The sequence below is a fragment of the Roseomonas sp. TS2 genome (genome assembly GCF_058833935.1).
This window is the reverse complement of the sequence record NZ_JCACVY010000002.1, coordinates 1-112,743: the sequence shown is the minus strand read 5'-3', so window position 1 is coordinate 112,743 and position 112,743 is coordinate 1. Positions and strand designations below refer to the sequence as shown.

Sequence of the window (112,743 nt, the reverse complement as noted above, 5' to 3'; positions counted from 1 at the left end):
GATGGCCTCCTACCGCGCGCTGCTGCGGCAGGTCTTCCCAGGCCGGGCGGTGGAGTGCTGGCTGCTCTGGACCTGGTCGGCGCGGATCATGCAGCTGCCCGGCGCGGTGCTGGACCGCTACGAGCCGGCCTGAGGGCGGCTCAGAGCGGCAGCATCCCCTGCCCGCCCTTGGCTGGCTCCGGCTGGGCCGGCTTCGGCGGTGCTTCCGGCGCGCCGCCGGCGTTGCGGCGGATCTCGCCGCGCGCCGCCTGCCCGGCGAAGCGCAGCTCGGCCACGAAGCGCTCGTATTCGCGCTTCTTGAGCTCGGGGTCGGGCAGGCGCAGCAGGTAGCTGGGGTGCACGGTCAGCATCACCGGCAGCCCGGCCGGCAGTTCCTCCGGCGCCTCGAAGACCTGGCCACGCAGCTTCAGCATCGGCAGCTTGCGGCCCATCAGCGCCTGGGTGGCGGTGGCGCCCAGCGCCACCAGGAAGCGCGGCGCCACCGCCGCCACCTCCGCCAGCAGGAAGGGGCGGTAGAGCTTGATGTCACCCGCATCCGGGCTCTGGTGCAGCCGCCGCGCGCCGCGCTGGGTATATTTGAAATGCTTCACCGCGTTGGTGACGTAGGCGGCGCCGCGCTCGACGCCCGCCTCCTCCAGCGCCTGGGTGAACAGCCGGCCGGCAGGGCCGACGAAGGGGCGGCCCTGCCGGTCCTCCTCGTCCCCCGGCTGCTCGCCCACGAACATCAGGGGGGCGCCACGCGGCCCCTCGCCGGGCACGGCGGGGCGGCCGGTGGCCCATTCGGCCGTGGGGATGGGGATGGCGGGAGCGGGGGCGTCGCTGTCTGGCGGTGTCATGGCTGGATGAGGAATGCGCAAGCCCGGCGGCGGTTCCGCGCGCGGCGCCTTTCCCCGGCACTTTCCGGCTGGTAGAGAGGGCGCCTTCTCTCGATTCCAGGCGCGTGGGGGTTGCTCAAGCCATGAAGTTCTCGGTGGACCGGGCGGTGCTGCTCAAGGCGCTCGCGCATGTGCAGAGCGTGGTGGAGCGGCGCAACACCATCCCCATCCTCGCCAACGTGATGCTGGCCGCGCAGGACGGCGCCCTGACCCTGACGGCGACGGACATGGAGATCGCCATCGTCGAGGCGGTGCCGGGCGTCACCGTCACCCGCACCGGCCGCACCACCGCGCCGGCTGCGACGCTGTACGAGATTGTCCGCAAGCTGCCGGATGCCGCCAAGGTGGAGCTGGACCATGCGGGCGGCGACGCGCCGCTGGCGCTGCGCGCCGGCCGCTTCGCCACCTCGCTGATGGTGCTGCCGGTGGAGGACTTCCCCTCGATGACCGAGGGCAAGCTGCCGCACAGCTTCCACCTCGCCCCCTCGCTGCTGCGCGAGCTGGTGGACCGCACCAAGTTCGCCATCTCCACCGAGGAGACGCGCTACTACCTCAACGGCATCTACCTGCACGCCACCGAGGTGGAAGGGCAGCCCGTGCTGCGCGCCGTGGCGACCGACGGCCACCGCCTGGCCCGCGTGGAGGAGCCGCTGCCGGAGGGCGCCGCCGGCATGCCGGGCGTCATCATCCCGCGCAAGACGGTCAACGAGATCCGCAAGCTGGCCGACGAGGCGCAAGACCCGATCGAGGTGCGGCTTTCCGACACCAAGATCCGCTTCACCTTCGGCGCCGTGCACCTGACCAGCAAGCTGATCGACGGCACCTTCCCCGAGTATGAGCGCGTCATCCCGCGCGGCAACGACAAGATCCTGACGGTGGACAAGAAGGCCTTCGCCGACGCCGTCTCCCGCGTGGCCGCCATCTCCTCCGAGCGTTCCCGCCCGGTGAAGCTGAGCCTGAAGCAGGACAGCCTGACGCTGACCGCCAGCAGCCCCGACCAGGGCCAGGCGGAGGAGGAGCTGGATGGCGGCGCCGTCTCCTACGGCAACGGCCCGATCGAGATCGGCTTCCAGGCGCGCTACCTCGCCGACATCACCGACCAGATCGAGAGCAAGGTGGAGTTCCGCTTCGCCGACGGCTCCGCCCCCACCGTGGTGGTGGACGCCTCCAAGCCCGAGGCGCTCTACGTGCTGATGCCGATGCGCGTCTGAGCGCACCGCCATCCGGGCGAGGAACAGGCCGGGGCAGCGCCGCCCCGGCTTTTTCTTTAGGTTACCCGACCATGAAGACCCTGCAGATCCTGGCCATCGGCCTGGCGGTGCTGATGGCGGGGGGCGAGATCGCCCGCCGCGCCGGCACCCCCACCTTCATCCCCCTCGCGCTGGACGAGCTGGCCGTGGCGGCCGCGCTCCTCTGGGCCGCCTGGCGCGCCCGCCACGACGAGACGCCGCCGATGATCGCCGCCTGGGCCGGCTATTGCGGGCTGGTGGCCGGCCTGCTGGCCGAGAACGCCGACTACCTCATCCACGGGCGGGAGAAATCCGGCGCCGTGTTCTACACCGTGACCCTGGCCCTGATGCTGCTGGTGGGCGTCTGGGCGGTGACGCGCGGCCTGAACCTGGCGCGCCGCCGGCGCTGAGCGGGCCTCCGGCGCCTTCCCGCCCCCCCCCGTTATCCGCCACCTCCCGCGCGGCGGGCGGCGAGGCCTGGACCGGCATAGCCGCGCACAGCCCGGCGGAGCGCCGGCGCATGAGGGCGGGAGGCCCCGCAGCCGGGGCATCCTGGCCGTGGCCAGGCCGGCTCAGCCGTGCCCGGGATGGGCGCAATGCCCGTGGGCGAAGTCGGAGAGGGTCTCGATGATGCGGCACTCCCCGACCTGCCCGCCCTCGCAGCCCTGCGCCATGCGCTCCAGCTCGCTCCGGAGCGCCTGCAGGCGGCGCAGCCTGGCGTCGATCTCGGCGATCTGCGCCGTGGCGATCGCGTGCGCCGCCGAGCATTCGTCGCGGGGGCGGTCCGCGAGCGCGAGAAGCGCGCGGATATCGGCCATCGGGAAGCCGAGCTCGCGGGAATGGCGGATGAAGCCCAGCCGCCGGAGATGGGCCTCCCCGTAGCTGCGATGGCCGCCTTCGGTGCGGGCGGGCGGGGGCAGCCATCCCTCGGCCTCGTACCACCGGATCGTCGTCGGCTTGACCCCCGTGAGCCGGGACAGGTCGCCGATGCCCATCTGCCGCATCGTGTTCTCCATGCCGGATAAGATGGTGCGCGGAAGCCCCGGCACCCAGCCCCGCGCCCGGATGCCGGCGGGCGGGCGGCACCGAAATTCCGCCTCCGGCCGATCTTCCCTTGAACCTCCAGTGGCTGGAAGTCCTATCTGAGGCGCCGTCAGCAGGAGTTGGAGCCATGGACGGCAGAGGGAGCGAAGAGGACAACCGGGAGATCAGCTGGCGCGTGTCCGGCATGGATTGCGCCTCCTGCGTGGCCAAGGTCGAGAAGGCGGTCTCGCGCCTGCCCGGCGTCAGCGCGGTCAGCGTCAACCTGATGGCCGAGCGGCTCAGGGCCACCCTCGCCCCCGGCGCCGCTGTGCCCGAGGCGGTGGAGGCACAGGTCGCGGCGCTCGGCTTCCAGGCCACCCGGCTGGAGGCCACGCCGGAGGCCCTCCCCCTCGCGTGGCATGTGCAGGGCATGGATTGCGCCGGCTGCGCCGCCAAGGTCGAAGCCGCGCTCGGGCGCCTGACCGGCGTCTCGGCGGTCAGCGTCAACCTCATGGCGGAGCGGCTCACCCTGCGGCTGGCGCCGGGCGGGACGGAGGCGGCGGCCATCCCGCGCGCGCTCGCGGGCCTGGGCTACACGGCCCGCCCCCTGGCGCCGGCCGGGCAGCCTGCCGGCGCGCTCCCCCCGCAGGAGCATGATGGCTGCCAGGGGCACGGCCACCCGGCGCAGGACCACGCGCATGGCCATGCGGGGTACGGCCACGCCCATGCCGGGGCAGGCGCCTTCGGCCATTCCCATGCCGACCACGAAGACCCGGCCGATGCCGCCAGGCCCTGGTACGCCACGGCCAAGGCGCGGCTGGTCTGGCTGCTCGGGGCGCTGGTCCTCGGCGCCCATGCCCTCTCCCTGGCGGTGGCCGAGAGCTGGGCCTATCCGCTGTTCCTGGCCGCCACCGCCCTGGCGGTGATTCCCTTCGGCCGCCGCGCCTTCGCCCTGGCGCGCGCCGGCTCCCCCTTCTCCATCGAGACGCTGATGGTCACGGCCGCCATCGGCGCCGCCCTGATCGGTGCGGCGGAGGAGGCGGCAATGGTGGTGCTGCTTTTCGCCGTCGGCGAGCTGCTGGAGAACGTGGCGGCGGGCCGCGCCCGGGCGGGCATCAAGGCCCTGGCCGGGCTGATGCCGCGCACGGCGCTCCGCCTGCGGGCCGATGGCACGGCCGAGCCGGTGCCCTCCGCCGCCCTGGCCGTGGGCGAGCTCGTCCTCATCCGCCCCGGCGAGCGGGTGCCCTGCGACGGCCTTGTCGAGGAGGGCCGCTCCGCCCTCGACGAAAGCCCCGTCACCGGCGAGAGCGTGCCGGTCCCGCGCGGCCCGGGCGAGGCCGTCCTGGCCGGCTCCATCAACGCCGACGGGGCGCTGCGGGTGCGGGTCTCCCGCGCCGCCGCCGACAACACCATCGCCCGCATCATCCGCATGGTGGAGGAGGCCACCGCCTCTCGCGCGCCGACGCAGCGCTTCATCGAGCGCTTCTCCGCCTGGTGGACGCCGGGCGCGATGGCCGTCTCCCTGCTGGTCATCCTCCTGCCGCCCTTCCTGCTGGGCTGGAGCTGGTGGGAGAGCGTCTATCGCGGCCTGGCGGTGCTGCTCATCGCCTGCCCCTGCGCCTTGGTGATCTCGGTTCCCGCCGCCATGGCCTCCGGCCTCTCGGCCGGCGCCCGGCGGGGCCTGCTCATCAAGGGCGGCGCGGCGCTGGAGGCGATCGGCGGCGCGAGGACGGTGGCCTTCGACAAGACCGGAACGCTCACCGAGGGCCGGCCCCGGGTGACCGACATCCTGCCGGCGGCGGGCCTGCCGGAGGCGGAGCTCCTGGCCCTGGCGGCCGGCGCCGAGCAGGGTTCCTCCCATCCCCTGGCGCGGGCGGTGGTGGCGGAGGCGGCGGCGCGCGGCATCGCGCTGCCCGCGGCCTCCGGCCAGGGGGCCATCCCCGGGCGGGCGGTCCGCGCCACGATCGGCGGCCGCGCCATCAGCGTCGGCAGCCCGCGCCACGCGGCGGAGGCCGGGGCGCTGCCCGGCCCACTGGCGGAGGCGGTGGCGCGGTTCGAGGCGGAGGGCAAGACGGCCGTGGTGGTCCTCGCCGATGGCACGCCGGCCGGCGTGCTGGCACTGCGGGACGAGCCGCGCGCGGACGCCGCCGCCGGCGTGGCCGCCCTTTCCAGGCTGGGCGTGCGGACAGTGATGCTGACGGGCGACAATGCCCGCACCGCCGCAGCCATCGCCGGGCCGCTGGGCCTCACGGCGAAGGCCGGGCTGCTGCCGGACGACAAGCTGCGCGAGATCGCGGCGCTGCGCGCCGCCGGCCCGGTGGTCATGGTGGGCGACGGCATCAACGACGCGCCGGCGCTGGCCGCCGCCTCCGCCGGGGTGGCGATGGGGGGCGGCACGGATGTGGCGCTGGAGGCGGCCGACGCCGCCATCCTCAAGGACCGGACCACGGGCGTGGCCGAACTGGTCAGCCTGTCGCGCGCCACAATGGCGAATGTGAAGGCCAATGTCGGGATCGCGGTGGGGCTGAAGGGGCTGCTGCTCGTCACCACCCTGCTCGGCGTCACCGGCCTCTGGCCCGCCATCCTGGCCGACACCGGCGCCACGGTGCTGGTGACGCTGAACGCGCTGCGGCTGCTGGCCTGGAAGCCCGCGGCCTGAGAAGGGCGCGGCGGCGGGTCGCCACGGCGCCCTTCTCCCCGGCTCCCCGCCAGCCGGCGCGGGCGGCGCCCCAGGCCCGCCGGCGGAGGCCGGAGAGGCCAGCATGGGCCGGGCGGGACCGGGCCACGCTGCTCGCGCGTTTGCCGCGTCCCGTCCGGCGCGGCGTCTCGCCGTGTCCGCGGCGCCTCACTGGTCCGAAACCCAAAATCTGCGAAACGCGATGTCGTAGGATCAGTTACTTACGGGATCGAAGAATTCTGAATTTGATAAAAAATTTATCCATTAACTGCCAGAATATCCTCCGAGTAACTCAAAAATTGCGCATCTACTTGCACCAAACAACAAGATGAATTTTGCTATGGATTGCGCCAACTTCGAGAAAAACTAAACGTCCATGCAGTAGATTTCATCGAATTATCGAATGATTTTGCATCCGCCGAATAAAGAAAACACTTTTTTTGACCGCCTGCGGCTCCCTAACTGATTAGCAATTACTAGTCGTTTGCTGGATGGAGCAATGCTTGTAAGGCGCGTCTGTCGAAAAGGTATCGGGCAATTCCCCGCGCCTCGGAATTCACCCTCACGACAGCTCCAGATCGAGAAAGCACGGCCACCAAAAGATCAGCCACACTGCAATCGGTATGCTTAGCGAAGTTACTCAGCGTAACCTCGTCCGGATGTGCTTCAGAGCAGTTCGCTTCAGGGGTAGCCAGCGCTTCGAGGCGGTTCAATAAGACATTAATCCCTGCTTCCGTTACAAACTCACGAAACCCTACTCGCACTGGACTACCGATTAAACCCGCTTTCACAATATCTGAGAGGTTTGCCTTACCCACTGAAAGTCGCGCTGCAGCATGTGAGCGTGACAAAGCTCCTTGGGAGGCCATAGCTGTGACGAAACTAGTGTCGAGCTGCATCTGTTGAACAGCCAGAGCGAGTTCCGAAGGGCGCACCAGGACACGGACGAACTTACCCATCCGCTGCCTTACAACGTGGAGCACGCCACGTCGCACGAGCTTCCGTGCGTTCTCATAGCTAAGATTCAGGCCAATACGCGCTTGGTGCAGCGGCACCAATGCCTCACCCAGCTCACGGTCTCGAGACCGGCCAACCTTGAACTCTGATGCCGCATACGCTTGTAACTCTTTAGCTACGAAAGCAAGCGGCCCGGTCGCGGACCCTTTTACCCGCTCGTAAGCATCGCCAAATCGTGCACGCAGACTAACATCACTCGTTGCGTGAGCGCCGCCTGCCTTATCTAAAGCTTCGTACAATGATTGAGGCCAACTCGAGAGGATCCGAGCAGCTTCGTCGAGCTTTACCTCTGCAATTCGCGGAAGAATTTTTCGACCTGCCTCGGCAGGAGTACTAGTTGGATCAGTTAGTCGACCGAGTAGCCGAATGAGCTGAAGGACGTCTGCCAAAGCCAACCTTGCGGTGAGGTTGCGAAGCTGCTCTGACGGCGCAGGCGCAGCTAAGCCTACGTGCGAGGCAAGTAAACTCATCAGGTCCAATGTTGGCACCGGAACGGCAGGCGTGCTCACACTGCATAACTGTCCTTCATAACAGCAACCGTCCAGATACCGCCGTCGCCACGAGAGTGATTTACCGCATTTGGGACATTTGTGGACCATGCGGGAACCATGCAGTGGGCAGGCCGTCCAGAAGGTCAGCTCCCACATGAAGGGCAAGATACCCCGCGTACGCAGACAATGGGGACAGACTTTCGGGTGTAGCCGATCGACCTCAGCGAGAGTCAGAACCCGTGAACCGTGAAGGGTAGTCCATCCACGCCGCGCCGGAAGACGTTCAGTTGGCGAGGCTCCTGTCTTCTCGCGTGGTAACCAATTCGGTGAACGGTACCCATTCAATGACGAGAGCCGTAGTGCGAACCCCAATCTTGATTCATCGGGCTCGGGATCCGCACGAACAACGAGCCGGGCATCGCTCACCACGGCACCAAGCAGTCTGCTCGTCGCCAAACCGCGGATAACCCCCGATCTTTGTCACTAGGCAGGACTGGAAGGATGCCAGTGGTCGCGAGCCGACGCGCAACCAGGCGCGTACTTGTTCCGGAAGCGCGAGCCAGTTCAGCTGCCGTGACGTACTGCTGTTTGAAAGCTTCTACCGAGTTTCTCCGCATTGACCGCCTCCCGATAGTGCGTGACTTGGATTCAGCCGTTGTCTCAATCAATCCTGCTTCGACTAGCCGCGGCATCATCCGAACGGACATGCATAATGCTGCAGCGGCCGCTCGAACGCTTAGGGAAGAGACATCGCTTCCTTCGTACCTTCCAGACTTCACTGCGAACTGCGCAAAGAGAGGCTGTTCACCGGATAGACCGCTCCGCCACAGACAAATCCGGCCTGCTAACACAGCGTCAACTGCCGAGGCAAAGCATGCGTACGCACGAGTAGAAAGCAGCGCGAGTGTGGCTGTATCGTCGGGTGCCCGTGAAGACCCACACCTCTCGTAGAGCTTATTGCGAAGAACCTCTATCTCGGCGGGCTCAATGTAAATTCCCGGCCGCCGACGAGGTGGATTTCGGATACACGGGAGCAGTCCTGCGCGAACAAGACGTTTTAGCTGTCCTTGGCTTATACCCAGCCTATCAGCAGTAACATCAAGCGTGCTTGCACCTGCGCAGCGAGCACCTAGAGCATCTACGTCGGAAGCACGAATCAGATGGAAGGTGCGTTTCCCTGACAGCGCCGTTCGCGCCTCCAGAAGGCCAGAAGAGACTAGTCCGTTGATGCGTGCCCCTGCAACACCGAGTCGCCGAGCAGCCTCAGCACCGGGAATCACTCCATCGCTCGCGCGCGGGGCGTATAGGGGCGACCATGATCTTACCATCCCACCTTCCCAGCGAGCGAGCCAGGTACGTACTTCGTTATGCAAGAAGCCGAAATTATGCCCAGATAAGCTCTTCAGCATTCTATGTAGCACCGGCCCAAACACAGCCCGCACTCCAATTCCTTCCGGGTCTGGATGCGTTCGTGCCGATAGCCAAGTATGCAACCCGCGAGGCCAGTCAAGCAGCACAGGCGCCGCACTCATCACCGGCGGAACCATAGCTAGCACTGGTGGCTTCGACATGTAGAAGCTACGCCAACCGTGAGATCCGCTAGCGACATCTGAGGCAAAGAACCAGACCAGTCGTGCGGCCGTATCAGCATCCTGTACTGGAGCTGTGGTTGAAGCTGATGGCCGACCACATGCATAATCGTCAATCAATGAGGCAAGTTCAACGAGTTCGGGTGGCGCATCGCTTGGCCTCGAAGCAAGCAGATCGAATCCACAAGCGCAATGCGTGATACTCTTCCGGAACCAAGTCAGACGCATGTTGCAAGCCGGACAGACATCCAACAGGAGCAACTTGTGCTCTGGACAAGCCAAGAACAGCCGATTATCCCATGACCGACGCAGCCATGCGGCACTACCGACGCACGCAACACAAATCTTTGGATGTGTGACGTCGACCATTACTGAAGAAGCGTCAGCGGAAAAATGTTTCGCCAATCCAAGTAAGTCTGTGTCGGCACCCATGAGCCCAGCTAGTGTTGCCAACGAGTGTTGCTCACCGATCTGCCGACGTTCGTCACAGCTGTGCAGCAGCCAAGCCGGACTCCGGTACGCATTGGCTGCAGCTGCACGAAGCAGATATCCCGCCAAACTCTCGTCCTCCCCGACGGGAAGAATGCGGACAACAAGCCTAGAGGTGCTGCTCACTTCACTCATCCCTTCGACAGGCTTTTTCGAAGGTCGTGTGCCTTATCGCGCACAGTCTGGCGACGACGCTTATACGTTAGAAGGGTACCATCATCTTCCAGTGGTGGCGGAAGATTCGGTACCCCCTTGCGGAGGAATGGCTCCCAACCCTTCGCAAACGGGTTTTTCTTACCCCCTTTAGTCCCGAATGCTTCCTCAAAGGCTCGCTCTAGCAAAGCAAGGTCGATTATGCCGTGCTCGCCTCCCGCTCTCCTAGCAAGTCGATTTGCCTTACGAAGCAATTTTACAACGTATCCAGTAATCCCCCAACTGGCATAATAAAATCTCAGAGCCCTCGAGTGAACAATTGCGTTGTCATCGTCATCGAGACTGAGTTCCTCGGCAATCGGGGTAGGCGAAGCTTCGAGGAGCGCTGCAACAACAGCAATGAACTCCTCCTGATCCTCGTCGACCGAGACACCCTTGATATCAGTCCAACGGTACTGCTCGATCCGTATCTCGTCCTCCCAGCGGCGCTTGAATTGCTGGTCCTTTTCGATGAGGTGACGTAGACGCCCGAGTCCAACCAACACTATAACGATACCTGTATTTGCGTGAAGTTCTTTCAGCCATTCAGCTAGCTTCTCCTGACGAACCTCACCAGCTCGGTCAACCATGCGCTGGGCCTCATCACCAAGAAGGGCTTTGACGCCGCAAACGCGGATAAGGTGGTGAACTCTGTCAGTTAGCTCATCTCGATCCCCAAGCCTCCAACGTGGGTCTCCCAATGCCTGTAGAATCCTACGCCCAACACTTACGTCTGTTGGAGCCGATGGGAATTCGAATGTCAGCAAGGGCACTCGGTCGGCCGTCCCATCTTGGACACCGGCCATTTGCACGCGCACACCATCACGTATCACAGGGTGCAGGGCCATCAGATTTCGGACAAGGGTGCTCTTACCAACACCTGAAGGCCCAGTTAGCATCAAGTTCATAGGTTCGTCCTCGGCCCCGGCATAAGCCATGGCCTCAGTGACCGCATCGAGCGCCTGCTTGAAACGTCGGTGTGGGACGAGCTTGCGAGTGAACGCCGTATATGCCTGCAACGAGACAGTTTGAGCGACCGTCATGTGTTTCTCTTTCCGATTACGGTTGAAATGTGGGCTATGCTGTCATCCGCACGCAGCGTGCGCCTGGGCCGCGGACGCGCTGGTGCAGCAGTGCCACCCTGAGAATTAGGATGCGAGGCCTCAGCTTGCTTCGAGTAGTCTGGTTCTACTACCGTCTGCATTGGTGAAGAGTGCGGCAGTACAACAGGATTGCGCGCCTGCCCTTCGAAGGGCCCGCTTGGAGCAGCCAGCCTGCCAGTTGCATCTATAGGGCGGATCAGGTGATCAGAGTTCAGGCCGAGAGCACGTGCTATGGCTGCGCCGGATCCAATCTGCATCACCTGCGGTAGGGATTCGGCAACCAGCCCCTTCAGATATTGGAGGCTCGCGGCGCGGCTTGCAGCATTCTCCTCAAGACCCCGCCGCCTAATATCTGCCTGAACAAGTTTATGTACATACAGGCTGAGACCATCCGCATAATGGCGTTCGTAGGCTTCACCCACGACCCAGTCCTTGATCCGCGGATGCCACACTCGAACATGAAGGAGGTTGCCAGGATCTATCTTGAAGCGGACCATCTGCTGCGTTCCGCCAGAAATTACTAAGCCTTCTAGTTCTGGTCCGCCGTAGCGGATATTCATGAATCGCACGCCGCGGTGGTCCAGAATGCCGTTCCGAACGACGCCAAATAGCGAAGCGACGTCGTCAGCGGAATCAAGTAGGCCTGGCTCCCCATGTGCAAGCGCTTCAAACCATTTTGCGTTCGGGGATCGATGTCCCAAGCCTTCTTGAGGCCTCAGGTGGTAGACGTCACAAAGCCAAGCGTGGAACAGAAAGATGAACTGGCGCAAACCGATGCAGGCATTAACCTTCGGATCATAATCACTAGAATCGATTTTTGTGCTAAGCACGAATCCTGGTAGGTACTGAAGTAGTAATTGATTTAGAAGATTGAAGAACCCCTCGATTATCGGTTTGAACCATGGTGTTCGAGGCGGCAGCCACATCCGGTCGCAATCGAGTGTATGCGCCACCTGCTTCAGGGTTGTTCCCCAGGCCTGCTTCGAATTATCGATCCCGATGCAGCGAAACATACCTCCTGGCACCAGCTCGTTCTTGATCTGCGGGTACTCATCACGCACGTAGGATTTGAGCGATACCGCATGTCGCAGTGTGCTCATGAGTGTCATGTCGCTGAACGGCTCGAACGAGAGGTTGAACCCGCCGCAGACATGTGTGGCGACACATAGGGCAGCACACAGGTTTGCCCGGCCAAGGGGGACACCATGAACTTCATCGATGAACATGAATGGAAGCGATGTCTCGTCGTACTCTACGACTTCGTAAGGAGCTTGAGGTCCCTCATGACCACGGATGAAGCGAAACTTGTTTCGAGCCCTCGAGAGTCCTTCGGTGGCGACAGCTCGGTCGAACGCCGGAAAGCTATTCCAGATTCGATAAAGGGTTGGAAGAGACGGCGCCTTCAGTACGTCGGCGAGCTCAGGGCTGAGGAGCCGATCTGGCGCCAAGGCAACGTCAATTCCACTCTTAATATCGGCCATCGTCACCGTTGCACGCCTGCCGACCCCACGCTTGTCCTTCGCCTGCTCGATCACATGCGCCATGTGCTTCAGCGCAGCCTCACGAACCCTCGGGTTCAGCTGGTTCCGGTTTCCCCGAGCTGCATGATTACCTTCGAGGCCACGCTTATCCTCTCCATCGTACTTTCTCTTCCAGCGGTAGTACGTCGACATATCGACGATGATATGGGGCTCACTTGGATCAACGTCTCCGGGTTTGCCCACTGGGTCACTCGGCACAGGGGCTTCACTGCCTGCCACTCGCCTCTTTCGGTCATGCAGACCGAGCCCTTGTAGGTCGTCACGCATTTCATGGCTGACTTGGTCGAGCGCCCGCTGAAGTGGCGTATCTGGCCTTCCGTCTTCACGCGTTCCAAGTTTCGCGTGAGCGCCGCTGAACCCAGCACGGGCTTCAACCCGCTCAATGAACTCAGCCCGTACCTGTCGCCTTCGCCGGTCTGCGGGCGGCAAGTCGTTCGACACGTGTATTCGATGGCGCCTCGCAACTTCGGCATCGACAGCTTGGCCGCTCTCCACCGTATGCAGCGCCTTTAGATGTCCCTGATCATAGAGACGCTTCAACTCTGAGACTGGGAAGTGGTCCGTTCCCCTGCCGTCCAAGCGTCTCATCAACCAACCAGGAGCATCTCCTGGACGGCCCAGATCAATGAACTCGACAAAGCGGTAGGGCACAGTCTTGATTGTGACCTCCGCGCCAGTCTTGAACCTCAGGAGAGCCACGCGAAGCCTCCACGTCTACGACATGTTTCGTTTCGCAACGCCTTCTGGATGGGTGATCCTGTGCGTACCTACTTGCGAGCTTGCCACGGATCTTTCAGGCAGCGCGCGCTCCAGCGAACTACGCTTTGCGGATCAAGAGGGCCCGCGGACAGATCGCATGACAGCAACCCATGTCGAATGAGGAAGCACACGTCCTCAAAGACGACATTGTAGTGGACCTCTAGATCGGCGATTGTAGCCGACCCGTGGGATCGCACGGCATCTAAGACCTCTTGCGCTGCAGAGCGGCTCAGCCGATGTGCACGGTGACGATGATTGAAGATTGTCCGCACGTTCCGGTGTAGTGGCTCACGTCTGACATGCCGATCGGTCAGCACCTGGTAGGTAAAACCAAGCCCCACGAGAGCCTCACCTATCGCCAGCCATTTCCCTTCGTCGGCGGCATCAGCTTCGAACTTGACTTCAATGCATTCCAAGCGACCACTGCGGCATACAAGGATATCAGGTTTTGCGAAGCAAACCTTGTTATCGCGAACGTACCGAAGCAGGAAAGGCTGCTCGATGTAGTTTTCCACAGCGCAGTCAAGCTCGAGAGTTCGCAGTACGTCGAACTCTAATGAGGAGTGCGCGAAGATGTCTCGACCGGTAACCGCGCTTGTGAATTCCTTCTTGATACCCCTTCCAAACGGCGGACGGTGTCGTCGTGATTTCAGGATCGGCAGATCTTGCACCTCAGGAAGCCAGTCCAGGTCATGATGCCTCCGGAGCAACGCGCACCGGGCATCCAGCGGAGAGCAGCCAGCCGTATCCGTCCACCGGCGATCAGTAGGTGGCAATGCCTTTGCCGCTGGCCGCTGTGGAAGACCGTTTTCTTGGATACTTAACAACATCGCCGAGAGCCATTCGGCGTCGCACAAGGAAGAGGGTTTTTCTGTTTCCATTTCCACAACCTTTCTCAGCGTTATTTCGATTCCCGACAGATAATTTATGGAGAACCCACTGCTATCTTCTCCACAAACCTAGTCCAGGTCGAACAACTCATTGTATCTTCTGAACACACCAAGCATCCCGAGCTTCTAAGGCATTGGACAGAAGCAACGAGATCACAGGTTTATTGCGATGTCACCAAGTATCCCTTTAGTCATAGGGAGAGTTTAACCAGTTTTCCTGAATTAAATCACAAATGATAGAAGGACTCGCAATTAGCTTTTATTCTTCAAGGATAAGGCCGGATTAAGGGTAAGCTTACCTTCCTATCTGCAGGCACATATACCGGCTTATCATAATTATATTCCTAGTTCACGAATGTGGGAACTTTACATCAATGCCGCATTCCTACTGGTTGTGGTCGTGTTGAGGTGAGCGCGATGAGCGGAATGTTCTATCTGACAGATCGGCTGTCGCAGTCGCAGCGCTTGGCACAGCTCCTACCAAACAAGTTGCGTGATGTGCCGCGTGTGGATGATCGGCGGGTGATCACCGGCGTTAACCAGGTGCTGCATCTAGTGGTCGCTGGGTTGATGCGCCCGTCAGCGATGGCCCTTGCCAGACGCTGTACAATCGCTTTGTGCGAGGGGCAGGGAAAGAGCGTCTGACCGGGCGCTGGCCGCCACGGATGAACGGCGCCGGAGCCTGACGGCTTCCCGTCGGGCCGCGAGCTCGTCCACCGTTACCCAGCGCCGCTCGCCGCGATCCCAGGCATTGCCGCCCACCTTAGCCTGAACACCCGCGTCTCTTGACAGCGCGCGGGCAAGGTTCGGAACGTCGGCGCGAGGAACAGCCCTTCGGGGTCGGGCTTCAGGTCGATGGTCGAGAGGGCCGCCTCCCCGTCCGCGCCGTGATCGTGGCCACCGGCACCTGGGGCAACCCGGGCCCGGCCGGTGCCTCCGGCATGCCCGACGTCCTCGGTGCCGAGCGCGGCCGGTGCGCCGGGTAGCGCATCCTTTTGGTCGGCTCGGCCACTCCGCCGTCGGCACCCTCATCGACCTCGCCAGCCTGGCCGCCCAGGCGCCAAGCACCGCCGTCCTCTGGACGGCCTGCACCGCGGACCAGGCGCGGGCCTAAGGCGTCGGCGCGGCCGACCAACTGCCGGAGCGCTTCGCCCTGGGCCAGTGGCTGCGGCACCTCGTCGCGTCCGGCGTCGTCGAGTTGCTCGCGCCTTTCTCGGTGGATGAGGTCCGCCGGGGCGCCGGTGGCTCCCTGCAGGTCATGGCCCTCGAGGGCTGGGCGATCGAGGTCGACCAGATGGTGGTCGCCACTGGTCTCCAGCCCGACCTCAAAATCCTTGCCGAGGTCCGCATGGACTCGGACCCCGCGCTGGACTGCCCGCGTGTGCTGGCCCCATTGATCGATCCCAACCTGCACTCCTGCGGCACCGTCCGCCCGCATGGCGCCTTCGAGTTCCAGCAGCCGGACGGCGGCCTTTTCGTTACCGGAATGGCCAGCTACGGCCGGGCACCGAACCTCCTGCTGGCCACCGGCCACGAGCAGGTGCGCTCCATCGCTGCCTTCCTCGCGGGCGACGTCGAGGCCGCGCGCCGGGTCGCACTCGACCTGCCGGAGACCGGCGGCTGCACGCTCCCCGGTGCCGCGGACTTCGAGGCGCCGTCGTCGTGCTGTGTGCTCCAGCCCCGCAGGTGGCCTGCCGCGCACCGAAGCCTGAGCAAACCGAGGCGACGCCTTGCTGCGGTAGGACCGCCCAGACGGCACCCGCGCCTGTGAAGCCACCCGAGTGAGCCATGCTTCGCTACCGGGACAGGGACACGCCGTTCCCACCGGTGCGGTGGCGAGCCGCAACCGGCTGACGGTCGTCTCGGCCAAGCGGCCCGCGTCCTTTGTACCCGCTAACGGCATGCTCGTGCCAGGGGACGATCTGGCGCGGCGACGTCAGGTTGGCGTGCAGGGTTACATCGCCCAGGTCGGTCCTTCCGCTCCCTTGGCGCGCATGGCGTTTGAGTAGCGGATGTTCTCCACGGACGCGGCCTTGCGGCCATACACACCGGCGAGGGCGGGGCCGACGCGGTATCGGTTGTCCAGACCTTGGCAGGCGCCGCATTGGCCGCGGGACAGTTGCTCGCCGAAGGGGCGGTCTGGGCGAAAGCCAGGGAAGCAGGCAGAGGGCCGCCGAGGCAAGGAATCGCATGAGGTTCCCGATGGCAGCGTAGCGTGGCGACGCGATTGGACGGCCGCGTCGCCGGATGTCCGGCCTTACGCCTGAACGCGGTATTCCTGGGTCTTCCAGGTCAGGTGGCGGACGGCATCCGGTGCGTCGCTGAGCTTCCAGATGTTGACCCAGGTCTGCTTATGGTTCGGGATGATCGACTCGTTGGTCGCTTTGCTGACCACAGTTGCCTTGCACGCCGGTCAGGTAGCCGAACAGCATGAAGGTCGGATTGCGGCCGAGGCCCCCCTCCGGCCAGGCGACAGTCTGGGTGGCGCCGGTGCCGTTGTAGACGTCGACTAGGTCGCCCGGCTTCAGCGCCAGCTCGCCCATGTCGTCCGGGTTCATGCCGATGTAAGAGTACGGGAAGCGGTCGCGGACGAAGTCGTTGTGCTGGTCCAGGTAGGCGGACTGCCAGACGTGGTTGGCGCGGCCGTTGTTCACCAGGAAGCGGTGGGAATCCTTCTCGGCTTGCTTGCCCGCGGCCTGCAGCCCCCGCCACCCGGTGGTGGCGAACACCGCCTTGCCGTCCGGCCGGTTGAACTTGCCGTCGGCGTAGAGACGCTGGTGCCGAGGATCCGCTCGCTGCCGCCGGACGCCGCCGCCGAGGTGCCGGTCGCAGCGGCGTTCGGCGCCGCCTGCTGCACCGGCTCGCGGCCGCGGGCGCCCTCGACGGCGGGACCCTGCACCACCATGCCGGGCGAGGCGCCGGTGGTCGTACCGCCAGCCACTGCGCCGGTGGTCTCCAGCCCGACCGCGGGTTCCTGGAAGCCGTTGGTGCCCATGGCGCGTAGGCGGCCGTAGGTGACGAACTCCCCGCCATTCTCCTGCAGATGGTAGCCGCGCATGAACGCGTCCTCCTCTGTCTTCCAGTCGTAGCCCTGGAAGCGGTCGGCCACCGCAGCGTTCCCGGCGGCGCAGAAGGAGCGCTCTAGGACCTGCGCCAGGCGAGCGACAATGAGGCAGTTCGGCACCGCGTTGCCCGGCGGATCCATATAGCGCTCGGTGAGGCGCATGCGGCGCTCGCCGTTCAAGGAGGTCAGGTTCATCTCGCCCGAGGTCGCCGCCGGGAGGACGACGTGCGCGCAGGAGCCGATTTGGGTCGGCACGATGTCCACGTCTGCGCTGATAGCCTTCATGATGGCCTCCACTTGGGCGATGCGATCACCGGCGGGAACGAAGTCCATCGCCTCTTTCACCATGTTGGTCCGGCGCTGGTACTCGAGCATTGGACGGCGGCAAACCAGTGCCACGACTCCGGTGACGTGGGTGTCGGCCAATACAAGAGAGAGAACGTCCTGCTCTGCGAAACCCGTCAATCCCAACATCGGTGGCTTCATGACCTAGCTCTCTGGCTTTGGCAAACCAACCACACCATCGGTTCGCCAACAGTCGTTGACAGCGGAGGCGCCGTTCGTCTTCGTACTTATAATGCTTGACGTCTCTGGGACGCGTACCAGACCATGGTTCATGGGCAACATCGTCACCCCGATCCTGCATCAACCACCTCGCACCGGCACAAGTGGGTGCGAGACGGTTCGTCGGCTCGACAGCAACACTCAGCCTGCCACGGCTGACCCTCAGCAGCAGTAACTCCGGAGGTGCGGTCATGAATGTCGACGGCGCTGAGAGTGATCTGGTGGAGCGTGCATCAGTCGCCGAAGCACTTCGCGTCCTCGAAGGCACCTGCACGTTGGCGATGCTCGCTGCAGATAGTCGCACTGAAGCACCCGCATCCCTGGAGCTGCTTCGGAAAGCGCTCGCCGGTACGCAGCGACTGCGCGCCATGCTGATGTCAGAAGGCGACAGCCTGCTGAGTGGACACCGGCCATCCATTGCGGAGATCACCCGCAGCCTCGAAAGCAACCTCGAGGCTCTGGAGTGCGCATCGCGGTATCTGCACCACCATCACGGCTTCGTCTACATGGCCGAGATCGTCGACCGAGGCGATGCAGACCAAGCTTCTCAGGAGATGTTCGAGGCCGTCCGTAGTGCTTGCCCTCCACCAATGCGCGACGAGGCCACGGAGGCCGGAGTTCAGGCAATCAGGGAAATTTTCGGTTCTCTTAACGAGGTACTTATCGCACTCGATGTGGTGAAGAGCATCTCCTCGAGGAGGAACACCGATGACGTCCCTTTCTGACACGGTTGTCCGGCACACTTCGAAGGACGCACCGGAACCTCAGGTCGGTCAGCGTGCCAACAACACGGCCGATTGCCCGATCACCTTCTTCGACCACGTTCCCGAGGTCGACCGGCAGCAAGTCCGAGATGTCGTGGCAGCCCTGCTGATAGCTAAGCAAGCGATGATGCGCGATGGCGTGACCAATCCATCATTGCTCGAAGTCGCCGAGGCTCTGGGTGTCGGAAGGCGATTGGATATCTCCAGGCAGAGGTGCCCTGCTCATGCTGTCGGCACCTGTCAGTGCTGACAGATGCCTGAGTGCCTCGCTCCGCTCACCCCTTGCGATGAACGCGGAAGGTCTTTGGCTACGGGGCGTCCGGGTATCAACTCCCTCCAGCCACCGGCACGCCGCAATCCTGTCGCCACAAAAGGATTCGAGCACCAAGTTCATATCGGCCTCAGCCAGTGCGCGGACGCCAAGCCCTGGGTCAGTGCCGCCCAGATACCGGACCGCCGCCGCAGCATCCCTGGCGCCCACCCCATCCAGGGCATCGGTCCTCATCGTGGCACCGGGAACAATGTCCTCGTCGTCCAGCACCAGCCAACTGCCGGGATCGGTGACGCCGTGCTCCTCAAGCCAGTACTCGATGTCAGAAAGCTTCGTCGGCGTGCTGAAGCGAGCCATCGGGCAGGCCCAGTCCTCGTGCAACATGGCTTCGGGCAATCCTTGCTCCAGCAGCTTCGCCAGGGTCTGCTCGTAGCCGACGGTGTACCGCCACGAGCTGGCGACCACGATGCGGGCGCCGGTCGCCTCGCAGATCCGGCTAACCAGGGCGACCGCGCACGCGTCGAACACCGCCTCGCGGCCGATCAGCTTGCTCGCCTCCTGCCTTGCTAGCTTTGCTCCCTCTGCCTGCAGGCGCCGGTTCACCGGCAGCAGCCAGGCACGCCCCGAGAGCAGCACCCCGTCGATGTCGAGGAAAAGGATTGGCGTTGTCATCTCTTCCTACCCTTCGGCACCAGCAGCATGCGGTAGCTACCCGGGGCGGCGCTCCGGATACCCTGACAGGGCCGAGGATTGCGGAGCGCCGTCAGCAACGGCACTTGTCCACGAGCACAACTTCGGCTCATGCAGCCCCACCGGCGGGGCCACCGCTGCCTCTGAGTGGCCCGGGCGGGCAGCGAAGGCAACCTCCGGCAAAGAATTGCAGGGTCTGCCTCATCTCCGACCACTCCCCCCGGGTTCTCGTCTGCAGGAAGGTTGGCGTTGCACGGACCAGCCAGCAAGTCACAGAAGCGGCGTCGTGTGCGGGCGCCGCATATAGGAGGCGGAGGCATGGCCAAGGACAGGACGTCGGCATCCCAGCCCATCCGGGTGAACCGGGCGCCGGTGCTGACCCTCTGGGCGGCCGTGGTGGCCGAGCGCCTCGGACACCCTCCGGAGACGGCGCTTAGCCTCGCCAGCCACGTCGCGGGCACCGCCGCCCGCGCCAAGGCCCGGCGCCTGGGTCTAACCGAGGACGCCGAACACCACGACACCGAGGTTCCGGCGAAGCCGCGGGAGACCACCCGCCTGTTCGGCAAGGACGTGCCGCTGGCCCATGACAAGGACGGCCAAGTGTTGGCGGATGCGGGTGCTGGAAAGCCTGCTCCTGCGGCGCCTATCGACGCTTATGTTAGCCGAGCGTTCGGCAAGCACCTGCCTGAGGTCAGGGCAGCCATGAAGGCTTTGGCGGCCCGGTATGAGCCTGAGGAGCTGAACCGGGTCGGCTTCCGGCTGTACGAACGCTTCAGACCAGAAGTGTCGACCGACGCGTCCGGATGGGGCGTTCGCGGAGAGTTGGACCTCGACGCCATCCGGAGAGCCGGTGCGAAGGACTAGTTGCCTGACACCGGCGCTTACGGGAAGGCCCCGGATCATCAAGATGATGGCGAGCATCTCCTCCCACGCGAGCGCGCCGGCAAAAATGTTGACGGGGTAATTGGGACCGCTGCCGCAGGTCGGACGACGGCTTCATCCGGATGCAGAGCCTCGATGACTGAGTTTGGCCGGAAGCGGAATGTCCGCATCGTAGTCATGGAGACCAAAGGCGGACGGTGGCGGCATGCGGCCTGACTTCCTGCGTCAGGGATCATGCCGCCGCCCGGTGACGGTCGGAGTGCCGCAGCGCCCGCCCATTCACCGCGCGGCCAGGGCGTTGGACGGCGCCGGAACCCACACGATCTCCGTGTTTTCCCCTTGTCGGGCAAAGACCGGGGTCATGCCTGCTGGAGCCATCTGCGCCTTGGAGCGGTCGAAGTACGTGATGGTGAGGTTCTCGCCAGCCCCGCCCGACAGGGCGACGGTGCCGCCGCCGATGACGTTGCTCCTCGGTCCTGATCCGTAGTCGATCACCGTGTTCTCGCCGTTGGCAACGACGCGCGGGTACGAGGGCGACCCATCCAGGCCCGCGCAGCCCGTCATGAGAAAAGGGAGGGCAACGACCAACATCAGTCCAGACTTCGGCATCATCGGTTCCTGTGTGAACAGCGCCCGTTGCGCTGGCCCCGATGATCTACGGGTCCAATCTTGCGGTGGCCTGACCGGATTGCATCGAATTCTTACGGAGAGGCTCACTGGAGCCGCGGCAGCCAAGGAACGGCGTAGGCCGACCGATGGGCCTGCTGCCTGGACCAGGGCACCAGTTGGAGGTGCCGCTGATCTGCGGCTGCAGGGCCGCCGTCAGGCCGCCCGGGCGCTTGGAAGGGTGAGCTTGACCACCGTGCCGATGCCCTGGACGCTCTGCATCTCCAGGCGGCCACCGTGCGCCTCGGTGATCGCCTTGGCGGTGGGCAGGCCGAGGCCGCTCCCTTCGCCTGCGGCCCGCGCCTCGTCGGCTCGGAAAAACGGCTCGAAGACCCGCTCGAGGTCGCGGGGCGCCACGCCAGGGCCGCTGTCCCCCACGGCCACGATGGCCTCGTCCCCTCGCCGGAGCACCTCCACCCAGGGAGAGCGCCCATACTTGAAGGCGTTGGCGAGTACGTTCCTGATGGCACGCTTCAGGGCGGTCGGCTGTGCGACGACGGTGGTATCCTCGTAGGCACGCTCCTCGAAGGTGGCGCCTTCCTCGACGCATTCATCGACAACCACCTGGACCAGCGAGACCAGGGAAATCCGGATCGCAGCTTCCCCGCCGCCCTCCCGTCCACGCAGGTAGGCCAGGACGTCCGTCACCATCTCGGCCATCTCGCGGACATCCTGGAGCATGCGGCCCCTGGCGTGGGAATCGGTGATGTCCTCCGCCCTGAGGCGCATGCGGGCCAGCGGGGACAGCAGGTCATGCGAAAGGGCGCCGAGGGCCAGCGACCTCTGCTGCATCAGTTCCCTGGCCCGGGACGTCGCTGCCTCAAGAGCCTCGGCGACCTCGCGCACCTCAGTGGGCGAGCCAAGCCCGTCCAGTTCGAGGACGCCATCGGCAGGCAGGTTCCGCGCGCGGACGGCCAGAAGGGCCAGGGGCTTGGCGATCAAGCGCGAAGCGAAGGCCGCAAGCGCCAGAAGCGTCATCGCCGTCAGGATGATGGCGATGCGGAAGGCGACATCGTCGGCGGTGAGCAGCGAGACAGCCTGGAGCTTGGCGTTCACCCATGTGGTGTCCGGCAGCTGGACGCTGATCGCGACGTCCTGAACGTTTCCGGAGGTGCCCGACGCATCCAGTCGGACACGAACGGCCCGCCACTCGGGTGGCCCGGACACAATGGCCTTGAGGTCGTCGTCGAGGTCGCTGCCGTCGGGCACCGCCGTGCGCGCCGACCACTCCACCTCCATGTCAGGGGTGGAGTTGCGCCTGGCCGCGCCTGTCCGCTCGTCAGGTGGGAGCGAGGAGATCTGCCGGACCGTCGAGTAGATGCGGGACACCGCCACCTCCGCCGCGCCGCGCTCAGCGGCCCCGCGGAGGATGTAGCCGTGTAGGACTAGGCTGACCCCGAGCAGCACGACGAGCGCCAGCGCTCCGGGCGCGAGGATCAGCAAGGCGAAGGAGTTCAGCCACCGCGGGCGCCTCGGCGCCGTCAACGCCAAGCCACCGGCGCCGCGAGCATGTATCCCGCGCCCCGCAGCGTCTTGATGACCTCCTCGCTGCCGGAGCCGCGTCCGCCGAGCTTCGTGCGCAGCCTGCTGATCTGGGCGTCGACCGACCGCTCAAGGCCACCCAGCGCCCTGCCACGCGCGATGTCGAGGAGCTGTTCGCGCGAGAGTATGCGCTGGGGGCGCTCCACGAATGCAAGGAGCAGGTCGTACTCGCCGCTGGTGAGTTCGATCCTGCTGCCGTCCGGGGCGGTCAGCTCACGTTGCCGGGTGTCCAGCAGCCACCCCCGGAACTCCGCCCGGTCGCGCTTGGCGTCCTGCTCCTCCGGCGTCATCCGCTGGCGCCTGCGGAGCACGGCCCGGATCCTCGCCACCAACTCGCGGGAGTCAGGCGGCTTCACGATGTAGTCGTCCGCCCCCAGCTCCAGCCCGATGACCCGGTCATGGGCCTCGCCGAGGGCGGTCAGCAGGATGATGGGGATGGTGCTCTTCGCCCTGATCTCCCGGCAGATCTCGAAACCGGAGATGCCGGGGAGCATCACGTCGAGGAGGAGCAGGTCGACATGGCTGCCGCTCATGATCTCCCGCATCTCGACGGCGTTCCTCGCTCCATTGGCGCGGAATCCGCTCCGCCGCAGCATCTGGAGCAGAAGGGTACGGAGATCGCCGTTGTCCTCGACGAGGAGGATGCTGAACCCTTCGCCAGACAGTACCGGCGGGTCATCCTGGCTCGTTATGATATAACTTTGCTCCGAGTTCTTCATTCTTCTGGCGCTTGATCCGGCACTACTTCGAGGTGTTTCCGGGAGCCATCACCTGCACTGCCGCCGGAAGCAAGTTACTGTCTATTGCCGTGGATCACAAAGAAGGAGCTGCCCCCATGCCATCGGCACAGGGGCAGCTCCCATCCAGAGGACCCGGCGCGGCGGTCAGGAGCCTGACGAACGGGCGATGACCTCCGTAGCCTGCCAGCTGGTCACGTCGGGACTCATGGTGGCGTTCATGTGGTCCACGACGGACTTGACCGGCGTGCCGCTCGCCCGGTCGATCCAGAGGGTTTCCGTGAAGACATAGCTTGTCCCCACGACGGAGAAGATCCGGCGCACCTTCACCGCGTCGAAGGACCCGGCGTGCACGTCGACCTGCTCCTGACCGAGGATCTGCCACTTCTCGTTGGCGGTGGTGCTGTTGCCGTACCGGTCGCTGCCGAAGTAGTCGATGTTGACCACGCGGCTCGGGCCGCCCTTCCATTCCGCGAAGGTCGACAGGAGCTGCTTGCCCCCGGCGTTGAAGAAGGCCGACTGGGTGCTCCAGTAGCCCAGGAACCGCGGCTGCCGCGCCTGGTCGAGACAGACCAGGGGGGACGTGGGGTCGGCGCCGCGGTAGGCGATCGTCGGCAGGTTGGTCCGCTCGACCTTGCTGCCGGGCGCGGGGCAACGGAGGGTGGCTTCCTGGGCAGACAGGCCGGTGGAGGCCACCATCAAGGCGCCTGCCGCGAGTAAGAACTTCAGCATCATTGGGTCCTTCCCATATGGCGGGCAGGAGCGCTGCCCGTGCCGCTGAGGGAAGGCTAGCGGCGGTTTTTCATGGCCCGCTGACGGGGCCGCATCGTTTTGTGACGGCGGCAGTTGGCGGGTACCCGGGGCGATGGCGCGTGGTAGATGGCGACCTTCCAAGGAGGAAGTCCCGGTACGAATGCCCCCTGTGTCTCAGTTCCTCGCCTCAGGCCCCGCGCTCCTGGCCGCGCCCGTCCGTCGAGCGCGGGCTTGGGCTTCTGGCAACGCGTGGGCTGGGGCCGGACATGACCGTTCGCGTGACAGGCCCGATGAAATCGACTAGTCCCGCTTCTGGCATGTGGACCCAGGGCACATCGTCGGTCGTGTCGGCGCTCCGCGCGGGGATCATGGCGATCTTCTGTGCGCTGGCGATCCTGCTCGCTGTCATCCCCGCCCACGCGGCGGACGATGCGGGGACAGGAGCTGTGGGCGCCATCGAGGCCGTGTTCTCGGACAGCGCCGACGACGAGCCTGCGGCGCGTCCGGACTTCGTGCCCTGCCACCTCAACGGCCCGTTCTGCGGACATGTCGCACTACTTCGCCCGTTCATGGTGTCTACCGGTCCCTCGGTAGGCGAAGGCTGTTCAAGGGCCTCCCTAGCCCCGGCACATGCCCTCGTGCCCGGACCATCGGAACTTCCGACCGAACCACCTCGCGCCTGAAGCCTGCCTGTTCCTGTCGGCCACGCCTGGCCTCCTGACGGAGTGCCTGCGTGGGCTGCCTACGGCTCGCTTTTTCAGGTGCTTCCATGACAATCAAGGTCTTCTGCTTGGCGGCGATCCTCGCCGCTGCTCCGGCCATGGCCCACGCGCAGGACGCGCGTTCGGCTGCCGCCCCGCTCATCATCACGTCGCCCCAGCAAGCGGTCGAATCGGCACTCAGCGTGTCACCGGCCCTCCGGGGTGCAGGAGCCGCCCGGCAGGCCGTGCAGGCGGATGCCCTGCAGGCACGCCTGCGTCCCAATCCGGAGCTGAACACCTCCTTCGAGAACTTCGGTGGCTTCGGTGGCCGCAACGAGAATCGGGGCTTCAGCACCCTGGAAACCACCATCGGCCTGTCCCAGCGCATCGAACTGGGCGGCAAGCGCGGTGCCCGGATGGACTACGCGGCCCGGAACACAGCCGTGGCCGAGCTGGATTTCAACGGGGTACGCCTGGAGGTCGCCCGCGAGGTCGTCACCGCCCTGGCGGCAGCCGAGGCCGCCAACCGGCTGGCCGAGGTCGAACGCGGGCGTGCACGCCTTGCTGCCGAGACGCTGCGGGCCGCCCGCGGCAGGGTCGAGGCGGGTCGCGACCCGCTCTTGCAGGCCGAGCGGGCGGAGGTCGTGCGGGTCACCGCCGACATCGCCGCCGAACGGGCGCAGCGCGAGGTCGAGATCGCCTTGGCCGATCTGGCCGTCCTGATCGGCGTGTCGCGGGTCGAACTGGCGCCGCGTCAGCCCTGGTTCGAGGACGTCGGGCCAGCCCCGACACGTCCAGCCCAGGCCGATCCCCTGGCGCGCCTGGCAGGTAACCCCGAGCTGGCCCGGCTGGATGCGGCCATCGCCCAGCAGCGGTCCAACCTGAACCTGCAGCGTTCGAACGCGGTGCCCGACCTCAGCGTGAACGCCGACGTGCGCCGGTTCGGCGACACAGGCGAGACCGCCTTCGTCGCGGGCGCCTCCATCCCGCTACCCTTCTTCGACCGGAACCAGGGCGGCATCGCCCGCGCCCATGCCGAACTGACCCAGGCCGAGGCGGCAGCCGAGCGGGGCCGCAGCGCGCTCGTTGCCCAGCTGATCGCCGCGGAGGAGCGCCTGGCGCTCGCATGGCGGTCCGTGCAGAGCCTCCGCCGCACCGCCCTGCCGTCTGCCGAGCAGGCGGCTCGCTTCGCGTCGGGCGGGTTCAGCGAGGGCCGCTTCGGCTTCCTGGACGTCCTGGACGCGCAGCGGTCGCTCTCTGACACCCGCGCGCAGCTGGTCGAGGCCTACCGCGACTTCCACACCATCCGCGCGACCGTGCAGCGCCTGCGGGGCGAGATGCCCGCCGTGTCGCACCAGCCCACGAACATCCAGACCAGGAATGCCCGTTGATGCTCCGCATGACCCTGATGGCCGGGGCCGCCCTGGGCGGTCTCGCGGTCGCCACTGTCTTCCCCTCCATTCCGGAGACCACCCGCAGCCTGATCGGCCTGCCCGTGCCGCCCGCTGTCGGTGCAGCCCCTGCACCCGCCGCAGCCGAGAAAGGTGACGGCCACGGCCACGCCGAGGGCGGAGAGCACGCTGAGGGCGAGGAAGGCCACATCGAGATGACGGCCGAGCAGGTCGAGGCAGCCGGGATCCGCGTGGCTCCGGTCGGATCGGGCGTGCTGGTCAGCCGGGCCGCCGTGCCTGGCATCCTGGCCGCCAGCCAGGACCGGCAGGCGCGTGTCACGGCACGTCTGGGCGGCATCGTGTCAGAGGTCCGCAAGACCCTGGGCGACGAGGTCGCCAAGGGCGAGGTGTTGGCCGTGCTGGAGAGCCGGGAGGTGGCCGACGCCAAGGGCGAGTTCCTGGCGGCGACACGCGTGGCGGCTCTGGCCGAGACCACACTGGCTCGCGAGGCGCGCCTCTGGCGGCAGCGCATCTCCGCCGAGCAGGAGTTCCTCCAGGCCCGCGCCGCGGCCGAGGACGCCCGCATCAAGGTCGACCTCGGGCGTGCCAGGCTCGCCGCCTTCGGTCTGCCGGATGCCGAGGTCGCTGCCCTGGCCCGCCAACCGGCCGCCACCCTGCGGCGCCTGGAACTCCGCGCGCCCATCGCGGGCCGGGTGACGGCGCGCAACGCCGTCCTTGGTGCCGCGGTCGCAGCCGACGCAGAGGTCTTCTCGGTGGCCGACCTGTCCACCCTCTGGGTCGAGCTGACGATCCCGCCGCGGGACGTGCCGATGGCGCGCCAGGGCCAGACCGTCCTCGTCACCGGCGAGGGAGACGCGCGCGCGGAAGGGAAGATCGTCTTCCTCAGCCCGGTCCTGGATCCCGAGACGCGCTCGGCCCGGGCCGTGGCCGAGATCCCCAATGCCGACGGCGCCTGGCGGGCAGGTGGCTTCGTCACGGCGCACCTCTCGACGGCCGAGCAGCCGGTGGACGTGCTCGTCCCCCGGGAGGCGGTGCAGGAGGTCGAAGGCAGAAAGGTCGTCTTCGTGCGGAACGAGGAAGGATTCGAGCTGCGCGAGGTCGAGGTCGGGCGCGAGGACGCGAACGGCTACGAGGTCATCTTCGGGCTGGATCAGGGGACGGAGATCGCGGTGGCCAATGCCTTCTCGCTCCGCGCCGAGCTCAGCAAGTCCGAAGCCGGTCATGCGCACTGAGAAGCACCACCTGACATGATCGGACCCATCCTCGACTTCTCCGTCCGCAACCGCTGGACGGTGGTGCTGCTGGCCGTCATCGCGGCCTGCATCGGCGCGTGGTCGCTGGCGCGCCTGCCCATCGACGCCACGCCGGACATCACCAACAACCAGGCGCAGATCAACACCGTCGCGCCCTCGCTCTCGCCCTACGAGATCGAGAAGCAGGTGACCTTCCCGATCGAGACGGCGCTGGCGGGCATCCCCGGGCTGGAGAGCACGCGCTCCATCTCCCGCAACGGCTTCAGCCAGGTCACGGCGGTGTTCACCGAGGGCACCGACATCTACTTCGCCCGCCAGCAGGTGCTTGAGCGCCTGATCGAGGCAGGCGAGGCCATGCCGGAAGGCGTGGAACCCCGCCTCGGGCCGGTCTCCACCGGCCTCGGCGAGGTCACGATGTGGACGGTGCGCTTCGCCGATCGCACCCCAGGCGACGTCAAGCCGAACGGTACGCCGGGCTGGCAGGCCGACGGCAGCTACCTGACGCCGGAACGCGAGCGCCTAGCCACGGAGGCGGATCGGGCGACCTACCTGCGGACCGTGCAGGACTGGATCATCCGACCGCAGGTCCGCAACGTGCCGGGCATCGCAGGCGTGGACGCCATCGGCGGCTACACCAAGCAGTACGTGGTCCAGCCCGATCCCGGCCGCCTCATCGCCCTGGGCCTGAGCTTCAGCGACCTCGCCTCCGCGATCGAGCGCAACAACGTCTCGACCGGCGCGGGCTATGTAGAGCGCGGCGGCGAAGGGCTGGTGGTCCGCTCGGGCGGTCGAGTCACCACCGTGGCGGAGCTGGAGCAGGTCGTCGTCACCACCCGTGAGGGCACGCCCATCCTCCTCCGCGACGTCGCGCGGGTCAGCATCGGTCAGGCCCCGCGGACGGGCAGCGCCAGCGGCAACGGCCAGGAGATGGTGGTCGGCACCGCCCTGATGCTCATCGGCGAGAACAGCCGGACGGTGGCCGCCGCCGTCCACGCCAAGGTCGATGAGCTCAAGCGGACCCTGCCGGTCGGCATCGAGGCCACAGCCGTGCTGGACCGCGGCATCCTGGTGGACGCCACCATCAAGACGGTCGCCAAGAACCTCGGCGAAGGCGCGCTCCTCGTCGTGGTGATCCTGTTCCTGATGCTGGGGAACATCCGGGCCGCCATTATCACGGCGATGGTCATCCCCGTCACCATGCTGCTGACCTCCTTCGGCATGGTGCGCGGCGGCATCTCGGCCAACCTGATGTCGCTGGGTGCCCTGGACTTCGGTCTGATCGTCGACGGCGCCGTCATCATCACCGAGAACAGCCTGCGCCACCTATCCGAGCGGCAGCACGAGAAGGGGCGCCTGCTCACCCGGAGCGAGCGCCTGCAGACCGTGGCCGACAGCGCCAAGGAGATGATCCGGCCCTCCCTCTACGGCCAGGGCATCATCATTCTCGTCTACGCCCCCCTGCTCACCTTCACGGGTGTCGAGGGCAAGATGTTCATCCCGATGGCGCTGACCGTCATCATCGCCCTGGCCTTCGCCTTCGTCCTGTCCCTGACCCTGGTCCCGGCGCTCATCGCCATCGCCATCACGGGCCGGGTTCAGGAGAAGGACGTCTGGATCGTGCGGGGCCTCAAGCGTGTCTACGCTCCGGCGCTCGGACGCGCGTTGCGGGCACCGCTGCCCGTGATCGCGGTGGGCGCGCTGCTGTTCGTGGGGTCCCTGGGCCTGTTCTCGCGGTTGGGACAGGAATTCATCCCGCAGCTGGACGAGGGCAACCTCGCGATGCAGGCGCTGCGCATCCCGAGCACCTCGCTGCAGCAGTCCCAGGCCATGCAGTCCGTGCTGGAGCGCCGCATCTCGCGCCTGCCCGAGGTGCAGATCATCTACTCCAAGACCGGCACGGCCGAGGTGGCGTCCGACCCGATGCCGCCGAACGCGTCGGACACCTTCATCATCCTCAAGCCTCGCGACCAGTGGCCCGACCCGTCGCTTCCCAAGGCGGAGCTGGTCCGGCGCATCGAGCAGTCGGTCGCGGGCATCCCGGGTAACGCTCTGGAATTCACCCAGCCCATCCAGATGCGCTTCAACGAGTTGCTGGCAGGCGTGCGCGGCGACCTCGCCGTGAAGGTCTTCGGCGACGAGTACGGGCCGATGCTGCAGGTGGCCGGACAGATCTCGCAGATCCTCAACGGCACCGAGGGCGCTGCGGACGTGAAGGTCGAGCAGGCTACCGGCCTGCCCTTCCTGGAGGTCACGGTGAACCGCACGGAGGTGGCCCGCCGGGGTCTGAGCGTCGCCGACGTCCAGGCCGTGCTGGCTGCGGCGGTCGGCGGCCGGGAATCGGGCATGGTCTACGAGGGCGACCGGCGCTTCGCCATCGTCGTCCGCCTGCAGGAAAGCCTGCGCAACAACCTCGAAGCGCTGCGGAACCTGCCGGTGCCGCTGCCCCCAATCGCTGGCAGGCCCGCCACCTCGGTGCCGCTGCAGCAGCTGGCGAGCCTCACCGTGGTGGAGGGGCCGAATCAGATCAGCCGCGAACAGGGGCGGCGACGCGTCGTCATCCAGGCCAATGCCCGCGGACGCGACATCGGCTCCATCGTGGCCGAGGCGCGGGCGAAGGTTGAGGCGCAGGTGCAGCTGCCGCCCGGCTACACCATCACCTGGGGCGGCCAGTTCGAGAACCTGGCCAAGGCCCGGGACCGCCTGACCGTCGTGGTGCCCGCCTGCTTCCTGCTCATCATCGTCCTGCTGTTCGCGGCGCTGGGATCGGTCCGGGACGCCTTGCTGGTCTTCAGTGGGGTGCCTCTGGCCCTGTCCGGCGGCCTCCTCGCGCTCTGGCTGCGGGACATGCCCTTCTCCGTCCCGGCGGCGGTGGGCTTCATCGCGCTCTCCGGCGTGGCCGTGCTGAACGGCCTGGTGATGGCGACCTCCATCAAGGGCCTCATGCAGCAAGGGCACCTGTCCCTGCGGGATGCGGTCTACCAGGGCGCCATGACCCGCCTGCGGCCTGTGGCCATGACGGCGCTGGTGGCGTCGCTGGGCTTCGTCCCCATGGCCCTGGCCACAGGCGCGGGCGCCGAGGTCCAGAAGCCGCTGGCCACCGTGGTCATCGGCGGCCTGATCAGCGCGACCTTGCTCACCCTGCTCGTGCTGCCCGCCCTCTACGTGCGCTTCGGCCGCGTCCAGAAGCCCGTGCCGGAGGACGCCGTCCCTGCAGGGGCGCAGCACGCTGCGGCCGAGTGAACCCGGCGGGAGGGGCACCAGCCCCTCCCGGCGACAACAATCCACCCACCAACGAGGACATAAGACGTGCGGACCATCCTTCTCGCGGCCCTGGCGGCCGCCTCCCTCTCCACCGGCGCGCTGGCGCAGTCCCATGGCCACAGCGACCAAGGCGCCCATGGCGGCCGCATGCAGGACGTCGTCGGCGTGCATGCCGAGTTGCTGGTGTCCGACCGGACCCTGACGGTCCACCTCTACGACGAGGCCGGGAAGCCGGTGCCGTCGGCGGGCTACACGGTGTCCGCGCTCGTCGGCTCCGGCCAGGGGCGCCAGGTCGTGCAGTTGGCGCCGGGCGCTGAGAACACCCTCGCCGGAACGGCTCAGACCGCTCCTGCCCGCGGCGCCTCCGTGACCCTGCAGGTCAAGAACCCCGCCGGGCGCAGCGGCCAAGCGCGCTACTGAGCCTCGCGGGGGCCGCGTCGTCCATTCCGGGCGCCGCGGCCTCCGCGCCGTCGCGAGAAAGTGCCTGGGCGGCTGCTACCGGCCTTCCTTTAGGGCTTGAACCTCCAGTGGCTGGAGGTGCGATCCACCCGCGCAGGTGGACCACATTGGGTCCCTGCTGGAGATCTGGATGGGACAGGGTCATGACCACGGCGTGGGCAACGCCAACTCGGCCGCCTTGGCCAAGGCTTTGGGGCTGACGGCCGCCTTCCTCCTCGCCGAGGTCGCTGGCGCATACATCTTCAACAGCCTGGCCCTGCTGTCCGACGCGGCGCACATGCTGACGGACGCGCTGGCGCTCGCGGTCGCCCTTGTCGCGATCCGGGTCGGCCGCCGACCGGCCGACCGGCGCCGCACCTGGGGCTACCACCGCTTCGAGATCCTCGCGGCCGCCTTCAACGCCTCGCTGCTTTTCCTTGTGGCCCTGTACATCCTCTACGAGGCCTACCAGCGTTTCCGCGAGCCTGCGGAGGTCGGCAGCCTGGGCATGCTCGCGGTCGCGGCCTTCGGGCTGCTGGTGAACTGGATTGCCATGCGCCTCCTGGCCGGGGGCAGCGAGAGCAGCCTCAACGTCAAGGGCGCCTACCTGGAGGTCTGGAGCGACCTGCTCGGATCCGTCGCGGTCATCGTCGGCGCCCTTGTCATCTGGGCCACCGGCTGGACCTGGGTGGACCCGGTGCTCGGCATCGGCATCGCCTTCTGGGTGCTCCCGCGGACCTGGACCCTGCTGTCGGAGGCCATCGACGTCCTGCTGGAGAGCGTGCCGCGCGGCATCGATCTGGATGCCGTCGAGGAGGCCATGAGCGGGACGGCCGGGGTCCGCGGCATCCACGACCTCCATGTCTGGGCGTTGACCAGTGGCAAGGTCGCGCTGTCGGCGCACGTCGTGGTCGACGCCTCGCTCTCCCGGGAGGACAGGCTGGAGGACGTGCTGGGTGCCATGCTCAGGGAGAGGTTCGGCATCACGCACGTGACTGTCCAGGCCGAACTAGCGGACGCGCACGGCGGGGTCACCGAGGACAGATGGGGCGAGCCGGAACAGGGGCATGCCCATGGTTGAGGGGGCGTCCCTCTATTCCGTCATTCATCTGCGAGTTCGACCGGCGGCAGGATGGTGCTCGCTTGCCCAATGCGCGTGCTCAACGATACGCTGCCACGGCACCGGTCTCGCGCGAGCGGGATAAAAGGGAACGCCGTGCGGCTCTCACCAGGCCAAGTCGGCGGCTACCCCCGTAACTGTGGACAGGTCGCCGATGCTTCGTCTGCCCCTGGGCAGGTCACTGGTGCCGCTTGGCACCGGGAAGGCAGGAGTATCGGCAACGACCTGTGAGCCAGGAGACCTGCCGGTGCATGGTCAACCTTCTTGGTCGGCGCGGGGTGCGCCGACGGGGACAATGTCATGCATGCTCAATCCGCCGGTTCGGCAGCGCCATCGGCAACAACGTCCAGCGCAGGTCGCGCCGTCGCCAGCATCGTCGCGCTGGCTTTCGGGGCCTTCCTCGTTTGGGGTGTCGGCTTCGCCCACAACGACCTCCTGCACAACGCGGCACACGACACGCGCCACTCCAACGGCTTTCCTTGTCACTGAGGCGCGAGATGTTCTCCCACATCAGGCAGCTGTTCGCTGTCGCGCTCATCGCGGGCGCCTTGGCCGGGACCGTTGCGACGGTCGGCCATCAGCTGAGGACGGTGCCCGTCATCCTGGCCGCCGAGGCCTACGAGCAGGCGCCGGAATCCAGCTCCATGCCGTCGGAGGAACACTCAGCCTCTGGAAATGGCACGCAGCACCATGAGGCGGAAACCTGGTCGCCAGAGGACGGTGTTGAACGCACCGTCTACACGCTGGCGGCCGATCTGCTGACGAGCATCGGATACGGGCTGATGTTGGTGGCGGTCCTGTCCCTCGTGAAAACCAACATTGACTGGAAGCAGGGGCTGTTCTGGGGCTTGGCGGGCTTCGTCGTCTTCAGCGTGGCGCCGTCCATGGGATTGCCGCCGAAGCTGCCAGGCACGCCGGTCGCCGACCTGACGGACAGGCAGACCTGGTGGTTGGCAACGGCCGCGCTCACCGGCATGGGTCTAGGTCTGATTCGGTACGGGAAGAACCCGGCCCTCGCCGTGCTGGGGGTGTTCAGCCTGATCCTGCCGCACCTCTACGGGGCGCCTGCTGCTCCTGCCGAGATCCCTGCGGTGCCGGAGGAACTGACACGTCAGTTCGTGGCGGCAGCCATGGTGGTGAGCCTGTTGTCCTGGGCCACGCTGGGAGCAGCGGTCGGCTTGCTGCACAGCCGCCTCATCCAGCGGCGGGGATGAAGCCTAAGCTGGCCTGGGTCTGCTCAGGAGCTTGAACTCGCAAGGGCTGGAGCAGACCTGGGCGGTGCTGGAGGGGTACCAAGTAGGGGCTAAGATTTCTCATCGGGAGGCGGGTGCCGAGCACATCGAAGCGAGTGCTGCCGGAACGGCCTCCTACCCCTCCTCCTGGCCATCTCACGACGTTGTATGGAGAGCGAGATGCCCCCTTGAACCTCTAGTGACTGGAGGTTGTATCTAAGGAACCATCAGCAGGAGATCGCTCGATGGACGGCACGCGCGGCGGCAACATCCCGGGACAGCCGGTGACATGGCGGGTTGAGGGCATGGACTGTGCCTCCTGCGTCGCCAAGGTCGAGAAGGCGGTGAGCCGCCTGCCAGGCGTCACCGACATCAAGGTCAACCTGATGGCCGAGCGGCTTGGCGCCACGCTGTCACCCGACGGCGCGACACCGGAGGCCGTTGAGAAGCAGATCGGGGCCCTTGGCTACAAGGCCACCCGCCTCGAGGTCCCGGCTTCGACTCCGGCACCGACAGCTCCGCCACCGATCTCCTGGCGGGTCGAGGGCATGGATTGTGCCTCCTGCGTCGCCAAGGTTGAGAAGGCCGTTGGCCGCCTCCCGGGGGTCTCCGACGTCTCGGTAAACCTGATGGCCGAGCGGCTGACCCTGCGCCTCGCACCGGGAGCGACGGACGCCGCCGCCGTTGAGAAGCAGATCGGCGCACTGGGCTACAAGGCCAAGGCCCTCGCGCCCCAGGATGGTTCTGCCACGCCGTCTATTCCGGCAGACGGTCACGCCCACGGCGATTGCTGCGGCCATGACCACGATCACGGCCACCAGCATGGTCATGACCACGCCGGGCACGCGCACGGGCAAGCCACTGCCGCGGGCGCCCATTCCCACGCCGCCCATGACCATGCCCATGGCGGCGCGTTCGGCCACTCGCATGCCGACCACGAGGATCCCGCCGACGCGACGAAGCCCTGGTACGCGACGGGCAAGGCGCGGCTGGTCTGGCTGCTGGGCGCCCTCGTGCTCGGCGCCTACGCGCTGTCGTTGGTGCTGCCGCGAAACCTGACCTACCCGCTCTTCCTGATCGCGACGCTGGTTGCCCTGGTGCCGTTCGGCCGCCGTGCCTTCAACCTGGCCCGGGCGGGTTCGCCGTTCTCGATCGAGACACTGATGGTGACTGCGGCCGCGGGCGCGGCCGTGATCGGCGCCGCCGAGGAAGCCGCGGTGGTTGTCCTGCTGTTCGCCCTGGGCGAGCTGCTGGAGAACGTGGCGGCCGGGCGCGCCAGGGCGGGCATCAAGGCCCTGGCCAACCTGATGCCCCGCACGGCCCAGCGCCTGCGGGCGGACGGCTCCACCGAGCAGGTGCCGTCCGACCGCCTGTCGGTCGGCGACCTCGTGCTGGTCCGCCCTGGCGACCGCGTGCCCTGCGACGGCACCATCGAAGAGGGGCAGTCTGCCCTGGACGAAAGCCCGGTCACTGGCGAGAGCGTGCCGGTGAACCGTGGACCCGGGGAGGCCGTCGTCGCCGGTTCCATCAACGCGGACGGCGCGCTGCGCGTGCGCGTGACCCGGGCGGCCACGGACAACACCATCGCCCGCATCATCCGCATGGTGGAGGAGGCCACGGCTTCCCGCGCACCCACCCAGCGCTTCATCGAGCGGTTCTCGACCTACTGGACCCCGGGCGCGATGGTGGTCTCCGCCCTGGTCATCCTGGTACCGCCCTTCCTGCTGGGCTGGGACTGGTGGACCAGCATCTACCGTGGCTTGGCGGTGCTGCTCATCGCCTGCCCCTGTGCCCTGGTGATCTCCGTCCCCGCGGCCCTGGCTTCAGGCCTATCAGCGGGCGCCCGCCGTGGGCTGCTGATCAAGGGCGGCGCGGCGCTGGAGGAAATCGGCGCGGCCAAGACGGTCGCCTTCGACAAGACGGGCACGCTGACGGCGGGCCATCCCAAGGTGACCGACGTGCTCCCGGCGGCCGGGACATCGGCCTGGGATCTCCTGGCCTACGCCGCGGCCGTGGAACAGGGATCCTCGCACCCGCTGGCCAAGGCGGTCATGGCCGAAGCCGGAGCGCGGGGCATTGCGACACCCCCTGCCGCGGATCAGGGCGCCGTGCCGGGCAAGGCCGTCACCGCAACGGTAGGCGGCCGGAAGGTCAGCGTGGGCAGCCCGCGCCATGCGGCGGAGGCTGGTGCCCAGGTGGGCACCCTCGCCGAGCAGGTCACCAAGCTGGAGAGCGAGGGCAAGACGGCGGTCGTCGTAGTCGTGGACGGCACGGCGGCAGGTGTCCTGGCGCTTCGTGACGAGCCGCGGGCGGATGCCGCCGCAGGCGTGGCCGCGCTATCGAAGCTGGGCGTCCGTTCGGTAATGCTGACCGGCGACAACGCCCGGACCGGCGCCGCCATCGCCGGTGGCCTGGGGCTGGACGTGAAGGCGGAACTCCTGCCCGAGGACAAGCTACGGGAGATCGGCGCTCTCCGCGCCGCCGGTTCCGTGGTCATGGTGGGGGACGGCATCAACGACGCCCCGGCGCTCGCGGCCGCCTCGGTCGGCGTGGCTATGGGCGGCGGCACCGACGTCGCCCTGGAGACGGCCGATGCGGCCGTGCTCAAGGACCGCGTCTCCGGTGTCGCGGAACTCGTCGGCCTGTCGCGCTCCACCATGAACAACGTGAAGGCGAACGTGGCCATCGCCGTCGGCCTGAAGGCAGTGTTCCTGGTGACGACGCTGATCGGCGTCACCGGTCTCTGGCCCGCGATCATGGCAGACACCGGCGCGACGGTGCTGGTGACCCTCAACGCATTGCGCCTGCTGGCCTGGAAGCCAGCGGCGCGATCTCCATGCACGTGGCCTGAGCGACCTTCCGCCCCGAAAGGCTGCGAAGACCAGCGGACATGAGCTGCAGGGATTGTTGGCGGCGCACTTTATTGTTAACGAAAGTTAACCGATAAAGCTCCGCCAGTCCCGAAAGGCTCACCATGCCAGACGCGAACGCCATCTCCTTTCAGGCCCCGCCTGTGCTTCGCCGCCGCCATGTCCTCGCGCTACTCGGCGCAGCGGGCCTCACCCTGGATGCCGCGCCAGCTCGCGCCGCCTCGGTGGAGAAGACCGTGAAGCTGGCGCCCGGCCTCTACGAGCTGGTTGTCAGCACCACCACGGGTCTCGTGCACGTGGCGAGCACCGGCCCGCGCGGTGCCGATGACGCCAAGATCCTCGGCCTCGATCCGCGTACCCTGGAGGTTCGCTCCACCATCGAGCTTGGCGCGAACACGGTCTTCGGCCTCGGCGTGAATGACACCACCGGCACGCTGCTCGGCACCGGCACGCGCAGCGGCAGGGTGGTCGCCATCGATCTCCGCAGCGGCAAGGTGAAGGCCGAGATCGGCCAGGGCGAGGACAACCATCCGCGGCAGGTGGTCGTCGACGAGGCGCGCAATCGCGCCTTCGTCTCCAACTTCGGCATCCAGAACAAGCCGAGCGCCGTGTGGGTGGTGGACACGGCCACCAACGGCCTTTCCGACATCATCACGGAAGGGCTGGAGGGTGGCATCTCCGGCCTCGCGCACGACCCTGCCGGGAACCGGGTCTTCGTCGCGGCCCTGCAGACGAACGAGGTCGTGGAGGTGAGCCTCACCCGTCGCGCCGGGGTGCGCCGCTTCGGCTCCGGCGGCGAGGGACCGATCAACCTGGCCTTCCACGCTGCCAGTGGGCGCCTGTTCTGCACCAACCAGAAGAGCGGCCAACTTGCCGTGCTGGATGCCGCCTCCGGTCAGCCGATCAAGGTGCTGGAGACTGGCGCGGGCGCGCTCGGCGTCACCTTCTCGGCCGACGGCGCCGTGGCCTATGTCACCAATCGCGGCGCTGGAACGGTCAGCTTGGTCGACACGCGTGCACTGACGGTGCTGGCCAGCCTGCGGACAGGCACGCACCCGAACACTGTGGCGGTGGACCGGCGCACGGGCCTCGCCTACGTCTCCAACAAGGCTCGTCCGGCACCGCGTCCGGTTCAGGGTCAGCCTCCGGCTCCCGCGCCCGAGGATCCGGATGGTGACACTGTGAGCCTGATCCGTATCTGAACGCGCGGCCTCTCCGGCAGGCAACTGCAGGAGAGGACCTTCAAGGCACCGGAATTGGGATGGTGCGGCCCCGGCATCACTCGCATGCGGCGGCCGTCATCCCCTTGTCCCTCGGGAACGGTGGCGCGCAGTCCTGAACAAAATTCTCAGCGCGGCGCGTCCAACTCGCTCAGGATGAGTTCGTAGAGCTGGCGCGGCCCGAAGGAGAGCAGCGGCCGCGTGTTGACAAAGAACGTCGGCGTCTGACGGACACCGAGGGACTGGAGGTCGGCCGTGTCGGCCTGCAGCACGCGGTCGACCTGCGGCTGCCGCCCGTCCTTCCTGGCCCGCTCGACGTCGAGACCGGCGACCCCCGCGATTCTCCAGGCGTTCGCGAGGCTCGGGGCGCCGTGGGATGCCCACTCCGGCTGCCGGGCGAACAGGGCGTCCAGCACCTGCTCGAAGCGGCCCTGGAGCCGTGCCGCCTCAAGAATTCGGACGGCCTCGTCCGACCCCTGGTGGAACGGCGCGTAGCGCAGCACCAGCCGGACGTCCTCCGGGTGGCGCGCCAGGATCTGGCCGAGGATCGGGTGGAACGCGCGGCACGCCTCGCAGGCCGGGTCGAAGAACTCGACGAGGGTCACGCGCGCGTCGGCCTTGCCGACGACGGGGGAATGCGGTCGGACGTAGGTGTCGTCCTGTCCGGTCGTCGCGGGGCCCGCGATGTCGCCGTGCGGGTACAGCCAGTACCCGACGCCGAAGGCCGCAAGGGCCACGGCGCCGGTGCCGAGGGTGATGGCGCGCCGGTTCATGCCTTGCGCCCTCCCCGGGCGAGGAGGGTCAGCAGGATCAGGATGCTGGTGAAGGACAGTAACGAGAGCATGGGCAGCGGCGCCCAGCCCAGCAGCATCATGCCTTCGCCGGAGCAGGAGGGACCCGACGCCGTGCACGGCTGGATGGTCTGCGGCGCCACGCCGTAGAACAGCAGCGTGTGCCACCCAGCGACCAGCCAGCCGATGACGGCCAGCGGCAGGGCATAGCGCCAGATCCCGGCGTCGGAGCGGTAGCAGGCGATGGACAGCAGCACGGCGAGCGGGAACATGAAGGCGCGCTGGTGCCAGCAGAGAGAGCACGGCGCCTGGCCCATGACCTCGCCGACAAAGAGGGCACCGAGGCTGGCGGCGAGCGCCACGATCCATGCCGCGAACAGCACGGGCCACATCTCGGCTGCGGGCGCGTCACTGCGAGACGTGGCGGTCATGCGCGCCACTCCATACGGGCAGGGTGTTGGCGGCTACCGAGGCAAGCGGCGCCAGGTCGGTGGAGGTAGCCCACCGGGGCTGCCGAGGATGACGGCATAAACGGACCTCCTTGCACGAGGTTAGTGGGCGCCGCTGCCATGGCCTGCGCTTGGCTGGCGCATCGTGACCTGGACCGGAGCGTCGAGGCTTGTCCCGTCATCGAACCGGAGGGTCAGGGTGAACCCTTGGCCTGCCTTGAGGTCAGCATGGGGCTTCATCAGCATCAGGTGCAGGCCGCTCGGCTCGAAGCGGACGGTCCCGCCTTGCGGCAAGGCCACGCCATCGGGGCGCGGGCGCATCCTGGCTACCCCGTCCTCGACGATGCTCTCGTGGATCTCGACCGCCTCAGCGACCGGCGTGCTGCCGCCCACGAGGCGCAGCGGCTTGCTGCCACCGTTGCGGAGGTTGAGGTAGGCGACCGCGGTGCCGATCCGCGCCAGGGCGGGGCGTGACCAAGCCTGTTCGGCCACAACAGCCGGGTGCTGCTGAGCGAGGGCCTGACCCGCGGCGATGGACGGCAAGGCGGCCAGAAGGATGCGGCGCCTCACGACGAGCGTTCCCCGGCGGTCGCGGAAGTCGGGGCCGCGTCGTTTAGTGCCAGCCGGATCTTGGCGACGGCGGTCTGGACGGGCTCGTGCGTGTCGAGGAAGCCACGCAGCCTCCCGTCCGGCCCGATCAGGTAGATGGAGGCGGTGTGTTCCATGACGTAGGCGTCTCCTCCGGTCGATACCTTGCGGTAGTAGGTGCGGAACGCCTTCGCCGCCTGCGCTATCTCTGCCTCCGACCCGCTCAGGCCGATGAGCGAAGGGTGGAAATGCGCCACGTAGGTGGCCAGCAGGTCCGGCTTGTCGCGGTCCGCGTCGACGCTGATGAACAGGGGGCGCACCGCCGCAGCCTCTGGCTGCGTCAGGCCATCGAGGGCCTCAGCGATGTAGGCCAGCCCGGTGGGGCAGACGTCTGGACAATGGGTGAAGCCGAAGAAGACCAGCCGCACGCGCCCGGCGAAGGTCTCGTCGGTGACGCGGCGCCCCGTGTGGTCGGTCAACGCGAAGGGCGAGCCGATGAGCTGCTGCATCGCGCCGGAACGCGACGGCGCGGCATCCCGTTTGGCGGCCAGCATCCACTCCGACAGCCACCATCCCAAGGCGCTCCCGACAGGGATGCCGACGCCCAGGGTGGCCAGCAGGGTTCTGCGGTTCATCCCCACGTCCTTTCATGTCGGAGGTCGGCGGCGCCTTGATGCCCCGTCAGCGCCGCGGGCGCGGCACCGGCGGCGGACGGCGCCAATTCCGCGTTCCATGCGGCGGTCCGCGTGCGCCCGCCCAGCACCAGGACGGCCGCACCGAGGAAGATCAGCGTGTCCGCGACATTGAAGGCGGGCCAGTGGTAGCCCGCCCAGTGGAAGTCGAGGAAATCGGTCACGGCTCCCTGGCGCAGGCGGTCGACGACGTTTCCGAGGGCGCCGCCCGCGATCAGCCCGGCGGCCAAGCCGTGACGTGGCCGCGGGTCCCTGGCGAGCCAGACGCAGAAGCCCAGCACCACCGCCGTCGCGAAGCCGGACAGCAGCCAGGGCGTCGCCGGGCTGTCGGCCGCCAGCAGGCCGAAGCTGACCCCGCGGTTGAAGCCCAGGGTCAGGTTGAAGAACGGGGCCACCGGGATCAGGCGCGGCGGGTCCATCACCTCGGAGAGGATCCACCACTTCGAGAGCTGGTCGAGCGACGTCCCCAGGAGCGCGGTCGCGGCGGCCAGCGCCCAGGTGAACCTCGGCCCCTTCCTGCTGCCCTCAGGCATCGGTGTTGCCTTGGGAGCCGATCCCGCCGCCACTGAACTTGGGTGCCCTGCAGCACGCCATCTCTCGCCCCCTTGCCGTCACGGGAGATGCGTGCCTTGCGCCGGTGCTCCCAGGCTCCATACATGCACCCTGTAGCCGCTACAGGGTCAACGACTTGATTGCAGAAAGTTCATTCAACATCGGAGCCTTGGCCCGGGCGACCGGCACGAAGGTCGAGACCGTCCGCTGGTACGAGAAGGTCGGGCTGCTGCCCCCGCCAGCGCGCAGTGCCGGGAACTACCGGACCTACGGCGAGGCCCACCTCGGCCGCCTCAGCTTCATCAGGCGGGCGCGCGAACTCGGCTTCTCGCTGGAGCAGATCCGCACCCTGCTGGGCCTCGTCGGCCAGCCGGAGCTTCCCTGCGAAGCAGTCGACGCGATCGCGCGCGAGCACCTGGCGGAGGTCGAGCGCAAGATCGCGGACCTTCAGGCGCTCCGCCGGGAACTGGATGCCCTGGTCGGGCAGTGTGGCTGCGGCACCGTGTCCGAGTGCCGCATCGTCGAGGCGCTCGCTCCGACGCCGGAGGCGCTCGCCGCAGTGGCCGGGTCGCCTCCGTCCCGGTCTCGCTGAGGCTTTCATCCACTTTCCGCCTTCGCTGCGGAAGATTGACCACGACGCGCCGATCCTAGATCGGCGCCCGTCCAACGCCGGGTTGCCGGGCGGCCTTGAAGCGCGTCAGTTCCTCGAGGAACGCGGGGCAGGCGCGTTGCCCGGCCTCGAAGCCAGTGTCCTGCGGCGGGGGGAGAGGTCCGCCGTCCTCGGCGTGGAGCGCCTCCACGATGCCGAGCAGGCGGGGCCTCAGCCAAGTGTTGAACGCCTGCGTCGCGGCGCCCTCGCCGTTGGCGGCGGCCGGTTGGAACTCGCCCAGGCGCTGGCTGAGCCTGGGTGTCACGCGCTGCCAGAACTCCCGCATGGACACGTGGATGCGGTCGTGGTCCTCGAGCGCGGCCACGATCGCGCCGATGTAGAGGCACGCGTTGCCCGCGAACTCCTCCGGGACCTCCAGCCTTGCGGCCTCGACCTCCAGCCGGACCTCCACGCGCGAGAGGCGCCAGCAGGCGTCGCCGTTGCCTGCCACTGATCGTGCCTCAAGGACGGGGCGCAGGCGGGGCTTGATGATCTCGGGGGTGCCGTAGACGTTCTGGAGGCGGACCTCGCCGTTCACCTCGCGGGTTCGCAGCGGCACGCGCACAACGGGCGGCGGTGACTCCGGGACTTCGAGGATGACGACTTCCGGCGGCACCGGAGGTTCCGCGAGGCACGCCGCATTGGCGGCAGACGGCATGGCCGCCACGCCTGCAGCCAGGACAAAGAGGCAAGCGGCCAGAGTGCGCAGTCGCGTAGGTCCTGGAGCAGCCGTCGCTGATGTTGCGTGCATCGTCCTCACGGCCCTTTGCATGCCCGAATTGGCTGTCCGTGCGGGCATGGCGACTCTACTTCCGCAATCCTCGGCGTCGAAGGCTCATCCGCTCACCGCAACAAAATGATGCAAACCTTTCTCAGGCTACGTCACCGTCCGCTTTGTGGAGATCCAATGCGGCTGGAAAGTACCGGCTGTGGGCACAATGCCGTCATGACCTGAGTTGGCCGACAGTGTACTGGCAGATCATAGAACCTGCTCTGGCAGAAGAGGGCATTTGCCTTCAGGCACCAGACCACCGGGTTCGGACCAGAGCCGACTGCTGTGAAGCACCGCCCTCCAAGTCTGGCTCATCGAAGCAGCAGTCGGCTTCCAGCGAACAATAGGACGGCAGCGAGGATGTAGCGGGTGGCTCGCTCCGGCATCCAGCGCTGGCCGATAGAGGCGCCTAGCACGGCCCCGACGAGGGCTCCGACCGAGTAGAGGCCGGTGCCCGGGGCGATCTGCTGGCCTGCGGTCAGGGCACCCGCGAGGCCGAGCACCGAGTTGAACAGGATGAACGGGGCCGAGATGCCCGCCGCGCGCTTGACCGAGGCCCAGCCGAAGAGCACGAGTTGCGGCACCAGGAAGACGCCGCCCCCGACGCCGGTGACCCCTGAAAGGAACCCGGCCGCCGCTCCCGCCAGCATCGCGGGCAGGAGGCGGACTGGGGCGGTGTCGGCCGACGCCTTCCGGCGGGACAGCATGAGACCCGCGGCCGCGATGAGCAGGATCCCGGTCGCCATGAAGTAGTGGGGGCCGTCGAGGACCAGCAGGCCGCCGAGGAAGGCCGTCACCAGCGAGGGCAGCGTGATCGGCAGCAGCAGGCGCCAGTCGATTGCACCGGACCGATGGAGCCGCCAGGTGGCGTAGCTGGCGGCCACGATGTTCAGCAGCAGCGCGGTCGGCCGCATCTCGGCGGCCGGAAACCCCGCGAAGGCCATGACGGCCAGGAACGCCGTCCCTCCTGCCTGCCCGACGGTGGCGTAGAGGAGCGACACGCAGGCGATGATGAAGGTCAGGAGGACGGCGTGATCCATGATGGATTGCTGTCCCGGCTCGGGATCTGGTGCAAGCCAGGTGCCTACCTGAGTGCTCGCCCGGCGGGCCGTGTCGCTGTCCAGCGCGACGCCGGTGGCATCGCCAGCCCTGAGGATGGACCAGCAGGTGCAGGCAGCGGCGCAACCTCGACAGCCAACCATGGCCAGAAATCATTCGTCGCGAACGAACAAAAGGACTGCAACGTTCATCGCCTAGATCTGAGCGGGTCAGGGCAGGAGGTCAGCTCGACCGGCCGCGCTGCCTATCATCAAACAGGTCTGGAGTTCCCATGTCCGTCTCGAAAGTTCTTTCTCTTGGTCTCGGTGTACTTCTCCTGGCCGGTCCCGCCCTCGCTCAGGAGAGTGCGGGAGCGTCGGAGAACCCCACCCGCTTCGGTATCGCGGTGAGCCGGGGTGAGGTTGGAGCGGGTGCTCCGGGAAACAGCCGGTCCGCTAAGGGCAGTCCCCTGAATGTGCTCATGGAGACCAGCGAGCGAACTCTGCCTCCGCTGGAGGAGAGCATCGCGCTCACGAACAACGCGCCGAGCAGCGACGCCAACCAGCGGAGCTACGACGGTCATCCCTGGAGCCATCACCTGTCACAGCTGCAGACCCGGCCCGGCGGCAGCACTCAGGTCACGGCTGGCAGCCTCGGCGGCTGAGCAACCTGCCAGCGAGGTGCAGGCGGTCGCCGGGACCTCGGTCATGGATGAAAGATGGCGGCTCCGGAGGGGCAGGGTCTCCCCTCCGGCTGGAGGCGACTCTGGAGCGCCATCGGGGCCAGCCCTGTCCTCGGATCAGCATCCCGCTTCGGCAAGCAAGTGCTTCGTCGAGGCGGGAGCATTCGGGGCGCCGCTGACTACATCCCCTCAGGACGTGGGCTGGTCGAGGTCATCTCGGCGACGGCCCAGAAGACCAGCAGCATCACGACGATCTCCCAGCCAATGGAGGCCGCCAAGCGGGCGCCAGAGCCCGGCTCGCCCGCGGCCAGGGCCGGTGTCAGCCGGAAGCGGTGCCACGCGGCGAAGCCCAGGAGGACACCGACCAGCGCCACCTTCGTGAGCAGTGCCCAGCCATAGGCGGTGGTCACGAGCAGGTTCAGTTGCCCGACCAGCAGCCAAGCCAGCGTCACCCCGGCCACGACGAGGACAGCAACGAGCCAGGATGCTGCCCGCGTCCACCCCTCGACCATGCTGGCGGCCCGCGGACCGGCCCGCCTGGAGGCGATCAGGAGCGGCCAGAGGCTGCCAGCCCAAAAGGCCGCGGCAAGGAGGTGCACCACCAGTGCCGTGGCCAGCAGCCACCGCGGCTGGTGCTGGGTCGTGTGGCCGACCTGCGTGAAGCTGGCCGCGACCGCCAGCACGCCAGCGGCCCCGAGCACCAGCGCCGCGCGCCCGATCCACGTCGCCAACGCCACGGCCAGCAGGCCTGCCCAGGTGACCAGCACGGACACGCCGGGACGGGAACCCAGCATCATGTCCCAGACCTCGGCATCGAACGGGTCACCGTCCGAGGCCAAGGCGACCTGGGTCGCCAGCCAGGCAAGGCTGGATCCCAGGCCAGCCGCCACCATGACCAGGGCGAGGCGGCGGCAAGCGGTGGCGTCACCGGCCTCCTGCAGGCGCCCGAAGCCCATGGCGAAGATGGCGAGGCCCGCCGCACCGAGGCACGACACGTAGTATGCGAGGCGCAGCGCCACGGAGAGGGCGCGCAGGGGGTCCGGCTCGGCCCCCAGCATTTCGAGGATCACCGGGCCGGGTTCACCGCGAAGCGCACCGCCCCGCTCATGACGTGGCCGTCGTCGCCCATCGCGCGCCACTCGAGCCGGTAGGCGCCGGGACGCAGAGGCCCGGCCACCATGGCGGTCACCTGGCTGGAGGCGGCCCGGCCGCCCTCGCGGCGCACCTGTTGCTCCTTGCCGCTTTCGTCGAGCAGGCGCAGCGAGGTCACGCGGCAGTCCTCGGTGAAGGCCAGGTTGAGCGTGCGCGGGGACGCGTTCAGCGTCGCGCCATCGGCCGGGTCCGACGAGTGCAGCATCGCGTGCGCGGAGGCGGCCCCGGGAGCCAGGATGCCGAGGGCGGCGGCCAGGATGCCGTGGCGGAGGAAGGTGAGGCGAGAAAGCATGGGATCTCCTGTCAGCGTTCGCCGGGTCTGCCGCCCCGGCGAAGGTCCGACCTCCTCAATAGGCAGGCAGTTGACGCGGTGCAGCCGCGTTATTCCACCAATTTGTTGCTGGTCACCGCGAACTGCATCGGGACCGCGAGCAGGTGGATCTCACCGCGCGGGCTGCCGGGACAGCCAGGTCCGCAGGTGGCTGATCTCCTGCTGCTGCTTCTGGATGACCTCCTCAGCCACCTTCCGCATCTCAGGGTCGCGGCCGTGCTCGAGTTCCACGCGGGCCATATCGATGGCGGCCTGGTGATGCTTGGCCATCATGCTCGCGAAGTCGCGGTCCGCGTTGCCGGAGGGAGCTTCGGCAGCCATCTCCCGGTTCATCTTCTCCATGGCGGCGTGGTACCCGGCCGTCGCGCCCTGGGCCGTCGCCGACTGGCTGGCGCCCTGGGCCAGCGAGGGCGCAGCCCACAGGAGCGGGGCGGCAAGGATGGCCAGGGCGGCCGTATGGGCTGCGCGGCGGTCGATCGTCATCGGGTTCGGTCCTTTCCTGTGGCGGGAAGCGGTGCCCAGGGACCACGCCGTGCGCGGCACGGCCGGTGAACATCGTTCCCGTTGCCGACTTAACGGTCGCTGAGGGCGGCCGGTCCGGCGTCCGATTAAAACCTTTTATTGCCGACCACGCCGACGGCCCGGCGGGGGAGCCGCACCGTCACCAGCGTTCCGCGCCCCGCAGCGCTCTCGATCGTCAGCCCGCCACCGTGGGCCTCGACGATGGCGCGCGCGGTCGAGAGACCGAGGCCGCTCCCGCCGCCCGCCGCGCGCGTTCGGTCGCCGCGGAAGAACGGCTCGGTGACGCGGGGCAGGTCCTCCGGAGGGATGCCGGGGCCGTTGTCGCCGACCCGCACCAGCACCTCGTCGGCACGGGCCTCGACCTCCACCCAGGGATCGCAACCGTGCCGCGCGGCGTTGGCCACCAGGTTCGTCACGGCGCGCTTCACGGCGACTCGCCGCACTGGCGCGACGGCCTCCTCGTCCATGCGCCCCTCCCGGACGGGGACGCCCGCCTCGGCGAACTCGTCCACGACGGTGCGGAGGAGCGCGGCGAACGCCAGCGGCTGGACGGCCTCACCGGCATGCCCCCCGCGCAGGTAGGCGAGGACGTCGGAGACCATGGTCTCCATCTCCGCCAGGTCGCGCCGGACCGATTCCTGGACCTCGTCCGGCATCTCCTCGGCTCGCAGGCGCAAGCGAGCGATCGGCGACATCAGGTCGTGCGAGAGCGCGCCGAGGGCCAGCGTCCGCTGCCGGAACGCGTCGCGCGTCTTGGCGGCCATCTCGTTCAGCGCCTCGGTCAGCTGCCTTACCTCGCGGGGACCGGAAGCCGCTGGGAGCGGCGCCGCGCGCTCGACGTTCATGTTGGAGACGGTCCTCGCAAGGACGGCAACAGGCGCCGAGACGGAGCGCACGGCGACGCCCACGGCCAGCAGCAGCGCCAGGCCGATGGCGGCCGCGTAGAGGTGCAGCGCGCTCCGGTCGGCGGACAGGACGTTGAGCGACGCGATCTCCACGTCGAGCCACGAACCGTCCTGGAGGCGCGCCATGGCACCGATGTCGACGATCCGGTCCGATGCCGTGTCGTGGCGCCCGGGACGGACCTGCACCTCGGTGGCCAGCCCGGACAGCGCCATGGTGCGGGCCGCCACCGTGCCCCAGTCGCCCCTGAGGGGGTGTTCCGGCGTGGGCACCGGGTCACGTTGCCAATGCACGCTCAGGTCCACCCGGGACAGGGCATGCGCCACCTGGTCGCGGTCCGCCTCGGGCGCCGCGCCCACGGCGTCCATCAGCGCGGCGAGGCGGTGGGCCAGCAGTTCCTCGGTCCCGCGCTCTACCGCCTGCCGGAGGAGGATATCGTGGACCCCCACCATGGCCGCGAAGAGGACCGCGAAGCCGATCGTCAGCGCCGTGAGCGTCCGCGCGGCCAGGGATTGCGGGACAAGGCGCCTCACGCTGACCATTCCACAGGGCTGGAGAGCAGGTAGCCGATGCCCCGCACGGTCTTGATCAGGCCTGGCTCGCCATCCTCGTGTGGGCGAGGCCCCAGCTTGGCGCGCAACCGGCTGATCTGCACGTCCATGGAGCGGTCCAGCCCTCCGTAGGGACGGTTCCGGGCGAGGTCGAGGAGCTGGTCCCTGGTCAGGATTCGCTGCGGCCGCTCCACGAAGGCGAGCAGCAGGTCGTACTCGCCGCTGGTCAGTTCGACGGCCGCCCCATCCGGCCGGAGCAGTTCGCGCCGCCGGGTATGCAGGGACCATCCCGCGAAGTGTGCCACGACGCGGCCGTGCGCATCCGGTGAACCCTCCGCCCTCCCGGTGCGGCGCAGAACCGCACGGATGCGCGCGACCAGCTCACGCGGGTCGGCGGGCTTCACCACGAAGTCGTCGGCACCCAGCTCCAGGCCGACGACGCGGTCCGAGGTCTCGGCCAGGGCGGTGAGGACGATCACCGGCACCCTCCCCTCGGCTCGGAGGTCCCGGCACAGTTCGAACCCCGACCTGCCGGGCAGCATCACGTCGAGCAGGACGAGGTCCACCGCCGCCGTCGCGAGGAGGCGCCGCATCTCCACGCCGTCCTGGGCGCCGGTGGCCCGGAACCCGTTCCGGCGCAGCAGGGAGAGCAGGAGCTTGCGAAGGTCCCCGTCATCCTCGACGACCAGGATGTGCCTCCCTTCGCCGGACATCGGGGGGAGGTCCGCGGGCAATGGCCCCCGATGTCCTTCGGTGTCGAAGCGGTCCGCCAACTCGTCTCTCCCCGGTATCGCCCGTCAGATGCGCGTGGTGCGCAGGCGCAGCGCGTTGCCGATCACCGAGACCGAGCTCAGTGCCATGGCCAGGGCCGCAACGATGGGGCTGAGCAGCAGGCCCAGCACCGGGTAGAGCACGCCCGCCGCCAGCGGCACCCCGGCCGCGTTGTAGACGAAGGCAAAGAACAGGTTCTGCCGGATGTTGCGCATGACCGCGTGCGACAGGAGCCGCGCCCGCGCGATCCCCGCGAGGTCGCCCTTCACCAGCGTCACGCCCGCGCTCTGCATGGCAACGTCCGTCCCGGTGCCCATGGCGATGCCGACGTCGGCCTCCGCCAGCGCCGGGGCGTCGTTCACCCCGTCGCCCGCCATGGCGACGACCTTCCCCTTGGCGCGGAGCTCCCGGACGATGCGGTGCTTGTCCTCGGGCAGCACGTCGCCCTGGAACTCGTCGATGCCGAGCCTGCGGGCCACCGCCTCAGCCGTGGTGCGGTTGTCGCCCGTCAGCATGACGATGTGGATGCCGCTGGCGCGCAGGCTCTCCAGTGCTGCGGGCGTGCTCTGCTTGATGGGGTCGGCGACCGCGATGACGCCGCCCGGCGCGCCGTCCAAGGCCAGGAACAGCGCCGTGCCGCCCTCGCGCCGGAGCTCGTCGGCCTTGGCGGCGAGCTCGCCCAGTTCCACGCCCAGTTCCTGCATCAGCCGCGCGTTGCCCAGCGCGACCCGGCGCCCGCCCACGGTGCCGGTCACGCCCTTGCCGGTGACGGAGGCGAAGTCGGCGGGCTCGCCGAAGGCCACGCCACGCTCCCTGGCCGCCGCCACCACGGCGGCCGCCAGCGGGTGTTCGCTGGACCGTTCCAGGCTGGCGGCGAGCGGCAGCACCTCGGCCTCGGTCAGGCCCGGCGCAGGGACCACGGCCACCACCTTCGGTTTGCCCTCGGTGAGCGTGCCGGTCTTGTCCACCACCAGGGTGTCGACCTTCTCCATGCGCTCGAGCGCCTCGGCGTTCTTGATGAGCACGCCCGCGGACGCTCCCTTGCCGACGCCGACCATGATGCTCATGGGCGTGGCCAGGCCGAGCGCGCAGGGGCAGGCGATGATGAGCACGGAGACGGCGGCGATCAGCCCGTAGGAGAGCGCAGGCGACGGGCCCCACACCGCCCAAGCGACGAAGGCGATGACGGCGATGACGATGACCGCCGGGACGAACCAGCCCGCCACCGTGTCGGCCATGCGCTGGATGGGCGCCCGGCTGCGCTGTGCCTCGGCGACCATGGCGACGATGCGCGAAAGCATGGTGTCGGAGCCGACCTTGTCCGCCCGCATCACCAGGGCGCCGGTGCCGTTCACCGTGCCACCGATGACCTTGGACCCGGGCGCCTTCTCGACCGGCAGGGATTCGCCAGTGACCATGGACTCGTCCACGGCGCCGCTGCCCTCCAGCACCGCGCCGTCCACCGGCACGCTCTCGCCCGGCCGCACGCGCAGCCGGTCGCCTACATGCACCTCGGCCAGCGGGATCTCCTCGTCCTCGCCGTTTTCCTTCAGGCGCCGCGCCGTCTTGGGAGCCATGTTCAGCAGGGCGCGGATGGCGCCGCCGGTCTGCTCGCGGGCCCGCAGCTCGAGCACCTGGCCCAGCAGGACGAGCACGGTGATGACCGCGGCGGCCTCGAAGTAGACGGCGACCGTGCCGTCCATGCCGCGGAAGCCTTCCGGGAAGACGCCAGGCGCGAAGGTCGCGACCAGGCTGTAAAGGTAGGCGGCGCCGGTGCCGAGCGCGATCAGGCTGAACATGTTCAGGCTGCGGTTCGCGACGGACTGCCAGCCGCGCACGAAGAACGGCCAGCCTGCCCAAAGCACGACCGGCGTCCCGAGCAGGAACTGGACCCACACGGAGACCCTGGGCGGCACCAGGTGGTGGAGGCCGAGGCCCGGGATGTGCGCGCCCATCTCCAGGACGAGGATCGGCAGCGTCAGCACGAGGCCGACCCAGAACCGCCGCGTCATGTCGGCGAGTTCCGCGTTGGGAGCGGCCTCGGCCGTGACCTCCAGCGGCTCCAGGGCCATGCCGCAGATCGGGCAGTTGCCCGGCCCCTGCTGGCGGACCTCCGGGTGCATCGGACAGGTGTAAATGGCGGCCTTCTCCGCCGCCGTCGGCGCGGCTGCCTTCTCCGGCTTCAGGTACTTGCCGGGGTCGGCCTCGAACTTTGACTTGCATCCAGCCGAGCAGAAATGGAACGCGGCACCGCCATGGTTGGCGTGGTGCGGCGTCTTGGCCGGGTCGACGGACATGCCGCAGACCGGGTCACGAGCCTTCGCCTCCATGTCGTTCGCTGGCGTGTCCCCACCGTGGTGGGCGCCGTGACCGTGATAGTGGTGTTGATGCTCGTCCATCTGCGGGGTTCCTCCGCGGCTGCTGTGGCCGACACTCGTCTCATCTCGGACGTGGGGTCTCCCATTGTGGGAAGGTCAAGCGTGCAGCGGCATGTCGCGGCGCCTTGACCTTCCCACAGGGGCAAGCCCCACCTGTCATGCGGTCACTCGCGAGGAGAGCACGATGTACCGCTTCGACGTTCCCGGCATGAAGTGTGGCGGCTGCGCCAAGAAGGTGGAGCGCGCCGTCAAGGAGAAGGACGCCTTGGCGGAGTTCGCCGCCGATGTCGAGAACAGGCGTGTGACCGTGACCTCCTCCGTTCCCCAGGCGGAGTTCGCCGCCGCCATCCAGGAGGCGGGCTACGCCAATCAGGCAGCCGCCTGAGCCCGGGGCGGCATCGGCGATCCTTGCGGTAAACCTCCGCCGGTGCCGATGCCGTTCTGAGTCCGGCAGCCCCCGACGGCTACATGTGATGCCGGACATGCGGATTGCTCATCACCTCGGCCGTCTTCTCGCCGTAGTGGTGCCCGGGCTGGAGGTAGGCGACGCCGCCAGACTCTCCGCCGGTCGGAACCGGAACGCCGGGGACCGGGTGCGCGGCGCCGGGATCGAGGTAACGGATCCGCAGGTTCTCCCCGTTCCCGGCAACGGCGACACGCCCTCCACCCACGACATTCTCGTCATGGCCGGGCGGGTAGACCACGGCGAAGTTCTCGCCCCGCCCAACGACCTCGATGGGCCCGTTGGCGTGCGCCACCGTGGCGGAAGCGCCGATCGCCGCGTACAGGGAGAGGGCGAAAAGGGCGGATTGGAAGCGGGGTGTCATAGCGAGATCCTCAATCAGGTTTGCCGTTTCTCGTCCGGCACCTGAAGAGGATGGGCCGCCACTGTGTCCGCCCGCTTGCGCCATCTTATCAATAGATGTCAGCGGAACTGCACTGTGCTTCCGCGCGGGTGCGAGGCGGGGCGACCCAGGGGCACCCCGCCTCCATCCTGTCAGTGGTTCATCATCTGACAGTGCTGCATCATCTGCTGCATCTGCGGCGACAGCGAACCTTGCTGGGCCTTCGCCCGCATCTGCTGGCAGTGCTGCATCATCTGCTGCATGTTCATGCCGCCCATGCCGCCCATGTTGTGACCCTGCATGCCGGACATGTCGTGCCCGGGCATGGAGCCCATGCTGCCCTGGGCGCCCGAGGTGGCCGTGGCGGCGGACGAGCCCGGCAGGGTGCTCGGCGCCGGGGTCAGCGACATCTGCGACGAGGTCGGGGTCGTCGCCGTTGGGCCTCCGGGCTGCGCGCAGGCGGCGACGCCCAGCAGCAGCGTCGCGACCAGGGCGACCTTACCGATCGCTTTCGATGTGATGTGGACCATGTGTCCTCCTAGGAGTGGCAGGGGTTCTGTAGACGCCCTGGCCCGCTGTAGCGGGCCAGGGTAACGACGCTGCACGGCGTGTCGGGGTCCACGGACCGGAGCCGATGGCGCCATGCGCGGCGTTGATGAAGACAGGCTCTCGGAGGGCCTGCCGAAGGCGAAGGTGATGGCCGCTCTCACACGGCCTCCAAGCCGCGGAAGCGCATCCACGGCCGCCAGGCGCCGTCGCGCCCGAAGGCGACAACCTCGTAGGTCGAGGGCTCTGCCCCCGGCACCTCCATGCCCGGCACGCCGACCGGCATGGCGGGCACGGACAGTCCGGCAATGCCTTCCGGCCTCTCCTTGAGCAGTCGCCGGATGGCGACCGCAGGAACATGGCCCTCCAGGGCGTAGCGGCCGACCTTCCCCGCGTGGCAGGACATCAGGTCGGAAGGCGTTCCGAGCGCCTGCCGGTGCGGGCCGACGGCGTCCACCGCGTTGTCTGCCACCTCGAAGCCCTCGGCCCTCAGGTGCTCGACCCAGCCGCCGCAGCAGCCGCAGGTTCGGTCCCGCCACGCCTCCACCTTGGGCGGGCCGCCGCAAGCCGCGGGCAGCACGGCCAGGCCGAGCAGGCCAGTGGTGAGGCTTCGGCGTGTGGTCCAGGCGGGCATCATCATTCTCCTAGGCTGGCCTGGGCAGGCGGATGATGGCGCGCAGCCCTCCGTCCGCGAGGTTCTGAAGCGTCACCGAACCGCCGTGGCGGCCGATCGCCTGGCGCGCGATGGCCAGCCCGAGGCCGGAGCCGCCGGTGCCGCGGTTGCGGGATTCCTCGAGGCGGTAGAAGGGCTGGAAGACGCTTTCCAGCTGCTCCTCCGGCACCCCTGGCCCAATGTCGTCGACGTGGACCACGAGTTCTCGCCCCAGGTCGGACAGCACCACCCGGGCCGAGGTGCCGTACTTCACCGCGTTGTCGATGACGTTGGCGAAGGCGCGCTTGAGAGCGATGGCCCGGCAGGGGAGCCGCGCCTGCGGCGGCCCCTCGTAGGCCACCGACTTGCCCATGTCCTCCGCGTCGCCGCAGAGCGTCTGGAGCATCGCCGCGATGTCGGAGGACCGGACCTCCTCCTGCTCCTCGTCGCCCCGCAGATAGGCGAGCGTGGAGCCGATCATGGCGTCCATCTCATCGAGGTCGGCGTCGATCTGTTGCTGCACCTCGGCGTCGTCCAGGAAGCCCGCCCGCAGGCGCAGGCGCGCCAGGGGCGTCCTGAGGTCGTGGCTGACGGCCGCCAGCGCCTGAGTCCGGTCGGCGATGAGACGGTCGATGCGCGCCTGCATGCGGTTGAAGGCCTGCGCCGCCTGCCGGACCTCGCGGGGTCCTTCCTCGGGCACGGTGACCGTCTGGCCAGGCCTGCCGATGCGGTCGGCTGCGTTGGAGAGCTGCCGCAGCGGCCGCGCGATGAGGCGCACCACCAGCAGCCCCAGCACCAGGATGCCGACCGCCATCGCGGTCGTGGAGAGTAGCGTGGCGTGCTCCGGCTGCGCCTGCAGCGGATCGGCGTGGTACCAGAGGTGGCTGCCGTCCGGCAGGCCGACCGCGCCTTCCGCCTCCATGTGACCCGTGAGCGCGAGGTCCTGGGCGGCCATCGCGCCCGCCGCGCCGCCGGGTTGCCAGCGTACCTGGAAGCCCGGTGAGGACAGGGCCTGCGCCACGGCTTCCCGCGCGTCCGCTGGCACCATGCCAACGGCTCGGGCGGCGGCGGCGACACGCTCGGCGGTGACCTTCTGCTGCGTGCTCCCCAGCAGGATGTCGCTGCCGGTCTGGTGCAGCCACAGGCTGCCGACGTGGAAGGCCATCAGGCCGACCAGCAGTACCAGGATGATGCGGCCAGCCAGGGTACTGGGCAGCAGCCGCCTCATCGGCGAGCCACCGCGGGGACGAACATGTAGCCTGCACCCCGGACGGTCTTGATGATGGCAGGACTGTCCGGCAGCGGCTCCAGCTTGCGGCGGAGGCGGCTGACCATCACGTCCACCGAGCGGTCGATGCTGTCCGAGATGCGGTTGCGGGCGAGGTCCAGCAGCTGGTCCCGCGACAGGACGCGCTGCGGGTGCTCGCAGAAGGCCAGCAGCAGGTCGTACTCGCCGCTGGACAGGTCGACCGCCGAGCCGTCCGGCGCCGCCAGCTCGCGACGCCGGGTGTCGAGCACCCAGTCCGAGAACACCATGCGGTCGCCGGTCACCAGCCCCATCCGCGTGGCTCCGGCCTGCGCGCGCCGCAACACGGCCCGGATCCGGGCCAGCAGCTCCGGGCGGCTGAACGGCTTGGGAAGGTAGTCGTCGGCGCCGAGCTCCAGGCCCACCACCCGGTCGGCCTCCTCGCCACGGGCGGTCACCATGATGATCGGGACCTCCGACCTGGCGCGGATGGTCCGGCACAGGTCGAGGCCGGACTGGCCCGGCAACATCACGTCGAGCAGCACCAGGTCCACCGGCGACAGCGCCATGGTGTCCCACATCTCCGCACCGTTCCGCGCGCCCGTCACCCGGAACCCGTTCTGGCGCAGGAACTTGGCGATGAGCGTGCGCATCTCCCCGTCGTCCTCGACGACGAGGATGTGGGCCTCGAGGGGCAGCGGGTTGGCGGCACGCGCCTCCCGCTCGGCATCAGGATCGAGCGGCGGCACCGGTGACGACACCTAGCTTTGCCCACGCCTTCTCAGCCGAGCCAGAGGCGCATGCAGCCTTCGCTGCGAACTCGTTCATGTCGGCTTCTCCCACCAGATTAGGGCCACCATGCCCAGCCCAGTGTGGGAGGTGCACCGCACGGGGTAAACGCCAGGGCGCCCGAAGGTTACCGTCGCGATGGGGGCCGTGCGGAGCACCATGGCGGCCTCAGAAGAACAGCCGGATGCCGGTCAGGAAGGACCAGCCGCCCACGTCCTCGCCCTCGTTGCGGGCGTAGCGCGCTGTGTCGCCGAGCTTCCGCTCGTAGGAGACGCCGATATAGGGCGACACCTCGCGGGTGAACTCGTAGCGCAGCCGCAGACCTGCCTCGACGTCGTTGAAGCCGCTGCCGACCCCAAGCTCGGGCACCTTCTGAAGCGCAAGGTTGACCTCGACGTTGGGCTGAAGCACCAACCGCTGCGTGATGTAGGCGTCGTATGACACCTCGGCACGCGCCGACAGGTCGCCCTTCTCGCTGACGAAGCCCTGGACGTCCACCTCGAACATGCCGGGCGCCAGCCCCTGCAGGCCGATGACGCCGTAGAAGCGGTCCGGACGCGGGCGGATGTCGTAGCGGACACCGGCCTGGAAGTCCCAGTAGTAACCGATCAGGCGCGAGTAGAGCAGCTGGACCTCGGCGTCTTCGACCGTCCCATTCCGCGCCGTCTCGCCCTCGGTCTTCAGCCAGACGCGGTTGACGTCGCCGCCGTACCAGGCCTGCCCGTCCCAGCGACCGATGTTGGGGCCGTCCAACCCCCAGCCGTACTCGAGCTTCTCGAACAGCACCGCGCCGGTGAACACCTCATGGCTGAAGGGCGGCTCAGTGCTGTGCTGCATCGCCTGGGCGTATGCCGGTGCGGCCTGGAAGGCGCCCAGGGCCAGGACGGCCAGGGAAGCGGCGGCGGTCAGGATGCTCTTGGTCTTCATGGCGGTCACCGCGCCGAAGCCGACTGTCGCGATGCGACCACGGACACCTTGCGCATCATCCCGGTCTCCATGTGGTAGAGCATGTGGCAATGGAAGGCCCAGCCGCCGGGCGCATCGGCCTCGATGTCCACGTCGACCGTCGAGCCGGGTTTGATGTTGACCGTGTGCAGCAAGGGGTTCTCGGCTCCGTTGCCGACCTGCGGCATCATCCACATGCCGTGCAGGTGCATCGGGTGGTTCATCATGGTCTCGTTGACGAAGCGGAAGCGCGCCCGCTCGCCGAGGTGCAGCTGGATGGGCTGCGCCTGGCTGAAGCTGTTGCCGTTGATGGACCAGAAGTACCGCTCCATGTTGCCGGTCAGCCGGATCTCGATGATCCGGGTCGGCTCCCGGACCGGGTAGAGCGGCTTGGCGGCCCGGAGGTCGCGGTAGGACAGGACGCGGGCGCCCGGCGGGGCGCCGACGTCGTTCACCAGGGGATCCGGCATCGCCATGGCGCCGTGGTCCATGCCCCCCATCGCGGCGCCGCCCGCGGAACCGTAGTTCATGCCAGGCATACTGCTGTGGTCCATGCCTGCCATGTCGCCCGATGCGCCATGGTTCATCCCGGCCATGGACGAGTGGTCCATGCCAGCCATGTTTGCGTGGTTCATGCCGCCCATGGCGCCATGCTGCATGCCCTGGGAACCACCGGCGGGCATCTGCATGGCGGAATGGTCCATGCCCGCCATGCCTCCATGGTTCATGCCGCCCATGGAGCCGCCCTGCGTGCCCGCGGAGCCTCCGGCGGGCATCTGCATCGCGGAGTGGTCCATCCCACCCATGCCGCCCATCTCCATGGGCGCGACGTGGCCGGGAGCGTCCACCTCTGGCATCGGCGTGCCGCGGTCCAGGCCGCTCGGCCCGTAGTTCATGCCCATGTCGGCCATAGTCAGGACGGGGCGCGGGCGGTGCGGCGGCAGCGGCAGGGCGGGAAGGCCCTCCCGCGTGGCCAAGCTGAACTGCGCGAAGCCCTGGCGACCCATCGATTCCGCCAGCACCTGGTACTGGCGCCCGTCGCGCGGGCGGACCAGGACGTCGAAGGTCTCGGCCGGGGCGATGCGGAACTCGTCCACGGTGACGGGGCGCACGTTGAGGCCGTGAGCCTGGATAACGGTCATCTCGAGACCGGGGATGCGCACGTCGAAGTGCGTCATGGCGCCGCTGTTGATGAAGCGCAGGCGCACCGTCTCGCCCGGTCGGAACGGCGCGGTGAAGTTCTGTGCCGGGGTGTGGCCGTTGACTAGGTAGGTGTAGCCGCCGACATCCTCGATGTCAGTCGGGTCCATCCGCATGTCGCCCCACATGATGCGGTCGGAGACGATGGCCGAGCGCGCGGCGCCATCCGGCGCCCGGCGGAGCTCCCCGATCAGGCTGGCCAGGGTGCGCTTGTTGTAGTTGTAGTAGCCGGGGTCGCGTTTCAGGTTGGCGATAACGTGGCTCGGCGTCTCATCCGTCCAGTCTGACAACTGGATGATGTAATCGCGGTCGTAGCCGAAAGGCTGCGGCGTCGCAGGATCGATAACGATGGAGCCGTAGATCCCGGACTGTTCCTGCACGCCCGAATGGCTGTGGTACCAGTAGGTCCCGGCCTGGACGAGCGGGAAGCGGTACTGGTGCGTCCCTCCCGCATCGATGCCCTGGAAGCCGTCGCTGATGCCCGGCACGCCGTCCTGGCTGCTCGGCAGGATCAGGCCGTGCCAGTGGATCGAGGTGTGCTCGCGCAGTTGGTTGGTGACGTTGATCACCACCTCCTCGCCCTCGCGGAAGCGCAGGACGGGACCCGGGATCTGCCCGTTGATGGCCATGGCCGGGCGGCGGCGCCCGGTGATGTTGGCCGTGACGTGGGACAGGTTCAGGTTGAACTCGCGCGGCATCGCCCGCCCGACGGCGGGCTGCGCCAGGGCGGCGGGCGCCGCCGGGAACGCCAGGGCGGCGACCCCGAGGCCCAGCGCCTGCCGCCTACTCAGCTTGTTGTTGGTCATCGTTCGATCCTTGGCCGCGATCGGCGCGGCATGGCCCTGCTGGACGCTCAGCGCGAGAAGACGACGTTGCCCACCATGCCGGACTCGTAGTGGCCCGGGATGTTGCAGGCGAACTCGAGTTCGGTGGCCTTGGTGAACTTGAAGATCATCTCCTCGGTCTTGCCGGGATTCACCAAGACGGCGTTCGGGTCGTCGTGGCTCATCGTCGCGGCACCGTGCTTCATACCGCCGTGGCCCATGGCGCCATGGTTCATGCCCGGCATGTTGGAGTGGTCCATGCCAGCCATGGCGTCCTTGCTGGTCGCCGACATCATGCCGCTGTCGAACATGGCCTGCATCTCGCGCTGGTGCTGCCGGTGCATGGCGGCGGTGCCGATGTTGAACTCGTGCAGGAGCTCGCCCGCATTGCGCACCCGGAAGCGGACGGTCTCCCCGGCCCGGACCTGGATGCGCTGCGTCTGGTAGCTGTTGTCGCGCATGACGATGTCGACCGTCCGCTTGGCGTCCACGGCGCGGCCGCGGGTGCCGAACTCCTGGTAGGATTGGTCTGCGGCGGCGGGCCGGGTCTGGGCCGCGACGGCGAGAAGGGCCAGGGCGGCGGCCGCGACGGAGGTGACAAGGCGCATCTCTGGGCTTCCCCGGTCTGTGCAGGCGCGGGAAAGGCAAGGCCCACGCTCGATGTGACGGGGGTCAGGATGGCGGCCGAGTGCGAGCCGAAGATTGCCCGAATATGACAAGATATTTCAGGCCGCGTTGGCGAGCGAGGTGCGCGTCTGAGCGGCTGCCTACGCCCCCCCCTCCGGTAGGCGCTGAAAAATCGAGATAAATCAACAGGTCGGGCTTGATGCGGACTGTGTCCCGAGATGGTCACGGCGGCCGGTATACCAGCCGTCGAACAATCAATGTTGAATAGGGTACCCCCCTACCGTATTCCGTGACCATGACCCACACCATCCACGAGAAACAGAAGCTCCTCGGCCGGGTGCGGCGCATCAAGGGCCAGGTCGAGGCGATCGAGCGCGCCCTGGACAGCGAGGCGGGCTGCGAGCGGGTGATGCAGCTTATTGCGGCCGTCCGCGGTGCCACGGCCGGGCTGATGGCCGAGGTGGTCGAGGACCACGTCCTGCATCACCTGGTCGACCCGGAGAAGCACCCCGGTGCCCTCAACGAAGACGCCGCCGAGCAACTGCTCGACCTCGTCCGCACCTACCTGAAGTGACGACCGGCCCGTGACCTCCTTTTCCGAGCTGCTCCAGCAGGGGGCGGCCCATGCCTGGCTCTTTATCCCCTCCGCCATCCTGCTCGGCGCCCTGCATGGGCTGGAGCCCGGGCATTCCAAGACCATGATGGCCGCCTTCATCGTGGCCATCCGGGGCAGCGTGCCGCAGGCGGTGCTGCTCGGCCTTTCGGCGGCGCTGTCCCATACGCTTGTTGTCTGGGCGGTTGCCCTTGTCGGCCTGCACTATGCCAGCAGCTTCGATGTCGAAACCTCCGAGCCCTATTTCCAGCTTGCCTCGGCCGTGATCGTGGTCGGCGTCGCGGCCTGGATGCTGTGGCGCACCTGGCGCGACCAGCACCCGGACCACGACCATCACCACGACCATCACCACGACCATCACGGCGGCGACGAGGTCCGGCGCATCGACACCGGCCACGGCGTCATGGCGCTGGAGGTGTTCGAGGACGGCGGGCCGCCCCGCTGGCGCGTCCGCTTCGAGGGCGGCCACGGCTGGAAGGCCCGCGAGGTGACGGTGGAGACCATCCGCCCGGACGGCGCCCGGCAGGCCTTCGCCTTCGCCGACCGCGGCGGCTACCTCGAATCCCTCGAGGAAATCCCGGAGCCGCATGCCTTCGAGGCACGGGTGCGTCTGGCCCATGGCGGGCACGCCCACGAATACGACCTCGCGTTCCAAGAGCATGATCACGGGCATGACCACGATCACAGCCATGAAGGGCTGGACGTGTCGTCGCCCGGCTTCCAGGACGCGCATGAGCGCGCGCATGCCGAGGATATCCGGCGCCGCTTCACCAACCGCTCTGTGACCACCTGGCAGATCATGCTCTTCGGCCTGACCGGCGGCCTTATTCCCTGCCCAGCGGCCATCACCGTCCTGCTGCTCTGCCTGCAGCTGCAGCAGTTCAGCCTGGGCGCCACCCTGGTGCTGTGCTTCTCGGTCGGCCTTGCCGTGGTGATGGTCTCGGTCGGCGTGGCGGCGGCCATCGGCATGCGCCACGCCGAGCGCCGCTGGTCCGGCCTGTTCGACCGTGTGGCCCGGCGGGCGCCCTACGTCTCGGCGGCGCTGATCCTGCTGGTCGGTCTCTACATCGGCTGGAGCGGCTGGTCGGCCCTGCCGCCCGGCACCCTGTAGGGACGAGCGGACTTCGGTTCGCCCCCCATCGCTGCGGCTCAAGAACGGACGACATCGCCGCTGCGAGCGGCCTTGAGCGGCGGCCTCCTGCGAAGGGCGGAAGGAGGCAACTCCCTCCGCCCCTTACCGCCTTTCGCCGGGCGCGGGACCCTTGCCACGTTTATTGGCTGGCCTGCCGTCCAACTCTGTTTCTTCCGGTGGGCGGACGGAGCGGAAGCTGCGCAACAGGGCAAGGTCGTAGATGATCTTGAGTGTGCCCGCGCAGACGAGGGGCCACCCGAACGGGCTCGTGGCCAGCATCCATCCTGCCAGCGCCGGTGAGAGCGAGGCCGCGAGGCTGCGCGGCACGGCGGTGACACTCGCCGCGGCAGGCCGCTCCGCCGGTTCGACGACCGCCATGACGTAGGAGGACCGGGTCGGCACGTCCATCTGGGACAGCAGGCTGCGGAGTACGAGCAGCACGACGGCGACCGAGAGCGTCGGCGCCAAGGCTGCCAGCACCAGGAAGACGCTGGAAGGCAGATGCGTGAACACCATGGTGTTGATCAGCCCGAAACGCTCCGCCAGCCGGGCGGCGACAAAGTAGGACAGCGCAGAGCAGATGCCGGTCACGAAGAAGATCGCGCCCGTCGTCGCCACGGACAGGCCGAAGCGCTCGAACAGCCACAGGGCGAGCAGTGAGTTCACGATGAAGCCGCCGCCGAAGGCGTCCACGGAGAACAACGCGGCGAGGCCGTAGACCCGCCTGCGCGATGGCCCCAGCGCCGCCCGCGGCGGAACCTCGGTGGAGCGCACCTCCGGGAGGCCCGTGTAGACCAGCAGGGTGGCCAGGCCGATCGCACCGTAAAGCAGGAACAGGGCACCGCCCACGTCGACGCCGGGCAGAAGCCGCTCGAGCCAGTCGAGGGCGCCGATAGCCAAGGCTCCCACTGCCGCCCCGATGGACCCGACGAAGCTGTAGCGCGCGAAGACATCCGTGCGCTCCCGATCCTCCACGGACTGAGCGATGATGGTGTGCTCCATGGGCAGGAAGACGCTGACGTCGCCACCCGAGGGATTGATGGTCCCGACGAAGGCCACGAGCAGCAGCGGCCAGAAGTCGCGGAGGACGCCGAACCCAAGGCCGGTCGCCGCCATCAGCAGGGCGGCGGCGAGCAGTCCCTGGCGCAGGCGCAGGCGATGACCGACGGCGCCGAAGGCCAGCGTCAGCAGCGCCGACCCCAGGAGGGTGCTGGTGGCGACCAACCCGACCTCGGTCGGGCCGTAACCCAACCGACCGAGGTGCACCGGCAGCAGGATGGCGACGTAGCCGTCGCCGAACGCCCGCAAGCCGCGCGCGGCCAGGACGCGGCAGATCAACCCGTCGCGGGCCGCCGCCCCTGCGTCTGATGACGAACCTGCCGCTCCTGACATCGGAACTCCTCTCGTGGTCAGCCAAGGCGCCATGAGCCGGTCAGCGCAGCGGCTGGACTTCGAAGGCGTCGAAGTGGGTCACGCTGTCGGCCTTGGTCCACAGCCCAACCCGACCCGCCTCCGCGAAGGTCTTGTCCATCGCGGTGAAGAGTTCGCGGTCGTCCAGCGAAACCACCAGCCGGTCGCCTTTGATCCGCAGGCCGAGCGCCTGCCAGCGGTCGCGCGGCACCCGGGTGTCCACGCCCGCGAACTGGATGCGGTGCCCGTCCGCCACGCGGTAGAGGCGGACGTTGTTCTCCAGCGCGTTGGCCCGGGCGACGTAGTAGTTCCGCGCGTCGCGTAGGCGGACCACCAGTCCGGCCGCCTGGTCGACGGTGCCGGAGACCGGCCGGAAGCGCACGGAGACGGCCACGTCGCGCGCCGTCACGTCGTCCAGGATGGCGAGCGGGAACCGATTGTCGGTGCGGTCCCTGCTGGTTTCGGCCAGCACCTTCGGTCCGGCCGGGGAGGACGGGTCCCCCAGCACGGTCCACCGAACCGGGGCGCCTCCGCCGGTGAGCGCGAAGGAGAAACCCCGAGGCGCCGTGCCGACCGCCGCGTCCTCGAAGTCGACGCGCCGCGGCTCGCCTTCGGCAGCAGCAGGGCGAGCCGCCGGTGCCAAGCCAGCCGCGGCGAGGAGCACGGGTCGCCTGCCCAGCAACGGGGGATGAGATCGCATGACCGCCACCTACCCAGCGGGGCGATCGTGCGAGGCCAGTCCGGCGAGGGCTGACCGGAGGGTACCGTGTGCCATGGCCATCTCTCTTCTTTGTTCGGACCGAGAGGCCCTGGGCCTCAGCCGATGGCGAGCCTCGCCACCAGCCCGACAGTCGCGGTGATGCCGAGGGTCTTCAGCAGGCCCAGCTTGAAGCCGAACAGGCAGGCGGCGGCGAGCGCGGCGAGGCCCAGCGCAAGCGGATCCAGGCTTCCCGGCAGCGGCAGGTCCAGCGCCGCAGGCCCGAACTCCACCTGCCGGACGTCGGCGAACAGCACCCGCAGCCCGAACCAGAGCGCCAGGTTGGCGATCACGCCCACCACGGCCGCGGTGACGGCAGCCATGGCGCCGGTGAGTTTGCGGTTGGCGTGCAGCCGCTCGACGAACGGCGCGCCGAGGAAGATGAAGGCGAAGCAGGGCGCGAAGGTGATCCAGACCGTGAGCACTGAGGCCATGATGCCCCAGGCCAGCCCACCCTGGCCGAACCCGGCCATGAAGCCGACGAACTGCAGCACCAGGATGAGCGGCCCGGGCGTGGTTTCGGCAAGGCCGAGGCCGACCAGCATCTGGTCCGAGGTCAGCCAGCCATAACCTTCCACCGCCTGCTGGGCGACGTAAGCCAGCACGGCGTAGGCGCCGCCCACGGTCACCACCGCCATCTTGGAGAAGAACCACGCGACGTCCGCGAACACCCCGGCCCCGGTCGCCATGAGCACGGCGACTGGCAGCAGCCACAGCGCCACGGCCACCCAGCCCGCACGCCATGCGCTGGCCGCCAGCCGGGCGGGACGGCCAGGATCCGCCGCCAGCACCGCGTCCAGCAGCGCAGGCGGACCTTCCTTGGCCGCGCCGTGGCTGCCGCCCTTGAACGCTCCGGGCGCGAAGTAGCCGGTCAGCGCCGCCGCCAGCACCACGGCGGGGAACGGCACGCCGAAGACATAGAGCGCCACGAAGGCCGCTGCCGCCAAAGCCCAGGCGCTGGCGGTTTTCAGGGCCCGTCGTGCGACCCGCAGCAGCGCCTCGACCACCAGCACCAGCACGGCGCACTTCAGGCCGAAGAACAGCGCGGCGACGGCGGGCACCTCGCCCACAGTGGCGTAGAGGATCGAGAGGCCGAGCATCACGGCCATGCCCGGCAGCACGAACAGCATCCCAGCAGCGACGCCGCCGCGCACCCCGTGCAGCAGCCAGCCAAGGTAGGTGGCGAGTTGCTGCGCCTCCGGCCCGGGCAGCAGGGTGCAGAAGTTCAGCGCGTGCAGGAAGCGCGCGTCGGAGACCCAGCGGCGCTCGTCCACCACCTCCCGGTGCAGCAGGGCGATCTGTCCCGCCGGGCCGCCGAAGGAGAGCAGCCCGATCTTCAGCCAGATCCGGAACGCCTCCGCAAAGGAAGGAAGCTTCGCGTAGTCTTCGGACGCTGGCGCCAAGACTGGACGGAACTTCTCGTCGGTGGCGTCATTCATCACTCCGTTCTCCCTGTGCCACCTGTCGTCCCCGCAGGCCAGTTGTGCGTCTCCATGACGGCGTCACGGCTCCAGCGGTAGAAGGCGTCGTAGAGGTCCATGCCCGCCGCGAGTTGGGCCAAGTCGTCGCGGTGCATCCGCGACAGGCCCAGGGAGGCCGCGAGCAGCCCCGCCGCCTGCGGCGCCAAGTCGGGCCGGGCGGTGTCGGCGCCGCGGACGATCTCAGCCAGCCGCAGCATCGGCTCCGAGGCCAAGCCGAACTCCTGGACCATGGTGTCGAAGGTGCAGTGCTCGCCGCGATGGCTCCAGAACACCCCCTCGACGTCGAACGGCGCGGCGCCGAAGCGCTCGGCCACGGCCCCGACCTCGGACGGCGCGACGAACAGGAAGACGGCGGACGGGTCCACGAAGCGCCGGATCAGCCAGGGGCAGGCGATACGGTCGACCTTGGGCCGGGCGCGGGTCACCCAGACGGTGCGCCGCTGCGCGTCGCGCGGAGGCAGCCGGTCAGGGCACACCAGCAGGTGGCCCTCGGCCGCCCACGCCTCAAAGCCGCCCTCGAGCACCTCGGCCCGGGCGCCGCCGTGCCGCAGCCAGGCGGCGACGCCCTGGCTGAGCTTGAGCCCGCGTTGGCAGACGACCACCACGTGCCGCCCGGCGTGGTCGGCCATCCAGGCGGTCACGTCGCGGTGGTCGCGCCGGAAGGAGGCCGGGAGCAGGCGCGGGTCCGCCGCGTGGTCCTCCTCGGTTCGGACATCGAGCAGGACCGGGGCGTCGGGCAGGCCGACGAGCCGGGCGAGCTGTGTGGTGGTGATGGTGTCGGGCGCAGGCATGGGCGTCCCCTCCATAGATGTGGAGTGCCGGACGCGATGCTTCGGCCGAAGCCTCACGGGGTGATCGCGGATGTCCCCTTGCGGTGCAGGATGCTGAGGGTGCCCGCGGTCTGTCAAGAACATCCGGAGCGGCAGCAGACAGCCCACGGCATGGCCAAGTCGCTGGTTCACTAGGATGGACGTCCCTCAGGACCATCCCAGCGTCACCGCCGCCAGGGCCAGGTAGCGACCCACCTTGGCCAAGGTGACCAGCGCCAGGAACACGGGGAACGGCTCGCGCATCACTCCGGCGACCACCGTCAGGGGGTCGCCGACAACCGGCAGCCAGCTGAGCAGCAATGACCAGCGGCCCCAGCGTTGGTACCAGCGCTGCGCCGAGGCCAGCGCATCCGGCTTCACCGGGAACCAGCGGCGGTCGCGGAAGCGCTCGACGGAGCGGCCCAGCAGCCAGTTGATGACCGAGCCCAGCACGTTGCCCAGGCTGGCCACCAGCAGGAGCAGGCCCGGCTCGTAGCTCCCGGTCAGCAGCAGGCCGACCAGCACGGCCTCGGACTGCATGGGCAGGATTGTCGCGGCGGCCAGGGCCGCCACGAACAACCCGCCATAGGCGGCGGCGAGGTCCACCATCATCGGACCCACGGAGCCGCCTCGGCAGCCTCCCTCACGGGCGGGAGATGCTCGCGTAGTAGCCCGTGGTGCGCAGGGTGATGGTGACCTCCCGGCCCGTGCGGTTGCGCCAGAACCAGCCGTGGCTGCCGTCGAAGGCCGCCCGCAACGAGCCCTCGTCGCCGTTCACCCCGCGGCCGGTCTTGTAGCCGTGGTAGAAGCCGCGGGCGGCGTTGGGCGGCTCGCCGTGGGTGTCGAAGTTGACCGGTCCGCCTTCCGTGCTCCAGGCGTAGTTCACCTGGTCGCCCTCCTTCATCTGCATCTTCACCTCGAGGCCCTGGTTCGGACGCAGCGAGAAGGCGACCTCGTCGCTGCGCTGGCCCGGCGGCATCTGCTGTGCCGCAGCGGCCGGTGCCGTAGCGGGTGCGGCGGAAGCCAGTGCTTGTGCCGAACTCTGCGGCGCTGGGGCCGTGGACGGCGCGGGCTGCGCCGCTGGCGCAGTGTTGGCCTCTGGGGCGGATCGGGTACGGGCTGGCGGGGTGGCCAGCGCCACCAGCGGCTGGAGGCGGACCAACTGAGCCTCAATGGCGGCGAGGCGCTGCTCGACGCCCGCCAGGCCCACCGCGACGGGCGAAGACGCAGCGGCATCCGCTTCAGATTCCTCGGCCAACTGCGTCTTGATCTCGCCCATCTCGGTCAGACCGAGCAGCCGCCCAACCCGCGTCGGGTCCACGCCGTAGTCGGCCGGGAGCACCACGAAAACCAGCAGTACGGCGGCGACACCGGCGGCCAGCATGGTGGACAGGCGAAGTTGCTCCGAGGAAGGCAGATCGTCCTGCGAGGGCATCTGGTTGTTGTACATGGTGTGTCTCCTCCTCAGGCGACGAAGTAGCCGGTGACCTGGTAGCCGAAGAGCATGAAGCCCAGGGTCATCAGGACGACGTTGGCGAAGTAGGCGTGCTGCTGGAAGCTGCGGGTGCGGCGCCAGTAGGTCATGGCGATCAGGATGGCGCCGAGCGCCAGCAGCTGGCCGATCTCGACGCCGACGTTGAAGGCCAGCAGGTTCGGCAGCAGCCCGTCAGGCGAGATGTTGTACTCGATGATCTTTGTCGATAGCCCGAAGCCGTGGCAGAAGCCGAAGACCAGCGTGGCGGCCTTGGTGTTCGGCTGGAAGCCGAGCCAGCGGCGGAAGGCGCCCATGTTGTCCAGCGCCTTGTAGACGACGGACAGGCCGATGATGGCGTCGATGATGTAGCTGTTGATGCCGACGTTGAAGTAGACGCCCAGCAGCATCGTGGTGGAGTGGCCGAGCGCGAAGAGGCTGACGTAGATGCCGATGTGCCTCAGCCGGTACAGAAAGAAGATGACGCCGAGCAGGAACAGGATGTGGTCGTACCCGGTCACCATGTGCTTGGCGCCGAGGTAGACGAACGGGATAATGTTCACCCCGGTGATTTCCTGGATGTAGCCGCGGTCGCCGTCGGAGACGGCGTGGGCGGCGGCCTCGCCGCCCGCCAGCAGCGCGGCGGCCAGGATGACGGCACACAGCAGGTGCCGCGGGAGTGTCGCTCCCGACGTGGATGTGGTCACGGGTTCAAGCCCAAAGCAGGAGAAGTCCAGCCGCCCTGAGGCGGCGATGAGGCTGCTCAGCTTGCGCGGCGCGGCGGCCTGTCGTGCGGGGACACCCCAGCGGCGGTGAGGCTGTTGCTGGGCGGCGGCGCCCACGGTTGTCGCCATTCCACAGATGCGGGAACCACGCCGGACGTCGGGATGGTCGCCTCGTGGACGTGGTCGGTGCCGACCGGCGCCAGGGCCGAGGGCTGGTGGCCGCCGGGCGTCCCGTACAGGTCGGCGGCATGGACGTGGCCGTGGTCGGCCATGGCCAGCCCGCCGACGCTCATGCCGTCGGCCAGACGCGCGCCGTCCCAGAGTGGGCTCGCCATCCCGATGACGATGACGATGACGATGACGACGGCCATCGCCAGCCTCCAGACAGCCCTGCACGTGGCGACGACGGTCACCCGCGAAATCCCCCAAAGCCAAGCGGTCCCCCGACCGCAGGGGGCGCCCATAGCACGTTGACCATATCCCCTCCAGGGGGATAGGAACTCAACATGTCGAAAGCAGAGCCCCACGTCCACGCCACGCATCCCGAGATCGTCAAGCGGCTGAAGCGGGCGGAGGGGCACCTGCGCAGCATCATCGGCATGATCGAGGAGGGCCGCCCCTGCCTCGACATCGCCCAGCAGATGCAGGCCGTCGAGAAGGCCATCATCCAGGCCAAGAAGACCCTGATCCAGGACCACCTGGACCACTGTCTGGAGCACACGGTGGGCGCGCTGCCGAAAGCGCAGCGGGCGCCGATCGACGAGTTCAAGGCCATCGCCAAGTACCTCTGAGAGGCGCCGATCATGCTCGCCCCGCTCGCCCATCCCATCTACCGGCGCCTCTTCCTGGCCCAGGTGCTGTCGCTGATCGGCACCGGGCTGGCCACGGTGGCCCTCGGCTTGCTGGCCTTCCAGTTGGCCGGAAACCAGGCGGGTGCGGTGCTCGGCACCGCCCTGGCCATCAAGATGGTGGCCTACGTTGGCGTGGCGCCGGTGGCCTCCGCCTTCACCCACCTGCTGCCCCGGTGAACCCTGCTGGTGTCCCTGGATGTGGTGCGGGCCGTGATCGCCCTGCTGCTGCCCTTCGTGACCCAGGTCTGGCAGGTCTACCTGCTGATCTTCGTGCTCCAAGCCTGCTCGGCCGCCTTCACGCCGACCTTCCAGGCCACCATCCCGGACGTGCTGCCGGACGAGGGGGAATACACGCGGGCGCTGTCGCTCTCGCGCCTCGCCTATGACCTCGAGAGCCTGCTGAGCCCCATGCTGGCGGCGGCGCTGCTGACCGTCATCAGCTTCAACTGGCTGTTCGGCGGCACGGCGCTGGGCTTCCTGGCGTCCGCGGCTTTGGTGGTGACGCTGGCGCTGCCTTCGCCGAAGCCGCCCGAGCGCCGTCGGGGCGGCGTCTACGAGCGCACGACGCGCGGCACGCGCATCTATCTGGCGACACCGCGCCTGCGGGGGCTGCTGGCCTTCAACCTGGCCGTGGCGGCGGCGGGCGCCATGGTCATCGTCAACACCGTGGTGCTGGTGAAGGGGAACTTCGGCCTGGGCGACCGTGAGGTGGCCTGGACCCTGGCTGCCTACGGCTTCGGGTCGATGCTGAGCGCGCTGCTGCTGCCGAAGCTGCTGGAGAACCTTTCGGACCGCACGGCCATGCTGGGCGGCGCGGCACTGCTGTGCTTCGGCATGGTCGTCGCCCCCCTGGTGCCGGGCTGGAGCGCGCTGCTGCCGGTGTGGTTCGTGCTGGGCCTCGGCAACGGCATGGTGCTGACGCCGTCGGGCCGCCTGCTGCGTCGGTCCGCCCATCCCAGGGACCGTCCCGCCGTGTTCGCGGCGCAGTTCGCCCTGTCGCACGCCTGCTGGCTGCTGACCTATCCGCTGGCCGGGTGGCTGGGCGCCGCCTTCAGCACGGACGCGACGTTGGAAGTCATGGCGCTGATCGTCGCCCTCGGGATCCTGACCGCCGCGATGGTCTGGCCCCGCCGGGACGAGGAGGACATCGAGCACGTGCACGGGGACCTGCCCGCCGACCACCCCCACGTTGCGCACGCGGCGGGCCACAGGCACCGGCATGCCTTCGTCATCGACGACCTCCACCACAGGTGGCCGAGGCCCTGAGGTCGGGCGCGCAGGGATGCCGCACAACGGCGGGAATACGGCGCACGGGTGCCGCTTATTGCCTGCGAGCCCGCTTACGGAGAGTTTCTACGTCCCTTCGAGGAAGCCGATTGCATCCTCCGGATGACCGGGATGGGCGCGAAGCAGCCTTGACATCCACTATCTATCGACAATACTCGATATATGGAATTGGATGACGCCCTGGCTTGCTTAGGTGCACTGTCACAGCCCACCCGGCTGGAGACGTTCCGACTGCTCGTCCGGCATGAGCCCGAGGGCCTGCCCGCCGGTGAGGTCGCCCGGCAACTCGACGTTCCCCAGAACACCATGTCGACGCATCTGGCGATCCTGACGCGGGCCGGGCTCCTTCGCTCCGAGCGCCTCAGCCGCTCCATCGTCTACCGGGCCGATGTCGAACGCCTGCGCGAGATGATGCTGTTCCTGGTCAAGGATTGCTGCGGCGGCCGCGCCGACCTGTGCCAGCCGCTGATCGCCGACCTGCTTCCCTGCTGCCCGCCCGAAAAGGCTGCCCCATGAGCGACGTGACCATCTATCACAACCCGGCCTGCGGGACGTCCCGCAATACTCTGGCCCTGATCCGCAACAGCGGCGAAGAACCGCAGGTTGTCGAGTACCTGAAGACGCCGCCGACGCGGGACGAGCTCAAGAGCCTCATCCAACGCATGGGCATCTCCGTGCGTGATGCCTTGCGTCAGAAGGGCACACCCTACGAGGAGCTTGGCCTTGGCGACCCGTCTCTTACCGACGACCAGTTGCTCGATGCCATGATGGCGCATCCTATCCTCATCAACCGGCCCATCGTGGTGACGCCGCTCGGCGTGAAGCTGTGCAGGCCATCCGAGGTGGTGCTGGACATCCTGCCGAACCCGCAGCAGGGCGCCTACGCCAAGGAAGACGGCGAGAAGGTCGTCGATGAGCAGGGCCGCCGCCTGATCTGATCCGGGCGTCCGCGCCTTCTCCCCCCTGATGACGACGTACTGCACCGCTGACCTTCCTGGGCAGCGGACGGTCCGGCGCGCCCTGCCGCCAAGAGAACCCGCCTGTATGCTGGCCCTGGCCATCTTCGTCCTCACCCTCGTCCTGGTCATCTGGCAGCCGCGCGGCCTCGGCATCGGCTGGTCCGCCATGGGCGGCGCCGCGCTGGCCCTGGCGACCGGCGTCATCGGCTGGGCCGACGTGCCGGTGGTCTGGGACATCGTCTGGGACGCCACCTTCACCTTCGTGGCGCTCATCATCATCTCGCTGCTGCTGGACGAGGCCGGGTTCTTCCAGTGGGCCGCGCTGCACGTGGCGCGCTGGGGCGGCGGCAACGGACGGCGGCTGTTCCCGCTCGTCGTGGTGCTGGGCGCGGTCATCGCCGCCTTCTTCGCCAATGACGGCGCGGCGCTGCTGCTGACGCCCATCGTCATGGCCATCCTGCTCAGGCTGAACTTCTCGGCGGGCGCCACCCTGGCCTTCATCGTCGCCTGTGGCTTCGTGGCCGACACCACCAGCCTGCCGCTGGTCATCTCGAACCTCGTCAACATCGTCTCGGCCAATTACTTCGGTATCGAGTTCGGCCGCTACGCCGCCGTCATGCTGCCGGTGAACCTGGTGGCGTTGGCGGCGACGCTCGGCGTGCTTTGGGCCTATTACGGCCGCCAGGTGCCCGCCACCTATGCGCTGGAACAGTTGGAGCGGCCAGGTGCTGCCATCCGCGACCACCTCGTCTTTCGGGCGGCCTTCCCGCTGCTGGCCTTGCTGCTGCTGGCCTACTTCGTCCTGGCGCCGCTCGGGGTGCCGGTTGCCATAGTGACGGGTGCCGCCGCCCTGGTGCTGCTGGTGCTGGCCGGGCGCTGGCACCGGGGCGGCAACGGCGCCGTGGTGTCCATCCGCAAGGTGATGGGCGAGGCGCCGTGGCAGATCGTGGTCTTCTCGCTCGGCATGTACCTGGTGGTCTACAGCCTGCGGAATGCCGGGCTGACGGACCACCTCGCGGACGCGCTGGAGTGGCTGGCCGGGCACGGCCTGTGGGCGGCGACCATCGGCACCGGCGTCGGCGCCGCGCTGATCTCCTCGGTGATGAACAACATGCCCGGCGTGCTGGTGGGCGCCCTGGCCATCGAGCAGGCCCAGGGCATCCCGCCCGCCATCCGCGAGGCCATGGTCTACGCCAACGTCATCGGCTGCGACCTCGGCCCCAAGTTCACCCCCATCGGTAGCCTGGCGACACTGCTCTGGCTGCACGTGCTGGCGCGCAAGGGCACCACCATCACCTGGGGGCAGTACATGAAGGTCGGCCTCGTCATCACGCCGCCGGTGCTGCTGGCCGTGCTGGCCGCCCTGGCGCTCTGGCTGCCGGTGGTGGGGCAGCCGTGAGCGATACGACCGCTCGCGCTACCCACCTGTCCTGACCACGAGGAGATCCCGATGAGCTCCGACCTCGACCTCTCGCTGCCCAACGTTGCTGACGACCATCTCCAGATGGCGGACTTCGCCCGCCTCGGCATCCCCGGCGCCAGCAAGCATCCGCCGCGCATCCTGCTGCTCTACGGCTCGCTGCGAGAGCGGTCCTACAGTCGGTTCCTGACACTGGAGGCCGAGCGCATCCTGCGCCGCCTCGGCGCCGAGACGCGGGTCTTCGACCCCCGTGACCTGCCTGTGGTCGACAGCGTGCCCGCCGACCACCCCAAGGTGGTGGAACTCCGGGAACTCTCGCTGTGGTCTGAGGCGCAGGTCTGGTGCAGCCCGGAGCGGCACGGCGCCGTCACGGGCATCCTGAAGAACCAGATTGATTGGCTGCCGCTGGAAAGCCGCGGTGTCCGGCCGACCCAGGGACGCACGCTGGCCGTGATGCAGGTCTCCGGCGGCAGCCAGAGCTTCAACAGCGTCAACACGCTGCGCCTGCTCGGCCGCTGGATGCGGATGGTCACCATCCCGAACCAGTCCTCGGTGCCCAAGGCGTACGAGCAGTTCGACGAGGCGGGCCGGATGCTGCCTGGGCCGCTCTACGACCGCGTCGTGGACGTGATGGAGGAGCTGGTGAAGTTCACCCTGCTGACGCGCCACATCTCCAGCCACCTGACCGACCGCTACAGCGAGCGCAAGGAGCGGGCGGAGAAGCAGGCCAAGGCCGACTTGGCCAAGCTCTCCGGCGCCGTCAGCTGAGGAGCGCCTACCCGACCAGCGGATCGGTGCGGTCGCCGTCACCCAGCGCCAACTGCATCAGCACGGTGTCGAGCCAGCGCCCATGCTTGCGTCCGGCCGACCGCAGGATGCCGATATGCTCGAAGCCGAGTGCCCCGTGCAGCCGGATCGACGCCTCGTTCGCGCTGTCGCCGATCACCGCCACCATCTGGCGGTAGCCGAGGGTGGCGCATTCCTGGATGAGGGCCTCGAGCAGGCGGCGGCCGATGCCGTGGCCGCGGGCCTCCTCGCTGATGTAGACCGAGTTCTCCAGCGTGTTGCGGTAGGCAGGCCGAGGCCGGTAGGCGCCCGCGTAGGCATAACCCAGCACGCGGCCATCGGTGCCCTCGGCCACCAGATAGGGCAGCCCGCGCTCGGTCGTGGCGGCTCGGCGCTGCCGCATCTCTTCGGCCGTCGGGGGCTCCGTCTCGAAGGTGGCGGTGCCGTGCAGGACGTGGTGCCGGTAGATGGCGGCGACCGCGTCCATGTCGGCCTCCGTGCAAGGCCGGATGGTCACTGCCGATGGCTGTCTGGCAGGAGTGGATGTGTTCGGGTCAGGCACGGAGAGGTTCCTCGGGCTGGATTGAGAGCACCTGATCTGGGGGAACGGTTTAGCCAGTCAGGCCCTCGCCGTTGCTGGCGGGGCCTTGCACGAGTTGGAGGAAGACGTCCTCCAGGTCCGGCTGCTTGGTGGTCACGCTGGCTATGCGCAGGCCTGCGGCACGGATGGCGGCGAGCATTTCATCAACATTGCCACTCGCCTGCCCATAGCGGAACACCAGCTTGGTTGGCATGGCCAGCACAGGACTGAAGGCACGAAGCACATCCGGGATTGCGCTGATCGGCGACAAGATATCGACGACGAGTTCCTGGTCCTCCACTCGCCGAAAGAGGGCGTCCGTGGTGTCATGGGCGACGATCCCGCCTTCCGCCAGAACGGCAATCTGGTCGCACAGCGCCTCGGCTTCCTGGAGGTAGTGCGTTGTTAGCAGGATAGTGGTGCCCTGACGGTTGAGGAGCCGGACGTAGTCCCAAAGCTGCTGGCGCAGGGCGACGTCCACGCCCGCCGTGGGTTCATCGAGCACGAGGACAGGTGGGTTGTGGACGAGTGCCTTGCCCACCATGAGCCGCCGCCGCATGCCCCCGGAAAGGCTTCGCGCGGGAGCTGTGGCCTTGTCCGCCAGCCCCAGCACCTCGAGGAGTTCGTCCGTGCGTCGGGCAGCCTTCGGGATACCGAACAGCCCGGCCTGGAGTTCGAGGGCTGCCCGGGCGGGGAAGTACGGATCCAGGGTGAGTTCCTGTGGCACCACGCCGATTGCGGCCCGTGTTGCTCGGGGTGCCTTGTCGATGTCGATGCCCCATACCCGCGCCGTTCCGCCCGACTTCCGCACCAGTCCGGCCAGGATGTTGATGAGGGTCGACTTCCCGGCGCCATTTGGCCCGAGCAGGCCAAAGATGCTGCCCCGCGGGATGGCCAGGCTCACTCCCTTGAGGGCGTGCTTGGCGGCCCGGCCGCCTGCGCCAGGATAGACCTTCTCGAGGCCCTCGACCTCGATGGCCGCTGCGAGCTGGTCGCGGTGAGTCATCGCCGGACCGGTGCTGGATGTCGGCTGGGTCACTGGCGCAGCCGCCAGCCCGACGCGAGCAGCCGGTGGCACAGGACGCCGAGCAGGCCGTTGGCGACGAGCACCACGAGGATTCCGGCAAGTGGTGGTGCTTCCGAGTGGCCCGTGATGCCGTGCCGGAAGCCGTCCACGATGTAGAAGACGGGATCCGCGTAGGCGATGGAGCGGAATGGCTCGGACAGGCTGCTGACGGCATAGAAGGTGCCGGACAGCAGCGTCAGCGGCGCGATGACGAAGTTCGTCACGGCGGCCTGGTGGTCCATCTTCTGGGCCCATAACCCACCCATGACGCCCAGCAGTGCGAACAGCAGGGAGCCGCCGACGGCGTAGAACAGGCAGAGGGCGGGATTCGCAAGCGGCAGGGGCACGAAGAGCGAGGCCGCTACGGCGGTCAGCGCGCCCACCAGGATGCCCCGTGTGACACCGCCAAGCACCATGCCCGCCAGGAACTCCCCCGGCCCGAGAGGCGCCAGCAGGAGGTCGACGATGTTGCCTTGGACCTTGGCGACGAGGAGAGACGACGAGGTGTTGGCGAAGGCATTCTGCAAGACCGCCATCATGACAAGACCCGGGGCGACGAAGACCAGGTAAGGAACGCCGCCCGGCGCTGGTGCATGGCGTCCGAGTGCCACACCGAAGACGGCCAGGAAGAGCAGCGTGCTCACCACTGGCCCGCCGACGGTCTGGGCGGCGACGGCGAGAAACCGCTGGACCTCCCGCCGGTAGAGGGTCGCCACCCCTATCCAGTTCACGCCGTCAGCGCCGATCCGTGTAGCCGCCAAACCACTCTCCATCACTGTGCCTGGATGAACCTGCATCCTGTCCCCGCTGGAAGGTCAAGGGTTCACCGACCCTCGGTGGTAGGCGCTGGACACCTGTCCACAGGATTCTGGCACCGTGCGCATGTTTGGCGCTCCGGCTCTTCCCTCCCGACGCAGTCAGGTCATGCCCTAGCCTCCGGCCGCAGCGACAAGCGCGTCCGGCGTCGGCGCCAGGGCCTCGACGATCCGGCACTCGGACACGGTGCCGCAGCCGCATTGGCCAATAAGGGAATCCAGTTCGCGGCGCAGCGCCTGCAAGTCCGCGATCTTGCGCTCGACCTCGGCCAGATGCTCGCGGGCGATCGCGTCAACCGCCTCGCAGGATAGGTCTGGCTGGCCGACGAGCCCCAGTAGGGTGCGAATCTGCTCCAGCGAGAAACCGAGTTCGCGTGCCCGCCGGATGAAGCTGAGGCGGCCGAGGTGTGCTTCGCCGTAGGTCCGGTAGTTCCCGGAGCTCCGCGCGGGCGGGGGCAGCAGGCCGACCTTCTCGTACCAGCGGACGGTTTCGACCTTGGTGCCGGTGGCTCGGGCCAACGCCCCGATGTTGAACGGCTTCTCGGAAGGCATGGCATTGACCCTGTAGTCACTACAGGGTCTATCTAGGGAGCCTGGGTGACCCGCCACAAGACGGGCACGTCCCTAAGAAGGGAAAGGGCAGAGCAGTGGCGGGCAGCGAGACGGCGGAACTGGAGCGGGGCGAGGTCAGCCTGCGCTACCATATCCAGGGCATGGACTGCCCTTCCTGTGCCGGGAAGGTCGAGACGGCCGTCAGCCGCCTGGAAGGCGCTGGCAGCATCCGCCTGAACTTCCAGACCGAGGTTCTGGCGCTCCGACTGGACGAGAGCCGGACACCGCGTGCCGTGGTCGAGGAGCGGATCCGCAAGCTCGGCTTCGGCGTGGAGCCGGTTGAGGGGCCCCGCATTCTGGCCGCCCTGGCTGAGCCCGAGGCAGGGCCGCCCCAACCTGCGTGGCGCGTCTGGCTGCGGGACCGCAAGGTGCGGCTGGCCATCGTCATCGGCACCCTCATGGCGCTGGCCTATGTCGTCTCGGAGGTGGTGCCGCAGGCCGGAGCGTGGCCCTACCTGCCGCCCGCCCTGCTCGGTCTCTGGTTCTTCGGCCGCAAGGCCATCGCGGGCGCGCGCGCTGGCTCGCCCTTCAGCATCGAGATGCTGATGACCGTCGCGACGGTCGGCGCCATCCTGATCGGCGCCACCTCCGAGGCGGCGATGGTGGTCTTCCTGTTCACCGTGGGCGAGGTGCTGGAGGGCGTCGCGGCCGGACGCGCTCGCGCGGGCATCGCGGCCCTGACGGCGCTGGTGCCGCGCACGGCCTTGCGCATCGAGAACGGCGAGGCCCGCCAGGTACCGGCCGCCAGCCTCGCCGTGGGCGACATCGTGCTGGTCCGGCCCGGAGACCGGGTCTCGGCCGATGGCGAGGTGACCGAAGGCGAGTCCGAGGTCGACGAGAGCCCGGTCACCGGAGAATCCGTGCCGGTTCCGAAAGCCGAGGGTGCCTCGGTCTTCGCGGGCAGCATCAACGCCACCGGCGCGCTCCAGATCCGCGTCACCCGCCCGGCCGCCGACAATACCATCGCCCGCATCATCAGGCTGGTGGAGGAAGCGCAGGAGGCCAAGGCGCCGACCGCGCGCTTCATCGAGCGCTTCTCGGCCCTCTACACCCCCGCCGCTGTTGCGGCCGCCGCCCTGGTCGTGGCGGTGCCGCCACTCCTTTTCGGCGGCGAGTGGTCCACCTGGGTCTACCGTGGCCTGGCGCTGCTGCTGGTCGCCTGTCCCTGCGCCCTGGTGCTCTCGACCCCGGCAGCGATTGCCTCCGGCCTGGCGGCGGGCACGCGGCGCGGCCTGCTGGTCAAGGGCGGGGCGGCGTTGGAGGCGATCGGCCGCGTCCGCACCATCGCGTTCGACAAGACCGGCACCCTGACCGAGGGGCGCCCGCAGGTGACCGACCTGCTGCCGTTTACGGGCAACGAGCGCACGCTGTTGGGCCTGGCTGCCGCCGTGGAGAATGGCTCCAGCCACCCCCTGGCCCAGGCCATCCTGAAGCGGGCCGAGACCGAGAGGATCCCGCTGCGCCCGGCCCGCGAGGCCCGCGCCATCCCCGGCAAGGCCGCCGAGGCGCTGGTGACCGGCAAGCGGGTCACGGTCGGCTCGCCTGGCTACGCGGTGGCGCAGGCGCCTCTGCCACCTGAGGCGGAAGCGGCCGCCGCCGATTGGGAGGCGCAAGGAAAGACTGTCGTGGTCGTCACCGCCGGAGGCACCCACCAAGGACTCATCGCCGTGCGCGACGAGCCGCGCGAGGACGCCGCCGCCGGAGTGCGGGCGCTGCGTGGGATGGGCGTGCAGCCGGTGATGCTGACCGGCGACAACCCTCGCACCGGCAGGGCCATCGCTGAAGCGCTCGGTCTGGAGGTGAAGGCCGGGTTGTTGCCGGAGGACAAGCTGCGCGAGATCGGCGCGATGGAGGCGCGGGCGCCGGTGGCCATGGTCGGCGACGGCATCAACGATGCGCCTGCATTGGCGGCTGCCTCGGTCGGCATCGCCATGGGCGGCGGCACCGACGTGGCCTTGGAGACGGCCGACGCCGCGCTCCTGAACAGCCGCATGCTGGACGTGGCGGCGTTGGTCGGCCTGTCCCGCGCCACGCTGACCAACATCCACCAGAACGTTGCCATCGCGCTCGGGCTGAAGGCGGTGTTCCTGGTGACCACGGTGGTCGGCGTCACCGGGCTGTGGCCCGCCGTGCTGGCCGACACCGGCGCCACGGTGCTCGTGACGCTGAACGCCCTGCGCCTGCTGCGCCACCGCTACAGGGACGGCCCGGTCCATGGCTGACCCGGACCGGACACGAAGCCGCCCGGCCCGCAGCGGCAGCATGGAGCTCCTTGGCGCTGCGCGCGCCGTCGCTCCCCAGAACGGAAGGACAGTGAGATGAAGCGCAGAGCGCTATTGGTCAGCCTTGGCATCGGCATTCCAGCCGGTGGCGTTCTTGGCTGGGGATTGTCGGAATGGATGCTGCGGCGCCTGCAAGGTTCGGCGCCACAGCGCTCCAGCCCGATGCAGCAGCCGATCGGCTCGCCCTTCGCCCTGACCGACCACACCGGCCGCCGGGTCACCGACGCGTCGTTCGCCGGGACCGTGCGTTTGGTGTTCTTCGGCTTCACGCACTGCCCCGACGTCTGCCCGACAGGTCTCGGCTACATCGCCGAGGTCATGGATGGCCTGGGTGACGAGGCCGCGAAGGTGCGTCCCCTGTTCATCAGTGTCGACTCCGGCCGCGACACACCCGAGCTCCTGGCTGGTTACGTGGCGAACTTCCACCCGGCACTGATCGGGCTGACCGGCACGGAGACGGAGGTTGCACAGGCCGCCAAGGCGTTCCGCACCCACTACGGCAAGGTGCCGACCGGGGGTGACGCCTATGTGATGGAGCATTCGGCCTCCATCTACCTGCTGGGGCCGGAGGGGACGCTGCGCGGCTTCCTGGACACCCACGAGCCGTCCACCACGGCCATTTCCAAGGTCCGCCTGGCGTTGCGGGACACGGCGCAGGGTTCCGGCCGTGCGGCGGGATCCTCGTCGTGAGGCGCCGCGTTCTCCTGGCCGCGATGCCCTTCGCATTCGGGCGCCGCAGCCAGGCGCAGGGCCCGGCGAAGGTGCTGGCCGAGCGGGCCTGGTCCCGGCCCGCGCTGGCACGGATCGGCACCGCGGTCGTCTATGTGACGCTGCGCAACGAGGGGAGCGAGCCGGTCCGTGTGACGGGTGGCAGCACCCCCGTCGCCGAGGGCGTCGAGATCCACGAGAGCGTTGTCGACAACAACGTGGCGCGCATGCGCCCGCGGCCGGATGGCGTTGCCGTGCCGCCGGGCGGCACTGTCCATTTCCAGCCGAGCGGCCTGCACCTGATGCTGATGAAGCCCCGTTCGGATCTCAAGGCCGGGCAGAGCTTCACCCTGACGCTGCGGTTGGACAGCGGCGAGTCCCTCGCGGTGCCGGTCACCGTTGGGATGCGGGAGCCTGCCGCCGGACACGGCGGCATGCACCACTAAGGCCGAAGGAGGAGGACGAACATGCGGCCCGGGCTCACCAATCCCATTCTCGTTCAACGCTTCCCATGCGCCCGTTTCGGAGCGCAGCCATGAAGGCCACCAGCACGGTGCCTCAGCGCCAGACCGCGGCGGGTGCGACACCCTGGCCCGCGCTCTTCGCCGCCTGGATAGTGGCGCTCGTCGCAAGTCTGGGCGCTCTCTACATCGGCGAAGTGATCGGCCAGACACCCTGCTCGCTGTGCTGGCATCAGCGGGCCTTCATGTTCCCGCTCGCCATCCTGCTGGCTGTGGCCTGCTATCGCTCCGACGCGGGCATCTGGCGCTACGCCGTGCCACTGGCCGCCATCGGCTGGCTGGTGGCCGGATGGCATACGCTGCTCTTTTTCGGCGTCGTGTCTGAGGCCATCCAGCCCTGCACCGCTTCTGGCCCGTCCTGCTCCGGCGAGGGCATGTCCCTGCTCGGCTGGGCGCCGCTGCCGGTGCTGTCGTTGCTGGCCTTCACGGCCGTCCTGCTCTTGTTGCTCGTGGTCGCCCGGGGAGGGCGGGAAGCATGAACCGGCGCGCCCTCACCATTGGCACCGGCGCCTTGGCCGTTGCGGGCTTCGGCGTTGCCGCTTGGCTGTATCCGCAGGGAGACGTGGCAGGCCCGGCGACCACCGGGCAGGACGACAATTACGTCCGGCCGCACTCGCCCGTTATCGGCAAGGCCGATGCGCGCGTCACCGTCGTCGAGTTCTTCGACCCGTCCTGCGAGGCATGCCGCGCCTTCCACCCGGTCCTTGGGCAGATCCTGGCCCGCCACCCGGACGAGGTGCGGCTGGCGCTGCGTTACGCGCCGTTCCACCAGGGTTCGGACGAGGCGGTTCGGATCCTGGAGGCGGCCCGGCTCCAGGGGCGCTTCGAGGCGGTACTCGACGCGCTGTTCGCGAGGCAGCCTGAGTGGGCCGTCCATGGCGCGCCCAACCTGGAGAATGCCTGGAGGATGGCAGGCATCGCGGGCCTGGATCTTGACCGGGCCAGACAGGACGCTCGGCGGCCGCAGATCGACCGCGTGCTCCAGACCGACACGGCCGACCTCCAGGCTTTGCAGGTCCGCCAGACGCCGACGTTCTTTGTGAACACGCGCCCGCTTCTCTCCTTCGGCCCCCGGCAACTTTACGAACTCATCCTGAGCGAAATCGACGCGACGAGATAGGAAGACGGGCGGTCGGTTCAGCCTTAGGCCGGGCATTGGGGAAGCCGGGTGGTCCCGCTGCCCTCCTCCCCTCCCTCGATGGCGCGGGTGTAACGACGGAGCGGCCTCGCAGCGGCTGCTTCAGCCTTCCTGGACGCCCGTCCCCTCGCTGAGCCGGGCATCGCCCTCAATCACCAAGCACGAAGTCAAACAGCAGCTTCATGTTCAGCGCGACGATGATGGCTGCCGATGCCCAGCCAAGGGTGATCTGCCACAACGGGGCGGCGAGGTTCCCAAGCCGGTTGCGGTCGCCCGCGAAGAGCATCAGGGGGATGACGGCGAAGGGTAGCTGTAGCGAAAGGACAACCTGCGAGAGGATCAGCAGTTGGGCCGTGCCGCTCGCCCCATACCACCAAGTGACCACGACGGCCGGAATGATGGCGACGAGGCGAGTGACGAGACGCCTTAGCACCGGAGGAAGCCGGAAGCGCAGAAAGCCCTCCATCACGACCTGGCCGGAGAGCGTGGCGGTGACCGTCGCGTTCAATCCACACAGGAGCAGCGCGATGGCGAAGAGCGTCGCGGCGGCTCCTGCTCCCACCATCGGCGCCAGCAGTTGATGCGCCTCCTGGATCTCCGCCACGTCGGACCGGCCGCCCGCATGGAACACTGCCGCCGCGGTGATCAGGATGGCTGAGTTGACCAGGAGGGCGAGAGAGAGGGCAACAGTGCTGTCGATGCTGGCGAAGCGGATGGCCTCGCGCTTTTCGGCCTCGTCGAAGCCATAGGCCCGCGACTGGATCACCGCCGTATGCAGGTAAAGGTTGTGGGGCATTAAGGTCGCGCCGAGGATGCCCATGGCAATGTAAAGCTGCGTCTCGTTCGTGATGATGGAGGCGGACGGAAGGTAGCCTCGCAGGACGGCACCCCAGTCCGGATCGGCCAGCGCGATCTGGGCCGCGAAGCAGCCGAAGATCAGCACGATGAAGCCGAAGATGAGCGCCTCGAGCCAGCGGATTCCCTTGTTCTGGAGCCAAAGGATCAGGAAAGCGTCAAGGGCCGTGAGCAGCACGCCGATGATGAGGGGGATGCCGAACAGCAACTGGAGTGCAATGGCAGTGCCGATGAGCTCCGCGAGATCGGTGGCGCAGATCGCGATTTCGGCCAGTAGCCAGAGCGGGTAGGCGGCGGCTCGCGGGAAACGCTCTCGGCAGAGTTGCGCCAGGTCACGGCCAGTGGCGATGCCAACGCGGGCACAGAGAGCCTGCAGGAGGATCGCCATGAGTGACGAGGTCAGCGCCACCGCGAGAAGTGTGTATCCGAAGGCGGACCCACCGGCGAGTGCGGTGGCCCAGTTACCAGGGTCCATGTAGCCCACTGCCACGAGATAGCCCGGGCCGATGAAAGCCATCAGCTTCCGCAGCCAGCCTGCTGCGGAGGGTACGGCAACGGTGCGGTGAACCTCGGGAAGACTCGTTGAGCCAGCGAGCGGGAGCGGGGCCGGATTTGGACCAGCCGCTGTCGCTGCATGGGAGGATGACGGCGGCGGCGTCATGCAGGGCCTCCAAATTCCAGCCAAGGCTACATCTTTTCGTTAGAACGTCGCAAGGATCCTGGAAGATAGCTACAATGTCGTGATGCCGACCGGATCAACCCCTTCCCGCCGCCTGCCTCCTGTGGACGCTCAAGCCGCGGGCTTTGCTCTCCAGCGCGCGGCAGACCGCACGGCGTTGACCGAAGACTACGTCGAACTGATCGCTGACCTGCTTGATGAGGACGGCGAGGCTCGGGCGGTTGACGTCGCTCATCGCCTTGGTGTGTGCCACGCGACGGCCACGGCGGCGATCGGACGGCTTCAGCGGGATGGCCTCGTCGACAGCCGCCCTTATCGTGGCCTGTTCCTGACGGAGGCGGGTCGTGCCATGGCCGAGGCGGCGCGGCGGCGGCATGCACTGGTGGTGCGTTTCCTGCTGGCGCACGGCCTCGACAAAGCCACAGCCGAAGCGGATGCCGAGGGCATCGAGCACCATGTCAGCGCCGCTACCCTCGCCGCGTTCGAGCGCTTTCTGGCGGAGCGCGGTGGGTAAGCGCTGCGGCTGGTCTGCCCAACGGTCTTGTTTGGCCTTGGAAGTTCAGCCGCTTTCAGGGTGCGGACTGGAGCCGGGCAGCGATTGCTTGAGCGCCACCGGCAACAGCGCCAGCACCATCAGGATGTTCAGCACCGCGGCCCCGCACAAGGCGGCCAGCGTCACCCGGGTGCCAAAGCTGTCCAGCAGCCAGGCGCCCAGGAAGGGCGAGGCGGCCTGCGCGATCAGGGTCGGCATCGCGATCTTCCCCATCAGGACGGCATAGCCTTCCTTGCCGAACAGGGCCAACGGCACCGTCCCTCGGGCGATGGAGCGGATGCCACTGCCCATGCCGTACATGACGATGCCCGCCGCCACGACGCCCGGCGCGCCCACCAGCATGCCCAGGCCAGCCGCCACCAGCACCGCCGAGGCGACCAGGCTCCAGATCGGATGCGCCTTCTTGCCGAAGAGCATCTCCAGCACGCGGGCGCCGACCTGCGCCGGGCCGATCAGCGTGCCCAGGGCAACGGCCGCCGCCAACGCCAGCCCCTCCGACTGGAGCAGGGTCAGGAGGTGGACGGAGATGACGGTCATGATGACCGCCGCCAGGGTGAAGCCCGCCGCCAGCACGACGAACGCGTAGCGCTGGCCCGCCTGCACGTGGCCCGGCCCCATAGCCGTTTTGGCGGCCACAGGAGCCGTGGCGGGCTTGGCGGTTTCGCGCGGAACCCCGAAGAGGTAGAGCGGCAGCACCACCGCGAGATGGATGACGGCGTAGGTCAGGCAGGCGCCGCGCCAGCCCAGGTGGTCAACCAGGAAGGCGCTGAGCGGCCAGCAGACCGTGCTGGCGAAGCCACCGAACAAGGTGACGTGGGTGATGGCCGAGCGTGCCTGTTCACCGTAGAGCCGCCCCAGGGTCGAGAAAGCCGGGTCGTACAGCCCGGCACCCATGGCCAGCCCAAGGACCACCCAGGCCAGTACGAAGACCGGCAGGCTCGGTGCCAAACCGAGAAGCAGCAAGCCAGCGGAGAGCAAGACAGCGCTGGCTGCCAGCACCGGGCGGCCGCCACGCCGGTCAATCAGGTGGCCGATGCGCGGGGAGGCCAAGCCGGACACCAGCATGCCGATGGACAGGGCGCCCATGATCCAGGTGAGCGGCCATCCCGTGTCAGAGGCGATCGGTCCGGCGAGCACGGCCAGCAGGTAGTAGGACGAGCCCCAGGCCAGGATCTGGGCAACACCGATAGCGGATACAACGGTCAGCCGGGAACGGCTGGTCGCCGGACCTGTGGAGCCAGCCTCGGCTGGGATGGCAACCTGGCTCATTCGGCAGGCTCTGCCGGGACGGGCACCTTCTGGTCAGCGGTGCCGCAGCATGGGGCGTCCTCCGCCAGCTCGGGCTTGGGCGCGCAGCAGGCGCCCTGAGGCGTCTTGAGCGTGCAGCACGAGGAAGCCGCGTCAGCGTCCGCAGGCAGTACCCGGCTGCTGCTGCACACGCCGGTCTGCGGCAGGTCGAGCTCAACCCGGCGCGCGGCCTCGATGTCGCCCGCCAGAAAGGCGGCGATGGAGCGCACCTGCTCATAACCGGTGGCCAGCAGGAAAGTCGGCGCGCGGCCGTAGGAGGCCATGCCCGCCAGGAAGAGCCCGCTGTCTGGCTGCTGGAGTTCAAGGGCGCCGTGAGGCCGGACGGTGCCGCAGGAGTGAAGGTTGGGATCGATAAGGGGGGCAAGCACGCGGGGGCATTCCAGCGCCGGATCCAGGTCCAGGCGAACCTCACCAAGGATTCCGAGGTCGGGCCGCAGCCCGGTGGCGACCACCATCTGGTCGGCCTCCGCCGACCGGCCCTCGACGCTGAGCACCTGTAGGGAGCCAGTGCCGGTCCGGCGGATCTCGTCCACATGGAACGGTGCGAGCAACTCGACGGCACCGGTCTCGACGAGGTGCCGCAGCCGTTGCCCTAGGGCGCCGCGCTCCGGCAGCTGGTCGGCCGCGCCGCCGCCGTAGGCCCGCGTCAGGTCCGCTCTGCGGGCCGCCCACAGGACACTGGTGCCCGGCGCGTGCTCGGCGAGGCTGGCGAGGTCGATGAGGGTGCCGACGGCGGAGTGGCCGGAGCCGACCACAAGGATACGCTTGCCCGTGTAGCGACCGCGCTCGGCGCCGAGGACGTCGGGCATGCCGTGGCGGATGCGGTCAACGGCGTCCCGCTCGCCGATGGCGGGCAGGCCGGAGGCACCGGCCGGGCCTGGGTTGCCCCAGGTGCCGGTGGCCACGATGACGGCGCGGGTGAGGAGGCGGCCCTCATCACCATTGGCCTGGAACCTGATCTCGAAGGGTTGCTCCCCGCGTCCGGCATCGCGGACCTTGCCCGTGCGCTGGCGCGCGATGCCGGTGACGCGCGTGTTCAGGCGCAGGCGGCTGGCGATGTCCGGGAGCCCGGCCAGCGGTGCCAGGTAGCGGTGGACGAGCTCACGACCCGTCGGGAAGCCGTCGGGGTCCGGTGCCGTCCAACCGTGCCGCTCCAGCAGGGCCTGGGCCGCCCAGTCGATATTGTAGCGCCAGGGGGAGAACATGGGGACGTGGCCCCAGGCGAGCGGCGCCGTACCGACCGTGAGACCGGCCTCCAGGATGACCGGCTCCAGCCCGCGTTCCAGCAGGTGGGCCGCGGCGGCGAGACCGACTGGTCCTCCGCCGATGATGGCAACGGGCAGCGATCCGGGAGCGGCGGGGACCGCATCGGCCCTGTTCTCTGGGCGAGGCGTGCCGGAACAGCAGGAGGTCATCTGACGTTCTCCTTGGATATGCCTCGTTGGGCGATGCATTCGGATAAGCCAAAGGTCAGCATCGACAGGTGCCCTTGGCCTTGGCGCGGGCCGTGGCGGCACGGTCGGTCTCGGTCAGGGTGGCCGTGGCGTCCATCCAGGCTCCCAGGCCGACCTTGAAGGCGTCTCGGCCCTTGTCAGTCAGGGTGTAGACCTTGCGCCCGCGGCCAGAGACGACCTCGGCTTCCGAGGTCACGTAGCCGCCCTGCTCGAACTCGCGCAGCGTCGGGTAGAGGGCGCCCTCGGACGGGGAGCAGCAGCCGTTGGTGGTCCGCTCCACGGCGCGCGCGATGTCGTAGCCGTGCGCCGGTCCGTCGTGCAGCACCTGGAGGACGAAGAACCGGCTGAGCGCCATCTTGATGGTTCCGGCCCAGTAAGCCCTGTCCGTGAAGTCCGGGGAGGGACGGGCCAAAGCGCGGAGGGCAGGTTCCTTCGACATGTCGGCAAACTATACCTTGGAGGGCGATGCATCAAGGTGGCTCAGTAGCCCAGCCGAACCCAGTTCTGTCATTGGCTGGCAGTGAGCTATGTCCGGTTTGGGGAAGTTGGTGGCACCGGAAAATCGGCTGCTTTGGGCGCCGAGCGGAAGTGTCAGGGCGGTTGATGTTTAGGTTTGAGCGTCACCGAATGGGTTCGGAACCCGGGTCACGTTCGGCTTACTCTGATCCTTGTCCGTTAGCCGGTCTCCTTCGCCCTCGAGTACCTGCACGACCGCCTCTAGTAGTTCCCTGAGGCACCGGGCGTTCTCTAAGCCCTGCCGATCGCGCGTGAGGTCGAGCGAGCCGTACAGCGACACCCGGTCCAGCCGGTTCTCGACGGTGAGCTCGCCGATGGATGTCGAGGCGGCCTCGTCAGCGAAGGGAGAGATCGTCACCGCTTTCGCGGCACCGGCGCTGTCGTTTCTCTTGGGCATGCAAGTGCTCCTTCAGCGTCGTCCCAGCACCCGGACAAGCAGGACGACCATCACCACCGCAAAAACGCTGCAGACGATGAGGGTGTTCCTACTCCAGCCAGACGACTGGGCTTGTTGAGCAGGCGAGGCGGGGGAGGCAGGCGCCGTCGGATTGGTCCGGCGGGCTTGCGTGCCGCTTCCCGGTCCACCGCTCGCGACCTCGTCCTGCCGCTCGCAGGCGCCGCGGACGTTGTTCGGCTGCGGCTCCGGCAGCGGGAGGAGCCGGTCACGGGTTGCGGCGGCCACGCCGGGGAACACCTCGATCCCAGTGATCTCGCGCAACTCGGACATGGAGACGGCCCGCCAGGCCATGCCCGGCGCGTTCTCGACGACGTAGGCGGCCGCCCCGCGCCTGGGGACGTAGACCGCCTTGTAGAGGGAGGTCGGCACCAGCACACGGTCGTTGAGGCGCTGCAGGGTGTCTCCCGCGAAGACCGGGCCGGTGACCACGTAGACGTCACTGGCGTCCGCGGCCAGGCGCCGGACCGTGGATTCAATGCCCTCCCATAGGCAGCGGTTCGAGCCGGGGTTCTGCGGCACCATATTGGCCAGTGAGAAGCTCTCAGCCATCGACGTCGCCGTGCCCATGTCGCCCGCAGGCGCCATGTGGCCGCGGTCGAACCCGGAGCGGGCGTAATCGGCCAGCCGCGCCCGCTCGTCGGGCGGAAGCTGCTGCTCTTCATGGAAGTTGCCCTCGCGCTGGGTCTCGCGTGCCGCCGCCATGCGGGCGCGGGTCAGGTGCTCGGCCACGGCCAGCGGCGTGCGGGAGACACCGCTGTGCAGCACGGCGTAACCCTCGAAGCACAGCGCGCTAACCTGCGCGGCGAGGGCAGGGCGGACGATGTCCGGCGCCTTCCCGGAGGCGAAGTGCTCCGGGCAGCTGGTCGTAGCGGCTAGTGCAGGCGAGGAAGCGGCCGCTATGCCGATGAGGAGCACCGGGTACGAAACGCAGCTCCAAGTCCGGCTTCGAAAAGTCAGCATTATGGCGGCCCAGCAGCAGAGGCTATCGATCTAGCGGCATTTTCCTCGAGAGCGCCATCGCTCAACCAGCAAAGCATCGAGGATTGGCGCTGATGTTGCAGTTACAGGGTCCTCCTGGTCCTCTTTGGGCCACCACTTTTCGAGGATGATGAGATAAGCGCCGCCTCACCACCCACTGACGGTGACGCAGCAAGGTCTCGTGCTCTCTCCAATTCATCTTCCGTGATCTGCTCGATAAGCTGCTCCAGCCTGCAGCAGATCTTCCGAAACTCGTGACCCTTCTTAGTGACACTGTACTCCACCGTCACAGGTACAGTGAGCGTTGCAGTGCGCTGAATGATTCCCTGCTGCTCAAGATTTCGGAGCACTTGGGTAAGTGTCTTCGGCGAGATAGTGGCCACGTCTTTCTGCATTCCGCTGAAGCGTGTCTTTCCCGAGCTCATGCTGGCCAAGACAAGGACGGCCCACTTATTCGCGAGTGCACTTAGCAAAGCGTGAGCTGGACCGGTCGTGTTACGAGTGTCGTGCTCTAGAAAGGTCTGCATGGTCGAACCTCACGATCCTAGGACACCTCTGTAGAACGGCCATACCACAACTTCCCGCAGGAAAGTTACTTCCCTTTGGAAAGTTAGTTTCCGTTCTCTACTAAATTATAAGCGTCCCTGCGGCGATTGGATCACGATCCGGCGGTAGGAATGAGGATGCTAGGGGAAGAGGTCGCCCCCTTTCGGCTCCGTCTTCAACGATCATGCAGTAGCATAATGCCACTATCGAAGAGGAACTTACTTTCTTTTTGATAGTAGTGTCGGGATGCAGGAGAGGTTGCCCTGTCAGGACCCTGCCTCCACCGAGAACCCGCTTTCATGGTAATATCAAAACGTAACTTACTATCGTTTTGATAGTAGTGTTAGGCGCAGGGGGTGGGTCTGCTACGGCCCGGTCTCTAACGAGCACGCAAGAACCTACTCTTCACTCTGATACCAGAACGGAAGTTACTATCGTTTGGATAGCATGTAGAATCCTTATCGTTGCCGCGCAGCAGAACAGGCAGCGACACGCTGTTTAATCCCTCACCCTCCCTCTCGCTTGAGCATTCATCTTCTTCGGTGTCCGCCATTGCGAGCAGGTCTCTGCCTAGAAGTCCAATCGAAGCTGCCCTGCCAATTCGGCCCGCGCGTCCGGCTCACAGTGGATCAGGTCACCCAGCAAGGGATCTAGTTCAGCGAGCAGCTCGTCGATGGCTTCCGCGACATGCGTCTGCGGCAGCGCCGGGCTGATCGCCTTCAGGTAACCTCGCGCCTCTCCCTTGGCCTCACGTACCGTGCACCCGCCACGGAGTGCTTGCGACAGCACCTGCTTCACGCGATGTGCGCTGACAGGATCCAGGAGAGGTGGCGGTTGGTCGACCATAGCTGGGCCTCCAGAAGCGGGACGTGGTTACGAGAACAAAAAGAGTACGATTCGCGCGGCCTTGTCGACCCGAAAGTGCGTGAGCAACGATACCGAGCAGACGAGCAGACGTCGTCCGCGCGTGAGGGCGTCAGCATGCTAAGTGCCTGCCTGAACAGCATGATCTCTCCCTACCAGCTCAGCCCTGAAGCTATCCCTTAACCTAAAACGTGGCTTTCCAAAACTTTTTAGTTCGCTTTATGTTCTTCCTCCAAGGTAGAGGGAGTCATGGCGGCTTTAAGCAAATCAGCACTGCTGGATGGACTGCGGGAGCAGGTGGCCCGGATCGAGGGCCACAGCGAGGGGCAGACACGTCCCGTGCTGCCGTTCGGCATCCCGGCCCTGGACGGCGGGCTGCCGCATGGTGGCTTGGCGCGCGGTGCCTTGCACGAGGTCGCGGGTGCGGGCGCCAACGTGGAGCACGCCTCGGCGGCCGCCCTGCTGGTGGCGGGCATCCTAGCGCGCGCCGGTGGCCCGGTGCTGTGGGCGTCTGAGCAATTCGACCTCTTCGCTCCTGGCTTGGCTGGCGTCGGCCTTGCGGCATCGCGAGTCGTGCATGTTGAGGCAGGCCGCTCGGTGCTGCTGGCCATGGAGGAAGGCCTGCGACACCAGGGTCTGGCCGGGGTGGTTGGGGAATACTCGGGTCGCCTGAGCCTGACCGCGTCGCGGCGGCTGCAACTCGCGGCGGAGGCATCCGGCGCCATGGCCTTCCTGATCCGCCGCGGCCCCAAGCTGAACGACCTGCTGCTGTCCGAGCCGACGGCGGCTGTGACGCGCTGGAAGGTCGCCTGCCTGCCCTCGCCACCACCTCTGGCCCACGCGCCCGACACACCCGGGCTGGGCCGGGCGCGGTGGCAACTCGACTTGATGCGGTGCCGCGGCGGTGTGCCCGGCTCATGGATACTGGAGGCCTGCGATGCGCAGGGTCATCTCGCTCTTCCTGCCGACCTGGCCCACCGACCGGCTGCGGCGCCAAGCCGCTTCCGCAGGCGTGCGGCCTCCGGTCGGGCCGCCGCCGCTTGAGGCGCCGCTGGTGACCCGCATGCATGACGGCAACCGGCAGGTCATTGCCGCTGCCAATCGGGCGGCGCTGGCGCTGGGCCTGCGTCCCGGCATGGCGGTGAGCCACGCCCAGGCGATGGTGCCTGGGCTGGAGGTGGCCGAGGCCGACCCGGAGGGCGACGATGCCGCTTTGCGCGAGATGGCAGCCTGGTGCCTGCGCTGGTCACCACTGACCTCGGCAGCGGCGCCGGACGGCCTCTGGATCGACGCCACCGGCTGCGCTCACCTGCACGGCGGCGAGGACAGCCTGCTGACCGCCATCGTCATGCGCCTGGAGCGGGCTGGGATCGCCGCTCGTGTGGCCGTCGCCGACACGCCCGGCGCCGCCTGGGCCATCGCCCGCTACAGCACCCAGCCCACCACGGTCATCGTGCCCGGCGGGCAGGTGGACGCCCTGGCACTGCTGCCGGTCGCCGCCCTGCGCGTCGATGCCGGAACAGAGGCGGCGCTGCGGCGCCTCGGCATCGACTTGGTCGGCCAAATCCTTTCAAAGCCACGGGGACCGCTCGCCCGCCGGTTCGGCGGCGACCTGCTGCGGCGACTGGATCAGGCGCTCGGCCGCGAGGACGAGCCGATCACGCCGGTGCTGCCGCCGGACGCTGCGCGGCACGCCGTTTCCTTTCTGGAGCCGCTGCTGACCGCGACAGCGCTGGCCATCGCGGTGGAGCGCCTCGTCGCACCGGTCTGCGGCCAGTTGGAGGCCAGCGGCCTGGGCGCCCGGCAACTGGACCTGCTCTTCGAACGCGTCGACGACGCCGTGCAGGTCGTGCAGATCGGCACCGCGCGGCCGACCCGCGATGCGCACCACCTCGGGCGCCTGCTCAAGGAAAGGCTGGACACCGTCGAACCGGGATTCGGTGTCTCGGCCATGCGGCTGGTGGTTACCCTGGCCGAACCGATCCTGCCGACCCAGGTGCGCTCCTCCCTGTACGGGGAGGACGACCAGGAAGTCGACTTGGCGCCGCTGGTGGACCGGCTGGCCAGCCGCTTCGGCGAGGACCGCGTCTTCAGCATGCTGCCGCGCGAGAGCGACGTGCCCGAGCGTGCCATCGCGGTAGGCTTCCCCATGGCGGCTGATGCGGCGGCCGTCTGGCCCAAGGATCTGCGCCGCCCGGTGCGGCTGCTGCACCCACCGCAGCCGGTCGAGGCGCTGTCCGCGCTGCCGGATCATCCACCCGCCATGTTCACTTGGCGCCGCGTCCGCCATCGCGTGCGGCGCGCCGACGGGCCCGAGCGCATCGCGGGCGAGTGGTGGCGCCGCACCGGTGAAGTCGCCGCGGTGCGTGACTACTGGGCCGTGGAGGACGAGGACGGCAACCGCTTCTGGCTGTTCCGGCGCGGCGACGGCGCCGACCCTGCCACGGGCGACCTGTCCTGGTTCCTGCACGGCATCTTCTGACAAGGATTTCTGGCCATGGCCGACCAACCACCCCTCGCCCCCGCCTCGGCCGACGAGATCGCGGATTCCTTGTCCTACGCGCTGCGGTTCGACGGCCGCAAGCGCGTGCACCACGCCGATGAGGCCATGGCCCGCATCACCGCTGAGCGCTTGGTGCGGCATCTGGAACGCTGCGGCTACGTGCTGATGCGCAAGCCGGAGGCGGCGGCGCCGTCCACCACGCCGCACCACCGGCGGTGACGGCGCCCTACGCCGAGCTGCAGGTCACCACCAACTATTCCTTTCTGCGCGGCGCCAGCCACCCCCGGGAACTCTTTGCCCAGGCCGCCGCCCTGGGCGCTCCCGCCCTCGGTATCACCGACCGCAACAGCCTGGCGGGCATCGTCGCCTGCCACCGCTACGCCAAGGAAAGTGGCGTACGGCTGGTGGTGGGCTGCCGCCTGGACATGACGGACAGCCCGCCGGTGCTGGTCTACCCCACCGACCGTGAATCCTACGCCCGCCTCTGCCGCCTGCTGTCCCTGGGCAAGGCACGCGGCGGCGCCGGTCGCTGCGAGTTGGGCTGGCGGGACCTAGCCGCGCACGCGGACGGCTTCATCGCTGTCCTTGTGCCGGGGATGACGGACCAGGATTTGCCGCCTGTCCTGCATCGGCACCGCACCACCTTCGGCGACCGCGCCTACTTGGCGCTGACACTGCTGCGGCGCCCGGGCGACGCGGTGCGGCTGCGCCTGCTGGAGGACATGGCGCAGGCGGCGGGGGTGCGCGGCGTCGTCACCGGCGACGTGCTCTACCACCACCCGGACCGGCGAATCCTTCAGGACGTCGTCACCTGCATCCGCGAAGGCTGCACCGTCGAGGCTGCCGGGTTCCGCCGCGAGCGCTCGGTGGACCGGCACCTGCGCGAGCCCAAGGAGATGGCGCGCCTGTTCCGCCGCCACCCCGAGGCGCTGGCCCGCTCGCTAGAGATCTTGGAGCGCTGCCGCTTCTCCTTGGACGAGCTGCGCTACCAGTACCCGGACGAGGTGGACGATCCTTCCATCACGCCGCAGCAGGCGCTGGAGGACTTGGTCCAGGAGGTGGCGCCGCGCCGCTATCCGGATGGCTTGCCGGACGATGTGGCGGCGCAGATCCGGCACGAACTGGGGCTGATCGGCGGCCTCGGCTACGCGCCCTACTTCCTCACCGTGCACAGCATCGTCCGCCACGCCCGCAGCATCGGTATCCTGTGCCAGGGGCGCGGCAGCGCGGCCAACTCGGCGGTCTGCTACGTGCTCGGCATCACCTCCATCGACCCGGTCCGCTCCGGCCTGCTGTTCGAGCGCTTCATCTCCGCCGAGCGCCGGGAGCCGCCGGATATCGACGTCGACTTCGAGGGCGAGCGGCGCGAGGAGGTCATCCAGTGGATCTACGATCGCTACGGCCGCGAGCGGGCGGCGCTCTGTGCCACCGTGATGCGCTTCCGCGCCCGTGGCGCCGTGCGCGACGTCGGCAAGGTCATGGGCCTGACGGAGGACGTCACCGGCGCCCTGTCCTCGCAGGTCTGGGGCTGGTCCGAAGAGGGCGTGCAGCCGGAGCACGCCGCCGAACTCAACCTCAACCTGGCCGACCGGCGCCTGCGCCTGACCCTGGAGCTGGCGCGCGAGCTGATCGGCTTCCCCCGCCAGCTCGGCACCCATCCCGGCGGCTTCGTGCTGACGCGGGACCGGCTGGACGACCTGGTCCCCATCGCCCCCGCCGCCTTGGCCGGGCGGCAGGTGGTGGAGTGGGACAAGGACGACATCGACGAGCTCGGCTTCATGAAGGTCGACGTGCTCGGCCTCGGCATGCTGGGCTGCCTGCGCCGCGCCTTCGAGCTCATCGAGGAGCACCGCGGCCTCGGTCTCGACATGGCCTCGGTTCCGGCCGAGGACCCGGCCACCTACGCCATGATCCGGCGTGCCGACACGCTGGGCACCTTCCAGATCGAGAGCCGGGCGCAGATGGCGATGCTGCCGCGCATGAAGCCGACCACCTTCTACGACCTGGTCATCCAGGTCGCGATCGTCCGCCCCGGGCCCATACAGGGCGACATGGTGCACCCTTACCTGCGGCGCCGGGAGGGGCTGGAGCCGGTCAGTTACCCCAAGCCGGAGCTCAGGAGGGTCCTGGGCAAGACGCTGGGCGTGCCGCTGTTCCAGGAGCAGGCGATGCAGGTCGCCATCCACTGCGCCGGGTTCACAGCGACCGAGGCGGATCAGCTCCGGCGCTCCATGGCTACCTTCAAGTTCACCGGCGGCGTGTCGGTGTTCCGGGACAAGCTGGTCAACGGCATGGTGGCGCGCGGCTACACGCAGGACTTCGCCGAGCGCACTTTCGGTCAGTTGGAAGGCTTCGGCTCCTACGGCTTCCCTGAGAGCCACGCCGCCTCCTTCGCCCTGATCGCCTATGCCAGCGCCTGGGTGAAGTGCCGCCACCCCGAGGTGTTCTGCGCCGCCCTGCTGAACAGCCAGCCGATGGGTTTCTACGCGCCCGCCCAGGTGGTGCGGGACGCCCGCGAGCACGGCGTCGAGGTCCGGCCCGTCTGCATCAACGCCTCGCGCTGGGACTGCACGCTGGAGGGGGACAAGAGTTCACGGCTGGCGGTGAGGCTGGGCCTGCGGATGGTGAAGGGGCTGAACAACGCCGATGCCGCCCGGCTGGTGGCGCATCGCGGCGCCGAGCCGTACCGCAGCATCGAGGAGGTCTGGCGCCGCGCGGGCATCCCGCCCACGGCGGTGGAGCGGCTGACGGAGGCGGACGGCTTCGGCGGCCTAGGCCTGGACCGGCGCCGGGCGTTGTGGGAGGTGCGCGGACTGGCCGACGCGGCGCTGCCGCTGTTCGCGGCGGCAGACAGGGGCGGCATGCCGGAACCCGAGATCGTCGAGGCGCCGGTCGCCCTGGCCGCCCTGCGCGAGGGCCAGCAGGTAGTCGAAGACTACCGCAGCACCGGCCTCAGCCTGCGGCGGCATCCGCTGAGCTTCCTGCGGCGGGATCTCGCGGCCATGGGCATGGTCACCTGCGGCGACCTGACCACGACCCGCGACTACAAGCGCATCCAACTCGCGGGCATGGTGCTGGTGCGGCAGAAGCCGGGTTCAGCCAAGGGCGTCATGTTCATCACCGTTGAGGACGAGACCGGCGTCGCCAACCTGATCGTCTGGCCGTCGCTGTTCGAGGAGCGGCGCCGGGTGATCCTGTCGGCAGGCATGATGGGCATCCGCGGCCGCGTGCAGCGCGAGGGCGAGGTCATCCACATCATCGTCAAGGAGGTGGAAGACCTTACCGGCATGCTGCAGGGCGTCGCGCAGCGGGAGGGCGGCCGGGGTGATGTGGCGGACCCGGCGGCGCACCGGGTGCGGGACATCTACATTCCGGATCTGCGGCAGAGGTCGGGGATCAAGGTGCCGACGAGGGATTTCAGGTAGAGGTAGAAAATGCGGATCCCTCCAGGAACAACTGGATAGAAACGTAACTGCAACGCTGCTATATTCCCTTCGTTCTTCCGATTCGCGTGTGCGCGTCAATCGACGCGGCAACCCAGCGAGCCGGATGCCATGGCGGCCCCGCCGTTGTGGTGCGGATCGGCGCAGCGGCGGGCTTCGGCCCGGCGATCGCCTCCGGGGACACCCGACCCCAGGCCTTGTGGGCCACGGCTGTTGCCACCCTCACGATTGGGGGCCACCAGGCAGCCGATCCACATTCTTCTGGGCCTGGGCGGGGTGGAGCGGCGAAGGGGCTTGACTTTGGCAAAAACCCATTAGGGTGGAGCCTGCAAAGATGTCCCGACCTTCTCCCAAGCCTCGCGCCTTCGTGGCGCGCTTGGCCGCGCTGATCTTCGCGATCTTCGCGGCCACGGACCAAGCCGGTTTCGGCTGGCCCGCGTCAACCGACGCGGCAATCCAGCGAGCCGGACGCCATGGCGGCCCCGCCGTTGTGGTGCGGATCGGCGCAGCAGCGGGCTTCGGCCCGGCGATCGCCTCCGGGGACTCCCGACTACTGCGACTGGGGCGGGTTATGGCGTGATGGTGGGACTCGTCGAAGCACAGCGGAAGGGCGGCCAAAGGCCGCCCTTGCCCCTGCTGCGATATCTCAGGACCACTCGTGCACTACTTGGTGCTTGGCAGGCAGTTGAGGCGAGCGCGAAGACGTCCGGCAGCCCCGATGTAAAGGCGCAGTTGGATAAGGTCCGCAATGACCTTCCAGGCTTCTTGCGTAAACTGCAGGCCGATCTCCGGTCTGGCCAAGCAGTCTTCGAGTTCCAATATGGCTACGCCAAGCGGAAGGCTCCAGGATCCGACAAACGACGTGGCATCGTCGTGGCTCCACTGCGCAACCGAGTAGTACAACGAGCAATCCTGGACCTGCTCCAATCACGAGAGCCTCAGATACGCGAACGCCTGGGAGACCTCCCTAAGTTGGTCGAGAATGCCACGAGCGTTGGTGGCATTCCTGATCGAGGCCCGCCTGACGCTGTGCGAATGATTCGGGATGCAATCCGCCTCGGGGCTACCTACTTCGTTCGCTCCGACATCAGCGATTTCTTCACGAGGGTGCCACGGCAACCTATCGTAAAACGTGTTTTGCGAGAGACAGGCGATCCTGCCTTTGCAGACATGCTCGGTGCAGCGCTCCGCACAGATCTCGTCAACGAGCTTGAACTGCGAGACCGTGGTTGGCGGTATTATTTCCCGGGCGACACTGTCGGCGTGCCCCAAGGCTCCTCTCTATCCGCTTGGTGCGGCAATCTGCTGCTGCACGACTTCGACCGACAGATGAACGGTCCCGGCTTGACCACCATTCGGTACATTGACGACTTTGTCGTATTGGCGTCCAGCCAGCGTCAAGCGCGGCAGAGGTTCGAAGAAGGCCTGAGGCTGCTTGCTGACTACGGCCTTTCAGCTCGCAACCCTTTTGAAGTCGTTGATCCGAAGAAAGCTGCACACGGGACAACCAATGCTGGCTTCGATTTCCTTTCCTACGCCATAAGTGCCCAACGTGTTGCGCCATCCAGGGATGCCAAAGCAAGCTTACTGAAAATGGTGACGGACACGATCAGGAAGGCAAAGCAGGATATGCGGAATGACGCCTTGGACAGGCGGACACGTGAGCGCCGCTACGTCCAGACTCTATCTCTTCTTGATGACCAGATCCGCGGCTGGGGCCACGCCTTTCGCGAGACGACCAACCGTGTCGAGTTCCATCAACTCGACCGCAGTATCACGGCCGAGCTGAATGCCTTCGAGAGTTGGTTTCAGCGTTGTCGACGTGAGCTGGCTAACCATCAACAGGCTCGTCGCCTGCTTGGAGTGGCCGTCCTAGCCGACACACCATCACCTACCGAAAAGCAAGGAACGGCGAGCGGCAAACTGCCAAATGCCTCTCGACAGAAGATCTCTAGAGTGAGTGAGTGACGCAGTTCCTGGCGTGATGCTTCGGAGCACCCTTACTTCCGGCCTTATTCGTCTTGCCATCTCCAGAGAGACTCTCTCTCAGCCCGCAACTGGCTTCGTGACGCGCCGATTCACTCTTGCACCCCCTGATGCGCGGCAGGGAGACGTCGCGCATAGGGTCGAACCAGGTCATCGGTAGCAGAATAACTATTTGGAAAGCTCTGGGAACACGGAAGCCAACTGCGCGCACATTCTCCGAGCGATACCTGGGGATCGGATGTGGACGCCAACCTCACCAGCAGGGAAGGAGTCGTCCGTCGATGCTGATGCCCAGTTTAGACTTGTGACAACTACGTCATCGTCATCCCAGATTACGAATTTCCCATGCAACGGCACCTTGTTCGTATGGATGAGTCGGACGCCGTTGCCTGCAGCCTCCGTCGCAAGCTCACGAACATGACGCTTCTTGAGAGGGCCACTAGGCTGTGCGTAGAGGATCACCACGTCGACACCACCACGTGCAGCCGCCACTTCACCAGGTATGATTGCTCCGGTCCTCGCGGTCGATCCAAGCCGGTTGCTCCCAACCACAAGGGTGCGGGTCACAATCCCACTAGCGACGCGCATCAACGCCTCATGCGCCCCACCATCAATGACGGTTACCGACGAATCTGCTCCCGGAGAGAAGGCAGAGGTCGAGTGCCTGAGCCTACACGCCTCCAGGTACAGCTCCGACGCAATATCACTCGACAGGGCACTCGACGCGATCATGCCCTGAAGGATGAGCATGGCGTCGGCAACTGCAAGAGGATGCCGCAGTACTGCAGTAACTTCGACCGGCTGAAATTTTGACGAAAGCCAGTTGCACGAGCTGACAGCGGCAATCCAGCCACCCTCGCCATCATCCGCAAGAAGCATCTTAGAATGAGACCCAGTCACACGCATGCGGATGTGAACGTGAGCTGACAAGATAGGATCTGACTTAATCCGCTCTGAGATGTCACGGGCAGCGCGAGCGTTCCGCCCATCCTTGTCCGTTTCATGTCCAACGCCCCACAGCAGATCAATGTCAACTCCACGCGCTGCGGCTGCCCGTAGCGCGTCCTCCAATTCGGCAAAGCGCTCAGCGTCAAGAAACGTCGAGTGGACCAGTACCCGACGAGCCGCCTCCCCAAGAATCTTTAGGAAAAGCACGCGCTGGTGGCTACCTCCGATGACCAGGTCGTCAGCGCTGAACGAACATGGGATAGGCGTGCGGCTCGGGCCGTCACTTCTCGGCGCCTCAATCGAGCGGGCACGAGGCTTTACATCTCGTGGCATGGAAGCCACTTGTTCAATGATTGCTCGGAGTTGAGGGCCTGTTGCTTCAGGAAGGTTACGGGCCGATCCATCTACGACCTGGATACGCATAAGATTGTCATGCTCGATCACGGTCTCGCGGCTCAGGACACGAAGGACCCGCCGCTCTCCACGCTTTTCCAGTAAGTCCACAAGCCTCCCGAGGCTTGCTTCGTGCGCGTCGGCCCCATCCTCCGATACATCGAGGATCCGCACGTCTACGCCCGCATCGAGTTCTGCTTGGAGATCGGAATATCTCGAAAGCCGTACTTCGCGGGCCATGAATGTCTCGCCGGAATAGCGCTCGATCGCAAACGAGAACCGTTGAGTGATTTCCCGCGGCAAACGAGGTAAAGGTCTGCCCCCGAGTACGAGTCCAGCCCCGGCCGCACTGGCGACAAAGGCAGCCGATCCTTGATCTGGCTGCACCTCGACAAACCTAAATCTCATCAGGCGAGCAAGGGAAGCCGCGACCACCTGAATTGGCAACCCAGACGCAAACGACAAAGCATTGAGCGTTCCGGCTGTCCTTCTAAGGGCAAGAGCCAGAAGTAGAGCTTCGTCGATGACGCTCCAGTCCCAGCCATGGTCCATAACCGCGCGGCCTCGAATCCGGCGCACAGGTATTCCCACCACGACGCTCATAAAGAGGTTCCCATCGTTTCGACCTGAATCACCGTCGCCAGTGGAGAACCGCTCTGGTCTGTTCGCGTCTCAAGATCAGTAATCGTACCCAGCGCACGTGTAATGAACTCGAGAGAGTGGGAGTCGTCTCGATCCGGGTTTACGCCCCTGACCGCCTCCTGCAGAAAGGAGAGACTACCAACCAAGACCAAACGGGATCTAGCACGGCTTAGGAGAACGTTCATTCGCCTTGGGTCAGACAGGAAACCCAAGCCGGATCTTCCCGTCCGCGAGTTATTCCGAACAAGGGAGATGACGACCAAATCAGCCTCACTGCCTTGGAAGGCATCTGTAGTACAGACGTAGCCTAGGCCGGGTCGTGCCGGATCAAAGGCCTCCAGCCAGGGTGCCTTCTGCGCCGCAGACAGGCTGCGTAACCGTGAGGCAAGGTGGGAAACCTGAACCCGATAGGGCGAAAGAACGGCCAGTGTGGGGCGCCGTCGTGCGGCTTGGCTCGGACGAGCGAGGCTGAGCACCTTCATCACCGCCTCGACTTCGCCAGGATTATGCCACGCAGGTCGTTCCTCGAGCGTGTTCTGAGATCCCGTTCGACTGACATGTTTAAAATCTACGACTATGATCGGGCTTCCTGTCAGTGGCTCTCCCATCTCGATCATCGGCGCGGCTGAGTGAACCTCATGCACCCGCGCCGCTGCAGTCTTGAGTTCACCGCCATAGAAGGCATTGGAAACGACTTCTGCCACTGCAGGATGCATCCGCCGCTGTTCCGTTAGGGTGGCAGCGATGCGTCGACCTCCTGGGTTAGCACGGCCTCTTCGCGCGTCGTCCTCGACATAGGCCTGGAAAGGCTGAATCAACCGGAGAGCCATCGCGGCCAAGCGTTGAATAGCTTCTCCGTCCTCCGCTGCACGCCTGAGTTCCGGCAGTTCATTTCCGGCAAACAGCGATCCGACATGCTCCTCTGCCAAGTCTAGCACACGCGTAAGCAGGGTATGATCTGCGAGAATACTTTCGAGGCGCTGGGAATCGAAGGGAGGAAGCTGCCTGTGATCGCCGATGAGTAGTCGCCGTCCGGCCAAGCTGAGTACCCCTACCATCTCAGGCCCGTTGACCTTCGCAGCCTCCTCAACAGCGACCATGTCGAAACGTGATTTCTCCTGAACCAGCCTTTCGACTGAAGACGAATTCGTCGTGGAAACAACCACATTAGCAGCATCAAGCAGGAGGTCAGAAGCAGCCCATACTGCCTTCCGGTGTGCGCTCGTCGTCCCACCGCTCCCAGAAGAAGCGAGAGCTCTCAGACGCTCCTGAAAGGACGGTGGCGCTTGCTCGGCCAAGGAACTTGCGGCAAGAGCGTCCAGCATACCTTGCGCCTTGAGGTTCAGGTCGGCTGAAGTCGGCGCCCGGTTTTCAGTAGTCGTTCGTACAAGGAGGGCACCTGCAGGAAGGATCTTACCAACTTCCTCCTGAAGGTTATCAAGCGCGTCGTGCCCCTGGGCCGTAAGAAGCAGGCGAGCACCTGGCTCCGTGTCGAATCTGCGGCGCACAACTTCGCGGGTCAGGTGCGTCTTGCCAACTCCTGGTGGACCAACAACAAGAAAGAGGGGCAACGTCGAAGTAAGGCCGCGCAATGCGCGCTGCTTAGGCTCGTCGAGACTCCTGAAGTCCTCGTCCTCAGCGACAGTCTCCCGGGATGATCGCCTGACTACGTAGGGGTCAGCGAGCAAGTCCGCTAGGCCAGGCTGGTCTGCCAAGGAAGCGATGTTTCGAAGCCGCCGCCGAATGACACGCTCCGTTCCCGCATCCTGCTGAGGCCGGAGAAAGAGTCTTGGCGCGACAGGAGCAACTCCATCCAACTCGAAACGCAGGACCTTGATCCCGTTCAGGCGGCCGGGAGCTATGAAGGTCAGGGATGCATCCGCACGGCGTTCGCCCAGCGACGGCGAGGGTCCGAGGAGCCATGTACCTTCGCCTTCCCGATCTTCGTCCTCAAAGAGCCGACGCAGCGATGCTTCCGCGGTTCCTAAGCCTACCTTCCTGGCAATCTCATCGCGCTCGCCAGAGATTGCTTTCAGGGCAACTTCTCTGCGGCCGCCCTCGGTTCTCACTCCCATGAGTTCGACGGGGATTGCGTCAAAAGATCTGATGAACGCTTCGGTGACTTGGATCAGGTTCAGAGCTCGGCGAACATCAGCCCGCGTCCTAGCTTCGGGATCCGCCTCCTGGGCTCCTGAAAAGCCACCCCAATCCAGCAGAGAAGGTCCCAGGCGAGCACGTAGGTCTCGAGCCGCCGCGTGCGTCGCGACGAAGCTGATCTCCTGAACTACCTGATGGGCCGTACCCCTGCCCCCACGGGGATCGTTATCCTCACGCAGGACGGCGGATGTGCAGAACGCGATGTCCCATGATGCTTCTCCACTCTGCTCCCGGTAGGGAACAAGCGAGTAGGACATCAGGTCTGTGACAAGGAAGAGCCGGTCTGGTTGGGCACCAGCACTATTTGGGACGAAGACCGTGGCGCCGGACAGTAGATCAGCCGCCGCCCAGGATATCTGCTCCCGTATTTCATCATCCGCAATATCACCATCGGTTGCCCTTGCGACTGCACGTCCTAGACCGCTCGGCTCGGGAACGAGTACAACGAAGATGCCATTTCTTGCGAGACCTGTCCTTCCAAGCTCTGCGACAATACGGTCGATGGCACCCAGCACCGACGCTGCATCGGCACGCTCAGACTGTAGGGGGGAAGACAGGCGTCGCAGAACAAGAGATTCGGCTGGAGATGCCTCAGCGGCGTCCTCCCTGTCGTCGATGGGCAATCCCGACGGCGATACACCCAGGAGTTCGGCGGCGAGGACACCGAACGACCGCCAGTCTGACGAAAAGGAGTATGCCTCGGGCCTTGGCATCGCCGTACTGGTCTTCGGATGAGACGGGGTTCCAGTCGGGGCGGTAAACCACAGGCTCCATTCGAACCCGCTCAGTTGGAAATCGGGTTCTGCAGCCCCACGGGTCAAGACAACTTCGGCACTTATGTTGCCGTGTACCAGCCCATTCGCATGGAGCAGTCCGATGGCCTGCGCTATGCGACGGAGGTTCCTCCAGAGAAGCGCCCGATGACGCGTCCCTGTAAGATTCTTCAGCCAATGTCCGCGTGCCGCACGCTCGAGAAAGCGCGATAGCTGCTGGCCTGCATCCTCCAGGACAACGCCGAACTCTTCCTCATCCTCCACGAACTCTAAGACGTCGACGATTACCTCCGGCGCCCCCGCGCTGGCCATCAGTCGCTGAACTTGCCGCTGCTCATGCAGCCATAGGGCCCGTAGATCGTCATCAAGCGATGTGCCGGTCTTTTTCCAGAGCCGGAGCGCCCTCTCCGCGTCATTGGCCTTCTCGCGAACAGGATAAACGACGGAGCGCAAGGTAGCTCGGTCTTGGATGGAGATCGCCGCTCCAAGGATCTCGAATCGTTCCTCAAGACGAGGAAGGCGGGGTTTTCGGATAGACATTAGACGGACGTTAAGCTCCTGTGTTTCTTGTGCCGCCAATTGTGCGTGCGAGACTAGCGACCGTTCGCACCAGGGCCACGTGACCAACGAGAGGAGCAAGGAAGATCCCTCGCCCTGTTCACCGCGGGACTACCTCCATCATGATTTCGCAGCGTTCCCCGGCTCCAGTTCCGCTGGCCATCGCATGATCACGGATGGGTTTCGTTTCGTCCAGACGGCAGGAAGTGGTCAACATCCGGGTGTCCGGCGCCAGCCGCTTGCCGCTCTCCACGCAGTGGACCCCTGTCCCGCCCTCCATCAGCGCCAGCGCCCGGGAGCGCGGCAGGGCGACGTCGCGCACAGGGTCGGACCAGGTCATCGCCGCGGCCACGGCGCGGGGGTCTACCGCCCTGCTCTGCGTGGCGGCGTATCCTTGCATGAGGCGCGCCCACTCGGAGATGAGCGCCGGTTCCACCCAGACCGCAAAGCGTTGCATCGCCGTCCACAGGTGCCGCGGAACCCGCATGCTTCCGAAGGCGGACAGGAAGGCGCCATCCACCGCCACGGCGCCTGAAGGGCGTGTCGCCCTCGCGCGAGCGGTCTCAAGGATTCGGCCGCTTCCCTGGAACGTCAGGTAATTCGCGGGCATGCGGCAGATGTGGTCAGCAGCCTCCCGGAGCGCCTCATGGAGAGTACGGGCAACCGCTTCGCTGAGCACGGCGCAGACCCGCAGGTCGAGCGCCGAGAGGGCGCCTGCCGCGAGGGCCTGCCAGCCTGGACCGGCGAAGCCGAGCCGTTCGGCGCCGCGACGATTGCCGGGCGCCTGCGGCAGGTCCGCCTTCGCCAGGGGCAGGTAGAGCCGCAGCCAATTCAAGGCGACCAAGCCCAACGGCAGCCGGACATGGTCGTCACCATCCTCTTCCGCCAGCCCGGCAGAGCCGTCGGCCGCCCGGCAGAGGGACCGAAGCAGCCCCAGCTTGTAGGTCGCGCTCTTGGCGTCCATGAGGATGAGGTGCCGAAGCAGCGGCAAGGCGCCGGTCCCATCATCCGGCAGGCGCAGGACCACGGCCGTCCAGGAGATCTCCGGGCGCCCTTGCAGGTCCGGCGACGGCACCGCCCGGACCACATGCATGCCGTTAGCCCGAGCTAAGGACTCGACTTCGGCAAGGCTGACGGGATGGCCGCCGCAGCCGTCGTCGGGTCCATGTCGCAGCGTCATCACCAGCAGGCCGCCTGACCGCAGCAGTCCCACCAGCTTTCGGAAGGCCCGGGGCCGGTCCGCCGGTGGGACGTGCTGCCAGACCGCGCTCAAGGATACGACGTCGGCGGTGACGCCGGAGCGCGATGTCGTCGCTAGGCCGGGCAGGCTGTCGGAGAGCCAGCGAATCCTTGGCGAAGGATGCAGCCGCTCGGCCTCGGCCCTCATGCCGGAAGGGGGTTCGACGGCGATGACCTCGTAGCCTGCGGCGGCGAAGGCACCCGCATCCCGACCCGTTCCTGCGCCGACGTCGATGATGACGGCGGGCGCGCTCGGAAGGAGGTCAGTCAGCCAGTCACGGGTGACCGTCGGCGGGACGGCCTCGTAGGTGCCAGCTAGCCGGGAGGCATTCGAATCGTACCAGGAGACGACGGAGGGCTGCACCTGGGGAGCCTAGCGGAGATAGACTCCGAGAGCAGCAAGAGGTCACCTACCAAGACCTGATTCGCTGGGAGTAGGTAAGTCATCTACTTCACCTGAAAGATCTGCACTCCACTCCCAAGCAGCAGTTGGTACAGGCCGTCGACCGCGAGTTTGGCTCCTCGTTGGGCACAGTAGGTGAAGAGCACCCTCTGCTTGGCGCGAGTGAATGCGACGAAGAACCCGGCAACCGCTTCCGCCTCGTCTTCCCTGAGACTGCGGGCCCATGCGCCGTCGTCCAGCCCCACGAAGATCACAGTGTGGTATTCAAGCCCCTTGCTACGGTGGATCGTCATGAGCGGCACAGCGTGGACACCCGCATAGGCGTCTAGGGCTGCTGTCCAGCTAACCGCGCCTTGCGATGAGGCGGCGAGATGCACTGCCACGGCGTGCTCGATATGGGCGAACCAGTCGCCCTGCGCGTAGGCCGGGTGGACCGCGACCAAACGTTGGCGTCCCACGAACGAAAGGACTTCGGCCACAATTTCCTTGGCCTCGATCACAGACGCAGGCGGTGCCGGGTGGCCGCGCATCAGCCCGAGTACGAAGGCGTCCAATTCCTTCGCTAAACGTGTTTGGCCAACTCCATCATCAGTCGCTACCCCACGTAGGGCGCCGAGCGCCTCCATGCAGTCGCTCCAGGTTCGCCCGGCGGGGTTCGTCGCTCCGAGGCGCAGCATAGCCAGCACCAGATCCGATGCCTCGTCCACCATGAGCTCCTGCAGCACCACCTCGCCCACCTTTGCCGCCTCGTTGCGCAAGGCTATGCCCGCAGCACGGAACGCCTGCTCCAGAGGCGGCGCGTAGACGTGAGGTAACTGCCTGACGATGAGCACGAAGTCCTTGGCAGTGAGTCCGCGCTTCTTCATTTCTGCCCGCACAAGGTTCGCGAGCTTGGATGCCTCGGCTTCCGGAGATTCGAAGTCCAGGATCGCACAGCTGTTCTTCGCCACTGTGGACACGGCCTTAGCGACGGGCGCAGCCGCCGTGGGGTCGAGCGCCTTGGCCAGCGCATGCTGGATCCTCACCAGCTCAGGAGACGACCGGTAATTGTTCTTCAGCGCCCTCCGCCTGGCACCGAAGTCTCCTTCCAGGGCGGCGAAAGGATCCTGCATGGCCATGGCCCAGCGCATGATCTGCTGCTTGTTGTCACCGACCGCCGTGATGGTCACGTCTGTGCCGCAGAAGACCGTGCGCACCAGGTCGTACTGGACCTGAGTCGTGTCCTGGAACTCATCCATGAACAGGTGGGAGTATGTCAGCTGCAATGCCGTGCGTGCGACGGGGACGAAGCGCAGCAGCAGTTCCGCCAGTCGGCCGATCATGGGAAACGACAGGCGCGTCTTCATGCCTTCGTGCAGCGATGACTGCCAGAAGCGGTCTGCCGCCCATTGGCCCGGCGTCGGCTTGTCCCAGCCTTCAACCGGAAGAGGCTTGCCAAGGAGGTGAATCCGCTCGAACTGCTTCGCGCTGATTGCCTCGATGTCAGCGTCGGTGCCCACGGAAGCCGGTGGGCTCCCGACTTCCCTCCCGAGGAACCTGCGGTACAGCGCGTCACCTGCCTGCATGATCTCGTAGTCTGGCCGGGGCCGCCAACGGGGAGGCAGAGACTGGCCAAACCTGTCGACAATGCCTTTCGCGAAGGCGTCGAATGTGAGCGAGTCCAAGCGGGCAGAGTGGGTGCCATGGCACCTCGCCTGCACCCGAGTGGAGAGGTTACGCGCCGCCTCGCGCTTATAGCTTATCGCCAGAATACGCCGTGGCGCGGCGGATGCGCCCGTCTGCAGGACGAAGGCCGCGCGCTGCGCCAGCAACTCGGTCTTGCCAGCACCGGGTCCCGCGATAACGGAGAAACTGTGCATCGACCGGACCACGGCGTCGGCGTCCGGTTCGAGTTCGGCGACGCCGATAGGCTTCCAGTCGGCAGGCATGACCCGGCGCAAGGACTTCATTGCATTCAGTCCCGGCGGAGGTTCTCGGCGACGTGCAAGAGCACCTTGGACAGGATGGGCGGCATACCCGCTTTCAGGACCGAAGGCTCTAGGTGGGTGAGCGCCGCTAAATGGGTGGCAGGCTTGCTGCGGGTCAGGAAGTGGTACCGGTAGGCGGGCAGGATAGCCAAATAACCTGAGAGGTCTCCTCGGTACGCCTCGACTCCGGCGCCCTTAGTACCAAGGACCGCCTCGGCGGCCTTCTCCTCCGTCATCCGTGGTCCGCCCCCCTCCTGAATCGTTGCGGCATAGGCGTCCGGGAAGGCATGCAGCATGGTGAGGTCGAGGTCCAGCGGCGCCGAGAAGAAAACGCCGAAGCCCTCGAGGCGCCTGACCCAACTCTCCAGGTGCTCGTTCTTCCAAGTGTGCATGCCTGCCAAACCATCGTCCGAGAGAACCGTCCCATCCGCCATGCTCAGGATTTCCTCCTTGGGCACCGCGATCTGGAGCAGGTTCTGGATCGCGGTCTTGATGCGGCCGTAACCACCGCCGTTCCGCCCTAGATCGAGGTCCAGCAGGGTTGCGTACGGGATGCCCAGGTCGGCCAGCAGCCGCCAGAAATGCTGCACGTGGCGCCCGCCGAGCGGCACGATGGCCACGAAAGCCGGGTCGATCATGAGGTCGAGCGCCTCAGCGAGACGCGGGAGCACTACCTGCTCGGAATCCCCCTCTACCAGAACCACGAAGCGGGCGAAGTAGAGCTCCGGGTAAGCCTGCATGGCGCCCCGAACGAACTTGGCGGCCTCGTCCCTGCCGGGCGGCAGCGTGATCTGCTTGAGCGACGACGCGCGGGTGACCGGGTCACAGCGGCAGTAGCGGACCTCCAACGGCGTCACCCGGCTCAGCACAGCGGGGGAATGGCTGGTGATGATGGCCTGCGCGCCACCGGCGCCCGTCAGCGAGCGCACCTGGTTGACAATGCGGGCAAGGAAGAAAGGAGAAAGGTGGTTCTCCGGCTCTTCCATGGCGAAAATCGTCAAGGCGGGTATCGACAGGGCATCGTCAAGGAAGCCAGCCACTTCCCCCGCAACCACTTGGCGCTCCATGTCGAACACTGCGGCAGCCAAAGCAAAGTAGAAAAGGGATTGCTGGCCGTCGCTCAGCACCCCCAGAGTGCGGTCGCGGCCATCTGGCCCCTGCTCGAACATGACGGCGATTCGGCTCACCACCTCCTCGAATCGGCGGCTGATCAAGCTGAGACGGGGGTTGGTGTCGACTGCTCCGTCGTGCAGCGCCAACCATCGAGCTTGAACCGCTTCGGTAAGCGCGGTGATCGCAGGTTCGGCCGCGAAGACGTCATCCAGGCTCTCGCCCGCCTCCTCGATCGCCGTCCTCGTGTCCGCACCCCAGTCGATGGCCCGAAGAAGGCGTGCCGCCAGCGCGCCAGTGCTTGCCCGGACCTGCGCGGCGGCGTCCCTGCTCGCCGGTGTGTAATACAGCTGGATCAAGCCGCGGTCCGCTGGCGCAACAGCACGTTTCTTCTCGGGCGCAGGCACAGCGTCCAGGCAAGTGACCCAGAACAGTTCCTGCGAAACCTCGCCGTCAGCTGTCATGTCATCCTCCCACCGCGCCTCGAGGCGCAGCCGGACGACTGGGTCCTCGTCAGCCCGGGTGAGCAGCATGTGCCGGAACATGGGCGCGATGGTCTCCGGCGTCGCCGTCCCATCGGTCAGTTCCGGCAGGGCGACCAGCACGTCGATGAAGAGGTCCTTGCGCTCCCGGTCATCAGGGTCATCGCCTTGCGCCAGGTGAAAGTCGGACCGGTAGATTGTGCGCTGGGCCCGGCTGACCCCGAACATCTTGGCCAGGGCCTGGAGGAAGGCCGTCTTCCCCGCACCGTTGGGGCCGACGACAGTCGTGATCTCAGGGCCAACGGCCACTTGGCAAGGAGTATGGCCAAAAGACCGGAAACCTGAAACAGTAACGCTTTCGATCAACACGATGCGGTCGCTCGGTGGCTGGAGGGTGGTCGTGCAAAGGAAAAGCGGCACGAATCCTTGCCCTAACGGCCGTCTCGTGAGCTTGCACACGAACCGGATACGAGAAGAACCGGTGCCTGTACACCCGCATTGAGCACTCCGGCTCCATTAGGGGTGGCGCACGCGCAATGCAGCGGAAACGGAGCCCTGGCTGGCGCCGCGGCAGCAATGGCGCGGGTCCTCCCGCATGCCGCGCCGACCATGCTTCCGCATCGCCAGAGGCATACAGTTCGCTACTACGCCCGCGCAGAGAACCTCTCGTAAGCGGTCACCTTCTTCTTGGTCAGGTTGGCTACGCGCCCATAGATGCTCTCGTATAGGTAGGCGCACTCCGCCTCCCGCGCATCCTCCGCCACGTCGATGTACCAAGCCCGAGGGTGCTCGTTCGCATCACCATTCCACCGATAGCCCCTCGCCTTGAGGGTGTCCTTGTGGTGGAACGGCGCCTCCACCGCCCAGATGCGCCAGTTCGGGCGCCGGGCATGCTCCAGCAGTCGGGCCATGCCGGTGACGCCGGAGCGGAGCAGCGGCCGCGCCAGGATCTGCAACGTCGCCTCGCAGTCGTGGATGGCGCGGTGACCGTCGAAGAACAGCCCGTGCTTCATCGCCAGGTAGCCCAGTCTGCTGCCCTCGAATCCTTCGGCCGCCCAGTCGACACCATGCAGCGAGCAAGCCCAGGGCTTCGCCATGAAGGCGGCACAGAAGGCTTCGGCGAACCGGCGGTCGAAGCTGGCGTTGTGGGCGATCACGAGGGCGGCCGGTTCGATGAACCGCGCCACCTCGGCCGGGTCGATGCTGTGCCCAGCCACCGCCTCGTCGGTTAGGCCGGTCAGTTCCGTGACCGCAGCCGGGATGGGGATGGACGGCTGCCGGAGCCGACTGAACGCCTCCCCTACCGAGTAGATGCTGCCATCCAGCCCGTAGGTGAAGGGCAGCATGGCCATCTCGATGATCTCGTCCTGCGTCGCGTCGAGCCCGGTGGTCTCGAGGTCCAGGAGGATACCGAGGCGGGTCCGGGTACCGGCGGGGATATCGGCAGGCCGATGGGCGCCAACCCGGCGCAGCACGCGATATTGGCCGCTGGCTTCGAGTGCAGCCGCCATCTGCTCGAGCTGGCCTGGGTCCAATCCTGTCACGACGTCATGCGGCATGCGATTTCCTTGCCGCCCCACGCTTCCGGATGCCAGTGGATCAGAAGGTGAATCCACTATTCAGGACTGGTCGGGTCCGGCGCCCCCATTCCGAGTTCCTGCCGGACATGCGCGAACTCCACCGGATCGAGCCCGCGACGCTGCGCCGCCAGCCAGCGCAGCGCCACGAGGCCAGCTTCCGTGAAGTGGGCGCGGGCCATGTGAGGCGAACCAGCGCGCACCTCCATGAGGCCGCGATCCACTAATCCTTGCATCGCCTTCGGGACCTTCGGCTGCCCGGCCAGCGGCCCGCTGCGCCACACCCGTAGGAAGATGCCATCCGCCAGCTTGGGTGGGTTGCCGAACCGCACGCACAGCTCGCGCCGGAGGAGGTCTCGTTCAGGAGCAGTGAGCATTTCGGCTTGTCGGTCAGCAGGGGGCGAGGCAGGCATTGCCCTATCATAGCACCGCTGGCGCTTCGCCAGCATGGCGCCTATGCTGGTGGCAGCCCTGGCTTGGTCATGACGTGGTGGTTCCGACGCCTCATCACGTCCACCGGCCAACCTGACCTCTGCCGAAGTGTTCAGGCACCCCCTGCACTTCGCGCCTAAATGAGGCGAACAAGTGCACTCGGACATTTAGGCACGATAACAGCGAAACATTATCGTGCTCTTTAAGCCTGCGTAGAGCCGGGGCAGGTCAGTACCGGGGAAGTTGTCCGGGCGGAGCGATGGAGAGACCTATCCTGCCCCTTGCGCCTTCCGCACCGCGTCCAGCACCGCCTCGTGCGTCGCCAGGATCCGCCGCAGCGTGGGCTTCCCCTTGTCACTCGCTTCGGCGATGCCCTCGTGCATCTCCTCGATCCCCATCGTCATCTGCTCGGCCAAGCCCGAGAGCCGCTCCTGGAGCTGCTCGTCGTCGTCCTTGAGCTCGGCTGTCCAAATCGCCAGAACGCGAGAGAGTTCGTTGGCAGCGCGCTCGGGCGGGACACCCGCTTGCAGCAGCTTGATGAGGGGCGCCAAGTCGGCAGCAGGGGAGCGAGGCATGCGTGAGGAAATAGGTAGGTGAGCCGTGGGTAGCTAGATGTCGGGCGGCCGCTTCTGGCAGTCTTCGAGCGCAGCCCGCGCCGGACCGTCCTCATCAGCAGCATGTCATCCACCTCTTTGCCATTGATGGCGACGCGCCCCGCCGTTGGATCGACAGGCTCCTCATCGACGGCCTGCCTCTGGCACGGCGATACGCTCGGCCTGTGTCCGGGTTGTACTCGGTGCAGCCCGGCCAGAACTCCTCCAGCAGGCGCAGGACCCTGACGAGACCGCGCCAATCCTTGGCCGCCACATCCCGCGCGGCGCCGTCCAGTCCACCAAGCGGCCGTTCCAAGCAACGGCGCCCGGCGATGTCGTCGCCGCCATGCGCGATGGTGGCCGCGAGGGCATCACCGGCGCCCCCGCATGTCGCTCCAGCAGAGCTGCGCCAGCCCGATCCCGTAGAAGACGGCGCCACCGGCTCCGAACGCCGTGGTCGCAATGCCCGCTGCCCACATGACCAGGGCGGCCAGGACCGGCGCGCCGGTGTCCGTGCCATTGCTGACGACCGACACCGCCCATGCAAGGGCGCCACAGCCTGCCAGCAGGCCAGCCAGGCCAGCGGCGACCATCCGCAGCATCATCGCCGTGCCCGTGGATGCGGCGTGGGCATGTGGGCGCGCGACGACAGAACTGGCTGCAGGCGGAGATTGGAACCCCGCGCATCGGGTTCCGAGCAGAGGGGGACCGTTGCCCACTGCATCCTGTTAGCCACCTGCGACCATCTGGTCGGCAGACAGCACCTCCGCATCCAGGCTGCGCAGGAGCATATCGACCGCCTCCAGAGCCGTAAGCACGCTCTGCTGGCGGGTCGTCGTCCGAGCAACCTCCGCAGCGGCCGTAAGCTCCCTGAGAGCGGTGGTCGCCAGCGTGCGAATGGACGCGTCGGCCTCGGAGCCAACGTGATCCATCTTCTCATCCAGAGCGTGCGGATGAGCGTCCTCACCTCCAGCGCAGGCTTCCTCAGGCCGTGCCGGTAGCACACCAAGCATCTTGGTCAGGAAGGCTGCGCACCCGTCCTGACCCGCCTTGCGCGCCATCTGGCGCACCACCTGGGCGACGTGAGGCTTCAACGTCAGCTGCATCTCACCGGCGCCGCCATGCGCAGCCTTCGACAGCGCGCCTGCCGATGGATGCCCAGGCGCCGGTCCGCAGACCATATCCTCGCGCGAGTGCCAGGCGCCGGTGCTGTCGTAGGTGCCCCAAGGAACCGGCAGCCCCGCATGATCCCCTGCGGTGCTTCGCCACCAGGCAGGCGCCCCGGTGTTGTCCACCGGCCCGGATGCGCCGGTGACCGGGTCGGTGAGAGCGGCCATGGTGACGACGAAGGCGACGGCGCCTGCCTCGGTGGCCGACGTCCTGTAGCGGTCCCACTCGACGATGAGCTGGCCAGTCGCGCCGTCGTCCCACGCCCGGATCCAATCGATCCTGCGCCGTTGCCGCGCGAAGGCGGTGAGCACGACGTCAGCCAAGTCCACCCACCCGGCAGGCACGCTGATGCCGTGCTCCACCCAGTCGCCCCACCGCCGCCCGAGGAGGCCCAGCGCCCGCGCCTGCCCGGCGCCGATGGGAGGGCGAAGCGGCCGGAGGTAGTGGGGCGGAACCGGCTCGTGGCCATCCACTTCGTCGGGAGCGAGCACAACCGTATCCTTGCTCCGGCTGACCATTGGCCTGCCCGGCCGCCCGGACAATGTGCTCACCGCGAGGCTCAGATGGTTGGCGGCCGTGATGGCGCCCCGGATGAAGTGGTCCTCCCGAATGAGATGGTAGTGCAGGCCGCCCCGACCCCCTGGCGAGATCTTCAGGACCTCCAGGTACTCCATCCCGGCAGCGCTCGCGTGCCGATCGATGACCTCAGATAGCGCCACTAGGATAGCGAAGCAGCCGTCGCCGAGGTCAGGGCTGAAGGGTGCCGATTCCTTTCCGGGCTTCCGAGGGGCTCGGTCGTAGAGCGAAGGATAGCGGCGCCGCAGGATCTCCTCGAGCTCGGGGCGCATCAGGATGGCTTCCGGCCGTCGCGCAGATGCCAGTACCGCTCCATGTTGGCGCCAAGGAAATGCGCCACGGCGGCCTCATCCTTGAAGGGCGGCGGCTCGACCCCGAGATGCCGGGCCATCTTGCAGGCGACCACCCATTTGCGGGCGGCCGGTAAGTCCTTGGGGACCGGCGGCAGTGGGAGCGGGTCCGTGAGTTGAGGCTCGACCAGTAAGGCGAAGGCAATCCTGGCCTCAAGAGTTGGCAAGGTCTCGGGGGTCACCTCGCGACCCAACGTGTACCGCCTGCCGCTCTCGGTCTGGGCGCGGCCGGTTGCGGCGTCGATCCAGACGACCGGCGTGCTCAGGACCCAGGAGAGGCCGCCGGTCCCGGCGTGTTGGATAGCGAAGCCGAAGAGGTGCTCGTAGCCGGTGGTGAGGTTGATGAGGCACCAGGGGTCCATGGAGGCATTCAGCAACAAGCCTTCATCAATCTCAGGCATAGCATGCTCCAAGCTGCCGAGTCGCACTTTTGCCTGGCTGTTCAAAGGTGGTTCTTGCGACCCACAGCCTAGAGCGACAACAAACCGTGACGCTTTCTACGGCATATATGGCTCATTTGGTATCATATATGAAGCTAAAAACTTTACTTCGGCACCATACTGGTTCTAGCCGCTCAGTTTGCAAGAATGGGGGCCATGTTCCCCTATCGGCTGATCCCCCTGTGATTCCTTACGGCCGCCTCATAGCAGCAGCTCGTATCCTGGCTGGCTGGAGCCAAGCAGAATTGTCTAAGGCAGCGAATGTCTCCAAAAGCACGCTGCAGAGGCTCGAAAGCGGCGAGATGGGGGCAAGCCTCAGTTCAGTGTCAGCCTTGCTGAAATCCTTAGAGCAGCGTGGCGTCGTGCTATCTGGAGGCGACCGCCAGATTCGAGGCGGCGTTCAGATCCTCAAGGGCACGGATACTGATCGTGCTTTAGACGAAGAAATGGCTCGCGCATCGATTGCCGCAGAGGCCAAGGATAGTGGCACCTCATCGACGTGACGCCGGTCAAGGTCCAAGCCACTCAGTGGCAAAACCGAGCCTAGTTCCGACGTCGAATGGGTATCATTCGCTGCCACAGGGTGCATTGCCAGATCACTGGCTCGAGGAAAGCCCCGAACCCAATTTGTCGTCAGGGTGATCTCCGCCTCCGACCTAGATCCGTGCTGCAACTCAGCTACAGAGCCTAGGCGGAGCAGTGCAGCGTTTTCTTTCTTCACCTCACTGTATTAGGAGAGGTTCGATAGCCGAGCTGTGGCTCCTGCTCACCACCTTATAACCGTCGCGCTAAAGCTTAGTCCGAGCGGGATGCCAGCCTACTTGTTGGTTTCTTGGACAGCAAAGCGATGGAAGCGCAGCAAGCACAGCATTGCGGTGAATGCGATGCGGCCAAACGTGCTCATAGCAGCAAGACACATAGCAAGGCCCACCAGGATCGAGATGCCAGTCCTCCCGGGACAATCGTCCCAGGAAGTCCAGCTCGTCTTGATCCAATCTGCTGAGGTGAATGATTGGAACCTCAAGGGCGACAGTCTCCGAACTTCGATTGGCGCCCCACAGATTCAAAGTGAGAAAGTTTAGCAATTAAAGAGTACGGTTTCGCAGGTTTAGGTTAACGGACCACTCACGGCGCCTCAGACGTCGAGGTTGGCGACCTTCAGCGCATTGCCGACGATGAACTCGCGGCGCGGCTCCACCACGTCGCCCATCAGGGTGGAGAAGACCTGCTCGGCATCCTCCACATCCTCGATCTTCACCTGCAGCAGGGTGCGCGCGGCGGGGTCGAGCGTCGTCTGCCAGAGTTGGTCCGGGTTCATCTCGCCCAGCCCCTTGAAGCGCTGGATGGCGAGGCCCTTGCGGCCCTGGGCCAGCAGACGGTCGAAGGCGGCCAGCGGGCCGGCCACCTCCAGCGGGTGCCCATCCAGCGCCAGGCTTGCGGGCTGCGCCCAGGCGGCGGCCAGCGCCGCCTGACGCTCGACCAGCCAACGCGCCTCAGGGCTGCGCAGGGCGGCGGGGTCCAGCCGGTGGCGGTCGGCCACGCCGCGCACGGTGCGGCC

General features: G+C 67.3%; 106 protein-coding genes, 2 pseudogenes and 1 riboswitch (1 of these 109 only partly in view). Of the genes and pseudogenes, 42 read left to right on the top strand and 66 right to left on the bottom strand.

Going from position 1 to position 112,743, the window contains the following annotated elements; genetic code table 11:
* Positions 1-133: the final stretch of a double-strand break repair helicase AddA gene (addA, locus tag ACZJYS_RS01095; protein WP_493175279.1), read on the top strand. Its footprint begins 3,374 nt before the window's first position; only the last 133 of its 3,507 coding nucleotides appear in the window; its start codon lies off the left edge, out of view; its stop codon occupies positions 131-133.
* A 7-nt stretch (positions 134-140) separates the two neighbouring features.
* Here addA and ACZJYS_RS01090 read toward each other — a convergent pair whose 3' ends face one another.
* Positions 141-836, bottom strand: coding sequence for a UdgX family uracil-DNA binding protein (locus ACZJYS_RS01090; RefSeq protein ID WP_493175277.1), 696 nt, complete (start codon positions 834-836; stop codon positions 141-143).
* Between the two features lie 122 nt (positions 837-958).
* Between ACZJYS_RS01090 and dnaN the strand changes: the two genes are divergently transcribed.
* Together dnaN and ACZJYS_RS01080 are read left to right on the top strand one after the other, a co-directional pair.
* A complete protein-coding gene (gene dnaN, locus ACZJYS_RS01085) occupies positions 959-2,086 on the top strand; it encodes a DNA polymerase III subunit beta (RefSeq protein WP_493175275.1) in 1,128 nt (375 codons plus the stop codon).
* A 71-nt stretch (positions 2,087-2,157) separates the two neighbouring features.
* The gene (locus tag ACZJYS_RS01080; RefSeq protein WP_109518841.1) at positions 2,158-2,514 is read left to right on the top strand and encodes a hypothetical protein; all 357 of its coding nucleotides are present in this window, start codon (positions 2,158-2,160) and stop codon (positions 2,512-2,514) included.
* Positions 2,515-2,676: 162 nt separating this feature from the next.
* Here ACZJYS_RS01080 and ACZJYS_RS01075 read toward each other — a convergent pair whose 3' ends face one another.
* Positions 2,677-3,108 carry a MerR family transcriptional regulator gene (locus tag ACZJYS_RS01075; RefSeq protein WP_109518840.1) on the bottom strand — a complete coding sequence of 144 codons (432 nt, stop codon included), beginning with the start codon at positions 3,106-3,108 and terminating at the stop codon, positions 2,677-2,679.
* 167 nt (positions 3,109-3,275) lie between these two features.
* Here ACZJYS_RS01075 and ACZJYS_RS01070 point away from each other — a divergent pair, with 167 nt between their 5' ends.
* Entirely contained in the window at positions 3,276-5,786 is a 2,511-nt protein-coding gene (locus ACZJYS_RS01070; protein WP_493175272.1) for a heavy metal translocating P-type ATPase, read from the top strand.
* Between the two features lie 494 nt (positions 5,787-6,280).
* Here the strand turns inward: ACZJYS_RS01070 and ACZJYS_RS01065 are convergent, their stop codons facing one another.
* From ACZJYS_RS01065 to ACZJYS_RS01050, 4 genes are all read right to left on the bottom strand, one after another.
* On the bottom strand, positions 6,281-7,330 hold the full coding sequence (locus ACZJYS_RS01065) for a hypothetical protein (RefSeq protein ID WP_493175270.1): 1,050 nt from the start codon (positions 7,328-7,330) through the stop codon (positions 6,281-6,283).
* Between the two features lie 404 nt (positions 7,331-7,734).
* Entirely contained in the window at positions 7,735-9,525 is a 1,791-nt protein-coding gene (locus ACZJYS_RS01060; RefSeq protein ID WP_493175268.1) for a TniQ family protein, read from the bottom strand.
* Positions 9,522-10,625 (bottom strand): TniB family NTP-binding protein, encoded by a 1,104-nt coding sequence (locus ACZJYS_RS01055; RefSeq protein WP_493175267.1) that lies wholly within the window; start codon positions 10,623-10,625, stop codon positions 9,522-9,524. Before ACZJYS_RS01055 ends, ACZJYS_RS01060 begins: the two co-directional genes overlap by 4 nt.
* Complete coding sequence (locus ACZJYS_RS01050; protein ID WP_493175265.1) at positions 10,622-12,925, bottom strand: TnsB C-terminal domain-containing protein; 2,304 nt, start codon at positions 12,923-12,925, stop codon at positions 10,622-10,624. The genes ACZJYS_RS01055 and ACZJYS_RS01050 overlap by 4 nt, the downstream gene beginning before the upstream one ends.
* 359 nt (positions 12,926-13,284) lie before the next feature.
* Between ACZJYS_RS01050 and ACZJYS_RS01045 the strand changes: the two genes are divergently transcribed.
* From ACZJYS_RS01045 to ACZJYS_RS01035, 3 genes and pseudogenes are all read left to right on the top strand, one after another.
* Positions 13,285-13,542 carry a hypothetical protein gene (locus ACZJYS_RS01045; RefSeq protein WP_493175263.1) on the top strand — a complete coding sequence of 86 codons (258 nt, stop codon included), beginning with the start codon at positions 13,285-13,287 and terminating at the stop codon, positions 13,540-13,542.
* Between the two features lie 750 nt (positions 13,543-14,292).
* A pseudogene (locus ACZJYS_RS01040) lies at positions 14,293-14,510 on the top strand (IS5/IS1182 family transposase); the annotation flags it as partial.
* Between the two features lie 563 nt (positions 14,511-15,073).
* Positions 15,074-15,646 carry a hypothetical protein gene (locus tag ACZJYS_RS01035; RefSeq protein ID WP_493175261.1) on the top strand — a complete coding sequence of 191 codons (573 nt, stop codon included), beginning with the start codon at positions 15,074-15,076 and terminating at the stop codon, positions 15,644-15,646.
* A gap of 580 nt (positions 15,647-16,226) precedes the next feature.
* On the opposite strand, the gene ACZJYS_RS01030 is transcribed toward ACZJYS_RS01035, so the two are convergent.
* Entirely contained in the window at positions 16,227-16,604 is a 378-nt protein-coding gene (locus ACZJYS_RS01030) for a molybdopterin dinucleotide binding domain-containing protein (RefSeq protein WP_493175259.1), read from the bottom strand.
* Complete coding sequence (locus ACZJYS_RS01025; protein ID WP_493175257.1) at positions 16,526-17,425, bottom strand: molybdopterin-dependent oxidoreductase; 900 nt, start codon at positions 17,423-17,425, stop codon at positions 16,526-16,528. Before ACZJYS_RS01025 ends, ACZJYS_RS01030 begins: the two co-directional genes overlap by 79 nt.
* 269 nt (positions 17,426-17,694) lie before the next feature.
* Here ACZJYS_RS01025 and ACZJYS_RS01020 point away from each other — a divergent pair, with 269 nt between their 5' ends.
* Complete coding sequence (locus ACZJYS_RS01020) at positions 17,695-18,228, top strand: hypothetical protein (protein WP_493175255.1); 534 nt, start codon at positions 17,695-17,697, stop codon at positions 18,226-18,228.
* A 190-nt stretch (positions 18,229-18,418) separates the two neighbouring features.
* Here ACZJYS_RS01020 and ACZJYS_RS01015 read toward each other — a convergent pair whose 3' ends face one another.
* Complete coding sequence (locus ACZJYS_RS01015; RefSeq protein WP_493175253.1) at positions 18,419-19,210, bottom strand: HAD domain-containing protein; 792 nt, start codon at positions 19,208-19,210, stop codon at positions 18,419-18,421.
* Positions 19,211-19,546: 336 nt separating this feature from the next.
* Here ACZJYS_RS01015 and ACZJYS_RS01010 point away from each other — a divergent pair, with 336 nt between their 5' ends.
* Positions 19,547-20,092 carry a hypothetical protein gene (locus tag ACZJYS_RS01010; protein WP_493175251.1) on the top strand — a complete coding sequence of 182 codons (546 nt, stop codon included), beginning with the start codon at positions 19,547-19,549 and terminating at the stop codon, positions 20,090-20,092.
* A gap of 297 nt (positions 20,093-20,389) precedes the next feature.
* Here ACZJYS_RS01010 and ACZJYS_RS01005 read toward each other — a convergent pair whose 3' ends face one another.
* From ACZJYS_RS01005 to ACZJYS_RS00990, 4 genes are all read right to left on the bottom strand, one after another.
* Positions 20,390-20,722: a hypothetical protein gene (locus ACZJYS_RS01005; protein WP_493175249.1), complete on the bottom strand. Its 333-nt coding sequence runs from the start codon at positions 20,720-20,722 to the stop codon at positions 20,390-20,392.
* Between the two features lie 210 nt (positions 20,723-20,932).
* Positions 20,933-22,219, bottom strand: a complete 1,287-nt coding sequence (locus tag ACZJYS_RS01000) for a sensor histidine kinase (RefSeq protein ID WP_493175247.1) — start codon at positions 22,217-22,219, stop codon at positions 20,933-20,935.
* 38 nt (positions 22,220-22,257) lie between these two features.
* A complete protein-coding gene (locus tag ACZJYS_RS00995; RefSeq protein ID WP_493175246.1) occupies positions 22,258-23,037 on the bottom strand; it encodes a response regulator transcription factor in 780 nt (259 codons plus the stop codon).
* A 165-nt stretch (positions 23,038-23,202) separates the two neighbouring features.
* Positions 23,203-23,790: a hypothetical protein gene (locus ACZJYS_RS00990; RefSeq protein ID WP_493175245.1), complete on the bottom strand. Its 588-nt coding sequence runs from the start codon at positions 23,788-23,790 to the stop codon at positions 23,203-23,205.
* Positions 23,791-24,577: 787 nt separating this feature from the next.
* Here ACZJYS_RS00990 and ACZJYS_RS00985 point away from each other — a divergent pair.
* The 9 genes from ACZJYS_RS00985 to ACZJYS_RS00945 all read left to right on the top strand — a co-directional run bounded on the left by ACZJYS_RS00985 (position 24,578) and on the right by ACZJYS_RS00945 (position 37,297).
* Positions 24,578-25,900 (top strand): TolC family protein, encoded by a 1,323-nt coding sequence (locus ACZJYS_RS00985; RefSeq protein ID WP_493175244.1) that lies wholly within the window; start codon positions 24,578-24,580, stop codon positions 25,898-25,900.
* A complete protein-coding gene (locus ACZJYS_RS00980; RefSeq protein WP_493175242.1) occupies positions 25,900-27,153 on the top strand; it encodes an efflux RND transporter periplasmic adaptor subunit in 1,254 nt (417 codons plus the stop codon). Before ACZJYS_RS00985 ends, ACZJYS_RS00980 begins: the two co-directional genes overlap by 1 nt.
* A 15-nt stretch (positions 27,154-27,168) precedes the next feature.
* On the top strand, positions 27,169-30,414 hold the full coding sequence (locus ACZJYS_RS00975) for an efflux RND transporter permease subunit (RefSeq protein ID WP_493175240.1): 3,246 nt from the start codon (positions 27,169-27,171) through the stop codon (positions 30,412-30,414).
* A gap of 66 nt (positions 30,415-30,480) precedes the next feature.
* Positions 30,481-30,855: a hypothetical protein gene (locus tag ACZJYS_RS00970; RefSeq protein WP_493175239.1), complete on the top strand. Its 375-nt coding sequence runs from the start codon at positions 30,481-30,483 to the stop codon at positions 30,853-30,855.
* A gap of 193 nt (positions 30,856-31,048) precedes the next feature.
* The gene (locus tag ACZJYS_RS00965; RefSeq protein ID WP_493175237.1) at positions 31,049-31,954 is read left to right on the top strand and encodes a cation diffusion facilitator family transporter; all 906 of its coding nucleotides are present in this window, start codon (positions 31,049-31,051) and stop codon (positions 31,952-31,954) included.
* Positions 31,955-32,039: 85 nt separating this feature from the next.
* Positions 32,040-32,256: riboswitch (cobalamin riboswitch) on the top strand.
* A gap of 37 nt (positions 32,257-32,293) precedes the next feature.
* Positions 32,294-32,482, top strand: a complete 189-nt coding sequence (locus ACZJYS_RS00960; protein ID WP_493175235.1) for a CbtB domain-containing protein — start codon at positions 32,294-32,296, stop codon at positions 32,480-32,482.
* An 8-nt stretch (positions 32,483-32,490) separates the two neighbouring features.
* A complete protein-coding gene (locus tag ACZJYS_RS00955; protein WP_493175233.1) occupies positions 32,491-33,207 on the top strand; it encodes a CbtA family protein in 717 nt (238 codons plus the stop codon).
* Between the two features lie 263 nt (positions 33,208-33,470).
* On the top strand, positions 33,471-36,119 hold the full coding sequence (locus ACZJYS_RS00950; RefSeq protein WP_493175231.1) for a heavy metal translocating P-type ATPase: 2,649 nt from the start codon (positions 33,471-33,473) through the stop codon (positions 36,117-36,119).
* Between the two features lie 80 nt (positions 36,120-36,199).
* Positions 36,200-37,297: a YncE family protein gene (locus tag ACZJYS_RS00945; RefSeq protein ID WP_493175229.1), complete on the top strand. Its 1,098-nt coding sequence runs from the start codon at positions 36,200-36,202 to the stop codon at positions 37,295-37,297.
* A 146-nt stretch (positions 37,298-37,443) separates the two neighbouring features.
* Here ACZJYS_RS00945 and ACZJYS_RS00940 read toward each other — a convergent pair whose 3' ends face one another.
* The 5 genes from ACZJYS_RS00940 to lspA all read right to left on the bottom strand — a co-directional run bounded on the left by ACZJYS_RS00940 (position 37,444) and on the right by lspA (position 40,368).
* Positions 37,444-38,088 carry a DsbA family protein gene (locus ACZJYS_RS00940; RefSeq protein ID WP_493175227.1) on the bottom strand — a complete coding sequence of 215 codons (645 nt, stop codon included), beginning with the start codon at positions 38,086-38,088 and terminating at the stop codon, positions 37,444-37,446.
* On the bottom strand, positions 38,085-38,537 hold the full coding sequence (locus ACZJYS_RS00935) for a disulfide bond formation protein B (RefSeq protein ID WP_493175225.1): 453 nt from the start codon (positions 38,535-38,537) through the stop codon (positions 38,085-38,087). The genes ACZJYS_RS00940 and ACZJYS_RS00935 overlap by 4 nt, the downstream gene beginning before the upstream one ends.
* 120 nt (positions 38,538-38,657) lie before the next feature.
* On the bottom strand, positions 38,658-39,125 hold the full coding sequence (locus ACZJYS_RS00930) for a copper chaperone PCu(A)C (RefSeq protein ID WP_493175223.1): 468 nt from the start codon (positions 39,123-39,125) through the stop codon (positions 38,658-38,660).
* Positions 39,122-39,778: an SCO family protein gene (locus ACZJYS_RS00925; RefSeq protein ID WP_493175221.1), complete on the bottom strand. Its 657-nt coding sequence runs from the start codon at positions 39,776-39,778 to the stop codon at positions 39,122-39,124. The genes ACZJYS_RS00930 and ACZJYS_RS00925 overlap by 4 nt, the downstream gene beginning before the upstream one ends.
* Positions 39,775-40,368 (bottom strand): signal peptidase II, encoded by a 594-nt coding sequence (gene lspA, locus ACZJYS_RS00920; RefSeq protein ID WP_493175219.1) that lies wholly within the window; start codon positions 40,366-40,368, stop codon positions 39,775-39,777. The genes ACZJYS_RS00925 and lspA overlap by 4 nt, the downstream gene beginning before the upstream one ends.
* A 179-nt stretch (positions 40,369-40,547) precedes the next feature.
* Between lspA and ACZJYS_RS00915 the strand changes: the two genes are divergently transcribed.
* Positions 40,548-40,979: a MerR family transcriptional regulator gene (locus ACZJYS_RS00915; RefSeq protein WP_493175291.1), complete on the top strand. Its 432-nt coding sequence runs from the start codon at positions 40,548-40,550 to the stop codon at positions 40,977-40,979.
* A gap of 55 nt (positions 40,980-41,034) precedes the next feature.
* On the opposite strand, the gene ACZJYS_RS00910 is transcribed toward ACZJYS_RS00915, so the two are convergent.
* Together ACZJYS_RS00910 and ACZJYS_RS00905 are read right to left on the bottom strand one after the other, a co-directional pair.
* Positions 41,035-41,694, bottom strand: a complete 660-nt coding sequence (locus ACZJYS_RS00910) for a hypothetical protein (protein WP_493175217.1) — start codon at positions 41,692-41,694, stop codon at positions 41,035-41,037.
* Positions 41,695-42,119: 425 nt separating this feature from the next.
* Positions 42,120-42,848: a sulfite exporter TauE/SafE family protein gene (locus ACZJYS_RS00905; protein WP_493175215.1), complete on the bottom strand. Its 729-nt coding sequence runs from the start codon at positions 42,846-42,848 to the stop codon at positions 42,120-42,122.
* A gap of 479 nt (positions 42,849-43,327) precedes the next feature.
* On the opposite strand from ACZJYS_RS00905, the gene ACZJYS_RS00900 reads away from it, so the two are divergent.
* Complete coding sequence (locus ACZJYS_RS00900) at positions 43,328-43,510, top strand: hypothetical protein (protein ID WP_493175213.1); 183 nt, start codon at positions 43,328-43,330, stop codon at positions 43,508-43,510.
* 197 nt (positions 43,511-43,707) lie between these two features.
* Here the strand turns inward: ACZJYS_RS00900 and ACZJYS_RS00895 are convergent, their stop codons facing one another.
* The 6 genes from ACZJYS_RS00895 to ACZJYS_RS00870 form a co-directional block, all read right to left on the bottom strand.
* Positions 43,708-44,598, bottom strand: a complete 891-nt coding sequence (locus tag ACZJYS_RS00895; protein ID WP_493175211.1) for a CopD family protein — start codon at positions 44,596-44,598, stop codon at positions 43,708-43,710.
* Positions 44,595-44,972, bottom strand: coding sequence for a copper resistance CopC family protein (locus ACZJYS_RS00890; protein WP_493175209.1), 378 nt, complete (start codon positions 44,970-44,972; stop codon positions 44,595-44,597). The genes ACZJYS_RS00895 and ACZJYS_RS00890 overlap by 4 nt, the downstream gene beginning before the upstream one ends.
* Positions 44,973-45,122: 150 nt before the next feature.
* Entirely contained in the window at positions 45,123-45,494 is a 372-nt protein-coding gene (copM, locus tag ACZJYS_RS00885) for a CopM family metallochaperone (RefSeq protein WP_493175207.1), read from the bottom strand.
* A gap of 125 nt (positions 45,495-45,619) precedes the next feature.
* Positions 45,620-46,978: an ATP-binding protein gene (locus ACZJYS_RS00880; RefSeq protein ID WP_493175205.1), complete on the bottom strand. Its 1,359-nt coding sequence runs from the start codon at positions 46,976-46,978 to the stop codon at positions 45,620-45,622.
* Positions 46,966-47,700, bottom strand: a complete 735-nt coding sequence (locus ACZJYS_RS00875; protein WP_493175289.1) for a response regulator — start codon at positions 47,698-47,700, stop codon at positions 46,966-46,968. The genes ACZJYS_RS00880 and ACZJYS_RS00875 overlap by 13 nt, the downstream gene beginning before the upstream one ends.
* Positions 47,701-47,784: 84 nt before the next feature.
* A complete protein-coding gene (locus tag ACZJYS_RS00870) occupies positions 47,785-50,157 on the bottom strand; it encodes a heavy metal translocating P-type ATPase (RefSeq protein WP_493175203.1) in 2,373 nt (790 codons plus the stop codon).
* Between the two features lie 163 nt (positions 50,158-50,320).
* Between ACZJYS_RS00870 and ACZJYS_RS00865 the strand changes: the two genes are divergently transcribed.
* Positions 50,321-50,521, top strand: coding sequence for a heavy-metal-associated domain-containing protein (locus ACZJYS_RS00865; RefSeq protein ID WP_493175201.1), 201 nt, complete (start codon positions 50,321-50,323; stop codon positions 50,519-50,521).
* Between the two features lie 79 nt (positions 50,522-50,600).
* Here ACZJYS_RS00865 and ACZJYS_RS00860 read toward each other — a convergent pair whose 3' ends face one another.
* From ACZJYS_RS00860 to ACZJYS_RS00825, 8 genes are all read right to left on the bottom strand, one after another.
* Positions 50,601-50,963: a hypothetical protein gene (locus ACZJYS_RS00860; RefSeq protein ID WP_493175199.1), complete on the bottom strand. Its 363-nt coding sequence runs from the start codon at positions 50,961-50,963 to the stop codon at positions 50,601-50,603.
* Positions 50,964-51,133: 170 nt separating this feature from the next.
* Entirely contained in the window at positions 51,134-51,511 is a 378-nt protein-coding gene (locus ACZJYS_RS00855) for a hypothetical protein (protein WP_493175197.1), read from the bottom strand.
* Between the two features lie 176 nt (positions 51,512-51,687).
* Entirely contained in the window at positions 51,688-52,161 is a 474-nt protein-coding gene (locus ACZJYS_RS00850; protein WP_493175194.1) for a DUF411 domain-containing protein, read from the bottom strand.
* A 10-nt stretch (positions 52,162-52,171) separates the two neighbouring features.
* Positions 52,172-53,407, bottom strand: a complete 1,236-nt coding sequence (locus tag ACZJYS_RS00845) for an ATP-binding protein (protein ID WP_493175192.1) — start codon at positions 53,405-53,407, stop codon at positions 52,172-52,174.
* Positions 53,404-54,174, bottom strand: a complete 771-nt coding sequence (locus tag ACZJYS_RS00840) for a response regulator (protein ID WP_493175287.1) — start codon at positions 54,172-54,174, stop codon at positions 53,404-53,406. The genes ACZJYS_RS00845 and ACZJYS_RS00840 overlap by 4 nt, the downstream gene beginning before the upstream one ends.
* 208 nt (positions 54,175-54,382) lie before the next feature.
* Positions 54,383-55,141 (bottom strand): copper resistance protein B, encoded by a 759-nt coding sequence (locus ACZJYS_RS00835; protein ID WP_493175190.1) that lies wholly within the window; start codon positions 55,139-55,141, stop codon positions 54,383-54,385.
* A 5-nt stretch (positions 55,142-55,146) separates the two neighbouring features.
* On the bottom strand, positions 55,147-57,165 hold the full coding sequence (locus tag ACZJYS_RS00830; RefSeq protein WP_493175188.1) for a copper resistance system multicopper oxidase: 2,019 nt from the start codon (positions 57,163-57,165) through the stop codon (positions 55,147-55,149).
* A 47-nt stretch (positions 57,166-57,212) separates the two neighbouring features.
* Entirely contained in the window at positions 57,213-57,791 is a 579-nt protein-coding gene (locus ACZJYS_RS00825) for a cupredoxin domain-containing protein (protein WP_493175187.1), read from the bottom strand.
* Between the two features lie 314 nt (positions 57,792-58,105).
* Between ACZJYS_RS00825 and ACZJYS_RS00820 the strand changes: the two genes are divergently transcribed.
* Both ACZJYS_RS00820 and ACZJYS_RS00815 read left to right on the top strand, forming a co-directional pair.
* Positions 58,106-58,384 (top strand): metal/formaldehyde-sensitive transcriptional repressor, encoded by a 279-nt coding sequence (locus ACZJYS_RS00820; protein WP_493175185.1) that lies wholly within the window; start codon positions 58,106-58,108, stop codon positions 58,382-58,384.
* Between the two features lie 10 nt (positions 58,385-58,394).
* Entirely contained in the window at positions 58,395-59,534 is a 1,140-nt protein-coding gene (locus ACZJYS_RS00815; RefSeq protein WP_493175183.1) for a nickel/cobalt efflux transporter, read from the top strand.
* Between the two features lie 123 nt (positions 59,535-59,657).
* Here ACZJYS_RS00815 and ACZJYS_RS00810 read toward each other — a convergent pair whose 3' ends face one another.
* From ACZJYS_RS00810 to ACZJYS_RS00775, 8 genes are all read right to left on the bottom strand, one after another.
* Positions 59,658-60,893, bottom strand: coding sequence for an MFS transporter (locus ACZJYS_RS00810; protein ID WP_493175181.1), 1,236 nt, complete (start codon positions 60,891-60,893; stop codon positions 59,658-59,660).
* A 94-nt stretch (positions 60,894-60,987) separates the two neighbouring features.
* Complete coding sequence (locus tag ACZJYS_RS00805) at positions 60,988-61,629, bottom strand: hypothetical protein (protein WP_493175179.1); 642 nt, start codon at positions 61,627-61,629, stop codon at positions 60,988-60,990.
* A 152-nt stretch (positions 61,630-61,781) separates the two neighbouring features.
* Positions 61,782-63,161 carry a chromate efflux transporter gene (chrA, locus tag ACZJYS_RS00800; RefSeq protein ID WP_493175177.1) on the bottom strand — a complete coding sequence of 460 codons (1,380 nt, stop codon included), beginning with the start codon at positions 63,159-63,161 and terminating at the stop codon, positions 61,782-61,784.
* Complete coding sequence (locus ACZJYS_RS00795; RefSeq protein ID WP_493175175.1) at positions 63,161-63,994, bottom strand: chromate resistance protein ChrB domain-containing protein; 834 nt, start codon at positions 63,992-63,994, stop codon at positions 63,161-63,163. Before ACZJYS_RS00795 ends, chrA begins: the two co-directional genes overlap by 1 nt.
* A 186-nt stretch (positions 63,995-64,180) precedes the next feature.
* Positions 64,181-64,624, bottom strand: coding sequence for a YqaA family protein (locus tag ACZJYS_RS00790; RefSeq protein ID WP_493175285.1), 444 nt, complete (start codon positions 64,622-64,624; stop codon positions 64,181-64,183).
* 31 nt (positions 64,625-64,655) lie between these two features.
* A complete protein-coding gene (locus tag ACZJYS_RS00785) occupies positions 64,656-65,462 on the bottom strand; it encodes a hypothetical protein (RefSeq protein ID WP_493175173.1) in 807 nt (268 codons plus the stop codon).
* Between the two features lie 14 nt (positions 65,463-65,476).
* Positions 65,477-66,190, bottom strand: a complete 714-nt coding sequence (locus ACZJYS_RS00780) for a HupE/UreJ family protein (RefSeq protein ID WP_493175172.1) — start codon at positions 66,188-66,190, stop codon at positions 65,477-65,479.
* 56 nt (positions 66,191-66,246) lie between these two features.
* A complete protein-coding gene (locus ACZJYS_RS00775) occupies positions 66,247-66,579 on the bottom strand; it encodes a hypothetical protein (RefSeq protein ID WP_493175171.1) in 333 nt (110 codons plus the stop codon).
* 135 nt (positions 66,580-66,714) lie between these two features.
* Here ACZJYS_RS00775 and ACZJYS_RS00770 point away from each other — a divergent pair, with 135 nt between their 5' ends.
* The 7 genes from ACZJYS_RS00770 (at position 66,715) to arsH (ending at position 71,493) form a co-directional block, all read left to right on the top strand.
* Positions 66,715-66,999 carry a metal-sensing transcriptional repressor gene (locus ACZJYS_RS00770; RefSeq protein WP_493175170.1) on the top strand — a complete coding sequence of 95 codons (285 nt, stop codon included), beginning with the start codon at positions 66,715-66,717 and terminating at the stop codon, positions 66,997-66,999.
* Positions 67,000-67,011: 12 nt separating this feature from the next.
* A complete protein-coding gene (locus ACZJYS_RS00765) occupies positions 67,012-67,236 on the top strand; it encodes a hypothetical protein (protein ID WP_493175168.1) in 225 nt (74 codons plus the stop codon).
* Positions 67,237-67,245: 9 nt separating this feature from the next.
* On the top strand, positions 67,246-68,325 hold the full coding sequence (locus tag ACZJYS_RS00760; RefSeq protein ID WP_493175166.1) for an MFS transporter: 1,080 nt from the start codon (positions 67,246-67,248) through the stop codon (positions 68,323-68,325).
* Positions 68,326-68,508: 183 nt separating this feature from the next.
* The gene (locus ACZJYS_RS00755) at positions 68,509-68,862 is read left to right on the top strand and encodes an ArsR/SmtB family transcription factor (protein ID WP_493175164.1); all 354 of its coding nucleotides are present in this window, start codon (positions 68,509-68,511) and stop codon (positions 68,860-68,862) included.
* A complete protein-coding gene (gene arsC, locus ACZJYS_RS00750; protein WP_493175162.1) occupies positions 68,859-69,284 on the top strand; it encodes an arsenate reductase (glutaredoxin) in 426 nt (141 codons plus the stop codon). Before ACZJYS_RS00755 ends, arsC begins: the two co-directional genes overlap by 4 nt.
* A 106-nt stretch (positions 69,285-69,390) precedes the next feature.
* Entirely contained in the window at positions 69,391-70,704 is a 1,314-nt protein-coding gene (locus ACZJYS_RS00745) for an arsenic transporter (protein ID WP_493175160.1), read from the top strand.
* Between the two features lie 51 nt (positions 70,705-70,755).
* Positions 70,756-71,493 (top strand): arsenical resistance protein ArsH, encoded by a 738-nt coding sequence (gene arsH, locus ACZJYS_RS00740; protein ID WP_493175159.1) that lies wholly within the window; start codon positions 70,756-70,758, stop codon positions 71,491-71,493.
* A gap of 7 nt (positions 71,494-71,500) precedes the next feature.
* Here the strand turns inward: arsH and ACZJYS_RS00735 are convergent, their stop codons facing one another.
* The 4 genes from ACZJYS_RS00735 to ACZJYS_RS00720 form a co-directional block, all read right to left on the bottom strand.
* Positions 71,501-72,028 carry a GNAT family N-acetyltransferase gene (locus ACZJYS_RS00735; protein WP_493175157.1) on the bottom strand — a complete coding sequence of 176 codons (528 nt, stop codon included), beginning with the start codon at positions 72,026-72,028 and terminating at the stop codon, positions 71,501-71,503.
* A 94-nt stretch (positions 72,029-72,122) separates the two neighbouring features.
* Entirely contained in the window at positions 72,123-73,130 is a 1,008-nt protein-coding gene (locus ACZJYS_RS00730) for an ABC transporter ATP-binding protein (protein ID WP_493175155.1), read from the bottom strand.
* Complete coding sequence (locus ACZJYS_RS00725; RefSeq protein WP_493175153.1) at positions 73,127-73,873, bottom strand: ABC transporter permease; 747 nt, start codon at positions 73,871-73,873, stop codon at positions 73,127-73,129. Before ACZJYS_RS00725 ends, ACZJYS_RS00730 begins: the two co-directional genes overlap by 4 nt.
* Positions 73,874-74,086: 213 nt before the next feature.
* A complete protein-coding gene (locus ACZJYS_RS00720) occupies positions 74,087-74,524 on the bottom strand; it encodes a MerR family transcriptional regulator (protein ID WP_493175151.1) in 438 nt (145 codons plus the stop codon).
* A 95-nt stretch (positions 74,525-74,619) separates the two neighbouring features.
* Between ACZJYS_RS00720 and ACZJYS_RS00715 the strand changes: the two genes are divergently transcribed.
* The 5 genes from ACZJYS_RS00715 (at position 74,620) to ACZJYS_RS00695 (ending at position 79,215) form a co-directional block, all read left to right on the top strand.
* Positions 74,620-76,806: a heavy metal translocating P-type ATPase gene (locus tag ACZJYS_RS00715; RefSeq protein WP_493175149.1), complete on the top strand. Its 2,187-nt coding sequence runs from the start codon at positions 74,620-74,622 to the stop codon at positions 76,804-76,806.
* A gap of 96 nt (positions 76,807-76,902) precedes the next feature.
* A complete protein-coding gene (locus ACZJYS_RS00710) occupies positions 76,903-77,556 on the top strand; it encodes an SCO family protein (RefSeq protein ID WP_493175147.1) in 654 nt (217 codons plus the stop codon).
* Entirely contained in the window at positions 77,553-78,020 is a 468-nt protein-coding gene (locus tag ACZJYS_RS00705) for a copper chaperone PCu(A)C (RefSeq protein WP_493175145.1), read from the top strand. Before ACZJYS_RS00710 ends, ACZJYS_RS00705 begins: the two co-directional genes overlap by 4 nt.
* Positions 78,021-78,109: 89 nt before the next feature.
* The gene (locus tag ACZJYS_RS00700) at positions 78,110-78,574 is read left to right on the top strand and encodes a disulfide bond formation protein B (RefSeq protein ID WP_493175143.1); all 465 of its coding nucleotides are present in this window, start codon (positions 78,110-78,112) and stop codon (positions 78,572-78,574) included.
* A complete protein-coding gene (locus ACZJYS_RS00695) occupies positions 78,571-79,215 on the top strand; it encodes a DsbA family protein (RefSeq protein WP_493175141.1) in 645 nt (214 codons plus the stop codon). Before ACZJYS_RS00700 ends, ACZJYS_RS00695 begins: the two co-directional genes overlap by 4 nt.
* Before the next feature lie 166 nt (positions 79,216-79,381).
* Here ACZJYS_RS00695 and ACZJYS_RS00690 read toward each other — a convergent pair whose 3' ends face one another.
* Positions 79,382-80,749 carry an Nramp family divalent metal transporter gene (locus tag ACZJYS_RS00690; protein WP_493175140.1) on the bottom strand — a complete coding sequence of 456 codons (1,368 nt, stop codon included), beginning with the start codon at positions 80,747-80,749 and terminating at the stop codon, positions 79,382-79,384.
* A gap of 82 nt (positions 80,750-80,831) precedes the next feature.
* On the opposite strand from ACZJYS_RS00690, the gene mntR reads away from it, so the two are divergent.
* Entirely contained in the window at positions 80,832-81,281 is a 450-nt protein-coding gene (mntR, locus tag ACZJYS_RS00685; protein ID WP_493175283.1) for a manganese-binding transcriptional regulator MntR, read from the top strand.
* 45 nt (positions 81,282-81,326) lie between these two features.
* On the opposite strand, the gene ACZJYS_RS00680 is transcribed toward mntR, so the two are convergent.
* From ACZJYS_RS00680 to ACZJYS_RS00650, 7 genes are all read right to left on the bottom strand, one after another.
* A complete protein-coding gene (locus ACZJYS_RS00680; protein WP_493175139.1) occupies positions 81,327-82,589 on the bottom strand; it encodes an MFS transporter in 1,263 nt (420 codons plus the stop codon).
* Positions 82,586-84,043 (bottom strand): FAD-dependent oxidoreductase, encoded by a 1,458-nt coding sequence (locus tag ACZJYS_RS00675; protein WP_493175137.1) that lies wholly within the window; start codon positions 84,041-84,043, stop codon positions 82,586-82,588. The genes ACZJYS_RS00680 and ACZJYS_RS00675 overlap by 4 nt, the downstream gene beginning before the upstream one ends.
* A 55-nt stretch (positions 84,044-84,098) precedes the next feature.
* Positions 84,099-84,437, bottom strand: coding sequence for a PadR family transcriptional regulator (locus ACZJYS_RS00670; RefSeq protein WP_493175135.1), 339 nt, complete (start codon positions 84,435-84,437; stop codon positions 84,099-84,101).
* A 252-nt stretch (positions 84,438-84,689) separates the two neighbouring features.
* Complete coding sequence (locus ACZJYS_RS00665) at positions 84,690-84,995, bottom strand: hypothetical protein (RefSeq protein WP_493175133.1); 306 nt, start codon at positions 84,993-84,995, stop codon at positions 84,690-84,692.
* A 12-nt stretch (positions 84,996-85,007) separates the two neighbouring features.
* Positions 85,008-86,015: a DNA/RNA non-specific endonuclease gene (locus tag ACZJYS_RS00660; protein WP_493175132.1), complete on the bottom strand. Its 1,008-nt coding sequence runs from the start codon at positions 86,013-86,015 to the stop codon at positions 85,008-85,010.
* A 101-nt stretch (positions 86,016-86,116) separates the two neighbouring features.
* Positions 86,117-86,560, bottom strand: coding sequence for a winged helix-turn-helix transcriptional regulator (locus ACZJYS_RS00655; protein WP_493175130.1), 444 nt, complete (start codon positions 86,558-86,560; stop codon positions 86,117-86,119).
* A 589-nt stretch (positions 86,561-87,149) separates the two neighbouring features.
* A complete protein-coding gene (locus ACZJYS_RS00650) occupies positions 87,150-87,425 on the bottom strand; it encodes a hypothetical protein (RefSeq protein ID WP_493175128.1) in 276 nt (91 codons plus the stop codon).
* A 267-nt stretch (positions 87,426-87,692) separates the two neighbouring features.
* Here ACZJYS_RS00650 and ACZJYS_RS00645 point away from each other — a divergent pair, with 267 nt between their 5' ends.
* From ACZJYS_RS00645 to ACZJYS_RS00625, 5 genes are all read left to right on the top strand, one after another.
* The gene (locus tag ACZJYS_RS00645) at positions 87,693-88,487 is read left to right on the top strand and encodes an ImuA family protein (RefSeq protein ID WP_493175126.1); all 795 of its coding nucleotides are present in this window, start codon (positions 87,693-87,695) and stop codon (positions 88,485-88,487) included.
* A complete protein-coding gene (locus ACZJYS_RS00640; protein WP_493175125.1) occupies positions 88,381-89,925 on the top strand; it encodes a Y-family DNA polymerase in 1,545 nt (514 codons plus the stop codon). Before ACZJYS_RS00645 ends, ACZJYS_RS00640 begins: the two co-directional genes overlap by 107 nt.
* A gap of 15 nt (positions 89,926-89,940) precedes the next feature.
* Positions 89,941-90,165: a hypothetical protein gene (locus tag ACZJYS_RS00635; RefSeq protein ID WP_493175123.1), complete on the top strand. Its 225-nt coding sequence runs from the start codon at positions 89,941-89,943 to the stop codon at positions 90,163-90,165.
* Positions 90,162-93,371 carry an error-prone DNA polymerase gene (locus ACZJYS_RS00630; protein WP_493175121.1) on the top strand — a complete coding sequence of 1,070 codons (3,210 nt, stop codon included), beginning with the start codon at positions 90,162-90,164 and terminating at the stop codon, positions 93,369-93,371. The genes ACZJYS_RS00635 and ACZJYS_RS00630 overlap by 4 nt, the downstream gene beginning before the upstream one ends.
* Positions 93,372-93,968: 597 nt before the next feature.
* Positions 93,969-95,357 (top strand): reverse transcriptase domain-containing protein, encoded by a 1,389-nt coding sequence (locus tag ACZJYS_RS00625; RefSeq protein ID WP_493175120.1) that lies wholly within the window; start codon positions 93,969-93,971, stop codon positions 95,355-95,357.
* Between the two features lie 186 nt (positions 95,358-95,543).
* Here the strand turns inward: ACZJYS_RS00625 and ACZJYS_RS00620 are convergent, their stop codons facing one another.
* The 11 genes from ACZJYS_RS00620 to ACZJYS_RS00570 all read right to left on the bottom strand — a co-directional run bounded on the left by ACZJYS_RS00620 (position 95,544) and on the right by ACZJYS_RS00570 (position 111,146).
* Entirely contained in the window at positions 95,544-97,319 is a 1,776-nt protein-coding gene (locus ACZJYS_RS00620) for a phospholipase D-like domain-containing protein (protein ID WP_493175119.1), read from the bottom strand.
* Positions 97,316-100,927, bottom strand: a complete 3,612-nt coding sequence (locus tag ACZJYS_RS00615; RefSeq protein WP_493175118.1) for an AAA domain-containing protein — start codon at positions 100,925-100,927, stop codon at positions 97,316-97,318. The genes ACZJYS_RS00620 and ACZJYS_RS00615 overlap by 4 nt, the downstream gene beginning before the upstream one ends.
* 19 nt (positions 100,928-100,946) lie before the next feature.
* Positions 100,947-102,449 carry a class I SAM-dependent methyltransferase gene (locus ACZJYS_RS00610; RefSeq protein ID WP_493175116.1) on the bottom strand — a complete coding sequence of 501 codons (1,503 nt, stop codon included), beginning with the start codon at positions 102,447-102,449 and terminating at the stop codon, positions 100,947-100,949.
* 83 nt (positions 102,450-102,532) lie between these two features.
* Positions 102,533-104,437, bottom strand: coding sequence for a UvrD-helicase domain-containing protein (locus ACZJYS_RS00605; RefSeq protein WP_493175115.1), 1,905 nt, complete (start codon positions 104,435-104,437; stop codon positions 102,533-102,535).
* 5 nt (positions 104,438-104,442) lie between these two features.
* Positions 104,443-106,467 (bottom strand): ATP-dependent nuclease, encoded by a 2,025-nt coding sequence (locus tag ACZJYS_RS00600; protein WP_493175113.1) that lies wholly within the window; start codon positions 106,465-106,467, stop codon positions 104,443-104,445.
* 224 nt (positions 106,468-106,691) lie between these two features.
* On the bottom strand, positions 106,692-107,606 hold the full coding sequence (locus ACZJYS_RS00595) for a 3'-5' exonuclease (protein ID WP_493175112.1): 915 nt from the start codon (positions 107,604-107,606) through the stop codon (positions 106,692-106,694).
* A gap of 56 nt (positions 107,607-107,662) precedes the next feature.
* A complete protein-coding gene (locus tag ACZJYS_RS00590) occupies positions 107,663-108,037 on the bottom strand; it encodes a hypothetical protein (protein WP_493175110.1) in 375 nt (124 codons plus the stop codon).
* A 288-nt stretch (positions 108,038-108,325) separates the two neighbouring features.
* Positions 108,326-108,607: a hypothetical protein gene (locus ACZJYS_RS00585; protein ID WP_493175109.1), complete on the bottom strand. Its 282-nt coding sequence runs from the start codon at positions 108,605-108,607 to the stop codon at positions 108,326-108,328.
* A 413-nt stretch (positions 108,608-109,020) separates the two neighbouring features.
* Positions 109,021-109,251: a hypothetical protein gene (locus ACZJYS_RS00580; RefSeq protein ID WP_493175107.1), complete on the bottom strand. Its 231-nt coding sequence runs from the start codon at positions 109,249-109,251 to the stop codon at positions 109,021-109,023.
* A 126-nt stretch (positions 109,252-109,377) separates the two neighbouring features.
* On the bottom strand, positions 109,378-110,667 hold the full coding sequence (locus tag ACZJYS_RS00575; RefSeq protein ID WP_493175105.1) for a hypothetical protein: 1,290 nt from the start codon (positions 110,665-110,667) through the stop codon (positions 109,378-109,380).
* On the bottom strand, positions 110,667-111,146 hold the full coding sequence (locus ACZJYS_RS00570) for a hypothetical protein (RefSeq protein WP_493175104.1): 480 nt from the start codon (positions 111,144-111,146) through the stop codon (positions 110,667-110,669). Before ACZJYS_RS00570 ends, ACZJYS_RS00575 begins: the two co-directional genes overlap by 1 nt.
* 221 nt (positions 111,147-111,367) lie before the next feature.
* On the opposite strand from ACZJYS_RS00570, the gene ACZJYS_RS00565 reads away from it, so the two are divergent.
* Complete coding sequence (locus ACZJYS_RS00565) at positions 111,368-111,688, top strand: helix-turn-helix domain-containing protein (RefSeq protein WP_493175102.1); 321 nt, start codon at positions 111,368-111,370, stop codon at positions 111,686-111,688.
* Between the two features lie 632 nt (positions 111,689-112,320).
* Here ACZJYS_RS00565 and ACZJYS_RS00560 read toward each other — a convergent pair.
* Positions 112,321-112,743: pseudogene (locus tag ACZJYS_RS00560) on the bottom strand (DNA gyrase subunit B); the annotation flags it as partial.

Bases quoted from the DNA above. Each gene is read 5' to 3' on its own strand.
- ACZJYS_RS01090 (WP_493175277.1), bottom strand. From the start codon at position 836: ATGACACCGCCAGACAGCGACGCCCCCGCTCCCGCCATCCCCATCCCC.
- dnaN (WP_493175275.1), top strand. From the start codon at position 959: ATGAAGTTCTCGGTGGACCGGGCGGTGCTGCTCAAGGCGCTCGCGCAT.
- ACZJYS_RS01080 (WP_109518841.1), top strand. From the start codon at position 2,158: ATGAAGACCCTGCAGATCCTGGCCATCGGCCTGGCGGTGCTGATGGCG.
- ACZJYS_RS01075 (WP_109518840.1), bottom strand. From the start codon at position 3,108: ATGCGGCAGATGGGCATCGGCGACCTGTCCCGGCTCACGGGGGTCAAG.
- ACZJYS_RS01070 (WP_493175272.1), top strand. From the start codon at position 3,276: ATGGACGGCAGAGGGAGCGAAGAGGACAACCGGGAGATCAGCTGGCGC.
- ACZJYS_RS01060 (WP_493175268.1), bottom strand. From the start codon at position 9,525: ATGAGTGAAGTGAGCAGCACCTCTAGGCTTGTTGTCCGCATTCTTCCC.
- ACZJYS_RS01055 (WP_493175267.1), bottom strand. From the start codon at position 10,625: ATGACGGTCGCTCAAACTGTCTCGTTGCAGGCATATACGGCGTTCACT.
- ACZJYS_RS01045 (WP_493175263.1), top strand. From the start codon at position 13,285: ATGCCGATCGGTCAGCACCTGGTAGGTAAAACCAAGCCCCACGAGAGC.
- ACZJYS_RS01025 (WP_493175257.1), bottom strand. From the start codon at position 17,425: ATGAAGCCACCGATGTTGGGATTGACGGGTTTCGCAGAGCAGGACGTT.
- ACZJYS_RS01020 (WP_493175255.1), top strand. From the start codon at position 17,695: ATGAATGTCGACGGCGCTGAGAGTGATCTGGTGGAGCGTGCATCAGTC.
- ACZJYS_RS01015 (WP_493175253.1), bottom strand. From the start codon at position 19,210: ATGACAACGCCAATCCTTTTCCTCGACATCGACGGGGTGCTGCTCTCG.
- ACZJYS_RS01010 (WP_493175251.1), top strand. From the start codon at position 19,547: ATGGCCAAGGACAGGACGTCGGCATCCCAGCCCATCCGGGTGAACCGG.
- ACZJYS_RS01005 (WP_493175249.1), bottom strand. From the start codon at position 20,722: ATGATGCCGAAGTCTGGACTGATGTTGGTCGTTGCCCTCCCTTTTCTC.
- ACZJYS_RS00995 (WP_493175246.1), bottom strand. From the start codon at position 23,037: ATGAAGAACTCGGAGCAAAGTTATATCATAACGAGCCAGGATGACCCG.
- ACZJYS_RS00990 (WP_493175245.1), bottom strand. From the start codon at position 23,790: ATGATGCTGAAGTTCTTACTCGCGGCAGGCGCCTTGATGGTGGCCTCC.
- ACZJYS_RS00985 (WP_493175244.1), top strand. From the start codon at position 24,578: ATGACAATCAAGGTCTTCTGCTTGGCGGCGATCCTCGCCGCTGCTCCG.
- ACZJYS_RS00980 (WP_493175242.1), top strand. From the start codon at position 25,900: ATGCTCCGCATGACCCTGATGGCCGGGGCCGCCCTGGGCGGTCTCGCG.
- ACZJYS_RS00975 (WP_493175240.1), top strand. From the start codon at position 27,169: ATGATCGGACCCATCCTCGACTTCTCCGTCCGCAACCGCTGGACGGTG.
- ACZJYS_RS00960 (WP_493175235.1), top strand. From the start codon at position 32,294: ATGCATGCTCAATCCGCCGGTTCGGCAGCGCCATCGGCAACAACGTCC.
- ACZJYS_RS00955 (WP_493175233.1), top strand. From the start codon at position 32,491: ATGTTCTCCCACATCAGGCAGCTGTTCGCTGTCGCGCTCATCGCGGGC.
- ACZJYS_RS00950 (WP_493175231.1), top strand. From the start codon at position 33,471: ATGGACGGCACGCGCGGCGGCAACATCCCGGGACAGCCGGTGACATGG.
- ACZJYS_RS00945 (WP_493175229.1), top strand. From the start codon at position 36,200: ATGCCAGACGCGAACGCCATCTCCTTTCAGGCCCCGCCTGTGCTTCGC.
- ACZJYS_RS00940 (WP_493175227.1), bottom strand. From the start codon at position 38,088: ATGAACCGGCGCGCCATCACCCTCGGCACCGGCGCCGTGGCCCTTGCG.
- ACZJYS_RS00935 (WP_493175225.1), bottom strand. From the start codon at position 38,537: ATGACCGCCACGTCTCGCAGTGACGCGCCCGCAGCCGAGATGTGGCCC.
- ACZJYS_RS00925 (WP_493175221.1), bottom strand. From the start codon at position 39,778: ATGAACCGCAGAACCCTGCTGGCCACCCTGGGCGTCGGCATCCCTGTC.
- lspA (WP_493175219.1), bottom strand. From the start codon at position 40,368: ATGCCTGAGGGCAGCAGGAAGGGGCCGAGGTTCACCTGGGCGCTGGCC.
- ACZJYS_RS00910 (WP_493175217.1), bottom strand. From the start codon at position 41,694: ATGCCGTCTGCCGCCAATGCGGCGTGCCTCGCGGAACCTCCGGTGCCG.
- ACZJYS_RS00905 (WP_493175215.1), bottom strand. From the start codon at position 42,848: ATGGATCACGCCGTCCTCCTGACCTTCATCATCGCCTGCGTGTCGCTC.
- ACZJYS_RS00900 (WP_493175213.1), top strand. From the start codon at position 43,328: ATGGAGACCAGCGAGCGAACTCTGCCTCCGCTGGAGGAGAGCATCGCG.
- ACZJYS_RS00890 (WP_493175209.1), bottom strand. From the start codon at position 44,972: ATGCTTTCTCGCCTCACCTTCCTCCGCCACGGCATCCTGGCCGCCGCC.
- copM (WP_493175207.1), bottom strand. From the start codon at position 45,494: ATGACGATCGACCGCCGCGCAGCCCATACGGCCGCCCTGGCCATCCTT.
- ACZJYS_RS00880 (WP_493175205.1), bottom strand. From the start codon at position 46,978: ATGGTCAGCGTGAGGCGCCTTGTCCCGCAATCCCTGGCCGCGCGGACG.
- ACZJYS_RS00875 (WP_493175289.1), bottom strand. From the start codon at position 47,700: ATGTCCGGCGAAGGGAGGCACATCCTGGTCGTCGAGGATGACGGGGAC.
- ACZJYS_RS00870 (WP_493175203.1), bottom strand. From the start codon at position 50,157: ATGGACGAGCATCAACACCACTATCACGGTCACGGCGCCCACCACGGT.
- ACZJYS_RS00865 (WP_493175201.1), top strand. From the start codon at position 50,321: ATGTACCGCTTCGACGTTCCCGGCATGAAGTGTGGCGGCTGCGCCAAG.
- ACZJYS_RS00860 (WP_493175199.1), bottom strand. From the start codon at position 50,963: ATGACACCCCGCTTCCAATCCGCCCTTTTCGCCCTCTCCCTGTACGCG.
- ACZJYS_RS00855 (WP_493175197.1), bottom strand. From the start codon at position 51,511: ATGGTCCACATCACATCGAAAGCGATCGGTAAGGTCGCCCTGGTCGCG.
- ACZJYS_RS00850 (WP_493175194.1), bottom strand. From the start codon at position 52,161: ATGCCCGCCTGGACCACACGCCGAAGCCTCACCACTGGCCTGCTCGGC.
- ACZJYS_RS00845 (WP_493175192.1), bottom strand. From the start codon at position 53,407: ATGAGGCGGCTGCTGCCCAGTACCCTGGCTGGCCGCATCATCCTGGTA.
- ACZJYS_RS00835 (WP_493175190.1), bottom strand. From the start codon at position 55,141: ATGAAGACCAAGAGCATCCTGACCGCCGCCGCTTCCCTGGCCGTCCTG.
- ACZJYS_RS00830 (WP_493175188.1), bottom strand. From the start codon at position 57,165: ATGACCAACAACAAGCTGAGTAGGCGGCAGGCGCTGGGCCTCGGGGTC.
- ACZJYS_RS00825 (WP_493175187.1), bottom strand. From the start codon at position 57,791: ATGCGCCTTGTCACCTCCGTCGCGGCCGCCGCCCTGGCCCTTCTCGCC.
- ACZJYS_RS00820 (WP_493175185.1), top strand. From the start codon at position 58,106: ATGACCCACACCATCCACGAGAAACAGAAGCTCCTCGGCCGGGTGCGG.
- chrA (WP_493175177.1), bottom strand. From the start codon at position 63,161: ATGAATGACGCCACCGACGAGAAGTTCCGTCCAGTCTTGGCGCCAGCG.
- ACZJYS_RS00795 (WP_493175175.1), bottom strand. From the start codon at position 63,994: ATGCCTGCGCCCGACACCATCACCACCACACAGCTCGCCCGGCTCGTC.
- ACZJYS_RS00790 (WP_493175285.1), bottom strand. From the start codon at position 64,624: ATGATGGTGGACCTCGCCGCCGCCTATGGCGGGTTGTTCGTGGCGGCC.
- ACZJYS_RS00785 (WP_493175173.1), bottom strand. From the start codon at position 65,462: ATGTACAACAACCAGATGCCCTCGCAGGACGATCTGCCTTCCTCGGAG.
- ACZJYS_RS00775 (WP_493175171.1), bottom strand. From the start codon at position 66,579: ATGGCCGTCGTCATCGTCATCGTCATCGTCATCGGGATGGCGAGCCCA.
- ACZJYS_RS00770 (WP_493175170.1), top strand. From the start codon at position 66,715: ATGTCGAAAGCAGAGCCCCACGTCCACGCCACGCATCCCGAGATCGTC.
- ACZJYS_RS00765 (WP_493175168.1), top strand. From the start codon at position 67,012: ATGCTCGCCCCGCTCGCCCATCCCATCTACCGGCGCCTCTTCCTGGCC.
- ACZJYS_RS00755 (WP_493175164.1), top strand. From the start codon at position 68,509: ATGGAATTGGATGACGCCCTGGCTTGCTTAGGTGCACTGTCACAGCCC.
- arsC (WP_493175162.1), top strand. From the start codon at position 68,859: ATGAGCGACGTGACCATCTATCACAACCCGGCCTGCGGGACGTCCCGC.
- ACZJYS_RS00745 (WP_493175160.1), top strand. From the start codon at position 69,391: ATGCTGGCCCTGGCCATCTTCGTCCTCACCCTCGTCCTGGTCATCTGG.
- arsH (WP_493175159.1), top strand. From the start codon at position 70,756: ATGAGCTCCGACCTCGACCTCTCGCTGCCCAACGTTGCTGACGACCAT.
- ACZJYS_RS00720 (WP_493175151.1), bottom strand. From the start codon at position 74,524: ATGCCTTCCGAGAAGCCGTTCAACATCGGGGCGTTGGCCCGAGCCACC.
- ACZJYS_RS00710 (WP_493175147.1), top strand. From the start codon at position 76,903: ATGAAGCGCAGAGCGCTATTGGTCAGCCTTGGCATCGGCATTCCAGCC.
- ACZJYS_RS00700 (WP_493175143.1), top strand. From the start codon at position 78,110: ATGAAGGCCACCAGCACGGTGCCTCAGCGCCAGACCGCGGCGGGTGCG.
- ACZJYS_RS00695 (WP_493175141.1), top strand. From the start codon at position 78,571: ATGAACCGGCGCGCCCTCACCATTGGCACCGGCGCCTTGGCCGTTGCG.
- ACZJYS_RS00690 (WP_493175140.1), bottom strand. From the start codon at position 80,749: ATGACGCCGCCGCCGTCATCCTCCCATGCAGCGACAGCGGCTGGTCCA.
- mntR (WP_493175283.1), top strand. From the start codon at position 80,832: ATGCCGACCGGATCAACCCCTTCCCGCCGCCTGCCTCCTGTGGACGCT.
- ACZJYS_RS00680 (WP_493175139.1), bottom strand. From the start codon at position 82,589: ATGAGCCAGGTTGCCATCCCAGCCGAGGCTGGCTCCACAGGTCCGGCG.
- ACZJYS_RS00675 (WP_493175137.1), bottom strand. From the start codon at position 84,043: ATGACCTCCTGCTGTTCCGGCACGCCTCGCCCAGAGAACAGGGCCGAT.
- ACZJYS_RS00670 (WP_493175135.1), bottom strand. From the start codon at position 84,437: ATGGCGCTCAGCCGGTTCTTCGTCCTCCAGGTGCTGCACGACGGACCG.
- ACZJYS_RS00665 (WP_493175133.1), bottom strand. From the start codon at position 84,995: ATGCCCAAGAGAAACGACAGCGCCGGTGCCGCGAAAGCGGTGACGATC.
- ACZJYS_RS00660 (WP_493175132.1), bottom strand. From the start codon at position 86,015: ATGCTGACTTTTCGAAGCCGGACTTGGAGCTGCGTTTCGTACCCGGTG.
- ACZJYS_RS00655 (WP_493175130.1), bottom strand. From the start codon at position 86,560: ATGCAGACCTTTCTAGAGCACGACACTCGTAACACGACCGGTCCAGCT.
- ACZJYS_RS00650 (WP_493175128.1), bottom strand. From the start codon at position 87,425: ATGGTCGACCAACCGCCACCTCTCCTGGATCCTGTCAGCGCACATCGC.
- ACZJYS_RS00645 (WP_493175126.1), top strand. From the start codon at position 87,693: ATGGCGGCTTTAAGCAAATCAGCACTGCTGGATGGACTGCGGGAGCAG.
- ACZJYS_RS00640 (WP_493175125.1), top strand. From the start codon at position 88,381: ATGCGCAGGGTCATCTCGCTCTTCCTGCCGACCTGGCCCACCGACCGG.
- ACZJYS_RS00635 (WP_493175123.1), top strand. From the start codon at position 89,941: ATGGCCGACCAACCACCCCTCGCCCCCGCCTCGGCCGACGAGATCGCG.
- ACZJYS_RS00625 (WP_493175120.1), top strand. From the start codon at position 93,969: ATGGTGGGACTCGTCGAAGCACAGCGGAAGGGCGGCCAAAGGCCGCCC.
- ACZJYS_RS00620 (WP_493175119.1), bottom strand. From the start codon at position 97,319: ATGAGCGTCGTGGTGGGAATACCTGTGCGCCGGATTCGAGGCCGCGCG.
- ACZJYS_RS00605 (WP_493175115.1), bottom strand. From the start codon at position 104,437: ATGAAGTCCTTGCGCCGGGTCATGCCTGCCGACTGGAAGCCTATCGGC.
- ACZJYS_RS00595 (WP_493175112.1), bottom strand. From the start codon at position 107,606: ATGCCGCATGACGTCGTGACAGGATTGGACCCAGGCCAGCTCGAGCAG.
- ACZJYS_RS00590 (WP_493175110.1), bottom strand. From the start codon at position 108,037: ATGCCTGCCTCGCCCCCTGCTGACCGACAAGCCGAAATGCTCACTGCT.
- ACZJYS_RS00580 (WP_493175107.1), bottom strand. From the start codon at position 109,251: ATGCTGCGGATGGTCGCCGCTGGCCTGGCTGGCCTGCTGGCAGGCTGT.
- ACZJYS_RS00575 (WP_493175105.1), bottom strand. From the start codon at position 110,667: ATGCGCCCCGAGCTCGAGGAGATCCTGCGGCGCCGCTATCCTTCGCTC.
- ACZJYS_RS00570 (WP_493175104.1), bottom strand. From the start codon at position 111,146: ATGCCTGAGATTGATGAAGGCTTGTTGCTGAATGCCTCCATGGACCCC.